At 49.0% G+C, this 112,500-nt stretch carries 81 protein-coding genes, 3 rRNA genes and 1 riboswitch (1 of these 85 only partly in view); of the genes, 5 read left to right on the top strand and 79 right to left on the bottom strand.

Features of this window, described 5'->3' with window-relative positions; genetic code table 11:
• Positions 1-546, top strand: partial view of an alpha/beta hydrolase gene (locus AC0WRU_RS00420; protein ID WP_476126813.1) — the 3' portion only. The gene continues 489 nt to the left of window position 1, outside the view; 546 of the gene's 1,035 nt are visible here — the last part of the coding sequence; its start codon lies off the left edge, out of view; its stop codon occupies positions 544-546.
• A 109-nt stretch (positions 547-655) separates the two neighbouring features.
• Here the strand turns inward: AC0WRU_RS00420 and AC0WRU_RS00415 are convergent, their stop codons facing one another.
• The 44 genes from AC0WRU_RS00415 to pth form a co-directional block, all read right to left on the bottom strand.
• Positions 656-24,385: a non-ribosomal peptide synthase/polyketide synthase gene (locus AC0WRU_RS00415; protein ID WP_476126812.1), complete on the bottom strand. Its 23,730-nt coding sequence runs from the start codon at positions 24,383-24,385 to the stop codon at positions 656-658.
• Positions 24,386-24,477: 92 nt separating this feature from the next.
• Entirely contained in the window at positions 24,478-24,885 is a 408-nt protein-coding gene (locus AC0WRU_RS00410) for a 3-hydroxyacyl-ACP dehydratase FabZ family protein (RefSeq protein ID WP_476126811.1), read from the bottom strand.
• 4 nt (positions 24,886-24,889) lie between these two features.
• Positions 24,890-26,131: a beta-ketoacyl-ACP synthase II gene (fabF, locus tag AC0WRU_RS00405; protein WP_476126810.1), complete on the bottom strand. Its 1,242-nt coding sequence runs from the start codon at positions 26,129-26,131 to the stop codon at positions 24,890-24,892.
• A gap of 23 nt (positions 26,132-26,154) precedes the next feature.
• The gene (locus AC0WRU_RS00400) at positions 26,155-27,855 is read right to left on the bottom strand and encodes a thiamine pyrophosphate-binding protein (protein WP_476126809.1); all 1,701 of its coding nucleotides are present in this window, start codon (positions 27,853-27,855) and stop codon (positions 26,155-26,157) included.
• A complete protein-coding gene (locus tag AC0WRU_RS00395) occupies positions 27,852-29,075 on the bottom strand; it encodes an aldehyde dehydrogenase family protein (protein ID WP_476126808.1) in 1,224 nt (407 codons plus the stop codon). The genes AC0WRU_RS00400 and AC0WRU_RS00395 overlap by 4 nt, the downstream gene beginning before the upstream one ends.
• 45 nt (positions 29,076-29,120) lie before the next feature.
• Positions 29,121-30,581 carry a class I adenylate-forming enzyme family protein gene (locus AC0WRU_RS00390; RefSeq protein ID WP_476126807.1) on the bottom strand — a complete coding sequence of 487 codons (1,461 nt, stop codon included), beginning with the start codon at positions 30,579-30,581 and terminating at the stop codon, positions 29,121-29,123.
• Between the two features lie 12 nt (positions 30,582-30,593).
• The gene (locus AC0WRU_RS00385; protein ID WP_476126806.1) at positions 30,594-31,364 is read right to left on the bottom strand and encodes an enoyl-ACP reductase FabI; all 771 of its coding nucleotides are present in this window, start codon (positions 31,362-31,364) and stop codon (positions 30,594-30,596) included.
• A 575-nt stretch (positions 31,365-31,939) separates the two neighbouring features.
• Positions 31,940-32,467, bottom strand: coding sequence for a hypothetical protein (locus AC0WRU_RS00380; RefSeq protein ID WP_025684743.1), 528 nt, complete (start codon positions 32,465-32,467; stop codon positions 31,940-31,942).
• A gap of 298 nt (positions 32,468-32,765) precedes the next feature.
• On the bottom strand, positions 32,766-34,103 hold the full coding sequence (locus AC0WRU_RS00375) for a TrkH family potassium uptake protein (RefSeq protein WP_476126805.1): 1,338 nt from the start codon (positions 34,101-34,103) through the stop codon (positions 32,766-32,768).
• Between the two features lie 85 nt (positions 34,104-34,188).
• Positions 34,189-35,715 carry a lysine--tRNA ligase gene (gene lysS / locus AC0WRU_RS00370; RefSeq protein ID WP_192512571.1) on the bottom strand — a complete coding sequence of 509 codons (1,527 nt, stop codon included), beginning with the start codon at positions 35,713-35,715 and terminating at the stop codon, positions 34,189-34,191.
• Between the two features lie 110 nt (positions 35,716-35,825).
• On the bottom strand, positions 35,826-36,302 hold the full coding sequence (greA, locus tag AC0WRU_RS00365; protein WP_025684746.1) for a transcription elongation factor GreA: 477 nt from the start codon (positions 36,300-36,302) through the stop codon (positions 35,826-35,828).
• A gap of 213 nt (positions 36,303-36,515) precedes the next feature.
• On the bottom strand, positions 36,516-37,544 hold the full coding sequence (dusB, locus tag AC0WRU_RS00360; RefSeq protein ID WP_476126804.1) for a tRNA dihydrouridine synthase DusB: 1,029 nt from the start codon (positions 37,542-37,544) through the stop codon (positions 36,516-36,518).
• 46 nt (positions 37,545-37,590) lie between these two features.
• Positions 37,591-37,791 (bottom strand): helix-turn-helix domain-containing protein, encoded by a 201-nt coding sequence (locus AC0WRU_RS00355; RefSeq protein WP_187644971.1) that lies wholly within the window; start codon positions 37,789-37,791, stop codon positions 37,591-37,593.
• On the bottom strand, positions 37,743-38,291 hold the full coding sequence (gene folK, locus AC0WRU_RS00350; RefSeq protein WP_476126803.1) for a 2-amino-4-hydroxy-6-hydroxymethyldihydropteridine diphosphokinase: 549 nt from the start codon (positions 38,289-38,291) through the stop codon (positions 37,743-37,745). The genes AC0WRU_RS00355 and folK overlap by 49 nt, the downstream gene beginning before the upstream one ends.
• 9 nt (positions 38,292-38,300) lie before the next feature.
• A complete protein-coding gene (folB, locus tag AC0WRU_RS00345) occupies positions 38,301-38,663 on the bottom strand; it encodes a dihydroneopterin aldolase (protein ID WP_476126802.1) in 363 nt (120 codons plus the stop codon).
• A 219-nt stretch (positions 38,664-38,882) separates the two neighbouring features.
• Entirely contained in the window at positions 38,883-39,749 is an 867-nt protein-coding gene (gene folP / locus AC0WRU_RS00340) for a dihydropteroate synthase (protein WP_476126801.1), read from the bottom strand.
• On the bottom strand, positions 39,746-40,642 hold the full coding sequence (locus AC0WRU_RS00335) for an aminotransferase class IV (protein WP_476126800.1): 897 nt from the start codon (positions 40,640-40,642) through the stop codon (positions 39,746-39,748). Before AC0WRU_RS00335 ends, folP begins: the two co-directional genes overlap by 4 nt.
• A gap of 3 nt (positions 40,643-40,645) precedes the next feature.
• Complete coding sequence (gene pabA, locus AC0WRU_RS00330; protein ID WP_476126799.1) at positions 40,646-41,221, bottom strand: aminodeoxychorismate/anthranilate synthase component II; 576 nt, start codon at positions 41,219-41,221, stop codon at positions 40,646-40,648.
• A 5-nt stretch (positions 41,222-41,226) separates the two neighbouring features.
• Positions 41,227-42,852, bottom strand: a complete 1,626-nt coding sequence (locus AC0WRU_RS00325) for an anthranilate synthase component I family protein (protein WP_476126798.1) — start codon at positions 42,850-42,852, stop codon at positions 41,227-41,229.
• 126 nt (positions 42,853-42,978) lie between these two features.
• Positions 42,979-43,917: a cysteine synthase A gene (gene cysK / locus AC0WRU_RS00320; RefSeq protein ID WP_476126797.1), complete on the bottom strand. Its 939-nt coding sequence runs from the start codon at positions 43,915-43,917 to the stop codon at positions 42,979-42,981.
• Positions 43,918-44,134: 217 nt separating this feature from the next.
• Positions 44,135-45,079, bottom strand: coding sequence for a peptidyl-prolyl cis-trans isomerase (locus AC0WRU_RS00315; RefSeq protein WP_476126796.1), 945 nt, complete (start codon positions 45,077-45,079; stop codon positions 44,135-44,137).
• Positions 45,080-45,099: 20 nt separating this feature from the next.
• Positions 45,100-45,984, bottom strand: coding sequence for an Hsp33 family molecular chaperone HslO (hslO, locus tag AC0WRU_RS00310; protein WP_025683055.1), 885 nt, complete (start codon positions 45,982-45,984; stop codon positions 45,100-45,102).
• Positions 45,985-46,193: 209 nt separating this feature from the next.
• The gene (locus AC0WRU_RS00305; RefSeq protein WP_476126795.1) at positions 46,194-46,961 is read right to left on the bottom strand and encodes a type III pantothenate kinase; all 768 of its coding nucleotides are present in this window, start codon (positions 46,959-46,961) and stop codon (positions 46,194-46,196) included.
• Between the two features lie 6 nt (positions 46,962-46,967).
• On the bottom strand, positions 46,968-47,858 hold the full coding sequence (nadC, locus tag AC0WRU_RS00300; protein ID WP_476126794.1) for a carboxylating nicotinate-nucleotide diphosphorylase: 891 nt from the start codon (positions 47,856-47,858) through the stop codon (positions 46,968-46,970).
• On the bottom strand, positions 47,848-49,461 hold the full coding sequence (nadB, locus tag AC0WRU_RS00295; protein ID WP_476126792.1) for an L-aspartate oxidase: 1,614 nt from the start codon (positions 49,459-49,461) through the stop codon (positions 47,848-47,850). Before nadB ends, nadC begins: the two co-directional genes overlap by 11 nt.
• Before the next feature lie 278 nt (positions 49,462-49,739).
• A complete protein-coding gene (gene ftsH / locus AC0WRU_RS00290; protein WP_431085621.1) occupies positions 49,740-51,779 on the bottom strand; it encodes an ATP-dependent zinc metalloprotease FtsH in 2,040 nt (679 codons plus the stop codon).
• Between the two features lie 97 nt (positions 51,780-51,876).
• Positions 51,877-52,416, bottom strand: a complete 540-nt coding sequence (gene hpt / locus AC0WRU_RS00285) for a hypoxanthine phosphoribosyltransferase (protein ID WP_476126791.1) — start codon at positions 52,414-52,416, stop codon at positions 51,877-51,879.
• A 47-nt stretch (positions 52,417-52,463) separates the two neighbouring features.
• Complete coding sequence (gene tilS, locus AC0WRU_RS00280) at positions 52,464-53,912, bottom strand: tRNA lysidine(34) synthetase TilS (RefSeq protein ID WP_476126790.1); 1,449 nt, start codon at positions 53,910-53,912, stop codon at positions 52,464-52,466.
• 62 nt (positions 53,913-53,974) lie between these two features.
• Positions 53,975-54,916, bottom strand: coding sequence for a protein kinase domain-containing protein (locus tag AC0WRU_RS00275; protein ID WP_476128520.1), 942 nt, complete (start codon positions 54,914-54,916; stop codon positions 53,975-53,977).
• On the bottom strand, positions 54,900-55,649 hold the full coding sequence (locus tag AC0WRU_RS00270) for a vWA domain-containing protein (protein WP_476126789.1): 750 nt from the start codon (positions 55,647-55,649) through the stop codon (positions 54,900-54,902). Before AC0WRU_RS00270 ends, AC0WRU_RS00275 begins: the two co-directional genes overlap by 17 nt.
• 126 nt (positions 55,650-55,775) lie before the next feature.
• Positions 55,776-58,283 (bottom strand): stage II sporulation protein E, encoded by a 2,508-nt coding sequence (gene spoIIE, locus AC0WRU_RS00265; RefSeq protein WP_476126788.1) that lies wholly within the window; start codon positions 58,281-58,283, stop codon positions 55,776-55,778.
• A 513-nt stretch (positions 58,284-58,796) separates the two neighbouring features.
• Positions 58,797-59,330 (bottom strand): S1 domain-containing RNA-binding protein, encoded by a 534-nt coding sequence (locus AC0WRU_RS00260; protein WP_476126787.1) that lies wholly within the window; start codon positions 59,328-59,330, stop codon positions 58,797-58,799.
• Between the two features lie 123 nt (positions 59,331-59,453).
• Entirely contained in the window at positions 59,454-59,783 is a 330-nt protein-coding gene (locus AC0WRU_RS00255; RefSeq protein WP_044646042.1) for an FtsB family cell division protein, read from the bottom strand.
• A 4-nt stretch (positions 59,784-59,787) separates the two neighbouring features.
• Positions 59,788-60,366: a spore cortex biosynthesis protein YabQ gene (gene yabQ / locus AC0WRU_RS00250; protein WP_476126786.1), complete on the bottom strand. Its 579-nt coding sequence runs from the start codon at positions 60,364-60,366 to the stop codon at positions 59,788-59,790.
• Positions 60,363-60,647 (bottom strand): sporulation protein YabP, encoded by a 285-nt coding sequence (gene yabP, locus AC0WRU_RS00245; protein WP_476126785.1) that lies wholly within the window; start codon positions 60,645-60,647, stop codon positions 60,363-60,365. The genes yabQ and yabP overlap by 4 nt, the downstream gene beginning before the upstream one ends.
• Before the next feature lie 150 nt (positions 60,648-60,797).
• Entirely contained in the window at positions 60,798-61,076 is a 279-nt protein-coding gene (locus tag AC0WRU_RS00240; protein WP_014599342.1) for an RNA-binding S4 domain-containing protein, read from the bottom strand.
• Positions 61,076-61,348, bottom strand: coding sequence for an HU family DNA-binding protein (locus AC0WRU_RS00235; RefSeq protein WP_007428028.1), 273 nt, complete (start codon positions 61,346-61,348; stop codon positions 61,076-61,078). Before AC0WRU_RS00235 ends, AC0WRU_RS00240 begins: the two co-directional genes overlap by 1 nt.
• Before the next feature lie 294 nt (positions 61,349-61,642).
• Positions 61,643-63,148, bottom strand: a complete 1,506-nt coding sequence (gene yabN / locus AC0WRU_RS00230) for a bifunctional methyltransferase/pyrophosphohydrolase YabN (RefSeq protein WP_476126784.1) — start codon at positions 63,146-63,148, stop codon at positions 61,643-61,645.
• 171 nt (positions 63,149-63,319) lie between these two features.
• Entirely contained in the window at positions 63,320-65,125 is a 1,806-nt protein-coding gene (locus AC0WRU_RS00225; RefSeq protein ID WP_476126783.1) for a putative polysaccharide biosynthesis protein, read from the bottom strand.
• 141 nt (positions 65,126-65,266) lie between these two features.
• On the bottom strand, positions 65,267-65,809 hold the full coding sequence (gene spoVT, locus AC0WRU_RS00220) for a stage V sporulation protein T (RefSeq protein WP_025682479.1): 543 nt from the start codon (positions 65,807-65,809) through the stop codon (positions 65,267-65,269).
• Between the two features lie 167 nt (positions 65,810-65,976).
• Entirely contained in the window at positions 65,977-67,095 is a 1,119-nt protein-coding gene (locus tag AC0WRU_RS00215; protein ID WP_476126782.1) for a peptidylprolyl isomerase, read from the bottom strand.
• A complete protein-coding gene (mfd, locus tag AC0WRU_RS00210) occupies positions 67,079-70,606 on the bottom strand; it encodes a transcription-repair coupling factor (protein WP_476126781.1) in 3,528 nt (1,175 codons plus the stop codon). Before mfd ends, AC0WRU_RS00215 begins: the two co-directional genes overlap by 17 nt.
• 205 nt (positions 70,607-70,811) lie before the next feature.
• On the bottom strand, positions 70,812-71,042 hold the full coding sequence (locus AC0WRU_RS00205; protein WP_025682476.1) for an anti-sigma-F factor Fin family protein: 231 nt from the start codon (positions 71,040-71,042) through the stop codon (positions 70,812-70,814).
• Between the two features lie 87 nt (positions 71,043-71,129).
• Complete coding sequence (gene pth, locus AC0WRU_RS00200; RefSeq protein ID WP_025682475.1) at positions 71,130-71,690, bottom strand: aminoacyl-tRNA hydrolase; 561 nt, start codon at positions 71,688-71,690, stop codon at positions 71,130-71,132.
• A 75-nt stretch (positions 71,691-71,765) separates the two neighbouring features.
• Here pth and AC0WRU_RS00195 point away from each other — a divergent pair, with 75 nt between their 5' ends.
• On the top strand, positions 71,766-71,966 hold the full coding sequence (locus AC0WRU_RS00195) for a hypothetical protein (RefSeq protein ID WP_025682474.1): 201 nt from the start codon (positions 71,766-71,768) through the stop codon (positions 71,964-71,966).
• A 68-nt stretch (positions 71,967-72,034) separates the two neighbouring features.
• On the opposite strand, the gene AC0WRU_RS00190 is transcribed toward AC0WRU_RS00195, so the two are convergent.
• The 13 genes from AC0WRU_RS00190 to AC0WRU_RS00130 all read right to left on the bottom strand — a co-directional run bounded on the left by AC0WRU_RS00190 (position 72,035) and on the right by AC0WRU_RS00130 (position 84,731).
• Positions 72,035-72,988 carry a ribose-phosphate diphosphokinase gene (locus tag AC0WRU_RS00190; RefSeq protein WP_025682473.1) on the bottom strand — a complete coding sequence of 318 codons (954 nt, stop codon included), beginning with the start codon at positions 72,986-72,988 and terminating at the stop codon, positions 72,035-72,037.
• A gap of 59 nt (positions 72,989-73,047) precedes the next feature.
• Entirely contained in the window at positions 73,048-74,445 is a 1,398-nt protein-coding gene (gene glmU, locus AC0WRU_RS00185; protein WP_476126780.1) for a bifunctional UDP-N-acetylglucosamine diphosphorylase/glucosamine-1-phosphate N-acetyltransferase GlmU, read from the bottom strand.
• A gap of 346 nt (positions 74,446-74,791) precedes the next feature.
• Positions 74,792-75,079, bottom strand: coding sequence for a septation regulator SpoVG (gene spoVG / locus AC0WRU_RS00180; protein ID WP_025682471.1), 288 nt, complete (start codon positions 75,077-75,079; stop codon positions 74,792-74,794).
• A gap of 163 nt (positions 75,080-75,242) precedes the next feature.
• Positions 75,243-76,082, bottom strand: coding sequence for a pur operon repressor (purR, locus tag AC0WRU_RS00175; RefSeq protein ID WP_044646033.1), 840 nt, complete (start codon positions 76,080-76,082; stop codon positions 75,243-75,245).
• Between the two features lie 186 nt (positions 76,083-76,268).
• Positions 76,269-77,123, bottom strand: coding sequence for a 4-(cytidine 5'-diphospho)-2-C-methyl-D-erythritol kinase (gene ispE, locus AC0WRU_RS00170; protein ID WP_476126779.1), 855 nt, complete (start codon positions 77,121-77,123; stop codon positions 76,269-76,271).
• A 155-nt stretch (positions 77,124-77,278) separates the two neighbouring features.
• Positions 77,279-77,458 carry a small, acid-soluble spore protein, alpha/beta type gene (locus tag AC0WRU_RS00165; RefSeq protein WP_007428013.1) on the bottom strand — a complete coding sequence of 60 codons (180 nt, stop codon included), beginning with the start codon at positions 77,456-77,458 and terminating at the stop codon, positions 77,279-77,281.
• A 164-nt stretch (positions 77,459-77,622) separates the two neighbouring features.
• Positions 77,623-77,901 (bottom strand): biofilm formation stimulator Veg, encoded by a 279-nt coding sequence (gene veg, locus AC0WRU_RS00160; protein ID WP_476126778.1) that lies wholly within the window; start codon positions 77,899-77,901, stop codon positions 77,623-77,625.
• A 200-nt stretch (positions 77,902-78,101) separates the two neighbouring features.
• Positions 78,102-78,998, bottom strand: coding sequence for a sporulation peptidase YabG (yabG, locus tag AC0WRU_RS00155; protein WP_476128519.1), 897 nt, complete (start codon positions 78,996-78,998; stop codon positions 78,102-78,104).
• Between the two features lie 149 nt (positions 78,999-79,147).
• A complete protein-coding gene (gene rsmA, locus AC0WRU_RS00150; RefSeq protein WP_476128518.1) occupies positions 79,148-80,032 on the bottom strand; it encodes a 16S rRNA (adenine(1518)-N(6)/adenine(1519)-N(6))-dimethyltransferase RsmA in 885 nt (294 codons plus the stop codon).
• 7 nt (positions 80,033-80,039) lie between these two features.
• Positions 80,040-80,585 carry a ribonuclease M5 gene (gene rnmV / locus AC0WRU_RS00145; RefSeq protein WP_014279030.1) on the bottom strand — a complete coding sequence of 182 codons (546 nt, stop codon included), beginning with the start codon at positions 80,583-80,585 and terminating at the stop codon, positions 80,040-80,042.
• A 147-nt stretch (positions 80,586-80,732) separates the two neighbouring features.
• A complete protein-coding gene (locus AC0WRU_RS00140) occupies positions 80,733-81,881 on the bottom strand; it encodes a G5 domain-containing protein (RefSeq protein WP_476126777.1) in 1,149 nt (382 codons plus the stop codon).
• Between the two features lie 269 nt (positions 81,882-82,150).
• Positions 82,151-82,433, bottom strand: a riboswitch (cyclic di-AMP (ydaO/yuaA leader).
• Positions 82,434-82,634: 201 nt separating this feature from the next.
• The gene (locus tag AC0WRU_RS00135) at positions 82,635-83,405 is read right to left on the bottom strand and encodes a TatD family hydrolase (RefSeq protein ID WP_149096299.1); all 771 of its coding nucleotides are present in this window, start codon (positions 83,403-83,405) and stop codon (positions 82,635-82,637) included.
• Between the two features lie 42 nt (positions 83,406-83,447).
• A complete protein-coding gene (locus AC0WRU_RS00130; RefSeq protein WP_476126776.1) occupies positions 83,448-84,731 on the bottom strand; it encodes an HD domain-containing protein in 1,284 nt (427 codons plus the stop codon).
• Between the two features lie 331 nt (positions 84,732-85,062).
• On the opposite strand from AC0WRU_RS00130, the gene AC0WRU_RS00125 reads away from it, so the two are divergent.
• Positions 85,063-85,317 carry an AbrB/MazE/SpoVT family DNA-binding domain-containing protein gene (locus AC0WRU_RS00125; RefSeq protein WP_007428005.1) on the top strand — a complete coding sequence of 85 codons (255 nt, stop codon included), beginning with the start codon at positions 85,063-85,065 and terminating at the stop codon, positions 85,315-85,317.
• A 125-nt stretch (positions 85,318-85,442) separates the two neighbouring features.
• Here AC0WRU_RS00125 and rsmI read toward each other — a convergent pair whose 3' ends face one another.
• The 10 genes from rsmI to AC0WRU_RS00075 all read right to left on the bottom strand — a co-directional run bounded on the left by rsmI (position 85,443) and on the right by AC0WRU_RS00075 (position 93,416).
• Positions 85,443-86,324, bottom strand: a complete 882-nt coding sequence (rsmI, locus tag AC0WRU_RS00120) for a 16S rRNA (cytidine(1402)-2'-O)-methyltransferase (protein WP_476126775.1) — start codon at positions 86,322-86,324, stop codon at positions 85,443-85,445.
• Positions 86,321-87,076 carry a tRNA1(Val) (adenine(37)-N6)-methyltransferase gene (locus AC0WRU_RS00115; protein WP_476126774.1) on the bottom strand — a complete coding sequence of 252 codons (756 nt, stop codon included), beginning with the start codon at positions 87,074-87,076 and terminating at the stop codon, positions 86,321-86,323. The genes rsmI and AC0WRU_RS00115 overlap by 4 nt, the downstream gene beginning before the upstream one ends.
• Positions 87,077-87,165: 89 nt before the next feature.
• Positions 87,166-87,540 (bottom strand): DNA replication initiation control protein YabA, encoded by a 375-nt coding sequence (yabA, locus tag AC0WRU_RS00110; protein WP_476126772.1) that lies wholly within the window; start codon positions 87,538-87,540, stop codon positions 87,166-87,168.
• A gap of 27 nt (positions 87,541-87,567) precedes the next feature.
• The gene (locus AC0WRU_RS00105) at positions 87,568-88,368 is read right to left on the bottom strand and encodes a PSP1 domain-containing protein (protein ID WP_014279023.1); all 801 of its coding nucleotides are present in this window, start codon (positions 88,366-88,368) and stop codon (positions 87,568-87,570) included.
• A gap of 137 nt (positions 88,369-88,505) precedes the next feature.
• The gene (gene holB / locus AC0WRU_RS00100) at positions 88,506-89,501 is read right to left on the bottom strand and encodes a DNA polymerase III subunit delta' (RefSeq protein WP_476126771.1); all 996 of its coding nucleotides are present in this window, start codon (positions 89,499-89,501) and stop codon (positions 88,506-88,508) included.
• Between the two features lie 203 nt (positions 89,502-89,704).
• Positions 89,705-90,148: a YaaR family protein gene (locus AC0WRU_RS00095; protein WP_025682460.1), complete on the bottom strand. Its 444-nt coding sequence runs from the start codon at positions 90,146-90,148 to the stop codon at positions 89,705-89,707.
• Positions 90,149-90,348: 200 nt separating this feature from the next.
• Positions 90,349-90,678, bottom strand: a complete 330-nt coding sequence (locus AC0WRU_RS00090) for a cyclic-di-AMP receptor (RefSeq protein ID WP_007427998.1) — start codon at positions 90,676-90,678, stop codon at positions 90,349-90,351.
• Positions 90,679-90,752: 74 nt separating this feature from the next.
• The gene (gene tmk, locus AC0WRU_RS00085; protein ID WP_476126770.1) at positions 90,753-91,400 is read right to left on the bottom strand and encodes a dTMP kinase; all 648 of its coding nucleotides are present in this window, start codon (positions 91,398-91,400) and stop codon (positions 90,753-90,755) included.
• Between the two features lie 101 nt (positions 91,401-91,501).
• Entirely contained in the window at positions 91,502-93,085 is a 1,584-nt protein-coding gene (locus AC0WRU_RS00080; protein ID WP_476126769.1) for an aminotransferase class I/II-fold pyridoxal phosphate-dependent enzyme, read from the bottom strand.
• Between the two features lie 145 nt (positions 93,086-93,230).
• Positions 93,231-93,416, bottom strand: coding sequence for a sigma factor G inhibitor Gin (locus AC0WRU_RS00075; RefSeq protein ID WP_025682457.1), 186 nt, complete (start codon positions 93,414-93,416; stop codon positions 93,231-93,233).
• A gap of 403 nt (positions 93,417-93,819) precedes the next feature.
• On the opposite strand from AC0WRU_RS00075, the gene AC0WRU_RS00070 reads away from it, so the two are divergent.
• A complete protein-coding gene (locus AC0WRU_RS00070; RefSeq protein ID WP_025682456.1) occupies positions 93,820-94,344 on the top strand; it encodes a hypothetical protein in 525 nt (174 codons plus the stop codon).
• A 387-nt stretch (positions 94,345-94,731) separates the two neighbouring features.
• Here AC0WRU_RS00070 and AC0WRU_RS00065 read toward each other — a convergent pair whose 3' ends face one another.
• The 6 genes from AC0WRU_RS00065 to gyrA all read right to left on the bottom strand — a co-directional run bounded on the left by AC0WRU_RS00065 (position 94,732) and on the right by gyrA (position 104,736).
• Positions 94,732-95,151: a hypothetical protein gene (locus AC0WRU_RS00065; protein ID WP_025682455.1), complete on the bottom strand. Its 420-nt coding sequence runs from the start codon at positions 95,149-95,151 to the stop codon at positions 94,732-94,734.
• Between the two features lie 228 nt (positions 95,152-95,379).
• Positions 95,380-95,496, bottom strand: a 5S ribosomal RNA gene (gene rrf, locus AC0WRU_RS00060).
• Positions 95,497-95,650: 154 nt separating this feature from the next.
• A 23S ribosomal RNA gene (locus tag AC0WRU_RS00055) occupies positions 95,651-98,578 on the bottom strand.
• 353 nt (positions 98,579-98,931) lie between these two features.
• A 16S ribosomal RNA gene (locus AC0WRU_RS00050) occupies positions 98,932-100,489 on the bottom strand.
• Together the 16S, 23S and 5S rRNA genes form the textbook arrangement of a ribosomal RNA operon.
• 365 nt (positions 100,490-100,854) lie before the next feature.
• On the bottom strand, positions 100,855-101,943 hold the full coding sequence (locus AC0WRU_RS00045) for an HD-GYP domain-containing protein (protein ID WP_476126768.1): 1,089 nt from the start codon (positions 101,941-101,943) through the stop codon (positions 100,855-100,857).
• Between the two features lie 216 nt (positions 101,944-102,159).
• Positions 102,160-104,736 (bottom strand): DNA gyrase subunit A, encoded by a 2,577-nt coding sequence (gyrA, locus tag AC0WRU_RS00040; RefSeq protein WP_476126767.1) that lies wholly within the window; start codon positions 104,734-104,736, stop codon positions 102,160-102,162.
• A gap of 468 nt (positions 104,737-105,204) precedes the next feature.
• On the opposite strand from gyrA, the gene AC0WRU_RS00035 reads away from it, so the two are divergent.
• Positions 105,205-106,032, top strand: a complete 828-nt coding sequence (locus AC0WRU_RS00035) for a YheC/YheD family protein (RefSeq protein ID WP_476126766.1) — start codon at positions 105,205-105,207, stop codon at positions 106,030-106,032.
• Positions 106,033-106,180: 148 nt separating this feature from the next.
• Here AC0WRU_RS00035 and gyrB read toward each other — a convergent pair whose 3' ends face one another.
• The 6 genes from gyrB to dnaA form a co-directional block, all read right to left on the bottom strand.
• A complete protein-coding gene (gene gyrB, locus AC0WRU_RS00030; RefSeq protein WP_476126765.1) occupies positions 106,181-108,091 on the bottom strand; it encodes a DNA topoisomerase (ATP-hydrolyzing) subunit B in 1,911 nt (636 codons plus the stop codon).
• A 30-nt stretch (positions 108,092-108,121) separates the two neighbouring features.
• Positions 108,122-108,373 carry an extracellular matrix regulator RemB gene (gene remB / locus AC0WRU_RS00025; protein ID WP_025683679.1) on the bottom strand — a complete coding sequence of 84 codons (252 nt, stop codon included), beginning with the start codon at positions 108,371-108,373 and terminating at the stop codon, positions 108,122-108,124.
• 16 nt (positions 108,374-108,389) lie between these two features.
• Entirely contained in the window at positions 108,390-109,505 is a 1,116-nt protein-coding gene (gene recF, locus AC0WRU_RS00020; RefSeq protein ID WP_025683680.1) for a DNA replication/repair protein RecF, read from the bottom strand.
• Between the two features lie 54 nt (positions 109,506-109,559).
• Complete coding sequence (gene yaaA / locus AC0WRU_RS00015; protein ID WP_025683681.1) at positions 109,560-109,778, bottom strand: S4 domain-containing protein YaaA; 219 nt, start codon at positions 109,776-109,778, stop codon at positions 109,560-109,562.
• A 46-nt stretch (positions 109,779-109,824) separates the two neighbouring features.
• Complete coding sequence (gene dnaN / locus AC0WRU_RS00010) at positions 109,825-110,967, bottom strand: DNA polymerase III subunit beta (RefSeq protein WP_025683682.1); 1,143 nt, start codon at positions 110,965-110,967, stop codon at positions 109,825-109,827.
• Positions 110,968-111,153: 186 nt separating this feature from the next.
• Positions 111,154-112,500 (bottom strand): chromosomal replication initiator protein DnaA, encoded by a 1,347-nt coding sequence (gene dnaA, locus AC0WRU_RS00005; protein ID WP_014279007.1) that lies wholly within the window; start codon positions 112,498-112,500, stop codon positions 111,154-111,156.

Below are 112,500 nucleotides of genomic sequence, written 5' to 3'. Positions count from 1 at the left end.
GCCAGGCCTGAGAATGACGCCCGTCGGACAAATGAGATCTATGCCAAGGAACGACCTAAGGTCAATCCCTCGCCGTTAATATCAATTCTACTAGAAAAGTCGGGGGCTTTCCGTCTGTTCCCCAATTATATGCTAACGGGTCGTGTCGAGTATCAAGATAGAAAATCTTTTGTGAATATTGTCGCTTCTCCCAAATACTTTCGATCTGTTGCCGAGGAGGGTGATCTGGCGAGCACGACCGAAGATGCCATACGAGGGCAGCATCTGGGTAACCTCCCTGTACGTGTGATTGCCCGGGGCATCCAACAAGATTTGACTCAGTTCGGTATTAGTAAACGCGGAAATGATCAGATCGAACAAAGCTGGCAAATTGGACAGCGCGAGATGCTTAACATCTCTACAAACAGCAAATTTATTGTTGCCAAGAAGAGCGAGCATATGATTATCCATGATCAACCGGAGCTTGTCATCCAAGTAATCCGTGAACTCATCACCGACACCAGTCACTTTCAGTCAACCATGTCTAAAGCATACACAGATGATTAGGGACTTTATATGTTAATGACAGCATAAAAAAACAAAAGACGCCCGAGTTCCTTCTATATAAAGGAATCCGGGCGTCTTTGCTGTCTAACACTATTATACTTGATTGATCTTAGGACAAAATGGACTTATTTTCAGGTGATGCCTCTGCGACCTTGCGAAGAATCTGTCTCAGCACTTTAGCATTTTCCCCGATATAACCGGAATCAAGCAGCACATCGTGCGTACCGATGACTCCATACTCTTCGTATTGACCAAGCGTTGCCTGTTGCCATAGCAGTTTATCTGATGATGTCACCGGGCCAATACTATCGTCTTCTGCAACCAAGGCATGGATATTCGCCTGAACTCCACCTGCGTTAATAAGCTCATTGCGGTAGATGGAGTAAATCAACATTTTGTCTTTGACTCGCGCTCTGTCAGCTGGATCGGCGAGGAATGATTTGTACTGGTCTCCAATGCTGTCCAGCACCGTCTCGACAATCTCCTCAAGCTGCTCCGGTGTCGATTCATCCTTGGACATCTTTCTCATAGCATCCACCATAATAAGGTCGCTGACATGGTGACCTCGGCTTTCCATGGCTTTGGCCACCTCGAAGGCCAGATTTCCTCCAAGTGAGTATCCCAAGAAGACATATGGACCCTCAGCTTGAATATCCACGATGGCATCCATGTATCGATCCAGCATGTCTTGGCCCTGGAAACGATCGCCGATAAATTCTAGCCCGAACACCTCGCAATGTCCTTCCAGCTCCTTGGCCATCTCATAGTACCCCAGAGAGTAGCCTACCCGAGGAGGGAAGCAAAACACTTTAAGCGTTCCTTTCCCTGGGAAGTGGATAATTTCCATTTCTTCTTCATCAGGAGCGGCTGTTGCCCGCAGCTTGGATATTTCATGGGCCATTTGCTCAACAGTCGGAAGATTGAACACGAGTTGGAGCGGAAGCTGGACACCCATGCTAGACGAGATCTTCTGGATCAATCCCAATACTTTCAGGGAGTGGCCCCCAAGTTCGAAGAAATGATCTTTGACTCCGATTTCCTGTACGCCGAGTACCTCGGTCCAAATCTGCGCCAGTTCTACTTCTGTCTGCGTACGCGGCGGGATATACTCCGCTGTGCTCCGCAGGAGTGCTTCCGGTGCCGGCAGCGCTTTGCGATCCAATTTGCCATTCGGATTCAGCGGCATATGTGCCAACTGTACGAAAGCAGACGGAATCATGTAGCTCGGCAGCTCGCTGGCCAGTGCCTCGCGTAGTACGCCCGCTGCAAGCCCCTCTTCGGCCACAAAGTATGCACAAAGCTGAGTACTTCCAGTGGAATCAGCCAGTGCTAGAACAACCGCTTCCTGCACCGATGGTACCTTCAGAATTTGTGCTTCCACTTCTCCCAGCTCAATGCGGTAACCGCGGATTTTCACCTGGTGATCGATCCGCCCCAAATACTCAATATTCCCGTCTGGCAGCCATCGGGCCAAATCGCCCGTTCGGTAAATTCGTGCTCCCGGTTTGTACGGGTGAGGAATGAACTTCTCTGCCGTCAGGTCCGGCTGGTTGAAATACCCCCGCGCTACCCCTTCGCCTGCAATGCAGAGTTCTCCCGGTACACCCACCGGTGATACCTGAGAAGCGCTGTCCATCATCCATACTTGAACGTTAGCGTACGGTTTACCGATAGGTACATGCGTTAGAGCCGCAGTCTCAAGGCTCGTTGTATATCGGGTCGCATATACGGCCGCTTCGGTAGGACCATAGATGTTCTCCAGTACTGCGTATGGAGATACTTTATAGTACTCTTCTACAAGTTTGGCAGGCAGCGTCTCGCCGCAGGCAAACAGGTATTTCAGAGTAAGGAATCCTTGGGTGCCGCTTTCTTTCAAGTATTGAACGAGCACACTGAGCATCGACGGCACCAAATTGAGATGCGTGATACGGTTCGTATCCACGGCCTCTAGCAGTGCCATCGGGTCTTTGTCCACGCCTTGCGGCAGGATCACGAGAGTCCCCTGTCCAAAGAACCAGCAGAACAGCTCCGGCACGGAGAAGTCAAAGGTGAATGTCGTTTTGAGCAGGAAACGGTCGCCTGCCAACATCGGATATTCAGCTTCCAACTGACTCAGCGTATGGACGGCAGAGCGGTGTTCAATCATTACACCTTTCGGCTTGCCGGTTGAACCTGACGTGTAAATGGTATACGCCAGATGCTCCGGCCCCGCGATTGGCTCCAGATTCGAGTCATCCACATGATACGCCTGCGGGTCATCGAGTGCCAGGATCGTGCCAGTGAACGGAAAGCGATCTTTGAGATGGTTCTTCGTCAGCAGAAGCTTCGCTCCCGAATCCTCCAGCATGTGGCGAATACGATCTTCCGGGAATTCCGGATCAATCGGTACATACGCCCCGCCTGCTTTCAGAATGGCATGGATACCGATGATCATCTCAAGCGAGCGCTCAACCATGATGCCGACTGGTTGGTCCGGTCTGACCCCTTGGGCACGCAACGTACGTGCAAGGCGGTTCGCCTGCTGATGAAGTTCTCCATAGGTAAGCTTCGTTTCTCCGTAAACAAGTGCTGTACGATCCGGTGTGAGCGCTGCTTTTTCCTCAAATATACCGTGAAGGGTCTGCTCACGCGGATAAGGAGCTGCTGTATCGCCCCACACCTCTATTATCTGCGATTTCTCTTCCGGCGTGATCAGTTCCAGCTCATCAATGCGGATGGCAGGATGAACAGACACACTTTCCAGAATCTTCATTAAGTGTCCTTGAATCCGTTCCACGCTCTCCCGATCATAGACACAGGCATTGTAACGGTACAAGAACTCCAGATTACGGCCCGGCAGCACAATGAGGTTAAAATCATAATTCGTCTGTTCAAACATCTGAACATCCGTAATTTTGTATTCAGCCTCTTCACTGGCAATTTTCTCTTCCAGATGCTCTTCTACCGGATAATTCTCGAATACCATAATATGGGAAATCAAATCTTGCTTTTGTTCACTCTGTGCTTGAATCTCATAGAGCGGATAGGAATCATAAGCATGTCCTGCCAAATATAATTCCTGCTGTCTTTTCATCACATGGGAGAACGAATCGCTTCCCTCGGCCTGTACCCGAACCGGAACTGTATTAATGAAGAGACCGATCATGCTTTCGATACCCGGAATCTCGGCAGGTCTTCCCGATACCACACTTCCGAAAACGATATCCTGGCTTCTATTGTAGCGCTGCAGCACGACACCCCAAGCTGCTTGCATCAGCGTGTTCATCGTTACCTGGTGCTGCTTGGCCACTTGTTCCAGCCGCTCGGTCAGTTCCCGATCCAACTTGAATACCAGCTTCTCCGACACGTAGGCTTCCGCTTTTCCGAGTGGCTGTGCTGTCGCTTGCGGCAGCTTCGTCTGCTGTTCGTAGCCTTCCAGATACTCTCTCCAGTAGGAGGAAGCCTCTTCTTCACCTTGCTCCTCCAGCCATTGAATGTACTGGCTATACGATGCAGCAGCAAGTAGCTCAGGCTCCCTTTGCTCACGCAGAACGCCATATGTTTCAAACACTTCCTGAAGTACAAGAGGCATACCCCAGCCATCCAAAATGATGTGATGAGAGCTCCACAGCAGATGGTACGCCTCTTCTGCTGTGCGCAGAATAGCAACACGCAGCAATGCTTCTTCGGTAAGATCAAAGCCTCTTGCCTTGTCCTGAGCAGTATAAGCTGCAAGACGCGCTTCAATTTCAGCGGATTCCAACTCGTGCAGATCCTCGTATACGAAGTCACACGCTCTTTCTTTGAACACAATCTGTATAGGGAAATCGCCCCATCCGGCATGGAAATTCGTTCTCAATATGGCATGCCGTTTCATCAGATGTTTTAAGCTGCGTTTGAAATCCTCAGGATAGAAGGCTCCCTGAATTTCAAATTTGGCCTGCTCAAAGTAGACTTCCGAATGTGGCTCCAGCAAGCTGTGGAACAGCATTCCTTTTTGCATCGGTGTTAGTTTATACATATTTTCAATACTGCCGATATGGCGTGTCTGCTCTTCCAACTCCTCGATTTTTTCCAAGCTGATATCTTTGAGGAGTACATCGCTTGGTGTAAGCTCTATTCTTTCCTTGCGTACACAATGTCCAATGACTTCGCTGAGACGGTTCTTCAGAATACCAACAAACTTAGCCACTGACTCCCCGTGGAACTGCTGACGGTTATAGCTGACCGAAAGTTGAAGCTGTCCTTCGGCAATCAGTCCATTAATGTTCAATGCCTGATGCTGCACCATCTGCTCACTGACCTCAGATCCTACCGGGTAAGGCGATACCTCCATCGTTCCCTCTGCAAGATCCTGGTCAAACTGCCCCAGGTAGTTGAAGGTAATCTCCGGTTCTGCCGAGAAGGAGGAGACATCTGATACGTCGCTCAGATATTTCAAAATACCATATCCGACACCTTTGTTCGGAATACGACGCAAGCCTTCCTTGACGCGCTTGATTCTGGCGCCGATCTCCATTTCCTCTCCCATTTCAAGAGCGACAGGGTATTGGCTTGTAAACCAGCCCATTGTGCGAGTGATATCCAATTCCGGTACAATAGGCTCCCGTCCATGCCCTTCCAGAAGGATGCCTACACGTTCGATTCCCGTCCACTCGTGAACAGCCATACCGAGTGCCGTCAGGAGCAGATCGTTAACTTCCGTGTTGTAAGTGCGGTTCGCTTCTTTCAGGAACTGCTCTGTCTCTTCTGGCGACCATCTCACCGTGACAGCCTCGCTGTCTTTGATGAGAAGAGCGTCGTCTACGTTATTTTTTGGAAGAGGGGCGAAGCCATCTCCTTCTACTTTTGCCCAATAGCTGCGTTCTTGTTCAGCCGCCAGACTGTTCGCAAATTGTGTGATTCCCTCAACCCATGCACGATACGAATCCGTCTTCTGTGGAAGCTTGACTGCTTCTCCGCGTGCTGCCTGCTCGTAGCCTTCCTGCAGGTCCTCAAAGAGGATGCGCCAGGATACGCCATCCACAGCCAGATGATGAATAACGATCAATAGATGTTCGCCTTCCACACAGCGGAACAGACCCAGTCTAAAGAGAGGTCCATTCTCCAGAGAGATGCTGCGCTGAATGGCTTCCGAACCTGCTTCTATTGCTGAAGCCGGGTCTGTTTCATCCCGCAGATCGTGGATTTGGAGACTATAGAGCTCACCCTCACCCAAGCTCCGGTTCCAGGCTTCAAATCCTTGTTCTCCTTGGCGGAACACCAGTCGCAACGCATCATGATGCTCTGCAATTTTCCGAGCAACCTCGGCGAGCGCATCGGTATTGAAGCCATCCCGTCGGTACAACATGACCGACTGATTAAAGTGATGCAGATCCATCGACTGTTCATCGAAGAATCTGTGCTGGGCAGGTCCCAGTCTTACCGCTCCGTGCACCTCGCTTTGGTCCGCAATTCGGCTGACCACACTAACGCGCTGTGCCAGCTCTGCAATTGTCGGATAACCGAACAAATCCTTCATTTCAAGCTTATAGCCCGCTTGGAGAAGCCTTGAAGAGACTTGAATGGATTTGATCGAGTCACCTCCAAGCTCAAAGAAATTATCATGTATGCCGACAAGCGGCACGCCGAGTACACCTTGCCAGATTGAAGCCAAAATGTTCTCCACATCCGTCCGCGGAGCGGTAAAGTCTGCCCCCGCCTTTATACCCGAGTTCGGTTCAGGCAGTGCCTTGCGATCCAGCTTGCCATTCGGTGTCAAAGGCATCACGTCCAGTTGAACGAAGTAAGACGGAATCATATATGCAGGCATTCCGGCAGACAGTTCGTTTCTCAGCTCACTGACAGACATTTCCCGATCAGCTACGAAGTAGGCACACAGCGATTTCTGCCCTTGGGCATCTGCCCACGCAACAACGAGAGCTTCCTCGACAAGTGGAATATCCAGCAGCTTGGCCTCAATCTCACCAAGCTCAATACGATAGCCCCGGATTTTAACTTGATGGTCAATACGTCCAATGTACTCAATGTCTCCATTAGGAAGACGACGAGCTAAATCCCCGGTGCGATACATATTTCCTTCCGAAGCGAACGGATTTGTAATGAATTTATCTGCGGTAAGCTCAGGACGGTTCAGATATCCACGGGCTACCCCGTCCCCGGCGATGTACATTTCGCCCTCCACGCCTAACGGTACAAGGCGAAGCTGTTCATCCAGGATATGGATGTATATATTGTCTGCCGACAATCCAATCGGTACGGATTCACGTGTATCCTTCACAGGATCGTACAGGTGAATCATGCAGCCGACGACCGTTTCGGTTGGACCGTATTCATTGTAGATTTTGATGTTGCCGCCAAAGAGATCTGTGATGGTTTTCGACAAATGTGTGGTCAAATTCTCTCCACCCACAATGAGCTGCCGAATGCGACTTTCCGCTGGGATGGCCATATCTTTAATAAGACTGAGATGAGTCGGCGTCAGCTTGAGAATATCCACCGCATTTTCGCGCAAAATATGCTGTACAACCTCCGCTTTATCTATACCATCATAAATCCGCACTAAGCCTCCGTTAATTAATGGAGTAAAAATCGACGTCAGCGTCAGGTCAAACGAAATGGATGAATACAGCGGGAAATCCGTTGGTTTTCCAGCACAATAGACCTTATTGGCCCACCAGATGTAGTTCACGATCCCTTTGTGGTTAATCATGGTTCCCTTCGGATTTCCGGTTGTACCCGAGGTATAGATTAAATACACCAGATCGTTTCCTCCAACAGGAATATTGGGATTATCCACCTCGGTTCCGTAGATGTGCGGCGAATCCAATTCCATAACCGTTCCCTCAAAAGAGGCCAACTCCGTCAGGTGGCTCTGTGTGAGCAGAATTTCAGCGCCAGAATCCTTCAGAATATACTGAATCCGCTCCTGCGGATATTCAGGATCAATAGGCACATAGGCTCCGCCCGCTTTGAGCACACCCATGATAGCGACAAGCAGCTCTACAGACCGATCTGCCAACAGACCTACCACTTGTTCACTCCGTAGTCCTTGGTCTATCAAGGTCGAGGCCAGTCTGTTCGCCTGCTCGTTCAGCTCCCTATACGTGATCTGAGTGTTTCCGTTTACAGCCGCAATCTTATCAGGCGTACGGACAACCTGTTCTTCAAACAAGGTATGCAGACCCTGATCACTTGGATAGGTATGGGCCTTGCCGCCCCAGTCAAGCAGATTCATCCGTTCCTCAGATGTTACAATCTCCAGTTCCTGTATCGTCGCTTGCGGACGAGCAGCCACCTGATCGAGCATTTGCAACAAATGTCCTCCGATTCGCGCAATGCTTTCTTGCTCATAGACCAAAGCATTGTAGCGGATGCAGACCTTGATATCCTCGCCTGGAATCACAACCAGGTTAAAGTCATAGTTGGTTTGTTCAAACATGGTGAAGTTGGCGACTTCGAGATTGTCCTCATTTTGATTCCCCGATTGCTCCACCTGTTCGTCGAGCGGGTAATTTTCAAAGATCATAATATGAGAAATCAGGTCCTGCTTTTGGGTTGTTTTCCCCTGAATCTCATACAGTGGATAGGTGTCGTAAGCACGGCCTGCCAGCGATTGTGCCTGTGTACGTTTCATGACCTCGACAAAGGCTTCGTCTTTGGATGACTGCACACGGATAGGTACTGTATTAATGAACAGGCCCACCATATTTTCGATCCCTGCAATCTCAGCCGGTCTACCCGACACAACGCCGCCAAAAACCACATCCGAGCTGGCATTATAACGTTGAAGAATCAGTCCCCAGGCTGTCTGCATGAGTGTGTTGACGGTCACGTGATTTCGCTTCGCGACAACATCCATTTTACCGGTCAAGGCTGCACCCAGATGGAGAACATGCTCATTCAGAACATAGCCCGCTTCTTTGGCTTGTGATTTCGTTTTGCCTTCCGGCAATACGGTGTTCCCGTCATAGTCTTCGAGGTATTGGCTCCAATACGTTGAAGCTTCTTGATCATCCTGTGCGTCAAGCCACTCGATATAACGGCTATAGGGCTGAGCCGGCGGCAGGACAGGCTGTAATTGCTGTTTCTTGGCAGAATAATAATCGAACAGCTCCTGTGTAATGATCGGGATACACCAGCCATCCATGACAATATGGTGGAAGCTCCACAATACAAGACAGCTTTGATCCTTCTGCAAGACGGTCACTCGCATCAGCGAATCTTCTGACAAGCTGAATCCCTTAACCATATCTTCAGCCGTGTAAGCCTTGATCCGGGCTTCTTGTTCCTGCATAGATGCGTCGCGCAAATCTACGTAGTGCAGAGGGATTAACCGCTGCTTAAAGACAACTTGCAGCGGTACATCAGCAATGTTGTTGTAAAAGCCGGTACGTAGTATGGCATGTCGTTGCACCAAAGCCTGGAAGCTCTCGAAGAAGATATCTACATCGAAGCTGCCACGCAGCTCAAACGTTGCCTGTTCGAAGTATGAAGAGGAGTCCGGCTCCAGCAAGCTGTGAAACAGCATTCCCTTCTGCATTGGCGTCAGCTTGTACACATCCTCAATCTCTCCGATGTGGGCCGTCTGCGCCGTGAGTCGATCAAGCTGCTCCAATGTTAATCCCTGGAACAGAACGTCACTTGGCGTAAGCTGTGAACGCTCCTGAGCCACACAATGCCGAATGACCTCACTAAGGCTTGACTGCAATAATTCAGCAAAATGACTCACCGTCTCCTTACGATACTGCCTGCTGCTGTACGTAATCGTCAGTGATAGCTGGCCTTCGGCAATCATGCCATTCACATCCAGAGCATATTGCTGTGGTGTGAGATCGCTGAGCGCCTTACCAACTGAATGTGTGGATAGGCTAAGGGCATTACCCTCCAAATCCTGATCAAACTGCCCAAGATAATTGAAGGAAATCTCCGGCTCTGCGCCGAATCCGACACTTTTCTCCGGTGCCATATACTTCAGAAGACCGTAGCCGATTCCTTTGTGCGGAACCTCTCGCAAATTCTCCTTGATGCGCTTGATTCGCGCAGATACTTCCTGTCCGCCTTGCAGGTTCAGCAGAACCGGATACTGGGTTGTGAACCAGCCCACGGTACGGGTAATATCCAGGTCTGGTACGATCATTTCCCGTCCATGCCCTTCAAGATTGACCAAAATCCGCTCCATGCCTGTCCAGCTCTGAATGGCTGCCCCCAGAGCAGTCAAAAGCAAATCATTCGTCTCCGTATGATACGCCCGGTTCGCTTGTCGCAACAGCAGGTCTGTTTCCTGCGCAGACCACGTTACCGTAACCGATTCAGTATCCTGAATGGTGCCCGGCTTCTGATCCTCATCCTTCGGCAGTGGGGCCAAAATCGCCTCCTCGATCAGCTGCCAGTATGCACGCTCCTTGTCCAGAGCAGGCCCTGCTGCATACTTCGTCGCTTGCTCAGACCATACAAGATACGAATCGGTCTTTTGTGGAAGGACGATTGCTTGTCCATTCAACGCCTGCTCGTATCCCGCTGCAATGTCCTCAAACAGGATGCGCCAGGATACGCCGTCAACCAGGAGGTGATGAATGACAATCAACAAATGATCGCCATCGTCACAATGGAACAGGCCTAGCTTGAACAGTGGGCCGTCTTCCAAGTGAAAGCTTGCCTGGATGGCATCGGCTTGGGCCTGAACCGCAGCTGTCTGGTCTTCCGCCTGCCGCATATCAGCAATGTCCAATGTATAGAGCTCGCCTTCGTCCGTCCCACGATTCCAAGCTGTGTATCCAGCTTCTGTAGGCCGGAAAACCATGCGCAGCGCGTCATGATGGATCGCAATTTGGTCCATTGTCAACCGGAGTGCAGCCTCATCAAAACCGTCTTTCCGATAGAGCATAACGGCATGATTATAATGGTGCGGCTCCGCTGTATGGCGTTCAAAGAACCAGCGCTGAATTGGCATTAACTCTGCTGCACCTTTAATTTCACCCTGCTCTGCTGTACGTCCGGCTGCCTGAAGATACGGGCTTAGCTCGGCAATTGTCGGATATTTAAAGAGATCCTTCATCTCTAATTTATATCCTGCTTGGAACAATCTCGAGGACACTTGGATCGCCTTGATGGAGTCACCACCCAAATCGAAGAAATGATCATGGATGCCGACCTGCTGCGCTCCCAGCACACCTTGCCATACGGATGCCAAAGCTTCCTCAGCCTTCGTCCTTGGCGCTTCATAAACCGCTCCAGTCTGCACATTGGCCTCCGGAGCCGGAAGCGCTTTGCGATCCAGCTTACCATTTGGCGTCAAAGGCATCTGTTCCAATTGCATAAAGTAAGACGGAATCATATAAGCCGGCAGTTCAGCAGCCAAGGCTTTTCTCAACTCGCCTACTGTTAGCATCTGATCGGCAGTGAAATAGCCGACAAGCACTTTTTGTCCACTTCCATCCTCCCGGGCAAGCACAACGGCCTCCCTTACAGACGGAGCATGGAGCAGCTTCGCTTCCACTTCGCCCAGCTCGATGCGGTAACCCCGGATTTTAACCTGATGGTCAATCCGTCCCAAATACTCCATGCTGCCATCAGGCAACCAGCGTGCCAGGTCACCCGAGCGGTACATACGCTCGCCCGCTTCAAACGGGTGAGCGACAAACTTCTCTTCCGTCAATTCCGGTCGGTTCAGATAGCCGCGCGCCAGGCCTACGCCCGCCACGTAAAGTTCACCCGGAATGCCAATCGGCTGTGGACGGCGTTGTTCATCCAAAATGTACGCACGCAGCGTCGGAATCGTGGTGCCGATATTGCTGCGGCCCTGTTCAATTTCCAGCTCTGTAATTTCCTTGTATGTTACATGCACGGTCGTTTCGGTAATGCCGTACATGTTGATGAGCTGCACTTGCGGGTACTTCGTTCTCCAGTCCTTGAGCAAGGCCGGGCTTAATGCCTCTCCACCGAAGATGATCATGCGGAGGCTCAGTTCTGCCGTGTGATGACCAAGCTCTTCCTGTAGCAACTGGTAGAAGTAGGTCGGCGTCTGGTTCAAAACGGTGACCTTCTGGTCTTTCAGCAATTGCAGGAAACGATCCGGACTCTTCGCGGTAAGCGATGGAACGATGACCAATCGTCCTCCGTTCAGCAATGCCCCGTACATTTCCCATACGGAGAAGTCAAAGCAGAACGAATGGAAGAGTGTCCACGTATCCTGAGGACCGAAATCAAATAGATTTTTATCATTAAAGAGCAGGCGAACTACATTTTTGTGCTCGATCAGCGTTCCCTTTGGCTTGCCTGTCGTACCCGATGTGTAGATGACGTAGGCAAGATGCTCCGGTCCGGCTACAGGCTCCAGGTTAGAGACATCCTTCTTGTAGGAAGCCGTCTCGTCCAGACTTACGATGTCCCCGGCGAAGGAGACACGTTGTTCCAGATGCGCTTGTGTCAACAGCAGCTTGGCTCCCGAATCCTCAAGCATAAAGCGAATGCGGTCCTCTGGATATTCAGGGTCTACAGGGACATAGGCCCCGCCTGCCTTCAAGATGGCTAAAATCCCGACCACCATTTCAAGGGAACGATCCGCCATGATTCCAGCCAAACCGTCTGGTTGCAGACCACGCTCCCTCAGCGTTCTGGCAAGTCCGTTGGCCCGCTCATTCAGCTCGCTATAGGACAGGGCTGCATCTTCACAAACAACTGCCACTGCGTTTGGAGTACGGGCAGCCTGTTCCTCGAACAGCGTATGAATCGTCTTGTCACGAGGATAATCTGCTTTCGCTTCGTCTGTATCCTTCATCAGCCTTGATTTTTCCTCAGGTGTCACGATATCAAGGGATGACAACGGCATTGCCGGATTGGCAGTTGCTTCCCGAATAAGCTGTACAAAATGGCCCGCCATCCGCTCAGCAGTCTCTCGCTTGTAGATCGCAGTCGCATACTCAAGTGTGCAGTTCAGTGCTCCGTCCGCTTCACTCACGGTCAGCGTGAGATCGAACTTGGCAGACGGATGTACATGATCGTAAGGAGTGAAACGCAGTCCCTCTATTTCTTGTTCTCCCTGCTCGATATTTTGCAGGACAAACATGGTATCAAATAGCGGGTTGCGGCTCAGGTCACGTTGAAGCTCCAGCTTTTCTACCAGCTCCTCGAACGGATAATCCTGGTTTTCATAGGCCCGCAGCGCTGTTTCCTTCACTTCCTGCAAATAAGCCTCGAAAGACTTCTCCCCTTCCGGATAAGTACGTAGTGCCACTGTGCCGACGAACATACCGATGAGGCCTTCGAGTGTGGCATGGGATCTTCCCGCCACAGGTGAACCGACAATGACATCTTCCTGACCTGTGTACTTGTGCAAGAGCGCTGTATAGGCTGCCAGCAGTACCATGAACAGAGTAGAACCTGTTTGGGTAGCCAGCTCCTGGAGTGAACCGCTCAGAGAAGAATCAATATGGAAGTCGATCCGATCCCCCGCAAAGCTTCGCACCGCAGGACGGACTTCATCTCCCGGCAAATCCAGCACTGGCAAGCTTCCGCGGAATGCATCCAGCCAGTAAGCTTCCTGGGCTTTGAGACGTTCGCTTCCGAGTTGCTCTTGCTGCCATACGGCATAGTCTGTGTACTGGATCTGTAGCACAGGTAATAAGTCCTCCTCTTGATAGAAGCGGAGAAACTCTTCTATGAGAATATTCATAGAAACCCCATCGGAGACAATATGATGCATGTCAAACAACAGTAAGTGGCGCTCATGCGCAATTCGGATGAGGCCGACCCGCAGCAATGGAGCCTCGCCAAGATCAAAAGGACGGACAAATTGCTGAAGGGTAGCTCCTGCCTCTTCCTCGCTCAACTCCGCATATTCCACAGTAAACGGAACATCCGTCAGGAGCTGCTGTACAGGCTCACCGTTAATGGTCACAAAACGGGTACGCAGCGAACCATGGCGATGAATCAGACGACGGAATGCCTGCCCCAGCCGTTCCCGATCCAGGGCCCCCTCAACCGTAAGGATACCCGGCATATTGTAGCTCAGCTCTCCACCTTCCAGCTGACTTAGAATAAACAGCCGTTTTTGAGCTGAGGACAATGGGTAGTGCTCACGCACGCCCGCTGTGGGAATTTCTTCAAATTCCAGCGGTGTATAGCCTTCAATGGCATGAGCCAAGCCTTCAATGGTAGGAGACTCGAACACTTCTCTCAGACTAATTTCGCGATTCATTTCCTTGCGAATTCGTGAGACTAGCAGGGCTGCACGCAGTGAATGACCTCCAAAATGGAAGAAATTATCCTTCACTCCCGCGTTCTCTACACCCAACACTTCTTGCCAAATTTCAGCTAATTGAATTTCCACAGGTGTCTTCGGAGCAACAGATGAAGCAGCTACCCATCCGTGTTCTCCCTGCAACGCTTTTCGATCGATTTTTCCGTTCGACGTCAGAGGCATATCCTCCAGTTGTATGAAGCGGGAAGGGATCATATATCCAGGTAACATCTCCGACAGAACTGTCCGGAGCTCGGATACCTCAAGTTTCTGAGCGGCTACGAAGTAAACGACCAGATCCTTCTGACCGTCATCGCCTTCCACAGCCATGACCACGACTTCCTGTACGGACTGCACTCTGAGCATTTGTGCTTCTACCTCGCCAAGCTCGATCCGGTAGCCGCGGATTTTGACTTGGTGATCTATTCGGCCCAAGTACTCGATGGTACCATTTGGTAACCAGCGAACCAAGTCACCCGTCCGGTACATACGCTCCCCTGGAGTAAACGGATTTTCCACGAACTTCTCATCCATTAACGCAGGTCGGTTATGATACCCCCGCGCTAACCCGATACCCGAAACGCAGAGCTCTCCAGCTACGCCGACAGGCAACAATCTGAAATGATCATCCAAGATATACACACTATGGTTAGCAATAGGTTGACCAATGGATACAATTTCCGTTGTTTCCTCGCTGTCCGGGGCAGACCAGATTGTGGTGCATACGGAGTCCTCCGTTGGGCCATAGCCATTGGAGTATTGTACATGCTTCCTCCACTTTTCGATCAACTCGACAGATGCGGCAGATCCGGCGGTAAGCAGGCATCGCAGTGCTGGCAGGCGCTCCGGCTCAAGGTGGATAGCATAAGCTGGTGGCAGCGTCGCTATCGTAATCCCCTTGTCGTTTATGAACTGCTCAAACAAGGCATAATCCAAAATGTCTTGTGTAGAAGGGATGCACAGAGCAGCCCCTTGGCTTAGTGCCGTTAAAATTTCCGAAACCGATGCATCGAACGACAGGCTTGCAAACTGAACGATCCGATCCCGCGGTGTAACTTCGAAGTGTGCCCCATATACGTCCGAAAGATTTTGCAGTCCCCGATGTTCAACTAATACGCCCTTAGGCTGACCCGTCGTACCTGAAGTATAGATCACGTAAGCCAGATCATCCGGACCAGCAGTATCCTCCAAATTCGAGGTGTCGGCATCATAGGTCGATGGTTCATCCAGCAACAAAACATTTTCCGTCCAGCCAAGATGCTCCAGGAGACGGGCCTGTGTAAGGATCAGCTTCGCCCCGGAATCTTCAAGCATGTAACTGATTCGTTCTTTCGGATACTCTGGATCAATGGGAACATAAGCACCTCCGGCTTTCATAATGCCGTAGATTCCAACGATCATTTCGGGCGACCGTTCAGCAATCAGTCCCACCAGATCTCCCGTCTGGATTCCCTGAGTACGCAGCTTTCTTGCCACTCCGTTGGCTTTTGCATTGAGCTCGGCATAGGTCAGCATCTCGTCCTCGAACAAAATGGCAGTCGCGTCTGGCGTTCGTCCCGCCTGTTCCTCCAACAGCCCGTGGAACGTGCTACAGTGCTCGTAACTGACTTTCGTGTTTCCCCATACGTTCAGAATCTGCTCTCTCTCCTGCGGCGTGACCAATTCCAGAGCATCCACGGAAATGGCAGGGTTCTCTACAATTTGTTCCATGAGGTGAACCAGATGTCCCTTGATTTGCTCAATCGTCATTTGATCATAGACGAGCGCATTGTATTGGAAAAGCAATCTCATCTCTTCGCCAGGGAGGATAATTAAATTAAAATCGTAATTCGTTTGCTCCAGAAGCTCAGCGTCCTCAATCTCAAAGTCAGCCTCGCCACCACCCAGACGCTCTACCTCCTCCTCAACAGGATAGTTCTCAAATACCATAATATGTGAGATTAAATCCTGTTTCTGATCGGTCTGAGCCTGAATCTCAAACAGCGGGTAGGTGTCGTACATATGAGAAGTCATAAATTGTTCCTGCTGCTGCTTCATCAGAATGGAGAAGGGGAGATTTTCCTCCGTCTTCACACGCACTGGAATCGTATTGATGAACAAACCGATCATTCGATCAATGCCCGGAATTTCTGCCGGTCTGCCAGATACTACACTTCCGTATACGACATCCCGGCTACCGTTATAGCGTTGAAGTGCAATGCCCCAGATGGATTGCAGCAATATATTCATCGTGACATGAGCATCTCTGGCTACCTTTTCCAGACGTCCGGTTAATTCCTTGCCCAGGATGTAATTTTGCTTTTCTGATACATACCCTTCCCCTTTACTTGTTTCCCCGACCTGAGGTAAAAGCGTCTGTTGCTCGTAACCGGCCAGATATCGACTCCAATAGTTGGACGCAGCTGCTTCATCCTGCTTTTCCAGCCATTCAATGTATCGACTGTACGGCTGAACCTCTGCCAACTCAGGTTCTCTTCCTTCCAGGAGGGCAAAATAATGTTCAAACACCTCCTGCGTAATTAACGGAACACACCATCCATCCATGACGATGTGGTGAAAGCTCCATAAGAGACGGAAGCTATCTTCACCTGTGCACAAAATCGAAACACGGAGAAGCTCATCTTCGGATAGGTTGAAGCCCTGTGCTTTGTCTTTTACAGCAAATGTCTGCAAGTAAGCTTCGCGCTGCGATGCGTTCATCTCCCGCAGGTCTTCATATACCAGTTTGGCGCCCCTGTGCCGAAAAACAACCTGTAAAGGCTCGCTGCCCCATCCGCTATAAAAGTTCGTGCGCAGGATGGCATGCCGCTCCACCAATGCATCCAGACTGTGTCCAAAGGCTGCCGGATCAAACCCACCCTTAAAGTCAAAGGCAGCCTGCTCAAAATAGGCACCTGTATGCGGCTCAAACATATCATGAAACAGCATACCCTTCTGCATCGGCGTCAGACTGTATACATTCTCAATATCGCCTATGTGGCTGGTCTGCTTAGAAAGCTCTTCCAGGTCGGCAATGCTTAGACCCTTCGCAAGCACGTCGCTTGGTGTCAATACGGTTCTTTCCTGGGTTACGCAATGGTGGAGAAGCTGCCGCAAGCTCTCTTCAATATATCCAGCGAGCTGTTCCATCGTAGATGACTTATACTGTTTTCCGTTATAAGTAATCGTCAGAGACAGGGCTCCGTCCGTCACCATGCCATTGATATCTAGCGTATAGGCCGGTTCCTCCAACAAGCTTTGCGCGCTTCCGGTCGGATAAGGAGAAATCTGCAACGAGCTTCCCTGCAAATCCTGATCAAATTGCCCCAGATAGTTAAAAGAAATCTCAGGCTGCAAGCTGAAGCTGTCTGCGTCCACCTGACTTGCCATGGTTTTGAGTACCCCGTATCCGATGCCTTTGTTCGGAATTCGGCGCAGCCCTTCTTTTACAGACTTGATCAAGGCTGCCTCTTCCAGGTTATCCCCCAAGTCTAAAATCACCGGATATTGACTTGTAAACCAGCCGACGGTACGGGTGATGTCGATATTCGGTATAATCGGCTCACGACCGTGTCCTTCCAGATTCACAGCAACCTTTCCGATGCCAGACCATTTGGATACCGCCATGCCCAGAGCAGTCAATAGCAGATCATTCGTCTCCGTTTGATAAGCGCGGTGGGCTTTTCTCAACAGTTGGTCGGTTTCTTCTACAGTCCATTGTGCTGTTACCACTTCGCTATCCCGTAAAAGGAGGCTTTCTACAGCTGTATCCTTCGGCAACTGCTCGAGCTGCTGGCCTTCCATGTTTCTCCAATACGCCTGATGAATTTCGATTTCCGGGCTTTCCGAATAACGGAAAAGAGCATCACCCCAGTCACGGAAGGCGTCCGTCTTCTGCGGGAATGTCAGCACTTGTCCTTGAGTCACCTGTTCATAGCCTGCTCCGATATCCTCAAACAAAATCCGCCAGGATACTCCGTCCACCACCAAATGGTGGATCACGATCAGGAGATGGTCTCCATCCTGACAATGGAAAAGTCCTAACTTCAGCAGCGGACCCTCTGCCAGATTGATGCTGCGCTGAATGTCGTCCGACAACACTGTAATGGCTGCGACCGGATTGGATTCATTCCGTAAATCAGCGGTAAGCAGGCTATAAAGCTCTCCTTCTTCAAGATCACGATTCCAAGCCTCGTAGCCATGCTCTGTCTGACGAAAAACCATGCGAAGGGCGTCATGATGCTCAGCGAGTTTTCTCAGCACCTGATGCAAGGCCTTTTCCTCAAACCCCTGTTCACGATACAGCATAACCGCTTGATTGAAGTGATGAGGCTCTGCCTGCTTCCGTCCAAAGAACCACTGTTGGACTGGAGTCAAGCGAGTCGCTCCACGCACAACTCCCTGTTCAGCCATATGCACAGACGTTTGTATTTGCGCGCTTAGCTCCGCAATGGTTGGAGATTTGAACAGCTCCTTCATCTCTAAGCGATAACCAGCCTGTAGTAGCCGAGACGAAACCTGAATAGCCTTAATGGAGTCTCCTCCCAATTCAAAGAAATTGTCATGGATACCCACCTGTTCGGCACCCAGTACCCCTTGCCAAACAGACGCCAAGGCTTCTTCGGCCGGTGTACGGGGAGCCGTGTACTTCCGTCCCGTATGTGCACCCACTTGAGGAGCCGGCAGAGACCTGCGGTCCACTTTTCCGTTCGACGTTAATGGCATACGATCCAGCTGCACAAAATAGGACGGGATCATATAACTCGGAAGCACTTGCGACAGGGCAAGACGCACTTCGCCTGCCGTGAGCATACGATCCGCCACATAATAAGCGCAAAGCTGCTTCTCTCCAAGCTCATCCGCGCGGACGACTACTACGGCGTCGATGACCGCCTCCACCTTGGCCAGTTGGGCATCTATTTCGGGGAGTTCGATGCGGTAACCGCGTATTTTGACCTGTTCATCAATTCTTCCCTTAAATTCCAGATTGCCATCCGCAAGCCAGCGTACCAGATCGCCCGTTCGGTAGCAGAGCTCTCCATCCTTCACAGGACTAGGGACAAATTTTTCTGCCGTGAGATCAGGGCGATTGAGATATCCGCGCGCTACACCTTCACCGCCGACAATCAGTTCGCCCCAAGCTCCAATAGGTTGCAATTGAAGCGATCCATTGACCACATAAGCGGTCGAATTACTAATGGGGCGACCAATCGGCACCACCCCTTCAGCACGACCCGGAATCTTGTAGGTGGTGGAGAAGGTCGTATTCTCTGTCGGACCATAGCAATTGATAGGGACAAGATCAGGATTGGCCTCTATCACACGGTTCATATGAGATACGGACAGTACGTCACCACCGACGAACAATGTTTTTAGCCCTCTAAACAGGTACTCATCCTGCAGTGAAAGCTGATTAAAAAGCGGTGAAGTAAGCCACAATGTCGTAATCCCATACTTGGCAATAGCCGCTTTGAGCCTATCAGCAATCAGGATGTCGTCGTTCTCCACGAAATAGAGCTGTCCGCCGTTAAGCAACGCCCCCCATATCTCGAAAGTGGAAGCATCGAAGGCCACCGCTCCTGTTTGCAAAATTCGGGTGGATTCATTCAGCTCCACATAATTGGTTTCCTTGACCAGACGAACCACGTTCCGGTGTTCAACCATAACACCCTTCGGTCTACCCGTCGTACCCGAAGTATAGATGACATAAGCGAGTCCCTGCGATCCATGGACAGCCTCCTCCGACTGACCGAGTTCATCTGCATAAGCCTCTTCACTGCTGAGGTCCACAATCGGTAGACCGTAGTCTACACTTACAAACTCACCCTTTTGCACCAATAGTAGCTTGGCACCGGAATCATTGAGCATATAGCGAACCCGATCCTCAGGGTATTCGGGATCAATAGGCACATAGGCTCCACCCGCCTGGAGCACCGCAAGCATACCAATAACCATCTCGATGCTTCGTCCGCCCATCACGGCCACAGGCTGCTCCCTCAACGTTCCCAAACGACGCAGCGTTTGGGCTAGCCGCCCCGCCTTCTCTTCCAATTCGAGATAGGTTAGCCGAACATCGCCGAATACAAGCGCCGTCTGTTCCGGTGTACGCTTGACTTGCTCTGCGAACAGCTCGTGAATAGTCTTGTCCCTTGGATAAGGAGCCGATGTCGCGTTAAATACTTCAACGATCTGTACTTTCTCCTCAGGTGTGATCATTTCAATCTCGGCCAGTTGCAACTGAGGATTGGCTGCGACTGCGTGCAGAACCCGGAGCAAGTGCGTTGCAAGTCGCTCTACACTATCACGCCGATATAAAGCCGTACTATACTCGAGGCCAAAGGCTAGTTCTGCTCCCTGCTCCTCTACATTGAGTGACAGGTCAAATTTGGCTGTAACGGTCTCCAGCGGGTAAGGAGTAAAGCGCAGTCCATCCATTTCCTGCTCTTCCTGCTCCGTATTTTGCAATACCAACAGGGTGTCAAAAAGTGGATTGCGGCTGACATCACGTCCTACACCCAGCTTCTCAATCAGTTTCTCCAATGGATAGTCCTGATGCTCGAATGCCTTGAGCGCCGTTTCCTTGATTTCGAGGAGATAATCCTGAAAGGTCTTATCTCCCGCCGGGTAGCTGCGCATACCCAGTGTATTGACGAACATCCCGATGATGCCCTCAAGCTCCGCTTGCGGTCTTCCGGCCACCGGAGAACCTACGATGATGTCCTCCTGCCCCGTATATTTGTGCAGCAGCACCGAATAAGCAGCCAGCAATACCATATACAGCGTAGTACCTGTACGGGATGCAAGCTCTTGTAATGCCTTATTGCCGGACGCATCCAATGTAAAATCAATTCGGCTACCCTCGAAGCTGCGAACAGAAGGTCTTTGATAATCCGTCGGCAAATCAAGTACAGGCAGTTCCCCTTCAAAAGCCTGCAGCCAGTACGCTTCATGCTCTTGCCATTGGTTCTCTGAATGCTCCCGTTGCCATACAGCATAATCCTTGTACTGGATGTGCAGCTCTGGCAGCTGTTCCCCTTGATACAATGAGGTGAGTTCTTCCACCAGTATTTGAATGGAAACCCCATCCGAAATGATATGGTGCATATCAAACAGCAACAGATGACGTTCCTCATGTAGCTTCACCAAGCCAACACGCAGTAATGGAGCCTGACTAAGATCAAAGGCACGGATAAAGCTGCGTACGAGCGTATCCGCCTCCTCCACCGAAGCTTCAGTGTAGTCCAACGCGAATGACACATCCCTATGCACACGCTGAACGAGCTCTCCATCCTGCATATAGAAGCCGGTTCTCAGGGATTCGTGACGCTGGATCAGCGTCTGGAACGCAGATTCCAGACGAGCGCGATCCAATGGCCCGTCCACTGTGAATGCCCCAGGCATATTGTAGCTGAGCTCTCCCCCGTCCATTTGTCTCAACACATATAACCGCTTCTGCGCTGAGGACACAGGGTAAGCTTCGCTTTCCTCCGCCTGTGGAATGGATTCATACACGGTTGGAATGCGTTCCTTCATCAGTCGCGCCAGGGACTCAACCGTAGGCGACTGAAACACTTCACGCAGCGAAATGCTGCATCCGAGCTCTTTTTGAATCCGTGAAACGAGCAGTGTCGCCCGCAAAGAGTGACCACCAATTTCAAAGAAATTATCTCTGACGCCCACGCGGGCAACTCCCAAAATATCCTGCCAGATTAGCGCTAGCTGGGCTTCCGCAGCAGTTCTCGGAGCCAAATAATCCTCGCTGGATTGTGTACTACCCTCAGGAGCTGGCAGAGCGCGACGATCCAGCTTGCCATTTGGCGTAAGCGGCATTTGCTCCAGCCGGACAAAATAAGAAGGGATCATATAAGCTGGTAGTTCCGCCGCTAACTGAGACCTTAATTCGCCTGGCGAAAGGTCGGTAGTGGCTACGTAGTAGGCGCACAGCAATTTTTGACCCTGTTCGTCGTCCCTTGCGAGGACAATCGTCTCCCTTACGCTCGAAGCCTTGAGAATTTGCGCTTCTACCTCGCCAAGCTCAATTCGGTAGCCGCGAATTTTGACCTGATGGTCGATCCGGCCCAAATATTCGATATTACCATCAGGCAACCAGCGAGCCAGATCCCCAGTACGGTACATGCGCTCTCCCGCCCGAAACGGATGCTCAACGAATTTCTCGGCCGTCAACTCTGGACGGTTCAAATACCCTCGGGCAAGACCGTCGCCCGCGATATATAGCTCCCCTGGGACCCCGACAGGCTGTAGGCGTCTTTGCTCATCAAAAATGTAAGCGCTAAGTGTCGGAATCGTTTTGCCAATATTGCTTTTCCCCGCTTCAATCTCATGTTCCGTGATTTCCTTGTAGGTGACATGGACCGTTGTTTCCGTAATACCGTACATATTAATCAGCTGTACATCAGGATACTTGACCCGCCAGTTTCTCAGAAGAGATGGGCTTAAGGCCTCTCCACCAAAAATGATTTTTCTAAGGCTAAGCTCTGTCGAAGAGTGGGCTAATTCTTCCTGTATCACCTGATAAAAGTACGTCGGCGTCTGATTCAAAATGGTGACTTTGTTGTCTTTCAACAACTCCACGAAAGCTGCTGGACTCTTGGCTGTGAGAGACGGAACAATCACCAATTTTCCTCCGTAAAGAAGGGCTCCATACATCTCCCAAACGGAGAAATCGAAGCAGAACGAATGAAATAGCGTCCACGTATCCTGAGCACTGAAATCAAATAAATTTTGATCGTTAAAGAGCAGTCGAACTACATTTTTATGCTCAATCAGCGTTCCCTTCGGCTTGCCGGTTGTACCCGACGTGTAGATAACATAGGCCAGGTTGCCGGGTCCCGAAATGCTCTCCAGATTTGAAGCGTCTCCTGTATACGATGCAGCTTCGTCCAGATTCACAAGCTTTCCGTCAAAAGTAGTGCACTCCCATAGATGGCTTTGGGTGAGCAACAGATGGACTCCCGAATCCTCCAGCATATAATGGATACGTTCTTCGGGATAATCGGGATCAATCGGTACATAGGCACCTCCTGCTTTCAAAATGGCCAACATGCCGATGATCATCTCCAAGGAACGGTCAGCCATGATCCCTACGAGCGTATCTGCTCCTACTCCCTCGGAGCGCAAATATCTCGCAAGCTGGTTAGCCTGCTCGTTTAGAGCTCGGTATGTAATGCACTGCTCGCCCATCTGAACGGCAACATGATCGGGCGTGCGCTCGGCTTGTTCTTCGAATAAGCCATGAATTGTCTTTTCACGCGGATAATCAGCTACAATTCCTTCCGAGAGAGCCAAAATGGATTGCTCATCTGCTTCTCCCAGCAGGGTTACCTCTGCGATGGAAAGCTGCGGTGTATGAATAATCTGCTCGGCGATCGTAAGCAACTGGGAGACCATGTCCGTTACTTCGCTGCGTTCAAACAGCTTTGCCCGGTAATCGACATCCAGTACCAGCTCGCCTTCATCCAGGATCTCCACGATATGAAGCACAAAATCATTCACTTCGTCGCCGCAGAAATCATAATCCGTCAAAATGCGCACGTCTTCCAGGTCAACCCAATTGATAAGTCGGTATTCCATGGAAACGCCAAAAAGACGCTGAATATCCTTGTTGCCATGCATTTCTCTTAGATCCTGGATTAACTGATTGTATGGATATTTCTGATGCCGCAGGATTGACAGCTGATCCCTGGCTACATCCTGCAGAAAGCTCAATACATCCATGTCCTTTTCGACGTATGTTCTGGCGGCAGCCGTACTAACGAACATACCGATCTTTTGCTTCTCTTTTTTGTTCCCCCGGTTAGCGAACGAAGTACCAATCACCACATCCGGCTGATTCGTCACTTTGTGTATGTAGATATACATCACACCCATGAAGAACTGAAACAGGGAAATCCTGTTCTGCTGGCAAAATGCCTGTAGCTCATGATAAAGCACCTCTGGTACGGTAAAATGCTCCCGAACGGCTTGGGTGCTTAGAGATAACGGATTATATGACTTCCAACCCGTAAGCTCAGGCAAATCAGAAAATTTATCCAGCCAGTATGCCTTATCCTTTTGGTATCTGTCAGAAAGTTCATATGCGTTCTCTTCTGCAATATATTGAATATAAGAGCAATCATCATTCAGTGTGGGTTCATTTCCTTGAATGATTTGCATGTAAAACTCGGTCAACTGATTGCCATAGATCACCATTGAGATCCCGTCAGAAATAATATGGTGCATCTTGGTATTAATCCAATACTCTTCCTCGCTAATCTTCACAATCAAAAACTGGAATAGCTCAGAATCCAGCAGTGGCAAGGGTTTCCTCTTGTGCTGCTCAAGTAAGGCTTCCACCTCAGATATATTTTCATAATGGGTAAGATCCAGGTATTCCAACTGTCTCTCTTCATAAGGAACGACATACTGCTGGGGCACTCCATCCACTGAGGTAATACGAATGCGGAACGCATCATATTGTTTGATTATCAAATGAATGGACTTCATGAAAGCAGCAATATGGATACGACCCTTCATCTTGGCTGTACCGGAAAGCTGTGACACTGACGTATCTGGATAGAGTAATTCGGTATACCATATACGCTTCTGCGCATTTGTTAAATCATATAACTGCATGTCATTCATCTCGTTCACTCCTATTCCGTGATGTGATTGTCCTCCCGCTGCTACTGGCAGTCAGGAGGACAAAAGGACCGTTTAATGTACGCTTCCTCCGGTCATTGATCAAGTGAAACAATTTCTTCCGCCTCAGCCACCAAACGCTCGCCTACAGAAGCACGACCGCTGCCGAGTATATATCCCCGCCGACGCTTGATCACTTCAAAATAGAGATCAATTCGGTCCCCTGGCCTCGCCAAGCTATGGAATCGAACTCCATTAAGGTTGGTCAGATATGAAATGCCTTTTTTGTCAATCGCAGCGAATGCCGCCAATTGTGCGAGCGACTCCACGATCAACATAGGAGGCATGTATGGATTAGCCTCAGTAATAAACCATTCACTCCAGGTAACAAGCTTGTACCCCTTCGCCCATTGCGACGTTTCGTACCCAGTCACGCCATCCAGCAGAAGAAACGGGTACCTGTGCGGAAGCACATCCGGGATATGGATTAGCTCTTCGCTCACAGGCTTATACCCCCTCCCACTTGCGAACAGCAAGACAGACGTTGTGCCCCCCGAAACCAAAGGAATTACTAATCGCCGCACGGACCTCGCGTTCCTGATATATATGCGGTACAAAATTCAGTTCAGGGGCTTCGGGATTGTCACAATTGAGTGTCGGTGGTACTTTGCTGTGGATCATGCTCTGTACAGTTGCAATTAATTCGACTGCCCCTGCGCCGCCCATTAAATGGCCTGTCATGGATTTAATAGACGATATCGCCAAATGGGGAGCATGCTCCCCGAATACCTTCTGAATGGCATTAATCTCCATGCGGTCGTTAAACGGCGTACTCGTACCATGAGCATTGACATAGTCGATTTCCTGTGGTGTCAAGCCACCATCCTGCAGCGCGATGCTGATCGCTTCTGCCGGACCGGAGCCCGAGGGGTCTGGAGCCGTGATATGATACGCATCGGTTGTGCATCCGTAACCCGCAACCTCGGCCAAAATGGTAGCCCCGCGGTTCAAGGCATGCTCCAGTTCCTCCAGCACCAAGACCCCTGCTCCTCCGCCGATGACGAATCCATCGCGGTCCACATCAAACGGACGACTGGCCTTCTGCGGCTCTTCATTGCGTCTGGAGAGAGCATGGATATTCGCAAAAGATGCCAAATCAAGCTGACTAAAATTAGCCTCTGATCCTCCAGCGACCACGACATCAGCCGTGCCGTACTGGATCGTACGTAATGCTTCACCAATGGCATTACTTCCTGTGGCGCAAGCCGTAACCACGGCAAACGAAGGTCCCTTGGCTCCGATAGCAATGGATATTTCACCAGGCGCTGAATTAATCATCATGGAGGAAACAAAATAAGGAGAAACCCTTTTGGGACCAAGCTTTGTTAATTTCCCGTAGTTCTCCTCTATGACGTCGAGGCCGCCTGCTCCAGAGCCGACAATAACCCCCACGCGGCCTGCATTCCGCTCATCAATCACTAATTTCGATTGCTCCATTGCCTGCCGTGCAGCCGCTAGGGCAAACTGAGTGAACTGTGCGACTTTATTAGCTTCCTTCTTGCTCATATATTGCAACGGATCAAAGCCCGTAACCTGTGCACCAATCTTTGTCGGAATGTCCGCTGTATCAAAAGCAGTGACAGGTCCGATGCCGCTCTTTCCTTCCAACAGTGAATTCCAGAAATCTGTAAGATTAAGCCCAACCGGCGTTACGACTCCCTGTCCTGTCACCACAACACGTCTTCTCACTGTACCCACGTCCTTCGCTGAAATTAATTCTTGGAAGCCTGTTGCTCGTAGAGAGGAAAGTCGCCATACACATGACTGATTTTCTCATGCACATCCGCAAGATCAGCATATACCTCGACGACCACAAGCTTGTTCTCCTTATACTTTTGCCAAGCAAGCTGAAGCTGTTCCCGGGCCTCCCCCTTGCTCCGGATTGCAAGACTTTCCACAAATTCATACTGTGGAATTTGGATTCCTGTCTTGGCCGCCTCTGAAACAAATGGCAAGGACTGCCCTGAAAGGTGCTTATAATTCATCTGATTCTGCAACCAACCATACCCGCCATTATTGAGTACGAGATAGATCAGCGGTATTTGATACTGCACAGCCGTCATAAAATCCGAACAGAAGAGATTGAACGCACCGTCCCCTACCAGTGCCACTACTGGACGTTCTGTTGCTAGGCTTGCTCCCAAAGCAGCAGCCGCACCGAATCCAAGGCTCGTTTGGTCACTGGGAACAATTGAAAGAGAACCTTGCACGAAGCAAAAATATGGATAAAAGTAAGACCACATATCCTGTAATCCATTTTCCTGAACAAGCACCATTTTTTCTGGAAAATCTGTCTGAATGATCTCCAGCAGCTCTGGAACGTGAATTCCAGGGGTCTTTTTCAACTCCTCCAGATAAATGGCTCTATTAGAAAATGCCTTCTGCTTACACCTTCTGATCGTTTCAAGCCACGCTCCATCATGTTTATGTCTGTACCGTTGAACCCACTGCTCTAATGCTGCATATCCATCTCCAAGCACTTTGATGCCCCGGTATTCGTGTGCAAAATCCTCCAGCTCGACATTGACCTGAATTAAAGGTGTATCCTCTAGCAAAATATCCCACTCAAACGTAGCCGTTTCTTCCAATCGGCTGCCCAGCGCAATCACTACATCAGATTCCTTCCAGATTTGCCTCAGACTGAGATCCGTATAGAGCCCGGCCACCCCACAGAAAAGCTCGTCCTCTTCATCAACTGCGCTCCGTCCTGAGGCGGTTGCGAACAAGGCTGCTCCGCACAGATCAGCGAATATCCCGATTACATCATTTGTAACGGACTTCATCCCGCCTCCGACCAAAATGACAGGCCTGCGAGCAGTCTTGATAATCTCCCATGCCGCATCCAGCTCCCGAAGAGACGGAGAGCACGAAAGCTTTTCTGGCGGAATAAACTGAAGCCCTGTCGGCACAGGCTGGTCCATCAGGTTTTCGGGCAGTTCAATATAGACCGGACCTGGAGCCCCATTGATCGCCAAAAAAGCCGCTCGCTCCAGCGCCCATACAAGTCGATCCACATGCTCGACACGGTAAGCCCATTTTACGAGCGGCTTCACGAGTGAGATTTGATCTGCCTCCTGAAAGGATCGGGTACCCAGCTTGTCCCCTCCGGTGCCGAGCGCCAAAAGTAAAAGCGGAGCACCAAGGTTCTTGGCTTCCAGTAGCCCCGTAAGTGTATTACTGAGCGCAGGCCCTTTACCCACAACACATACGGACATCTGGTTGGTTGTGAGCGCATAGCCTGCTGCCATAAATACAGCATTACGCTGATCTTTGCACAGAATAAAATCCATACCGGACGAGGGGAGTGACGATACGATCTTGAGATCATCACTTGGTAATCCAAAGAGATGCCGAACCCCAGCCGATTTTAAGTAGCCAATGATGGCATCCCATGGCAATAAGCTCGCAGTCATACCAAACTCCTCTTTTCCGACAAATATTCTGCGACAATTTTTGAAATCAAAATGGGCTTCGAAACGAGCTTAAAATCGTAAAAAATATAGTTCGACATCGTGCCATAGCCACCAAAGGGCTTATTGCCCTGATCCACATCCTCAAGCGTCTCATTAATGGTCAGCGTGTGCTTCTTTCGCAGGACGTCCGCCAGGTGATTAGATCCGTATAAGCTGCAGCCCATCGCACGTTCACTGAAATAACTGGAGGAAATACGCTTGATCAGTTGCTCGTCGTCTCGGTAGCTAACCACGTTGAAGACTGGTGAAAAATACTCAATAATCTCCAAATCCTGATCTAATTCGCTATATACAATCGTCGGCTCCATCTTTTTCGTACGGAAATCAATGCCACCGCCGTAAATAATAAACTTATCGTTCGTGTTAAAATATTCCGAAACCGAATACAGCGTGTCTTTATAGAAAATAGGGGAGTAGTTCGCGTTCGGGTCATTGTTGGCTCCAAACACGAGTTCGTCCAGCCGCTGAATCAGCAGGTTTTTGAAATTCTCCGTCACATCCTGATGTACCAGAATGATGTCGGGTCCCAGGCAGTCTTGTCCAGAGTTGAACAATCTCATTCGAATCACATCGGTAACCGCTAGTTCCAGATCGGCATCGGGTCCGATGATGAAAGGATTTATCCCTTGTCCGTAAAAGATGTAGAGCTGTTCTTTTCGAATCTGTTTTTTGATCTTCTCCGCATTGGTATAGCTTCCAGTGAACACCACAATATCAGCTGGCATAACCGAATTTTCCATGAAAACTCTCTGGCTAACCTTACGAATATAGATGGGTAATCCATGTACAGCCTGGAGCTTTTCATGCAGCATGTTGACGTACTCGTTTACGTGAGAAGAAGGACGAAAGTCTATATTCTCAACGTATAGGGACGGAATCAAGAGGTATAATGCATAGGAGTACAAAACGACGTTGGAAGGCATAAATACAGCCATAGATCGTTGCGGGCTTGGCTGATAGGTCTGCACCTCTTGCAAAGCACCTTGAAGTGTGAGGATGGTGGAATCAATTTCTGCATTGGCGGCCCGATAGGATGAAAATTGGGTAAGAATATCCATCACTTCCTGCCGATGCTCGATCAAATAATTAAGGCACTTTAAAATTGCTTCATGCCTTTCCAAAAAAAGCGTGTTTTTTGCCAGTTCCGGATTCATACTCATGGTGCATTCTCCCTTTCCTTTATGCGGTTTTTGGTAAATACCTTGTTATATTTTGCGAGAAGCAGCTTTCTCCAGGGCAATGCGCTCCATCTCCAGCCGATCTACTTTTCCATTGCGGTTTAAAGAAAAATGGGCGAGCGGAAGCAAAAGATCGGGAAACATGTATGAAGGAAGTACCCGATTCATCTCTTTGCGGAGTACAGACAAGGCCTGCGAGGATTCGCTTTCGATGAATGCAACAAGCAATGTTCCTTTCGCCTCGTCCTCCAAGGTAATCACGCAGGATCGGTAACCTAGCGAACCAATCCGGTCCTCGATATAAACCGGAGATACCATATATCCCATCCGGTTGACCGTCTTACCGCTGCGACCAATTACATACAGCATTTCGTCATCCAGATAGCCCAAATCTCCCGTTTTGAACCAGCCGTCCTGTAGAACGGACAGCGTCAGGTCTGGACGATTCAGGTAACCTTCCATGCATCCGGCACTGCGTATCCACACTTCGCCTACGATGCCGTTCGCCTGCTGCTCGCCAGCAGCATCCAGTATTTTCAGATCCACACCAGGCAACGGTTTGCCACAACCTTGTGGACACTCCAGCGTCCCCAGCGTAACGTTGCCCAATTCAGAAAGGCCGTAACCATTCAGCAAGGGCTGTCCAAATATGTTGTTAAATTTCTCTTCGAGGTCTTGGGTAAGTGGAGAACCGCCTACGCACCACATGCGCACCGGAGATTCCTTGACCATTTCCAGTTGTTCGGGTTTTCGGTTTAACATACGCAACAAGGTGTAAAAAGCAGAGGGGTTAGCGTCTACGACCGTCGCCCGGTCTTTCGTAATACTTGCAATGACGCTCCAGAGGTTTCTAGGATTGCAGATGATGAGAGAACATGATGTTAACCACCAGGAGAAGATGAGTGAAATACCATAAAAGTGAGAAAACGGTACAACGGGGAGCATATGGTCAGACGGTAGGTAGTTCATGGCGTGTATAGAATGCCTGATATTGTCCATGAAGGCTGATCCAGCTTTCACGATTCCCTTGGGTTTTCCTGTTGTACCTGAAGAATACAGAATGAGCGCATCCGGTCTCTCGCACCACTTGTTAAAGTCGAGGGCTTCAAGCTTTGGCTCTCCCACCCAATCCGGGTGTACTGCTTCTTCTTGAATTAGATCTTGAATCAGAATAACGAGAGCATGAGGAAGTTCTAAATCGGAATCCGTAAGGATGCAACAGGCACCCGCTTCATCATAGATTTGAGCCACCTCATCGAGCACAGTCTGCTCGTCCACCACAGTCACCGAAACAGCGATATTGCACAGGGAGAACAGAGACACAATAAACCAATAGGAATTGGCCGCTTTCAGAATCACTCTACCGTCTTCGGGAATTCCTCTGAGAGTCAACATCCGGGAGAAAATCGTAACATCCCGCTCCAGACGCTCCCTTGTCATAATCCCTTCAGGTGAGATAATACGGCAATCCGTATGCGTAACAAGCACAGCGTTCCCTCCTTACATCCCCGTAATATGGTATCCCGCATCAACATGGATAACTTCTCCCGTAATGCCTCTCGATAAATGGGAAAATAAGAATAACGCGGTATCTCCAACTTCGGACGTATCGACCGACTTGCGTAGGGGCGTCGTCTCTTCAATATGCTTTAGCATCGTGCTAAAATCCTTAATCCCGTAAGCGGCCAAAGTCCGTATGGGACCAGCCGAAATCGCATTGACACGAATACCATAAGTACCCAGATCGTTCGACAGATAACGCATGCTTGCTTCCAGTGAAGCCTTCGCCACACCCATAACGTTGTAATTCTTGATCGCTCGTTCTGCGCCAATATACGTCATGGTGACGATACTTCCACCCTCCGTCATCAGCGGGTAAACCCGTCGGGAAACAGCAGCCAGAGAGTAGGCACCGATTTCTTGAGCAATGGCGAATCCCTCGCGAGAAGTGTCGACGAACAGACCGTCCAAATCCTCAGCCTTAGCATAGGCAACACTGTGAAAATAACCATGCAGGACGCCTACTTTCTCCTTTAGAAAATCGGCCAGTGCATCCAATTCTTCATCGCTTTGTACATTACAGGGACAGACAATGGACCCCGGAATCGTTTCAACGAGCTTTAGCACCCGATCTGCAACCCTCTCATTTTCGTAAGTAAAAATGAGCCTTGCTCCTTCAGCAGCTAAAGATTGGGCTGTCCCCCAGGCAATACTCCTGTTGTTAGCCACACCCATAATCAAAATGTTCTTACCACTCAGCAGTGCTGCCACAGAAACCACCCTTCTTGTTTACATTTTTCGACAAAAAAACAACTTAATTACGTATGTCTACATATATAGACATATGTAATCTTTTCTGGATTATTATCATGCTAGTTGCCAAAGTTAAACAATCGACGTTTTAGGCAAATACAACAATTGTTTTAAAATTTATGAGAATTGGCAGGACACTATTCTGCGGATGAGTTCGGCTGTAATCAAAGGTCCCATTCCTTCGGGAATTCAAGCGCGCTCCATACGATAGCTTTGTCCTGCCATACCCAGCAACAACATAAGCTGGGCCCTTATCACGTCAGCTTATGAAAACTGCGCTGCTTCTGTTTGTCTGTGTTCAAATCGGAAGGAATCCATGCAAGTGAAAAGATGGAAGGCAAAAATGAGGTGACTGTCAAAGCGAGTTCAATATACTTTTCAAATATTTTGTACATATTCTCATAATAGCGATGGACTCAGCAAACTACCGGAAGTGACAACTTCATTTTTTACCATCAATGTCCCTTCCGATTTGAACATCCTGATTGATCGGTCTTATTTCATCCGAGTGTAAAGCCTTATACTGCCTAGGGCTATGCCTTATTTTTCTTTGGAGCCAAAGTATAGCTAAAGGAAACAATAAAGTCGATTACCAGAACGATTGCCCATGTACTCATAATGCCTTCCAAGGAAACCGTACGCTGTGGATCATCTACATACACAATGATAGCAAACAGTAGAGCGTTGCCAATGACCCAGCCCAACAGGTGAAGCAACCACCCCGTCCGTTCCTCTTTTGCATGAGCAGCCCCATATTTGCGTTCGGGCTTCGGTCCCTTGCCAAACCAATGAGAGAACCGCACATCGGCCCATTTAATTAGCCTATGACCAAATGCTACCGTAATGCCAAGATAGCAAGCCGCCAGGCCAGTAGCGGTCGTAATCTCCATGCCGCTGCTCACCGTGATGAACACCGCAATCAGTAACAGGATATCAATAATAGGAGTACACAGTAAAAGAAGACCGCCTAATTTCTTTAAGCCAAACATATATCTTGCGATCAACCCTAAAACAACAAAAACCCAGAATAAAACTTCAGCACTAATAATAAATAAATACATAATAGATGATTCCTTTCGAATTAGAAATTGGTGTTTCCCTCAGCTATCCCCCTTCCATGCCCACTATCATACAATATTATACATAATATTCCTAGTATATTGTCTACAATTACATAAAAGGAAACAAATAGCCTTTTTTCTACATGAAAATAGTATCTGTCAAGTTCATTGCCTATCATTCTCAAATTGGGTATTTTTCATGATATGCTGCAAATTAGATTATGATGATGTGAAATAAAAAAAAGATGCACCCGTGTCATCCGCACGGGTGCATCTTTTTATTCAGATAAGCTATCCACTATCCAATTACAATATGTCCTTCGGGACGACGGTACAGCATTTTGGTAGAGCGTGGACGAATGGCATAAGCAATCGTGAGCGGCCCAATTCTACCAATGAACATGGTCACACAAATGATCAGCTTACCCGCGTCAGACAGTCCCGGGGTCACACCTGTCGACAGCCCCACCGTTCCGATCGCGGAGGCGGCCTCAAACGCAAGTGAGAGAAAAGGTGCATCCTCTGTCATTAAGAGCAGCATGACCACAATGGAGAAGATAAATAGGGCCAATACAATAATGGTCAGCGCACGCATCATGATATCTTTGGGAACCCGTTGGCGAAAGAACACAATTTCCTTCTGTCCCCGCATGACGGCAATTAGAGCCCCAACCATTAGCAGGAACGTAGTCGTTTTGATTCCTCCCCCGGTGGAGCCTGGAGAAGCGCCGATAATCATCAGCAACATGATAAAAAACTGGCTGGCCTGCCTTAACCCGCTGATATCTACTGTGCTGGTTCCCGATGATCGTGTGGATACGGACTGAAAGACAGAGGCGTACACTTTGCCTTCCCAGTTCAGTGAGCCCAAGGTTCGTGCATTGGTAAACTCAAAAATAAATATGACCAGCGCACCAAGCACAATAAGCCCCCCTGACACACTGAGTACCATTTTCGAGTGAAAAGTCAGTCTTCGAGTGCGGTGAAAATCGAATAGATCGCTTAGTACAAGGAAACCCAGTCCCCCCGAAATGACAAGCACGGATGCAATCATATTGAACACAAAGTCTCCGGCATATTGCTGGAAGCTGCTTCCGAACAGATCAAATCCTCCATTGTTAAACAAGGAAACCGAGTGGAATATTCCATAATATATCGCTTGTCCGACAGGCATCTCCCTCATCCATCGCAAAGCTAAAACGACGGCAGCAATCGCCTCAATGGTAAAAGAGAAGATCAGCACCTTGCGGATAATACGCACGATTCCTTCCATGCTGTCGGCACTGATAGCTTCTTTGAGCAGCAGTCGGTCCTTCAGCGACAATCGACGCCCCAACAGCAACGCAAACAATGTCGCCAAGGTCATAAAACCAAGCCCGCCCAGTTGCATCAGCACCATAATAACGGTCTCTCCAAACATCGTATAGGTTGAATCAACGTCAACCACGACTAATCCTGTGACACAGGCAGCGGAGACGGACGTAAAAAGCGAATCAATCCAATGTGGAGCATGCCCGCTATGATTGGAGATAGGAAGCATCAGCAGTAAAGTGCCTAATGCAATAATCAGCAAATATCCGATGACCAATATAAAAGGAGGGGATGCAAACCGGGTAAGCTTGACGCTGCGTTTCATTAGAAGTTTTCTCTCCATCCGTTCTTATGAAAAAGAGGAACAAGACACGGGAAGCCCGGCTGATCCTCTATATTCATAATTTATGTTATTCTACCGTACGGTTACGCATATGCGGGAAAAGCAGCACATCGCGAATGGAAGGAGCATCCGTCAGCAACATAACCAAGCGATCGATGCCGATGCCCAGTCCGCCTGTTGGCGGCATGCCGTATTCCAAGGCACGGATAAAATCATCATCCATTTCATGAGCTTCGTCATTGCCGTGCTCACGTTCCAGCAATTGTGCTTCAAAACGTTGACGTTGGTCAATCGGATCATTCAGCTCAGTGAATGCGTTAGCATGCTCACGAGCTACAACAAACAACTCGAAGCGATCCGTAAAGCGTGGATCTTGTTCGTTTCTCTTCGCCAATGGCGAGATTTCAACCGGATGCCCGGTAATAAAGGTCGGTTGAATAAGTGTTTCCTCTACAAATTGTTCGAAGAAGGCATTCAGAATATGTCCAAAGGTCATATGCGGCTCTACCGGCACTTTATGCTCTTTCGCAAGGCGATGAGCTTCTTCATTGCTCAATTGTGCGCCAAAATCCACGCCTGTTACTTCTTTAACCGCATCAACCATAGATACTCTGCGCCATTGCGGCGTCAGGTCCACTTCCTGGCCCTGATAATGAATACGCTGTGTGCCAAGCACTTCTTGCGCAATGTGAGCCACCATGTTTTCCGTCAATTGCATGATGTCCTGGTAGTCAGCATACGCTTCATACAGCTCAATCATCGTGAACTCAGGGTTATGGCGAGTGGAAATACCTTCATTACGGTAAACGCGACCGATCTCATATACTTTCTCCAATCCGCCGACAATCAGTCGTTTCAGATGAAGTTCAATGGCAATACGCATATATAGCTGCATGTCCAGTGCATTATGATGTGTAATAAACGGCTTGGCCGCCGCCCCGCCTGCAATGGAATGCAGTGTTGGCGTTTCAACCTCCAAATAACCGAGCGAGTCCAGATAACGGCGCATGGATTGAATAATACGGGAACGGGTAATAAACGTTTTTTGTACTTCCGGGTTCATAACCAGATCGACGTAGCGCTGACGGTAGCGCAGCTCGACATCCTTCAGACCATGATATTTTTCCGGCAATGGATACAACGATTTGGACAATACCTCAAGGTCCAGCACCTTAATGGTGGTTTCCCCTGTTTTGGTCTTGAACAGCACGCCTTTAATCCCCACAATATCGCCCAGATCCAAAATACCGAATGCTTTGTATTTGGCTTCCGGCACGGTATCTTGACGAACATAAATTTGAATACGTCCACTGAGATCCTGCACATGGGCAAAACTGGCTTTCCCCATAACCCGTTTGGCCATAATACGGCCTGCAATGCTAATTTCAATATTCTTTTCTTCCAGTTCTTCCTTGGTAAGACTGTCATACTTGCTTAGCAGTACACCCGCCTCAGCTGTGCGTATGTATTTACGACCAAAAGGATCAATGCCCAACGAGCGAAGCTCGTCCAATTTGGCGCGGCGAATTTGCAGCAGTTCGCTTAGTTCCTCGCGATTTTCTTGAGGTTCCTGGTTAGTAGTTTCATCCGACATGGTGCTAAATCAGCTCCTTCAATATGAATAGACGGGCCGGGGTCCGTCCGGGTGTAGAGAAAAAAAGCTTCCCCAAGGAAGCTTTTACATTCAATTCCAAAGTTTGTGTCTTATTTTTTGATATCCACGATTTTATATTGTATAACGCCTGCCGGAACGGTGACATCCACAACAGTTCCTTTTTTCTTACCGAGCATTGCCTTGCCAAGCGGACTTTCATTGGAGATTTTATTCTGGAGCGGGTCCGATTCAGCCGAACCTACGATCGCATACTCTGTAACATCTCCGAATTCCATATCCTCAACGGTCACGGTTGCGCCTACTCCAACAACATCGGTTTCAATTTCATCACTATTGATAATGCGGGCATTGCGTAGCAATTTTTCCAGTGTAATTACACGGCCTTCAATGAAAGCCTGCTCATTCTTCGCATCCTCATACTCGGAGTTTTCACTGATATCCCCGTATCCGATAGCTACCTTAATCCGTTCCGCCACTTCACGGCGTTTGACAGACTTCAAGTTCTCAAGCTCATCTTCGAGCTTTCTAAGACCTTCCTGTGTCAGAATGACTTCTTTATCGCTCATCTTAACCAATTCTCCTGTCATGGGAAAAGTTTAAAAGTGCATCGGAATGCACGCTTTCAAAACATAATATGCCACTCTGAGGGAATGAGAACATTTCCTGCCGTTGTCTTGAGAGCTGCATACAATTGTAGCATACATCAAGATTTTATACTGAACGATTATAGGGCAAGCAATTGGAAAAGTCAATCACATGCAAAGGCAGAAACAGCTTCCTTATTGCGCAACGGCGGCAGGAGAAGCAGCCCCCGTGGAATGTTCATCATTTTCTACCGTGTGTAGTCCAGATACAAAACCATCCAAAATACGTACCATATCATCACGTCTTGTTTCTTCCATAACAACGTCCTTAATGCGTGCAGAGCCTCTAAGTCCTTTGAGGTACCAGGCCAGATGCTTACGCATTTCGCGTACAGCCACGGCTTCGCCCTTCAATGCCACCAGACGATCCATATGCAGAATGGCAATGCGGATTTTTTCTTCCGGTGAAGGATCAGGCAAAAGCTCCCCTGTCTGCAAATACTCAATCGTACGGTACAGCATCCAAGGGTTACCCAGAGCGCCGCGTCCGATCATAACACCGTCACAGTTGGTCAAATCGAGCATCCGGCGGGCATCTTCCGGTGTTGCCACGTCCCCGTTTCCGATTACAGGAATGGAAACTGCTTCTTTAACTTCTTTTATAATATCCCAGTTCGCATGTCCCGTATACAGTTGCTCCCGTGTACGGCCATGTACGCTAACAGCCTGGCCTCCTGCACGTTCTACGGCGCGGGCGTTCTCTACGGCATAAATATGCTCGCTGTCCCATCCAATACGCATTTTCACGGTAACAGGCTTGCTAACCGATTCCACGACTGCCGATACCATTTCATAAATTTTATTGGGATCAAGCAGCCAGCGGGCACCTGCATCACATTTGGTTACCTTCGGAACTGGACAGCCCATATTGATATCAATAATATCTGCGTTCGTCTCCTGATCCACGACCTTAGCCGCTTCCACCAAGGATTCACGGTCTCCCCCAAAAATTTGCAGACTAAGCGGCTTCTCGCGCTCATCTACAAACAGCATCTCACGCGTGCGCTTGTTACCGTGAATGATCGCCTTGTCACTAACCATTTCTGCGCATACCAAGCCTGTGCCAAATTCCTTGGCAATCAGACGGAAAGCAGGGTTACACACGCCCGCCATCGGAGCCAGCACGACCTGATTTTTCATTTCAATACCGCCGATTTTCAACATTCTCTGTTCACTCCTTTATTCATACTTGTATATGGTGTACTTATCGTCATTCCGTCAGTTCCCGGACTTGTATTTCTAGGGTTTGGGCAATAAGGTTCAGCATGTCAGGCTCTATTGTTCGGTTGCCCCGTTCCACAGCACCCAGTATGGCCAACGATATGCCAGTTCGCTCAGCCAACTCCTGCTGCGTAAATCCTTTTAGCTTCCGAAAGGCGCGAAGCCGTTGTGCCAACTGCATGTTTTCCAAAACTGTATGCCGTCCTTTCCATCCAATGATTTCAATGCGGTATGCACGATACTGTACAGGCCGGATGGATCTTGGTTCGGAACGATATCAGCCAATGGGACAAGCACAAAAGCACGCTCCAGCATGCGGGGATGAGGAAGCTCCAAATCCGGTGTAGCGAGCTCCACCGCTTCCATCCATAACAAATCCAAATCAATGGTGCGCGGACCGTTAGGGATATGTCTTACTCGACCCAGACGGCTCTCTACTTCTAACATGAAGATCAGAAGCTCTTCTGGAGCAAGTGTTGTGGATACGGCTGCTGTCATGTTTAGAAAAGAAGGCTGCTCCAGATACCCGACAGGCTCTGTTTCGTACAGGCTGGAGCAACGCAGCACCCGTATACCCGGATGTTCGTCCAGCGCCGTGATGGCTTCATACAGGGTATGCTCACGATCCCCCAAATTAGCCCCTAAAGCAATATAAGCCTCTGATGCCTCAGAGGTCGAATGTGCGTTCATGTACCGTTCCTACTTTCTTGCGCGATAAAGCTCAACCGTCACGCCCTCAAAATGAATATCGAACGGCGGATGCGGCTTCGTGACTTTGACAGTCAGTGCATTGACACTAGTATAAGTGTCCAGTAAGGAAGATGCAATACGTTCGCCCAAAGCTTCAATCAATTGGTAAGATTCCTTTTCTACGATATCCTTAACGGTGTAATGCACTTCAGCGTAATTAACCGTTTTGTCCAATGCATCTTGCTCGCCCGCCTCACGCAGATCAAGCTCCAGCTCCAGACCAATATAGAAACGCTGTCCCAGCTTGCGCTCTTCAGGAAAAACGCCGTGATATCCGTAATACTCCATACGGTGCAGAACCATTTTATCCATCGGTAATAAGCCCCTCTTTTTTAATTAAATTTTTTTATAATAAATTTTTTTCTGAAAATGCAGTGACTTTATGCGGGCGGTAGCGTAGCGAATTATTTGAATCCGAAGAAGCGTAGCGCTCGCCTTTGCAACGGGATTTTTACCTCTACATGTTTTACCAATTCAAAAAAATCCCGTTGCAACAGCGATCGCAGGATCAAATGATTCGTGAAACGGGCTTTACCCGCCATAACTCAGTGCGTTTTTAGACCCGTACACCATCGCATCACACATCCGTACCGTGCGTTTGATTTGTGCAACATCATGTACACGCACTATCTGACAGCCTTGGGCAATGCCAAAGGCGACAGTAGCTGCTGTGCCCTCAACCACATCATCCACAGGCAAATCCAGCGCTGTACGGATAAATCTTTTGCGTGACGTCGCTAATAACAGCGGATAACCCAACTGACTTAGCGTATCCAGAGAAGTCATAGCTTGAATATTTTCGTCGTAATCTTTGGCAAATCCGATGCCGGGATCTAAAATGATCTGTTCCGCACGTACACCTGCATCCAGCGCCAATCGGATACTTTCTTTTAAATCATCAATCATATCAGGTATTAAATCGCTATAGTTACGGTCATGACGATTATGCATTAAGATGACTGGACAATCGAATTGTGAAGCTACATGTGCCATGTCAGGATCTGCCTTAAATCCCCACACATCATTGATGATATGCGCACCCGCTTCAAGGGCCTGCCGTGCTACTTCAGCTTTGTAAGTATCCACGGACAATGGAATGTGAGGAGCAATACGGTGAATAGCCTGTACTACCGGAATGACACGGGCCAGCTCCTCCTCCACACCTACCGGATCATGCCCCGGCCGGGTAGACTCCCCGCCAATATCAATAATATCGGCTCCATCCTCCACCAGCTTCAAGGCATGTAAAACAGCAATCTCCAGACTATTGTGCAATCCGCCATCGGAAAATGAATCCGGGGTCACGTTCAGTATACCCATCACCTGTGTGGAATCTCCGAGCGTAAGCTCGGCCTCGCCCATCTGATAGCTTCGTCGGTAAATGGTCGGTATATTCAATTCATCCCTGCTTTCTCTCTGTAATCGTGTAACAGCAAAGCGGTTATGGAACCGGTCTGTGTCCAGGCATCAGATAACCGTTGCGTCGTTCCATATGGCTCCAGCAACAGGTTCACAGGCCGGATTTCCTGTATGGAATTCGTCATAAATATTTCATCGGCCAGTCGCAGCTCGTCCCAACGGTATAGACCCTGCTCACAGTGGATGCCTCTTGCTTGCGCCAGCTCCAGAATAAGTTCACGTGTAATACCTGGCAGGATACCTGTAGACAGGTCTGGGGTGTACAGCGTACCGTTTCGGACAAAAAACAGGTTGCTGACCATTCCTTCTGCCAGAAAACCGTCTGCCGTAAGCATCATCCCTTCAGCCTTATGCTGGACGGCAGTGGCGTACTGCTGAAGCTCTCGCTTGGCGAGAATGTTATTCATATAATGGAGCGACTTTAATCGAATCTCGCCCTCGGGCGTGTTTCTCGGGGTTCGCAACAACTGAAGCGCAGATGCGGCAGTTGTTCCCACAGTTTCTTTATGCGTAGCGGGTAACGGCTTGGCAAACAAAATATGGTTAGGGCGCGTATAGTCACCAGACGGCAAGCCGATTACCTCTTCGCCCGCAGATACGGTGTAGCGGATATATGCTTCGTTCAGACCATTCGCGACCATCAGACCGTGGATATGCTCGGTAAGCTGGTTCTTGTCCGGTTGAAAAGGAATGCCCAACATCTGGCAGCCCTCTGCCAGTCTGTGCAAATGGCGATCCAGCAGGAACGGAACTCCCTTATAGGTACGGAAGGTTTCAAACAGGCCCATTCCGTACAAAAAGCCGTGATCACTTACGTGAATCACGGCATCTGCGGCTTCCGTGAGGACGCCATTGACTCCGATATATCTCATAAATCAGACGCCTACCTTGCGTTTCAGGAAATTGCGTAACAGTTGATGTCCGTGGTCCGTAATGATGGACTCCGGATGGAACTGAACTCCTTCCACAGCGAACTCTTTATGCCGCAAGCCCATAATTTCACCTTCCGCAGTTTCAGCTGTAATTTCCAGACATTCAGGCAGGCTCGCGCGCTCCACCAGCAAAGAATGATACCGGGTCGCTGTGAACGGGGAAGGCAAGCCTTCAAATACCGATGTATTATGGTGGAGAATCGGTGATGTTTTGCCGTGCATGAGTCGTTCAGCCCGGATGACATGACCGCCAAACGCCTGTCCGATGGCCTGGTGACCGAGACAAACGCCGAAGATCGGAATTCGCCCTTTAAAGTGGCTGATCACGTCCAGCGATATTCCCGCCTCATTCGGCGTGCATGGACCTGGCGAAATCAGAATATGCTCTGGCGCCAACTCTTCTATGCCTTTCAGATCAATCTCATCGTTCCGTCTTACGGTTACTTCCTCGCCAAGCTCACCCAAATACTGAACAAGATTGTACGTAAACGAATCATAGTTATCAATCACCAAAATCATACGACTCACCCTCCTGTGATACCGCTCTTGCTCAAAGCGGCTTCTTCTTCACCACATTGTACTGCCTTCATGACGGCTCTTGCCTTATTTCGGCACTCGCGATATTCCCTGTACGGGTCTGAGTCAATGACAATGCCTGCACCTGCCTGTAAATAGGCCGTGCTGCCTCTGACAGCTAGTGTTCTTATTATAATATTTAATTCCATATTGCCGTTATAGTCAATCCATCCCATGGACCCTGTATAAGGACCACGCCGGACAGGCTCTAATTCTTCAATAATTTCCATAGTACGCACCTTGGGCGCTCCGGTAATGGTTCCCCCCGGAAAGGTAGCAGCAATTACATCTAAAGCGGTACGACCCGCGGCCAGCTTACCCTCTACTTGAGAAACGAGATGCATCACGTGCGAATAGTACTCGACAGTCAGCAGCTCCGGCACATGCACCGTTCCGTATTCAGCAATCCGGCCGATATCATTACGTTCCAGATCGACGAGCATAATATGCTCGGCACGCTCTTTTTCGCTCGATAGCAGCTCGGCAGCCATGGCAGTATCCTCTTCCGGTGTCAGTCCTCGCCTTCTCGTACCTGCAATGGGACGTGCGCTGACGCGTCCATCCTCCAGCTTAACCAACAATTCCGGCGAACCGCTGACGATTCGTAAATCCGGCATACGCAGCAGGCCCATGTAAGGGGAAGGGTTCAGCAGGCGAAGCCACTCATAGATATCCTCAGGTTGGGCTACCAGCGTACGTTGCTGACGAATCGACAGGTTTACCTGAAACACGTCACCTTGTGCAATGTATTCCTGCACGCGCTTTACGGCGTGTTCAAAGTCCTTTTGGTTGAAAGCTGCTTTCCAGCCTTCTGCTTCATGATGAGTAGCGAACAGATCTTCTTCTTCGGCAAGCCTTGCGCAACGGCGAATATAAGCAGGGTCAGATGCTCCGGCTTGTATGATGTTTTCCCACTGGGTCAGCATACGTTCTGCACGCTGGACAGCTTCTGCGTAATATTCGGAAAGTATGGCTTTCTGCCGATCCAAAGCGACATTATCGACATTGGCGGTGTTACTACTGACGGTATGCAAGTGAACAGGTGTGGGCGTATGAACAGCACAATAAATGCGGCCTTCCGCATGATCATAGATCCATAGCTCATTCACTTGCATCCATACGTAGTCTGGTATGCCTGCATCGTCTGCTGCCTGTATCGGTAGGCGCTCCAGTGAGCGAGCTACATCGTAGCCAAGATAACCAGCAAAGCCTCCAGTGAAAAAAGGAATACCCGGTACGCGCGGCGCACGGTAGGGAGCCATCCAGTCGTTCATGACTGTCAGGGGCTGACCTTGTATGAGATCACGCTTGCCGCTTTTTAGATCGGTCCAGACGGCCTGTTCCCCTTTACCTTCCAATATAGCAACCGGATTTAAGCCCAGATAGGTGTATCTCCCGCCTTTAGCGCTCTCCAGTAAAAAGGCATATGGCGACGAATTCTCCCATGCCTTCTGCCATGATAACGGTAAACCGTCCGCAGGTAACTGATACTCAGCAATATATGGGAGTATACTCCATCCTTCCTTCTGCCAGGCCTGCCACTGTGCCTCCGTTACTCTAGCTGTCGATTTCATGCGTGTGCTTCCCCTTCCCTTACTTTGCGCAAAGTCTGTATGCTAATTTTTAAAAAGAATCCCCCACCCCCCTGACAACAGGGAAATGAGGGACTCCTTCATATAGTATGCACAATTACGACGTAATTACAGCTCGAAATTATACAGTGGCGTACTCAGGTAACGTTCACCATTACTTGGAACGATGACAACAATGCGCTTGCCTTTGCCCAATTCTTTAGCCAGTTTCAAAGCTGCATGAACAGCCGCACCGGAGGAAATACCTGACAAGATGCCTTCTTCCTTGGCTACTGTACGCGCAACTTCGAAAGCTTCATCGTTTTCTACATGAATAATTTCATCATAGATGTCACGGTTCAAAATTTCAGGAATGAAGTTGGCACCAATTCCCTGAATTTTGTGGGGTCCTGGCTTACCACCAGCCAAGATTGGAGAAGCAGCCGGCTCTACAGCAACGATTTTGATTTCAGGGAATTCTTTCTTAAGCACTTCCCCTGCACCAGAAATAGTACCACCTGTACCAATCCCTGCTACAAAACCGTCCAGGCTGCCGCCAATGGAGCGAATGGCTTCCACGATCTCAGGACCTGTCGTTTCACGGTGAATTTTGATGTTGGCTTTGTTCTTGAACTGCTCGGCAGCAAAATACTCCGGATTCTCACTCAGCAGCTCTTCCATTTTCTTGACAGATCCGTTCATGCCTTCCGATCCGGGTGTCAGCACAAGTTCCGCTCCGTAAGCACGCAGCAAGTTGCGACGCTCCGAGCTCATTGTTTCTGGCATAACGATTACTGCCTTGTAGCCCTTCGCGGCTGCAACCATAGCCAAGCCGATTCCTGTATTACCGCTGGTAGCTTCAATAATCGTACCGCCTGGTTTGAGCAGTCCTTCACGTTCGGCCTCTTCCACCATACTAATCGCGATGCGGTCTTTTACACTGGACCCCGGGTTCTGGTATTCCAGTTTCAAATAAATTTCTGCGCTATCTTCCGGTACGATCCGGTTAAGACGGACGAGAGGGGTCTCCCCGATAAGTTCGGTAACGTTATTGACGACTTTAGCCATGATAAGTTCCTCCCTGACATTGAATGTTATATTAATTTTTTTGCAAAATCACATTGTTAATCAATCTTGGTTTTAATTCCCGATAAAAAAGGTAGGTTTTCCATGATAATCATAACAACCTTCATATCCATTGTCAATACGAGCCATAAAAACACGACTCCTCCAGCTCTGATTTTCAGCATCGCGCTTCCTTCAATCCAGGAATCGCTCACTCTGTTTATAGAGAAATGGATGGCATATCTTTTCCAGGCAAAATCCGTGCCCCGTATTTATCACGCAGGCTTTTCTCAACCTCTTCCAGAGGAGCAGCTTGAGCGAGTGCAAGCGAGCGACGAATTTGCTGTCGAATCTGTTGTTCGTTCGTGGGAGCTTCCAGGCGGATATCCTGTACAAAAATGACGGCATAACCCTCGTTAACCGCGATGGGACCAGCAACATCACCGGAACTTAGCTCTCTCGCTGCCTCCATAATCTCTTGCGGCTGAAAAGGATCATACTCGTCCACCCATCCCAGCTGTCCACTTTTGTCTTTGCCGAAAAGATGACTGGAATGCTCTTGAAGCAGTATATCAAAGCTTTCTCCCTGCTTGACCCGTTCAAGCAGCGTCTCAGCTTCCTCCGCTTGAGTCGCGTATATAGCTGCCAGCTTGATCTGCTTGCCGACTGCAAATTCCTCCGGGTGCTGCTTCCAGTACTGGTCAATATCAGCTTCCTGAACCTGAATACCCTGTGTGGCTATTTTCTCCAACCCAATCCGGTATTCCGCCTCACTCCGCAAATCATCCGGATTTAAGCCAAACTGTTGCTGCATTTCCTCAAAATAAGCGCGATCGGAAGCATACCCTTTGCTATCCTGCTTCAGCACCTGCTGCAAATCCTCTTGGGTAACCTTGATGCCGAGACGCCCAGCCTCCGCCTCCACAACTTTGCGGTTTAGCATTTGTAACAGTGTAGTGGCTCCATAGCGTTTTTTCAGCTCTGCAATCCACTGCTCCTCCGATATGCCTTCCTGACCCATCTCTGCTACAGCATGATCGCCGTCGTCCTTGGTTACATCATCTGGCTTTAAGAGCCCGCGAAGCATGATAAGACCACCCAAGGCGGCGACACTGACGGTCAGGATAATGACAGCCGTCCATAACCCTTTCTCCCGTGTAGTCATCGCTCGCACCGCCCATCCGGTTAGGCTTTGGCTTGATCTAACAGATTTTGCAATTCGTCTTTATTAAACTGATAAGCCTCATTACAGAAATGGCACACGACCTCGGCCTGTCCCTCTTCCTCAATCAGCTGCTCCAATTCGCTTTCTCCCAGGCTGATCAATGTTTTTTCCACACGCTCTCGCGAGCATTCACATTGAAAATGAATATCCATTTCGTCGAGAATCCGAACGTCCGGCAGCATCCAGCGCAGCATTTCATCAAGCTCTAAACCCTGATCCAACAGAGCTGTAACTGGCGGAATGGAGCCGACTGCATTTTCGATGGCCGTAATCTCATCATCATCCAAGCCCGGAAGTAATTGAATAATAAATCCGCCTGCCACGATAACCGAATTATCGGTATCCACCAGCACGCCTAAACCCACTGCCGAAGGTGTCTGCTCCGATTTAGCAAAATAATAGGTGAAGTCCTCACCCAGCTCGCCGGAAATAATCGGGGTACTGCCCCGATATGGTTCTTTTAACCCCAAATCCTTGATAATATGAATAAAGCCCTCTGTTCCGACAGCACCTGCTACATCCAGTTTGCCCATACTATTACTCGGCAAATGTACATGCGGCTCGGACACATAGCCTCGCACCTCACCTACAGCGTTGGCATCAACGACGATTTGTCCGATTGGACCGTCACCTTTAACTTGAACGGTCAGTCGCTCTTTACCTTTTAACATAGAACCCATAATGGCACCCGCTGTAAGCGTTCGCCCCAAAGCAGCTGTGGCGGTAGGATACGTATCATGTCTTCTCCGCAGTTCCTCCACCAGTTCTGTTGTCCGGACCGCAAAGGCTCTGACCCTTCCATCCATAGCTGTACCACGAATAAGTCGATCCTGTTTCTTTTCCATATTGAGTTCCTCCCCTATATATGCTGTTATTTTCGTTAGTGTATGTTTCCGCATAACTAAAGCATGATTTCCTGCTATATAAATAACCTGTATCTACAGATCACGCGAATCGTTCAAAAACGTAACATATTTCAGTATAGACGAAAAACGCCGCCAATCCAAACCGGTTTCATCTCCGGCTGGCCTCGGCGGCAGCTTATATCCATTTTTTATTCAGCGTTACGTTGGTAAATGATACGCAATCCTTCCAGCGTCAACATCGGCAACACTTTCTGAATGCTCCGTGTCTCCGAGGCGATTAACTCGGCAAGACCTCCGGTAGCAATAACCGTAGGCTCTGCCTGCATTTCCTCCTTGATGCGCTCCACAATACCGTCCACTTGCCCTGCATAACCGAAAATGATCCCCGCTTGCATAGCATGAACCGTATTGCGGCCGATGACCTTCTTGGGTTTCTCCAACTCAATGCGAGGCAGCTTAGAAGCCCGTTGATACAGCGCCTCCGTCGATATCCCGATACCCGGCACAATGACCCCACCCAGGTAGTTTCCCTTGTCATCAATACAATCAAACGTCGTCGCCGTTCCAAAATCCACCACAACCAGAGGACCGCCATACCGCTCGACAGCAGCAACCGCGTTCACGATCCGGTCAGCCCCTACTTCCCGCGGATTTTCATAACGCAGATTAAGACCGGTCTTGATTCCCGGTCCGACGATGAGGGGTGTTCTGCCTATGTATTTGTCGCACATTTCCTCCAACACATGAACCAGCGGTGGAACGACTGAGGAGATAATGACCCCTTTAATATTATCCTTCAATACACCGCCCATACTAAAAAGATTATGTATGAGCACGCCATATTCATCTGCGGTAGCCTGTCTGGAGGTGCTGATCCGGTAATGATGCAGCAGCTCTCGCCCCTGATACAATCCCAGCACAATATTGGTATTGCCCACATCCACTACAAGAATCAATCGGTGTCACCTATCTTTCTTTGCGTTAAGGTCAAGGCTGATATCCAAATTATGAAAAGAATACGTCAGCCTGCCTACAGAAATCACATCTACGCCACTCTCAGCCATCGCACGCACCGTATCCAGTGATACATTGCCAGAGGCTTCCGTTTTGACATGTGAAGCTTGTTCCCGAATGAAACGAACTGCTTCCTTCATGTCCTGAACGGACATGTTATCCAGCATAATAATATCCGCTCCGGCATTCAGCGCTTCCTGAACTTGTTCCATGTTTTCCGTCTCTACTTCAATCGTCATCGTGTGCGGAATATGGGTACGTGCCCGGGTCACCGCCTGTATGATCCCACCCGCACCCTTGATATGATTATCCTTAATCATAACGGCATCGTACAAGCCAAACCGATGATTGGAACCGCCACCCACACGAACAGCGTATTTTTCAAGCAACCGATGCCCTGGTGTTGTTTTCCGTGTGTCCACCAAGCGCGTCGAGAGTCCATGAAGCTGATCAACAAAGGATTTGGTTCGCGTCGCAATGCCAGACATCCGCTGGACCAAGTTTAGAGCCAAACGTTCTCCCGTCAGAATCGCATGGGTACTCCCTGTCACTTCTGCCAGAACAGTTCCCTGCTCAATCCACTGCCCATCGGTCACCAGTGGAGTGAATGACAGCGAGGGGTCTACGACCCGAAATACGAGTTCTGCCACGGGCAAGCCGGCAACAACGCCAGACTCCTTGGCATGGATTACCGCCTTGGATTGGTGATTCGGCTCGATGGTCCAGCGCGTGGTCACGTCACCCGATCCTGTATCTTCTCGCAGCCAGCTGCGAATTTGTGCTGTCAGTTCTTCCTGATACCCGCTAAATTCTCCATAATGCTCGCTGTTAGATGTCATGAACGTACTCCTCCGTTATCCCTTGCTCACGTCGCTGCTGGACATGCTTGCGCCATATGTCATCGTCTGCTATAGGGAAATCCTCACGGTAATGTGCTCCCCTGCTTTCCTCACGCAGCAGCGCCCCATCCGTGACCAGCAGGCCACAGGTGAGCAAATTGGCAAATTCGATCTCTTCCCGACTGGTCAGGGCAGCGCTGAAAACGGACAACTGCCCCCGCAGCTGATCCAGTGCTACTTGTAACCCCTCCCCATTCCGACGGACTCCGGCATAATGAACCATTGTTTCTTGCAGCTTGAGCTGCTGCTCTATGATAGACGAAGCCAGAGAGTTCACGCGGTTGTCATCGTAGGATATCAGCGTATGACCGGCCAGCGGCGGTAAAGAATGTAACCGCTCGACAATCCTGCTCCCGAATACGACCGCCTCAGATAACGAATTACTCGCCAAACGATTAGCCCCGTGTACACCAGTGGAAGACACCTCACCACAAGCGAACAGACGTGCAAGAGTGCTTTCTCCATGCAAATTGGTCTGGACGCCGCCCATCATATAATGGGCAGCGGGGGCTATGGGAATCCAGTCCGCCGTTATATCCAGACCAAAGGACAGGCATGTCCGATAAATGGTTGGAAACCGTTGCTTGATCCGTTCAGACGGTTCATGTTTAATGTCAAGGTATACAAACGCAGCCTGCGTACGTTCCATCTCGTGAACGATGGCACGAGCTACAATATCCCTTGGTGCGAGTTCCTGTCGAGGATCATACTGCTCCATGAAACGCTCTCCATGAATATTGCGCAGCACAGCCCCTTCACCCCGCACGGCTTCGGAAATCAGAAATCTTGGAGCGCCCGGATGACACAACGCTGTCGGATGAAACTGTATAAATTCCATATCCCGCACAGCTGCGCCAGCGCGATATGCCATAGCAACCCCGTCCCCGGTCGCGATATCGGGATTGGTCGTGTATCGATATAATTGTCCGCCGCCCCCGGAGCATAAAATCGTTGCATTCGCAGTGACATATAATCGTTCACCATTCGGCTTTTGAACCAGAGCACCGATGCACTCTCCATGCTCGGTCAGCAGGTCGATTACCATATGCTCGTTCCACACCTCGATAGCGGGATGATCAGCGACCTTCTCTGACAATGCACGAACAATTTCATAGCCCGTGGCATCCCCATTTGCATGTAAGATGCGCCGATGGCTATGTGCGCCTTCCTGTGTCAGCGCAAGCTCGCCATTCTCCCGGTCAAAGGCCGTCCCTAAACGTATTAATTCCTGTACACCGCTTGGGCCCTCATGAACAAGGACCCTGACCGCTTCCGGTTCACACAGACCTGCACCCGCAATCAGGGTGTCTTGAATATGATAAGCTGATGCATCCTCATCCGAAGTAACAGCGGCGATGCCGCCTTGCGCATACCGGGTGTTGCTCTCCAACAATGCCTTCTTAGTAATTAGCAACACCCGCCGATTCTCCGCAGCCTTAATGGCCGTGTATAAGCCCGCAATGCCGGAACCGATAATCATCACGTCGGCTTCGAATTTGGGCAAATCCGCTACGTCAAAATCAACCAGATATCTTGGAATCATGCCTTCACCTGTTTCACAGAGAATAGCGCACACCATAGGTTGTACAGTATGCGCTCACGGTATATGTTCAAAAGAATTGAAAGTCGATTACAGCGGCAGAAAGCTTTTATAGTCAAGCACACAAACAGCCGTTTATTTATCAATAAATGTACACAACGTTCCTCCGTCTGTCAAATCACCTTAGCTCTATCTCCAGTATTTTAAAAAGCTCCGGAAAACCAATAGTTACTGGTTCTCCGGAGCTTACATATACGCTTATTCAACTGTCAACCTGATAATCAGGTTGTTGTCGGTGGAGTGCCACCAGAGTTGCCCGAATTATTGCCGTCCTCTGGCTTTTGCAGATTAGGAATATCATTCGGTTGATCCGTTGTATTCTTTGGCTCGTCATCCTTGCCTTGAATACGTACACGAACGTCTCCGATGTTGTCGATCACAGGCTCACCATTTTCCGGTGTACCTTCTCCCTCATTCGTGCTGCCGTCCAAAGAACCTGTCTCGATCAAACGTTTAATTTGCTCAAGCTCCAGGGTTTCTTCTACCAGCAAGGTTTGGGCGATCAAGTGAACCTCTTTGGAATACTTGGTCAGGAGTTCTCTGGCACGCTCATAAGACTCGGTGATGAAACGGTTCATCTCCTGGTCAATCTGATAAGCGATCTGATCACTGTAGTTCTGCTCATGACCGATATCCCGTCCAAGGAATACCTGGCCTTGCGAAGTACCGAACTGCATTGGACCGAGCTTCTCGCTCATACCGTATTCCACGATCATGCTGCGTGCAATGCTTGTTGCTTGTTGGAAGTCACTGTAGGCACCTGTTCCGATTTCACCAATGAACAGTTCCTCAGATACGCGTCCACCCAGCAAACCAGTGATTTTGTCCAGCAATTCCTGCTTGGTCGTCAGCATGCGATCTTCCTTCGGAAGCATGATGACATATCCGCCTGCGCGTCCACGTGGAATAATCGTTACCTTGTGAACCATGTCGGCATTTTCCAGGAAGAAGCCGATAATCGTATGGCCTGCTTCGTGATAAGCTACAATCCGTTTCTCGCGGTCACTGATTACGCGGCTGCGTTTTTCTGTACCTACGATAACACGGTCGATCGCTTCATCCACTTCTCGCATCGAAATATCTTTACGGTCACGACGGGCTGCCAACAACGCAGCTTCGTTCAACAGGTTTTCCAGATCAGCGCCTGTAAAGCCTGTTGTACGCTTCGCAATAACATCCATTTTAACATCTTTAGTTAATGGCTTGTTGCGTGCATGTACAAACAACACAGCTTCGCGGCCTTTAACGTCTGGGCGATCAACTGTAATTTGACGGTCAAAACGTCCCGGACGAAGCAATGCCGGATCCAGAATATCCGGACGGTTCGTTGCGGCTACGATGATAATACCTTCGTTCGCTCCGAATCCATCCATCTCAACGAGCAATTGGTTGAGCGTCTGCTCACGTTCATCATGTCCGCCACCCAATCCGGCCCCACGTTGACGTCCGACAGCATCAATTTCATCAATGAAAATGATACATGGTGCGTTCTTTTTCGCGTTTTCGAACAGATCCCGTACACGGGAAGCGCCGACACCGACGAACATTTCTACAAAATCAGAACCCGAAATGCTGAAAAACGGTACTCCGGCTTCGCCTGCAACAGCTCTCGCCAAGAGTGTTTTACCAGTACCCGGAGGGCCCACTAACAGAACACCTTTTGGAATACGGGCTCCCACAGCTGCGAACTTACGCGGGTCCTTCAAGAATTCTACGACTTCAACAAGCTCTTGCTTCTCTTCGTCGGCCCCTGCCACGTCTTCGAAGGTAACTTTCTTCTTCTCTTCGTTATAAAGACGGGCTTTGCTCTTGCCGAAGTTCATAACTTTGCCGCCACCGCCCTGCGCCTGATTGAACAGGAAGAAGAACAACAGGAACATGATCACCAAAGGAACAATAGAAGTCAAGAACGTCAGCCAAATGCTTTCGCCTTCCATTTTCTTCTGTACGTATTCAAACCCGTTCGTTTCACTAGCGTTAACCAATTCGGTTAAAGCAGAGTCCGTTGGCGGAACATACACAGAAAAATTGGTGGATTTGGCATTAGCCGGCTGCTTCTTATATGCACCGGTTACAAGATAGGCGTAACCGTCAAATTGGACCGTTACTTTAGAGATATTATTAGCTTTAACCTCTTGCCGTAATTGGTCATATCTAGGGAGATCGGAGGCTTCGTTACTGTTGCTGACAAACTGAACGATACCCACCACAACTAAAAAAAGAATCAAATAAAAACCAGAATTCCGGATGAACCGATTCATCCCCTACCTCCTCTCGAAACACTTAAGTTATTTTACCATAGCCTATAAGCCCTTCTCAACAAAGGACCCTATTTAGTCCTAGGACTGGAGGCTGAGATTAGCTGGTGTAGATTTCCGGCTTCAAAATCCCTATGTATGGGAGGTTCCGGTAGTGCTCGGCATAATCCAGACCATAACCCACAACAAACGCATCCGGAAGCGTAAAACCGGTATAATCAGCTTCAAGATTAACCGTCCGGCGGGCAGGTTTGTCAAACAGGGTTACGACACATACCGAATTGGCATTACGGTTCTTAAGCAATTCAATCAAATGAGTCAACGTCAGGCCACTGTCGATAATATCTTCGACGATCAGAACGTCGCGTCCTTCAACCGAAGCGTCCAAATCCTTAATAATTTTAACGACGCCCGATGATTTGGTGGACACACCGTAACTGGATACAGCCATGAAATCAAGCTCCATTGGTACTGTAATAGCTTTAACCAAATCCGCCATAAAGATAAACGCACCCTTCAGCACGCAGATCACCAACGGATTCTTTCCTTCGTATTGCACGCTGAGCTGTGCGCCCAATTCCTTGATTTTACTCTGAATTTCTTCTTCGCTGATCAATACTTCCTGAATATCATTCTGCAACGGTGTAAACCTCCTAAGTTTATACTATGAAAGCCGTTCCTGCGCAATTACCGATGCCCTGAACTCTCCTGTCTTTGCCATGACATATATATAACCGAAGACGTGTGCTTTTGCACAGCGGCATGTACAGAACGCCGCACGCCCGGAATCCAGAGAATAGCTCCGGAACGGTCGCAGACGACGGGAATAACGGGACGCAGCGAAGGAGGTATTTTTTCATCAATGAAAATATCTTTAACCTTTTTTCTTCCGTTTAATCCCATTACATACATGGTATCTCCAGGTAATCGCGAGCGTATTGTCAAAGGCAGGGCCAATTCATCCGCGTCGAAGCACGCTTCCTCCTCATTTGACGGATTGGATCCATCCGAACAGGAAGTTCTTTGCCACCGAAGTATACCACCCGCCTCAGGCAATTCAAGCTCACCGGAAATAGGCAATACGTCCAGTCCATAGCACCATTCGCCCATAACGCCTTGCGTACGGTCAAACAAAACCGCTTGGTCATATTCGCGGACTCCAACCGCACCGCCGCCCAAGTCCAAACTCCAAGTGGACGGCCGTTCCTGGAGAAGCCTCAGTCGAACGGTCTCAATTTTACGAAAATCTAAATTTTCACTGTCCGAAGGCAGATAATTTAATATTAGTTTAATCAACCTCCGTTGTAAAGCAACGGATAACTTGCGGTAGGAAGCAATGGAAAACATATGCCTGCCATTATCCAATTGTACTAATTCCTCGTATACCGCCAGCGTGGATGCCTCCATAAAATCATTTTCCTCAGCCATCGTTTCGGCCAGCCGGTTCAGGGACGGTGTCAATTGCTCATTATATTGCCCCAAAAAAGGAAGCACATCCATACGAATGGCGTTACGACGGTATTTCGATAATAAATTGGTGCTATCCGTTACATAGGAAAGGTTATAAAACTTGCAGAACTCGATCAGGTCAGCCTTGTACATACGTAGCAACGGGCGAATGAGTTGCACATTTTTTTCCTTGCGTGTCAGCCGCATACCCGCCAGACCCGCCGGACCGCTACCGCGCAGCAAATGCAGAAGAACGGTTTCGGCCTGATCGTCCCCATGATGAGCCATCGCAATATGCTGTGCCGCCCACTTTGCAGCCGTATCATGCAAAAAGGCATAGCGCAGCTCGCGAGCCGCTTCCTGTGGGCCCTTGCCGCTCTCCTTCATATAAGCGGGCACATCAACCCGAATCATTTCAAACGGAACCTCAAGTTTCCGGGCCATGTGGCGTACATCCTCAGCCTCCGCATCCGACTCCTCCGGCCTGAAGCCATGATGGACGTGAGCACAGATGAGCTGCAAAGGCATATGTACGACGGATATCTCATGTAAAATGTGCAAAAGGGCCACCGAATCCGGCCCTCCGGATACAGCAACCACAATGCGGTCTCCGGGGCTCCACAGCGAATGATCTCGCGCGAGGGCGAGCACTTCCTGTACAACACCGGTCGGTTTTGTTGTTCCCATTCACGACCCTCTTTTCTGCCGACCGTAAAAATGTCATCTGTTATCTTATGTAAGTCCTGCTGCTACCTTAGCGCAATCCAGAGCGCTCCGGCAAGCAGCAAAAGCGAGAGCGTGAAAGCATATCCCAGCCAGCGCGAATTTCCTCTTTTCACGGACGATTGCCTGACATGCGCAGAAGCCAGACGCGACCAGGCACGAGCAGCCACACGGGTATCCGGATATTCTCCACGCACTGCACCCACCAGCCATTCGGCATAGGGTCGTAATACACGGCTACGACGAATGATGATGGTCAATTCCGCCGTATTACGCAGCTGTGGCAGCCTGCCCGCAGCTACTTTTAACGATTCACCCTCCAATATATGAATAGTTAGAAGGGCAAAGGCAAACAGATCATACTGGGAATCGGCATTTCGACTGCCCGCATTCCAGAATCCCCTGTCATACCATTCTGTAAATTGCTTAACGCTCCGTCCCGCAAGGGACACCCCGCCATAATCAATCAACTCGGCTTCTCCATAGGCGTTGACCAAAATATTTTGAGGCTTCAAATCGCCAAATACCCATCCTGCCTGATGCAGATCAGCCAAACGATTAAGTATCCCGGTTCCAGCCACACCATACCATTCCGCTCCCTTGAGCGCCACAAAACGATGAAGCGGATCTCCCTTGACGTATCGCATGACATAAAAGGGTATTTCCCCACCGCTACGCAAGGATACATCGTCCACCTCGAACAAAAAGGATGGATGTCCGTTTTGCTGGAGAGCGGACTGGGTTCCCTGCGACTGCAATGTGGTCAGCACGTTAATCTCTGATTGCAGATCAAGCGTGTTCTTCCCCATTTTCAGAGCAAATTGTCGATCTGCCTGTGCTTCTTTTACCAAATATACAGTCCCGTTCGCCCCACGGCCCAGCAGACGCTGAATGACATAGCTGCTCCGCTTCCACTTGCCCTTGATGACCGTTCCGGGTGCAAGAACGGGATCAGACGACGTAGTCACCGAGCATCCCTTCTCCTTTGCCATAGGATTCTTCCATATCTTTCTGTTCCCCTAGTGTAACATATCGGTAATAATCAATCACTTGTAAAATGGCTGGCCCCGTTGGCGTCGCCCCCTTCATCCGCAAACGGCCGAATATCGTCTTGACCTGGCTAAGCTCAGAGGTCCAGCCAATATCCATGACCGCATCTTCACCCATCCGTCCCCCCGGAAAATGAAAGACAGAAATACGGCTAGGCCCGCTTCTGGACTGTAAACTGAGCAGCAAATCCCGAATACTGTCTTCTACGGCAGGCAGCTTGGGCTTCATGCTCGCGCTGGCATCAATGAGCAAAGCAATTTCCAAAGCGCTGGTTTCTGTCAGTTCATCCATCACCTCAACCACCTGTGCCCGTTTTGCCGGCGGCAGTTCACCGATATGTCGGGCGCCCCCCTCACCCAAAATATGCGTTAACTCTCTATTAACCGCCTGCTGAATCGTTTGAACCACTGTTTTGCGCGTCATCATCTGCATGGTCTGTGCCAACTGCTTCGTGCCTACGATTTGGCTGAAACCTCCCCCCGCTTTAGCGATTTCCTGAATCTCTGTACTTCCAAGCTCACCAATCGTCCCGTAATCTATGACCCCGGCTACGTTCACCGTAATGCCTTCCTGTAAAGCCTGAGCCGCCGCCATGACCGGACTGACACCCACATTAGAGCATCCGTCTGTAATGATCAAAATTTGCTTCATAGCTTTTTGACCTCCCGCTTCCTCGTAATCTATTCCGATAGATTCTATCTTTGCCGAATCTCGAACGATTCAAACGAAGAACGCGGATTTTTAAAAAGCAAGCGGAATTTCCCGGGCAATGTCTATTCAGCTAACCGTACGCGGGCGCTCCATCCAGCTTATACCCGGTACATGAAGCGTGGCCCATTCTGGGCGGAAATGATCTATTTTGCTAACAACTACCGTCATGTCATCATAGATTTGATTTTGCTGGTAGCGAATAACTCGTTCCAATAGACAGTCGGCCAACTGCTGCGGGTCATCGCTTTCAATTTCCTGAATCATGCGCTTCATCCATATTTCCTTGTTTACCGCATAACCCGGCGAGTCGTATATGCCATCTGTGATCATGATCAAAATATCACCTGGCTGTAATTGAAGCGACACCAGATCAATTTCAATATCCTGTATAATGCCAATCGGCAAATTACTGGCAGATACGGGGATGACCTCCTCCCCTCTTTTAATAAAGCTCGGCGTTGACCCAATCTTCATGAATGTCGTCCGGGCCGTATACTGATCAATCAGCGCCATATCGACCGTAGCATACATCTCCTCGGGTGATCTCAGCATCAGGACGGAGTTGACCGACTTGATCGCCAGTTTCTCATCCATGCCGGATTGCAGTAATTCCTCCAAAATATTAAGCGCCGCACTGCTCTCTTGCTGCGCCCGCTCTCCGTTGCCCATACCATCGCTCAAAGAGACCGCAAAGGTTCCGTTCCCCAGCTCCATCATGCTGTAGCTGTCTCCCGAGAAGAAATCCCCTCCTTTGGCAGCGCTTGCTACTCCCGTGGCAATTTCATACGTTTTGGCGGAACCAAACATGACCGTAGCCAATCCCTGGCGGCGATCTGCCGCCGTTTCGCGCATCACTGCAATATGCTCGTCCAATATGTCGGACAGCAGTGGAGCAATGATTTTCCGGCATTCGTCAAATCCCCTTGTATAAGCATGGACAATCTCAATTTCTACTTGGCCTGCATCCAGATTAATAATTTCAATGGATTGTATGGACAAGCCCAGCCGATCAAGTGCCTCTCGTATTTGTTCCTCCTGCCGATGCATGGTTTGCCCTTCACGCTGAATTTCCCGCGCCAAATCCTCCATAATCTGTGACACGCCAGATAGCTGGTCAGCAACAAGCTGACGACTGTCGTATACTTGGCGTTTCCACTGCATATTATGCTGGTAGAGGCTATACTGTTGCTTCATCACTTGCAGCACCGCGCCCGTCTTGGCGCACGCCTTGCTCCACTGCGGCGGCATCTGCTCCGGCTCCAAATCCGGGTTCTCCTCAATCGCACTCATCATTTCCGTCATATACTGATGAGTTTGCATAAACTTTCCGTCCCAGCACTGCTCGCACTTAAAGCAGGAGGCACACGTTCCCTCCGCCACAGCGTTCATAAAATGCTCAATTTCGCCATCCGACTTCGCGCTCTCACTCGCAGATATCTGGTGAAAGCTGCGGGATAGCTGACTGAATACGCGGGAAAATTTCGTCACCCGCTCGGCAGTGAGATCGCGGACCCTTTTGGCATACTCATGCTGGGATTTGGCGTGGTCCTGCGTACCAGGAACATAGGTAGAAACCGCTTTAAAGAAGCTTTTTGGGGTCATTAAGAATAATAGAATCGCCGCGCAGCTCTCCCAGGTTGATGTCAGCACATCCCCGGTCCCGTCCAAATAGATCGTCAGAATCGAGGAACCTAGCAGCAATCCTAGCGCCACTGCGCCTTTTCGCCCTTCACGCAGCATCCCTGCCAGCAAACCGGCAAATGCGAGCAAACTCATCTGCACAATCGCAGACATATTGGCCAAGCTTAAAATTAAACCGGTAATCACACCGACCGAAGCACCTAGCGAAGCGCCCCCAACCAAGGCGAACACCAAGACCAAATAGCGAGATAGCACATGATCGACAGACAGTGAGTGAATGGTCCATCCTACCGCTCCCGTCATCACAGAGGCCAGTAAAATAATCAGACACAAAATTTCCTCATTTTTGAGCTGGCTTGTCTTTTTGCGATACGTAAACAATGGAATGGCCTGCGTAAAAACGAGTGTCAGCATAAAGCTGAGAACCGCATCCGTTCCCACGATGATAAGGTCATACCATGTGAAGGACGGGGCCATCACGGCGTAAAATAAATTGACCATAAATACAGACAGGAAAACCATAAGCGGGGCATAAGATAATTCCAGCCGATCAAAAGCTCGTAGCCCCCGATACAGGAGATAGAATACAAGCAGCTCGCCGCCAATCATAAACAACGATGGATAAGGGGCAAGCAGACTGCCCAACACGACCGATACAGCCACAGGCAGCATCAGATCACGCCGTAGGAACATGATGACTGCAAAATAAGCGAGGGCAAAAGGAGAAAGCTCGTCCAAAATGGTGGCGCGTCCCAGTAAAAATCCCATAGCAGACAATAGCAGCATCCATCTTTGCGCCGTTACCCATTGCACTGCTTTATGTGAATCCAGCCGCTTCTTGAGTCTGGAAGACCAACCTTCCGTACGTTCTTTAGATTTGGACTTTCTGGATTTCAACCCTGGAAAATGTACCACGTTCCATTTCTCCATCATGCGTCAGGCACCCCATTCATCAATTTGATGTTCCCATCTTAACCGGAACGATTGAGAAAGTTTGTCAGAACCTCACGTCTTATTCCAAGAAATTTCCGACAAAAAAACGTTCTGCGCGAAAGCACAGAGCATCCGCCCCAATGCCAAGCTACGTCCGCTTGGAAGCGTATGGTAATTACAAGTGCCCTCTCCTTACAAGGCCTCTTCCTGTCGCCCACACTTTCGCCGAGACTAGCGATTAGCCCAGAAGATAGACGGAAAACCGTTGGAGTTTGTCGGACGATTATGTCCACACGACAAAAAAAACGTCCACTTTTTAGCTTAATGGCTCTGCTTTTTCTTCAACGAATCATGAATATCATAAAACGCATGCAAGATTACCTCCAGATGGATCTCCCACGCTCCCATAGCCCTTCACCCATTTCAGCTATTGTCGGCAGAACGCAAAAAAACCGTAGCAGTCTTTCGACTGTACGGTTTTCCGTGTATGGTTGATACGGTTGTCAAAGTGAATTAAACACGCTTCGCGCCGCGTCCTCCGCGTTTACCTTCGGTGTTCTTTTTCAGCGACGAAATGCGTTCCTCACTATCTTTCAGGAAGCGTGACATTTTATCCTCAAATGAAGGTTTACCCGGTGCAGGCTTGAACGAACGGCCTCCACGATCGCGGTTGAAACCGCCGCCTCCGCCACCTCCGCCGCCGCGTCCTTGACTTGGACCTGAACCTCCACCGCCGAAACGGTCGCCTCCGCCTGGTCCTCCTGTGCGCTCCGGTCTTGGAGCTCTTGGCGGACGGGCTTCACTTGCTGGCTTGTCAATCGTTTGCTTAATGGAAAGTCCGATTTTGCCGTCTTTGTCAACATTAATGACTTTCACCGTCACGACATCATTAATCTTCAGGTGATCGTTAACATCCTTAACGTAGTTATCGGCGATTTCCGAGATGTGAACGAGACCCGTGACACCTCCAGACAAATCCACAAATGCTCCAAAATGCGTGATGCCTGTCACTTTGCCCTCTAACTTGGTGCCCACTTCAATTGCCATAGAATAAAATGATCCTCCCTTAAAATATACAACCGATTTTTTTGCAAAAAAATCCCGCTGTGGTGATTTGATTATACAAAATGGCGGAACCAAGGTCAACTAAGCATTGGCCCGATGACGCGTCTATTTCTGCTCTCCAATGATTGGCGTCTCTTCCGGTTTGTAAAGACCGTACTTGCTTCTGGCAATTTCTCCGATATACTCGGGGTCCTTGAGACGATTCACTTCAGTTTGGAGCTGTTGTTCCGTTTGTGTAGCAGCTTGCTTCTGTTTTTCCTTCTGGGTGAGCTGTTCACTTCGATCGGCCATAATCATACCTTGAGAAAAAAAGGTAAAAATAGCCCAACTACCAAAGGCGGCAAGCGATAGCAACCAAATCATGATTCGCCTGCGCCCGCCCGCGTTGGACTTTGACGTAGGAGATGAATGGCGATCTACAGACGAATTACGCATGATACTACCTCCTTCCAAACCATCTTTTTGCTGTGTTTTTCAGTCTGATGCCGAGCTTCACAAGCAATTCTGGAGTCCTCCAGCGCGCTTTAAGCGGACCGATCAGCCAAACGAGCGGCTTCCAAACCGGCATCAGGATGTATATCAGCATCCTTCCCAAGAACACAATAAGTGCCCATGTCCATCCGACCAGCTTGCGTACCAGCCGATACAGCGCCAACACCGGATGAATAATCAGGATGCGCAGTATGCTGTTCACGATCAACGTCAGTCTGCGGACTATCTTTAATAACATTACCACAAAACGTTGGGTTGTAACACTAAAGGCCCAAAAATAGAGCCAAACCCCCAAAAGTAGTCCTAAAAAGACATAAAACCGCAGCTCGCCGCGATTACTCGCGTACAGCACACGGAAAATAAACAGGGCCGAGGCCACCCAATACAGCACGTCCAACATATGAATGCTCCAACGGGCAAAATGAAAGCGGATGGACAGCACCCGGTAGCTGTCGAACACCACTCCCATGGCTATGCCCGATAGCAGCATCCACGTCAACGTCAGCCATTGTGTGTGAGGGTTCATTTGAAGAGCTTGCCGAATAGGCTTTTTCCGTTTTTGGCCGGGGCCCCGGGCTCCAGGTAGACGAGGGAAGTAATCAGACCTTCAATGGACAGCAGCCCCTCTTCCAGACTGAGGTTTTTGATATGTAAATGCTGTCCGTGAATGGTGAGATGACCCAGCTCGGTCTGAAGCAGGAACTCTTCACTATCGAAGCTCTCCACATTGCTGACGCCTGAAATGTCGAGCTGCTTTCGGCTTTGCATGTGCAGGTCATGGTGCTTGGGCTTCCCTTGTTCAATCATGGCATGTACCCCTCCTTCTGTTCTTAGCTTATGAAGGGGACAACAGGATTTAGAACTGCGCGAATAAGAAACTGCATAAGAAAAAGCATCCCTTCATGAAAATATGAAGGGATGCTTTAATGTACTGCATATTAGAAAGTCAGATTTCAGTTACCAGTTCAAACCATTGTCTCTGGCAATGGGCTCTTCCTTCACTAAGGTGTACATACTTGCAGCCTCGTCCTTGCGTGTAGTGTCGGCGAGCCGTTCCACTCGCACAGTCACCAGCTTCTGGCCAAACTGGACGGTGATTTCATCGCCCACCTTGACCGCACTGCTCGGCTTGGCTTCGCGTCCGTTCACCACGACTCTCCCCTGTTCGGAGACGTCCTTGGCTACCGTACGCCGCTTAATCAGCCGCGAGACTTTCAAGAATTTATCAAGACGCATTAGTTAACGGCTTCTTTAAGCTTATTACCGGCTTTAAATGCAGGAACGGTCGATTCTGGAATTTCAATCGTGTTACCGGTTTGTGGATTGCGGCCTGTCCGGCTGGAACGCTTGCGCGTTTCGAAAGTACCAAAGCCGATCAGTTGCACTTTGTCACCGCTGGCGAGTGCATCTGTAATTTCACCAAGAACGCCATTCAATACAGCTTCAACGTCACGTTTGCTCAAACCGCTTTTGCTGGAAATATTGTTGATCAGATCTGTCTTGTTCATAAGTTAAAAGCCTCCCAAATATCAAAAAATAATCATCACGCTGCATGTCCATGAAACGGGGCGGACGTGAGGTCAACTGCGGCCGAAGCCGCTCTGAACACAACTGGAATACGGTTGTCCGTAGAAAACAGTTATTTTCAGAATAAATACAAGTTATTCTGGCTTGGCCTTAAAAATCCTGCAATGGCAGTCGTTTTTTAATTCGACCCCAGTTAAGCCAACATCCTACTACAAAAGCCTCCCCATTGGCAAGTCTTCTCAAACCGACACGCCTCACAAGGGGATTTGCCGCCTTTACGGCCTAAGATCTGCCAAGAGTTTTTTTGCTTCCTGCCAGTACGTCTCCATCTCATCCACGCTACTATCCTCGGGACGTCGTCCCTGCTCGCGTAATCTTTTCTCAATATACTGGAATCGGTCGATAAACTTGCGGTTGGTGGCAGACAGCGCCTCTTCCGGATCAACTCCCATAAAACGGGCCGCGTTCACAGCAACGAATAGCACGTCGCCCAACTCCAGCAACTGCGCCTCCACGGAATGTCCCTCGCGGACCGCTTCCTTCAGCTCAGCCACTTCTTCGTCCAGTTTGTCGAATACGCCTTCAATGCCATCCCAGTTAAAGCCTACTTTCGCCGCCTTTTTCTGGAGCTTGTACGACTTCATGAGCGCAGGCAAATCACGCGGGACACCATCCAGTACAGAAGGCTGTGCGGAGGCTGTGCCTTTAATCCGCTTTTCCTCAGCTTTCATTTGTTCCCAATTTTCCAGCGCCTCTTCCGCATCCTTCGCCTGATTGTCTCCAAACACATGTGGATGGCGGAAAATGAGCTTGTCATTCAGCCCTTGAATCACATCATACACATTGAAGGTTCCAACTTCCTCTTCCATCTGGGCATGCAGCAAAATTTGCAGCAGCAGATCGCCCAGCTCTTCCTTCATGTGCTCAGGATCGTCCTCATCTATCGTTTCGATGACTTCATAGGTTTCCTCGATCAGATTTTTGCGGATCGACTGATGCGTCTGTTCCCGGTCCCATGGACAACCTTCCGGACTGCGTAAAATATCAACAATCTCATGCAGACGGTCAAAAGAACGCCGTTTCAGCGCCTCATCCTCACTACGCGGTATGTACACCAGAGACAGGTTTCCGTAGCCCTCCACCCGATCCAGCTCGTACAGTGGCACTTTATGCACCGCTTCCTCGCCCTCCACGCCAAGTGCATGACCTACGTAGACCTCATAGTCATCAGGATAGCGCTCCATTAAACACAGCTTCACATCTGAAGCCGTAAACGTATCATATACCTGTCCGATCAGCGTGTGCAACTGAGGTTGAAGCCAGCTCGCATCCAGCGTACCTGCGTCCAACAACTGGAAGCCTTCAATCGGGTCAAAACCAAGACGCACAAAAGCTTCATCCAGAAAACTTTCGCCGCCAAGGATGTTCAGTTTAATGTCCTGCGCAGGGCAACGCTCTTTGAGCAATTGCACCGCCGCTTCCGCTACCATCGGGTGACCCGGAACCGCATAAACGATTTCGCTTCCATCCACTGCTTTAGCGGCTGCTGCTATCAACTGACTGGTAATTTCCTCGTATACCTCTGGAAAAGATTCCTTTGTCTCATACACGGTGTCAAACGACTCGAAGGCCACTCCAAACTCATCCAGCACCTTAACTGCCGGGTGCTCCTTCGTTCGCAGATACAGCGCCGAAGCGCCCCGCATTTTGTTCAATATCCCTATCGTAAGCTGATCCGGGTCTCCCGAGCCTAATCCCACGACTGTTAATGTTGCGCTCATGTCCAATCCTCCGTTCCGCAGATACACGGCAAACGCTCCATCATGCACGGTGCGTAGCCTGCTTCCGCTTCCTTTGCTTTGGCACTACTATACCACAAAGTATATGCAGGCTCATAAAATGGCTGTCACCGCTACCCCCGCCGCGCAACCGCAAGCGGCATAGCCACAAGGCTACGCCAGCACGCGCAGTCTGCGCAGCACGGCTGCCAGCGGTCGTCCGAGCTTGGGCACCGCCGCAAGCTCGGCCTCCGTGATCAGCCTCAAGCGTGCGAGGCCGATCACGAACACCGCGGCGCCTGCGGCTACGCCCAGCAGGCTTTCCGCCGCCGCCGTGGCACGGCCTCCGGCGGCCCATCCCAAGGCACCCAGCGCTGCGCTGGTGCCCCACATTGCTGCCGCGGCTGTGCAGGCCAAGGCGGCAAGCAGTGCCGCCGGCTTGAGCACGCTGGCGGACCAGCTCCAGTGCAGCCCCGCCAAACGGGCGAGCAGCGCGATGTTGATCGCCGCCGCCAGTAGGTAGGCGGCGGCTCCCGCGATGGCTGCGCCAGCCGTGCCCAGCTGCGGCACGAGCAGCCAGTTCAGCAGTGCCTTGGCTACGGCTGCGGCGAGCATCGCCAAGGCTGGGGCGCGAACTGCCCCCAGCCCTTGCAGTAGCGCCGCCGAGATGATGCTGAGCGTGCCGCCTACAGCGGTTAGCGCCATCCAGCGCATGACTCCGCTGCCGGTGTCGTCCGCGTACAGCATCACATTAACGGGCACCGCCAGCACAATTAAGCCTGTCGCGGCGGCTAGTCCCAACAGCCAGAACCAACGCAGCGATTGCTCACACTGGCGGCGTGCCAGCTCCGTGCCGCCCGTTACCCTGGCTTCCGCCAGCGACGGAATGAACAATGCCGACAGCGTGGTGGCAAACATCATCACCAGTTGTACAAGCGGCAGACCTCGGTTATAAACACCGAAGGCCACCATAACCCCTGTATCGTCCAAGCCCTCCTGCTTTAACAAGCGAGGCACCGTAAACGTGTCCACCAAACTAATCAGCGGAACGGCTAGCGCTCCCAAGCAAACGGGCAGGGCATAACGAAGCAATGCCTTTAGCAAAGTACCGTAACTCTCTGTCCGGTGGGCTTCTTCAGCCCGTTCCTGCACTGTTCCGGCTGCACTCTCTAGCACACCTGATACGACAGCACGACTGCCACTCACCAAATCGTCTGGCGTTTTCTCTATAACGCCAGAACGTCCAGACGCAGTCTCCTGTATGCCCATCTGCTCTGTCTTCCCAGCAGGGTGCACAACCTGCTCGGACGGCCTCTCTTGCCTTCTGAGCTTCTTCCTGTGGTTACGCCAGAACAGCAACATGACGACCAGACCCGCCGCCCCGCCCGCCGCAGAACCAAAAACAGCCACGGCAGCAATCATATCGGGTCCGGCTCCTTGCGACAGCATGAGCAGCAACAGCATGATCATCACACCCACCCGTACCGTCTGTTCCGTCACTTGGGAAACAGCGGTCGGGATCATATTTTGCAAGCCCTGAAAATATCCCCTTAGCCCTGCCATAACCGGCACGAACAAAAAGGCAAAGGCCGCCGCCCTCACCGAGGGAATGACATGAGCATTGTCGATCCACTGACCGATCAGCGGTGCGCACGTATACATCAGCACACCCAGAATCACACCAAACATGCCCAATACAAGGGAGGACAACCGGGCTACACGTTGCCCTGCGGCCCGGTTTCCCACCGCCTCATATTCTGCTACAAATTTTGATATCGCTGCCGGAAATCCAGCAGCAGCAATGGTAATCAACAGCGTATAGAAAGGATAAACCGTATTATAAATACCGAACACGCCGTCACCGCCGATATTTTGCAGCGGGATTTTTTGCAATGTGCCGATCAGCTTGCTCGCTACCGCCGCCAGCGTCAAAATGACAGCACCCCGTAGCAGCCGCGAAGCGGCGCGATTTTCCTGCATCGTCCGTTCCCCACTCCTACCTAAAATATGCATCTTTCACGAGTCCTATTATACCGTCTCTTTCTCTGGAAAGAAAAAAACCCTGCAAGACGACAGATGGCTTTCGCCATTCAGTATGTCTTACAGGGTCGGAACGGAGGATTACTGTTCCATTTGTTTGCCGAGGAAACCAGCGGCTGTTTCAGCCATTTTGATCTCCATTTCGGCCATCTTCACGTTTTCGTCCTTGTTCAGCAACACAACGGAACCAATAGGATCACCACCCGAAACAATGGGAGCCGCCACAAAGGACGAAAGTGTTTCTTCGTGGTCTCGGGTCAGCTCATAGGAGCCGCTGGCTGTTTCCAGTACCGTTTTGCGATTATCCATGCTGCCTTCGATAACGCTGCCGACCGGCTTGTCCAGAAACTCTTTTTTGGAGCCTCCGGCCACCGTAATAATGGTGTCGCGGTCGGTGATCATCGTAATATGTCCTGTGCTTTCAAACAGGGACTCAGCGTATTCTTTGGCGAAATCACCAAGTTCACCGATAGGTGAATACTTTTTCAAAATGACTTCTCCGTCACGATCCACAAAAATTTCAAGCGGATCTCCTTCACGAATTCTCAAGGTGCGGCGAATTTCCTTAGGAATAACTACCCGCCCCAGATCATCAATACGGCGAACTATACCAGTAGCTTTCATTTCACATGTTGCCCCACTTTCTCAAGAAGAATTTAGTCAACTACTGACGGTATCGAAAGACGCTTCCGCTCCCCCGGAAGCGGTCACGAAGAACGTCACGGTCATGGTGTTTATGGTGATATCTGACCATAGTATTCATCTGTTCCCAATTCCTTATGCATGTTCAGTTATTTACCTTCGGTTGTAGCTCCGTCCTTGGTTGTTCCTGCTTTGGTATCACTGGTGCCACTTGTTGTGCCTCCAGGCGCAGTTGTGCTGCCGTTGCCCGATGGGGTGCCACTTTTCTCTTGCGTAGCAGGTACTTTCGGCAGGTTGATTTTCAAATCAAGCTTCGCCAAATCTTTTTCGGTAAAGTTTTGAATACTTTCACCAGCCAGCTTGTTTTTCAGAGCAGCCTTTTCGTTGTCCTTCAATTTTTCAAACGTAGGCTCATTGCGGGATTCCACCTTGATGACGTGATATCCGTATTCCGTTTCCACCGGATCACCGATTTTATTGATCGGCTGCTTCTCGGCTGCTTCTTTGAAAGCAGGCACCCATTGGGCTACGGATGCATTCTCATACAAACCGCCATTGGAAGCCGAACCCGGATCTTCTGAGTATTTCTTGGCAATCGTCGCAAAATCAGCCCCACCATCCAGCTTGGCCTTCACTTCTTTGGCCAGCTTGAGAGCATCTTCTTTCTTGCGTTGTTTCTTCGTTTTTGGATCTTCAAAATTAATCAGTACATGACGCACGGTTGCTGTCGTGAATTGATCTTTGTTTTTCTCAAATTCCTGTTTCATCTGATCGTCCGTCACTTTGTTCGTCTCACTGTTGATCACCGTCATCACACGCGTAAAGTAATCCTTCACGCCCTGCTCAGTCAGCTTTTGATCACTTAAAAACGTCTTGAATTTAGCATCTCCGACTGACTTTTTATACTGCTCCAGTTGTTCGGTCCCTTCTTTGGCACCCTGTTCCTTGGCCTTATCGTCCGCTTTGTCGGCCAGAAGCTTGTACACCACTTCCTGCTTGGCAATTTGCTCCCGCACCTGATCCGAAGCAAGCATCGCTCCATATTCCGGATAGAGGAATTTCATCATACTGATTTCCTGGTTAAACTCATTTTCCGTAATAGTCCCGCCCTTATAGGTTACAACAACCTTGCTGTTGTCCTTCGGCTCGTCCTTGACCTTACTCTCCTCGGCTTGCTTCGTACATGCCGCCAGCACCGATATAGCCAGCACCGCAGCAATGGCCACCGATAGCATTCTCCAAGGTTTTCTTTTATTTGGTTGTGACATTTTGCAGTTCCTCCTTCAATGTGAATGCATCTTTTAGTGCACTCAAAAATTGCTCCAGCAGCTCTAGTATCTGTGGATCATCCAGACCTTTGCCCTTGATGCGTGCGCTCATAGGAGTGCCCTGTTCAAATTGTACACGTCTTTCAAAGCGATTGCCAATCTCCGCAAGTTTGGCGGTCTGTACCGCCTGCTGGCGCCCTTCGTGGAATTTCAACACGATGTTGTCATCCCGCTGGACAATGGACTCAATGCCATACATGCGTCCGTACACCTTGAGACGGGCCACAGCCAGCAAATGAAGCACAGCCTCCGGCAAGTCGCCAAAGCGGTCTACCAGCTCATCCTCCAGCTCCATAGCCTCGTCAAACGTGCTGACTGCCGCAACCTTTTTATAAATCTCAATCTTCTGAATACTGTCGTAAATATAATCTCCTGGCAGGTAAGCATCCACGCCCAAATCAATGGACGTACTCCAATTTCGATTCGACAGATCCTCTTCTCCAAGTACGCTAACCTTACGTTTATTAATTTCCTCAGCCAGCATTTGCGAGTAAAGGTCAAAACCGACGGATGCAATGAATCCGTGCTGCTCTGCACCGAGCAAATTCCCCGCTCCGCGAATCGACAAATCGCGCATCGCGATCTTGAATCCGGAGCCCAGCTCCGTAAACTCCTTGATCGACTGAAGGCGCTTCTCTGCCACTTCCGTCAGCACCTTATCCCGCTGGTACGTAAAATAAGCATAGGCAATCCGGTTGGAACGGCCTACACGCCCACGCAGCTGATAAAGCTGGGACAACCCCATTTTATCGGCATCGTGCACGATGAGTGTATTCACATTCGGAATATCGACCCCCGTCTCAATAATGCTGGTGCTGACCAGTACATCGTATTCGCCATCCAGGAAGTCCAAAATGGTCTTCTCCAGCTCGGATTCGGACATCTGACCGTGGCCCACGCCCACTTTGGCATCTGGCACGAGGGCATTGATCTCGGCAGCCATTTCCTGAATGCCCTGTACGCGATTATACAGGTAGTACACCTGTCCTCCACGTGCCATCTCGCGTTCAATCGCCTCACGTACCAACGTCTGGCTGTGCTCGACAACATAGGTCTGCACCGGAAAACGGTTCTCCGGCGGTGTCTCAATGACCGACAAATCGCGAACCCCAAGCATAGACATATGTAGCGTACGCGGGATAGGCGTAGCCGTTAACGTCAGCACGTCCACATTCGTTTTCAGCTTTTTCAGCTTTTCCTTGTGCGTCACGCCAAACCGCTGCTCCTCATCGACAATGAGCATCCCCAAATCCTTAAATACCAGATCCTGCGACAGCAAGCGATGGGTGCCAATGACAATATCGACCGTCCCCTGACGAACCCCTTTAATCGTCTCATTCTGCTCCTTGCGCGAACGGAAACGGCTCAACACCTGAATGTTGAACGGATACCCGGAAAAGCGCTCACGGAACGTCTCATAATGCTGCTGTGCCAAAATCGTCGTCGGTACTAACACGGCCACCTGCTTGCCCTCAATAGCCGACTTAAACGCAGCGCGGATGGCAACCTCTGTCTTGCCGTAGCCCACATCACCACACAGCAAACGATCCATCGGACGGCTCTGCTCCATGTCCTTCTTGATCTCTTCAATCGCCCGAACCTGGTCACGGGTCTCTTCATATGGGAACATATCCTCAAATTCCTGTTGTTCCGGTGAATCCTTTTCAAAAGCAAAACCCGGCGCTGACTGCCGTTCTGCGTACAGCTTGATCAAATCATCAGCAATGTCCTGAACCGAGCTGCGAACCTTGCTCTTCACCCGTATCCATTCATTTCCGCCCAGCTTGTAAATCTTAGGTTCCTTGTCCTCTGAGCCGACATACTTCTGAATTAGGTCAATCTGCTCAATCGGTACAGACAGCTTATCGCCGCCCGCATAGAGAATGTGCATGTAATCCTTATGGATACCGCCAACCTCCAGCGTACCGATCCCCATGTACTTCCCGATCCCGTGATTCTGGTGTACGACATAGTCGCCCACCTTTAGCTCGCTATAGCTCTTAATCCGTTCTGCGTTGTCCACATGGCGGCCCTGCTTGCGTGCTTTGCGCTGCTTTTGCGAGAACATTTCGCCCTCGGTAATCACTGCCAAATGAATAGATGGCATCTCAAAACCGCTTTGCAAATTGCCGATAGCCATCGTTGGCTCATCAATACCGTAATCCTGAAGCACCCGGCGCATACGATCCAGCCGCTCGTCTCCACTCGCCAGCATCATAACCTGTGTGCCCGCCTTGCGCCAGCGATCCATTTCCGCCTTGAGCACATTCATTTGACCGTGGAAATCCTGCATGCCCCGGCAGATGAAATTTAAAATATTTTGCGGCTGCGTATGCGGAACCTGACGGAGAAAGATCGACAGGAACAACGTCTGGAACCTCCGGTTATACAGCAGATTATCCGCGTTATCCGACAGCTCTAGCTGCGGTAACGTTTTACCGTTTTGAAGCAAATGCAAATTCCACTCGGACTCATCCCGTTCAAGCTGCTTGGCTGTTTCCAGCATCCGCGCCGGCTCGTCAATGATCAGAATGGTGTCTTCCGGCATGTAATCTGCCAAGGTTTTGCGTTCGGGATACAACAGCGAGATATATTTATAGATTTCGTCAAAATACACATGCTCCCGCAGCAGCTCAATTTCGCGGTGAATCTCCTCTTTCAGATGCAGCTTGGCCTGACGGTCTGTCATTTTGCCCAGCTGCTCCTCCAACAGAATCGCAGCGGCATCTGCCGCCTGATCCATACGAGCGCTATCCGCGATGACTTCCTTACACGGCGTTACGATAACTTCCTGAACCTTTTCCACCGAACGCTGATCTTGCGGGTCGAACATACGGATGGAGTCAATCTCGTCATCAAACAGCTCCACGCGGTAGCCCCAACGGGTTGTCATCGGATAAAAATCGATAATCCCGCCACGGACACTCATCTCTCCACGTGATTCTACACGCTCCACCCGCTGGTAGCCCATCTCGACCATATGCAGCAAAAACGGCTCCAGTTGAATCGTTTCGCCTTCTCTCAGCTCGATTCGGGCTTCACGCCACGTCTCTGGGAGCGGCAGCAAACGCCGGACACCAGAAAACGGCACGACAACAATCCCACGAAAACCCTGGGCGCATCGTATCAATACCTCAATTCGTTGGGATAGCGTCTCCGGGCTGGATATGGCGGCTTCAGCAGCCACCAGCTCATTCGAGGGGTACAACAAAACCCGTTCAGGAGGAAGCGCTTCCTGCAAATCATCTGCTATTTTCTGAGCGGCAAACATGTTGTGCGTCATGACCATGATCGGTCGTCCGGTATCTTCGGCGAGCGCGGCCATCAGTACCTGTCGGGAAGAGCCTGACAAACCAGATATGAGCTGTTCCTTCATGCCTGATGATATACCTGCTGCAATGGATGCATAATCAGCATCCTTGGTAAAAGCCTGAATAAGTGCTTGTAACAAAAAAGGCACCCCTTTATGCTTATAAATAGTTGCATGTAAATTTATTCACAATAACGGCATGTAACTGAATAGCAACAAGTATTACACGCTTACTCTGGAGAAAGCAGCAAACCGAAAAAGAAGCCTCAGCAATGCTGCCAAGGCTCCGTAAGCGGGATTGCCGCTTCACCTCTCAAGCTGGTACATGAGACCAGTTGAATACCTGTTATTGGAGCGGATTTACGAGCAGGCTTAGCTCCGGATTATTTTCCAGCGCCTGGTTGCAATGCTCGCAAATGACTTTGACGGTCACTTCACCGCCCGAATTATACGCTATTATATCTCTACGTTCGGCAGGGGTCAAGGAATGGAAGCCCAACCTTTCTTCGGTTATTGCAGCGGAATCAATCCGTCCCAAGAAAGTTCGACAATGTCTGCATACATAATTCACAATCATGTAATGTATATGCCTCCTGAAAGTTTTCTATACCTTTCAGTATGCCCAACAAACTTCCATTTAAGCCCATCCTGCCTGTTCCAGACCTTACTTATTGAATTCAGCCATGGTACGTTCAAAAGGATGGTCCAAGCTGTATTCCAAAGCATCACACGTGTCCTCAATCATTCCAGCCAGCATTTCCTTCTCCTTCTTAGGAAAGGTTCCCAGAACGTAGTCCACAATGGCGTATCCAGGCTCAGGGCGGGAAATACCCATACGAACCCGATTAAAGGATTGTGTGCCCGTATGCTGGATAATCGACTTGATTCCGTTATGACCGCCTGCGCTACCTTGATACCGGAGTCTTATTTTGCCAACCTCTGTATCCAGATCATCGTATACCACGACCAAATCATCCATATCCGCCTTGTAATAGTCCATATAAGCACGCAGAGACTCGCCCGAGAGATTCATATAGGTCATCGGCTTGATCAGCACGGTTTTTACTCCACCAATATGTCCTTCTCCAATCAACGCCTTGCATTTGCTTTGGTTAATCTGGATGTTATGACGGGCGGCCAGAGCATCCAGCGCCATAAATCCAACATTATGTCTCGTTTTTTCGTATTGGGGACCGGGATTGCCCAATCCAACAATCCACTTCATAAACCGCGACACCCTCTTTCGAAGTCTTGATTTTTTGGTAAAATAGTTATACTGAACAGGAAGGTGCGTGCTGGTATGCTCAATCAGGGTGATATCCTCTTATATGACAGCCATTTTCTATATCATTTAAAACATTCGGTTCCTGTCCAAGTCTATGACGGGAATGTACATATCCAGATTGGCATCATTGCGCGTTTTAACGAGCATTTTGTCGAAATGGAGGACACGCTATACAATCGTCAGCGCTTCACATTTATATCCAGACCGGGCTTTTAGCCTGACATGCTGATAGGGGTTACCTTTTCCAGTTGGAAGAGGCAACCCCTTTTTTAATGAGCCAGCGCTTATTCGATTTCAAACAGTTTGCTGATTGACAATTCCTCATGCACACGGATAATGGCTTCTCCCATTAATGGGGCCACAGATAATACCTTCAGCTTGCTTGTCGGATTGGGGTGAACGATCGGAATGGTATCCGTCACGACCACCTCTTTTAACGGTGAATTCTCCAGTCTTTCCATAGCAGGCCCGGAGAGCACGGCATGCGTACAGCACGCATACACGTCCGTTACCCCGCCTTCCTTGAGCGCATTCGCGCCCAGCACGATGGTTCCCGCCGTATCAATAATGTCATCAATCAGAATAGCGGTTTTACCCTCAATATTCCCGATGATGTTCATCACTTCACTAACGTTCGGCTCAGGACGACGTTTGTCGATAATAGCCAGCGGGGCATTCAGGAAATCCGCTAACTTCCGCGCACGCACAACACCGCCGTGGTCAGGGGAAACGACAACCGGATTTTCAATCTGCTTCGAACGGAAATACTGGGCCAGAATTGGCGCGCCGAACATGTGATCCACCGGAATATCAAAGAATCCCTGAATTTGCATCGCATGCAAATCCATACTGATTACACGGTGAGCACCCGCTTTTTCAATCAGGTTAGCGACAAGCTTCGCCGTGATCGGATCACGTGAACGTGCTTTCCGATCCTGACGGGCATAGCCGTAATATGGCATAACGACATTAATGCTTTTGGCGGAAGCCCGCTTGAGTGCATCGACCATAACCAGTAACTCCATCAAGTTGTCGTTAACTGGCAGACAAGTCGACTGCACAATGTATACGTGGCAACCGCGCACACTTTCAGACAGCTTGATTTGGATTTCACCGTCACTAAACGATGTGGTATGGGATTCCCCCATTGGAATTCCGATGTAGTCCGCAATCTGGTGGGCCAACTTCGGATTGGAGTTACAAGTAAATATTTTGAGTTTGGAATCGCAATAAGTCATTTATAGAAACCCTCCGTGCTGATTCATTCATTACAGATCCAACAGCTTGCTGATTAAGGTTATTCCGATCTTTTCTTCTTCGCTTTGGCACGCGCGCGGATTTTATCCGCATATCCGGCTTTGTTCTCTTGACGCGGTCTGGCAATGGCCAGATCGTTATCAGGGACAGCATGTGTTACGGTGGAGCCTGCTACGACATAAGCACCTTTTCCGACCTTAATCGGGGCGATCAGGTTCACATTGCTGCCAATAAAGGCATCATCTTCAATTTCTGTAATAGATTTATTATATCCATCATAATTAACCGTTATTGCCCCGCAACCGATATTAACGTTTTTACCCACCTTGGCATCACCGACATAGCTCAAATGAGACACCTTGGAATGATCACCAATAGTCGCATTTTTCACCTCAACAAAATCACCAATCTTCACATGCTCGCCCAGCTTCGCACCCGGACGCAGGTAGGCAAATGGACCCACAGATGTGCTGCTGCCCACTTCAGCTTCGTTCAACACCGAATGTTTCACCGTTGCGCCCGAGTGAATCAGAGTATCCTGAATTTCAGTCTGCGGACCAATCACACAATCTTCGCCGATTTGCGTTTGACCTCGCAGCCACGTGTTCGGGTACAGCATTGTATCGGAACCAATGACAACCTCACTCTCGATGTAGGTAGAGGATGGATCAATGATGGTCACACCGTTCAGCATATGCTTACGCACAATGCGTTCTCGCATGTATCCCTCAGCCACTGATAAAGCGACTCTGTCGTTGACACCGATGGATTCCGACACATCATCTGTTAAATATGCCTCAACCTTCTCGCCTTCGCCATGCAAAATACCAATGACATCTGTCAGGTAGTATTCCTGCTGTGCATTGGTGTTGGTTACTTTGTCCAACGCTGCGAACAGCTTGGCATTATCAAAGCAATACGTTCCCGTGTTGATTTCCCGAACAGCATCTTCCTCAGGTGAGCAATCCTTCTGCTCCACAATCTTGAGCACTGCTCCCGCAGCATCACGGATAACCCGGCCGTATCCCTTAGGGTCGTCCAGCTCAGCGGTCAGAATCGTTGCGGCAGCTCCCCGACTCTCATGTAGCTGCACCAAGCCCTCCAGCGTTTCCGCTGTAATCAAGGGGGTGTCGCCACAGATGACGATGGTCGTACCTTTCTCCTGACCGAGCAAGTCTTTGGCCTGCTTGACAGCATGCCCCGTTCCCAACTGCTCTGCCTGAAGCGCATATTCTGCCGACGGTCCCAAATAAGACTGTACCGCTTCCGCACCGTGACCCACGATCACCACACTGCGGGACACTCCGATTTCACGAACCGTGTCGAGTACATGACCAACCATCGGTTTCCCGCATACCGGATGCAGAACTTTATATAATTTGGATTTCATACGTTTCCCCTGCCCTGCGGCAAGAATGACTGCCAACCTTTCCAACAAGTCCAACCTCCTATCCTGAAAATAACAATTTCCCTTTGGCTAAAACGTTAATTTCCAGATCAGATTTTTGCTTAACTTTTCACAATCCTCCTGAAAAATAACGGCGAACCTTTAGTTAATGGCTATTTTTTCAGGCCAGCTTGTGCTGGACATTCATTCCCGGGACGCATTGCTGCTTGATCCCTGTCTTATGAAAAAGTCGCTTCGGCAGCCCGGATGGCTCCAAGTTGCCTTAAAACTGACTGTTAACTCATTAAAGAATATATCTCATTCCAGACAAAAAGAAAAGAGAGCCACAGTTTGTGGCCCTCTTTTTCTTTTGTACCCCAATCTTGCTTTAGGCGAATTAAGCGCCTTCTTCAATAGCTACTTCTTCATCCACCGCCGCGCGTTCGTACTCAGTCAGTACAGCAACCTGGATCTTCTCCCGGGTTCCTGAAGATATCGGATGAGCGATATCGCGAAACTCTCCGTCCGGAGTGCGTTTGCTAGGCATAGCCACGAACATCCCGTTATTACCGTCGATAACCCGAATGTCATGAACAACAAACTCGTTATCAATCGTAATGGATGCAATCGCCTTCATTCTTCCTTCTGAGTTAACTCGGCGGAGTCTAACATCCGTAATCTGCATGTGTGTTTCACCACCTTTTTCCAAATAGGACTTGGTGTATACATTCCACACAGCATTTCGAATTCCTTCTTTTTTTGGACAAATCGTATCCTAAATTCAGGTAATTTTTTTGAAAAGATTTCTTTTCGACATATTTAGGTATCTTTTGATGAATTGTGACATTTTACTGACCTGTAGATTCATCAAAATAATTCCCCAGCTTGACTGTAATTTGCTTACTTCGAGAATCGACCGCGGTCAGATTCGCCAGTGAAATATAATCGTGCAGCAAGCGCTCTCCATTCTCCACCTCGCCCGATTCTACCAGCACACCTACTCCGGCTACCTCAGCATCAAATTCAGCCAGCAAGTCGACCATGCCCTGAATCGTACCGCCTGCCTTCATAAAATCATCCACGATGAGTACACGTGATTTCTCGCGCATCGCACGTCTGGACAATGACATCGTATGCAGGCTCTTTTGTGATCCTGAGACGTAATTAATACTCACTGCCGAGCCCTCCGTCACCTGATGGTCACGCCGTACGAGGACAACTGGCAAGTTTAGCTGTGCTCCAGTTGCATATGCAAGCGGAATGCCTTTGGTTTCCACCGTCATAACCACATCGATCTGTCTGTTGGCAAATGCAGTAGCGAATATTTTACCCGCCTCATTCATCATCGCCGGTTGGCCCAGCAGATCCGACAGATACAAATACCCTCCGGGTAAGATGCGATCCGGCTGCTCCAACTGGGCACACAGGTCATTCGCAAATGTGAGCGCATGCTGCTTGGACAGTCTTGGGATCAGCTTGACGCCTCCTGCCGCTCCCGCCAACGTCAGAAGCTCACCAATACCTTCATCCTCAAATACTTCCTTGATAATGGCCAGGTCTTCGCTTATAGACGATTTAGCCGCCCCATAACGATCCGCAAAATGCGTAAGAGGCACCAGCGTGTGCGGCCGTGACAGCAAAAATTGTGTCATTTCCACCAATCGTGAGCTTCTTTTAAGTTTTTTCACAACAATTCCTCGCGATCTATTCTTCTCCTGCCGCCCGCTTCGTACAGTAAAAGCACCGGCGGACTGGCCCGGCTGCTGGCGGAATGTAAATGGTATAGTAAAATCCGAATATTTAATAGTAAATATATCATCTTTGTACGTATTTGTACAACAAATACCACTAAAATTAGAAATAAATAACCAAAATCAGGTCAAAAGTCGTACTGCGTATACATCCTTGCAAAATCCTCTGAGTCCGTTAAAGATACGCGGTACTTTGGCTTCCTTCGACACCAGCCCGAACACCGTAGGACCACTGCCTGACATCAGCACCCCATCCGCTCCCAGTCGGATCATGGAGTTTTTAAGATGCTCCACCTCCGGATACAGCTTGAGTGTGACATCCTCCAGTACATTCCCGAGCGCATTACATACATCGGTAAAGGAAGCGTTACGGATCGCTTGCTCCATCTGCCGGGCAGACGGATGATGCATGATCTGATCCGCTTTGACGCGTCCGTACACTTCAGCCGTCGATACATTAATCGGCGGCTTCGCGAGAATCACCCAGCATTGGGGTGGATTCGGAAGTGGCTTAAGCAATTCCCCGCGCCCGCTCGCTAAAGCTGTACCGCCTGTAATACAGAAGGGCACGTCAGAGCCAAGCTCTGCGCCCAGTACTCTTAATTCAGCATCCGAGATGCCAAGCTTCCACAGCTTGTTTAGCCCACGCAGCGCTGCCGCGGCATCACTGCTTCCGCCTGCCAACCCTGCGGCTACCGGAATATGCTTGTCCAAATGGATATGCACGCCCGTAGAGACATCATAACGTTCCTTAATTAGGCGCGCGGCCTGAAAAGCCAAATTTTTCTCATCTAGCGGTATGTACCCGGCTTGGCTTGAAATAATAATCGTATCACGCGGTAGCTCAGACATCGTCAAACGATCAGACAGATCGACCATGGTCATAATCATTTCGACCTCGTGATACCCATCATCCCGCTTACGTAATACATCAAGCATTAAATTGATTTTCGCCGGTGCTTTTTCGTATATTTTCAAGGCGTTCACCCACCTTCAACTTTTCCCTCAAGACAGCTTAACATATTATATCAGACTCAGCCTGTCAAGTCATGAGGTTCAAAAAAGCGGAGATCACCGGTATGAACCAGATATCCCCGCTTTTTCATCAGTTACTATCGAAGCACTAACGATGGCTACGATTTGCGGGAAGCTGCCTGCTCTGCAAGCTGAATGGCCCGCTTAACCATATTGCCCGCATCCTTGGCTTTAATGCCTCCCCAGCCCTCTTCCTTGACCGTATCGTAAAATCCAAGATCCTTAGCCAGCTCATACTTAAGCTCTTCCGACATGACACTTCGTCTTCTTCGACTCATGCATACGCCTCCTTCGGCAGTGGAATAAGGAAGATCATTCCCGCCTTAGTATGCGCAGAGACGCGACGCTTCATCCTGCCCTATAAATACAAAACGGCCTCGTCATTTGAAATGACGAAGCCGCCGTTAAACCTGCAAAGCCGGTATAGATTACATAAAATCAATTAAGGTGTCTCAAAATATTCGACACTTGTATGGGAGTCGGGATCATATACAGTAACTTCCACCGACTCAGTAAGAATGTCAGCATAGCTGTAGGAGACACGTTTGAACGTTTGTTGCTCCTGATCCAGCTTGACGATAAAAACAGAAGGGTACGTTTCTTCCAAGACACCAGTTCGTTCGACGGTCTTACGGCGTCCGCCGTTAGCCCGCAGCAAAATTTTTTGCCCTACATGTGCGTCGAGACTGCGTTTGATTTCCAACAGCGTATTTTTAGCCATTGCCTAACGACCACCTCTTTCCTTGTCCATTATAACGAATTTTAGAGACAATGTCAAATCAAGCTAAATATTATATCAACACGAAAAATAATTTGTCAATTTAATTTTTTGCGAACAGGAATATGCGTATAAAAATGCCAAAAAGCCCCTGTAACCAGAGGCTTTTTATCCACGGAAATCCTATTCAACAGGTTCACACCCTAGATTGCAGAAGGCGTTACTTTAAGAGTCGACAAATTTTCGAGCTTGGGCAGACCGATGCGATAGCTTCCCCGCGTTTCAATACCGCCCACGCCACGGCTGCCGCTGATCGTCTGATGAAACAAGTCACCCATGTTGACTGTATCACGAATCGACGTAAAGGCTGCCTTGGCAGCCACATATACCGGGTCCAGCGCGTGAATCAGAATGCGCCCTGGCGAACTGGCAAAGTTCGCTCCAGCACGCAGCAGCGCTTCAAAATGGGACTGACATGCTCCCGCCACAATCGTCAGTGAATCCAGATGACGCTCATATTGTCTCGCTACCTGGATCGCCGCCACAAAATTTTGCGAATTTTTATAGCTTTTCAGGCTATATAAATCATACGGCTGCGGATGCTTCAATACCCCGTCGTGTCCGGTAATGACTACGATATCCGGGCGAATACGGGGAAGCAGCCGATACAACGTGTCGGCCATTGCTGATTCATGTACATGATGCCCCTCCGCAGGAACGCGGAGTTGCTCATATAGGCTGAGACATTTTCTCAAATAGCCGGCATCCCCATCCAGATGAAGTACCTTGCCGGGCATTTCAAAATACGTCGACTCCACCGGATCACTCCACTCCCCGATCAAAGCCGCCTGACTGCGGGCAGCTTGCTTCTGCCGTGCCTGCTGCAACAGATGGAGAGACTCATCCGCCTTAATATGGGCTTGCCGTGTCTTCCCGCTAATCTGGTCAGCAGGCACCTTGACCAGATCGTTCACGGGGGAATCGGCAAGCAGCCGAAATTCCGTCCCTTTAATGATCACTTTATCCCGCTGGATGTCCTCAACGCGAAACGTGACATCTCCGCCGTACGATTTTCGAACGACCAAGTCTCCTAAAATCATCACACTGTATCACCCCTCCCATATCGTATGGGTGAATGCACAGTTTGGTTCCTTATTCATGCTCTGGAGCTTATGCAAGCAAGCCACAACCGTGCAAAGCGCAGCCAGACGCCCTCTGACTGCTGCTAAGCGGTCGCTTGTGCGTCAGGTTAGGAAATCCCGGCCTTCAGCAGTACCGCGCTCAGACGCGCAAATTCCTCGATACTCAGCGTCTCGCCCCGACGGGAAGGCTCTATGCCTGCCTGAAGCAACAGCGGCTCCAGCGTGTCCCTGTTCTCTTTGGTAAAGAAGCGGCTTTTCAGGTTATTCGAAATGGTCTTGCGACGTTGAGCAAAGGAAGCATGAACGACTTCGAAGAAATGCTGCTCGTCCACCACCTCTACCGGAGGCACTTCCCGCACACGCAGACGGATGACCGCCGATTCTACATTCGGCTGAGGAATAAACACTGTATTCGGTACGATGCAGACCAGTTCAGGTTCGCTGTAATATTGCACTGCAATACTCAAACTGCCGTAATCCTTCGTCCCAGGAGACGCAGCCATACGCTCAGCCACTTCCTTTTGGATCATGACGACGATATTCTCCAGAGGGAGCTTGTCCTCCAACAGCCTCATCAGGATCGGTGTAGTGACGTAGTACGGCAGATTAGCGACGACGCTCACTTTACTGACCCCGGCAAAATCGGAAGCGAATACCTCGCGCAAATCCAGCTTCAGCACATCTCCGTGGCGTACCTTCACATGCTCATAAGGGGCCAGTACCTCTTCGAGAATAGGTAAGAGCCGCTGGTCAATCTCGACAGCAGTAACTACCTTGGCTGATTGCGCCAGCTTCTCGGTCAAAGCGCCAATCCCCGGACCGATCTCAAGTGCACCCTTCGTATCGTCCAATCCCGCAGCATTCACGATCTTGTTCAGAATATTTTGATCAATCAGAAAATTTTGTCCCAAACTCTTTTTGAACGAAAACCCGTGCCGCTGAATAATCTCCTTCGTGCGCCGCGGTGTTGCTATATCTTGAATCCCTGTCATACGGATATCACAATCCTTCACTTTCAATTTGTGCCAGCGCACCGGCAAATTCCTCACGGCTGATCTGGAACACAGCGAGCCGTTTATGTAGCTGCTTACCGTTACAGTAACCAATACCCAGCACATTACCCAAAGCCATACGCCGTGCAGCAGCATTTGGGTGGGTGATAAGTCCGGCGTCAATCAGATCCGCCCAATCGATTAGAGGATCAGCCCCTTCCACCGTCGTATGCACCCGTGCGAGAGCGTGTCTGATCGCTTCAGGCGAGGCATTCTCTACGCCAATATCCCCTTTGCGCGTCGCTTCCGCCTCCGGTATAAAGGCCTGCTTGCAACCGGGCACCTTGGAGGCGATAATTTTGCGGATGCGCTCCCCTGCATGATCGGGATCGGTCAAAATAATGACACCCCGCCGCTCCTGTGCCAACGCAATTTTGCGCAGCGTCATTTTATTGATGGCGGAGCCGCCCGTTTCTATCGTATCCGCCTCGACAGCACGACGAATAGCCACCGTATCATCCCGACCCTCTACCACGATCACTTCCTTGATCATTTGCGTTTCCCTCCACTACTACACAGTAAGCTATATTCATCTTTCCCTGCTTTTGAAAACAAAATAAGAAGAGGATATCCTCTTCTTAGCATGGCATAACTATGATGTTAATAGTATCGCATTGACCCAAACATATACAACACGTTTTTAGTTAATTTCAGGCTTCACGGGTCCAATCACATATACGGTTTTTCCGTGCTTCCGACCAAACTGATTGGCTTGACTCAAACTCTCATAATACACATCGATTTTGTGGCCTTTAATCGCGCCACCGGTATCCTCCGCACGGCGGAAGCCCACCCCTTCAATATACACCCACCAGCCGATTGGAATCACACTTGGATCGACAGCAATGGTGCGCCCTTCCGTGACACGCGTGCCGGATGCGGTACGTGTACCGATACCTGACTCCTGTGAGGAATACGCCGTCATGGAGACGTTTTGTAATACTTTACTGTATTTGAAATTCACACCTGATTTACGGACAGCATTGCCCGAACTAACCCGTGTTGCCTTAACGGCATCTTCGGGACCGACGGAAGCAGCCAGAACGACCGGTTTTTTCTTCGTTCCTACCGCAATCACCTTATCCACACGATTTTGCGCGACTTCCTTGTTTACCAGTTGCTTGGATACCAATTTTCCGTCATGGTATACCTTTTGAACATGCTGGACCACAACACCCGTTTTACCGCTTTGGATGACCCGATTATCGCCTTTATAGAGACTCGGATCGGCCGTTTTGATGACCTGATAAGGCACCTGTTGCTTCTGTTCGACCTGCTGTTTCTTCACACGGACGATTTTTATATCCATGTTAGACGAAACAGAGGCATCCAGAGCAGGGTAAACTTTATCATTTGACGATAATTTATAGCCCGAGGTGCGAATGGCACCCTCTACTGTATTTTCTGTTGTGTACAGCTTCTTCGTTTCATTGGCTGAAGATACTTTGACCTGATTGGCACGTTTGATAACTACGCGATCCCCATCCTGAACTGCTCCGTTCAGCGGCATCGAAACCGTATCATGCGGCTGAAGTGAAATCGAATGCTCTTTGAGCAAATCTTGGAGCTTGGATTCCCGGGTTTCTACCGCAGATGCCTTACCGTCGATGACAAAAAAGACCTGTTTTTTAGATTGAGTGTACACCAGAATTGAAATCATAATCGTTAGTGCGATTAGAAAAATAGCAACCAAGGCAGCCTGGCGCACATTTTCTTGCTTCCAACGCAATACGTAAGACATGCTGGATGAGCGTGACTCATGGGTCTCCTCTTTTTGGAAAATGCCCATTTCCTCCGTCCTCCTTACATAGCCCGCCGTCTGGAGTAAGACATAGTTGAGATTGACGTGACTATAACAGATTTTCTACAAGACAAGCCCGTACTGCGGCTGTCCTGCACCATGTACCCGTCTTCGCGGCATGCTGTCCTCCCCTGTTTAATCACAGTATGATGACAGATTTTCTTTTATTCACAACAAAAAAAGCCAGAGAAAGAGACTAGAGAGCTCTTTCGTGGCTTCCGACATGTGCGAATATGCGGAAAAATCATGCACGAGATGGCTTCTCTCTTGTTACGCTTACGGGGTTAGCTGTCGGGTTCGGACGTAGAGAGACGCCCTAGCTTGGGTCAACCGCTCATGGCGGTCGCCTTCACATTCACCCCGAAGACCCAGAAAGAAATCGAAATACGGCCCCTCCACCTGTTCAATCCCATCCGGGAAAAGAATCTAGGTCGAGCCGGCTGGCGGAAGAGACGTTCCCTTCTTGCCCATACACCGGACGTACTGTAAGCCATATCGGTTCCCCCGTTCCCTGTAAAAGGGACTCAGCGAGACTGGTTCATGAAATGAGCTGTTGGTGTTTACATTCAAACAACAATTCACTGAAAAGATGATATCCTGTTTCTATGCATGTTGTAAAGCAGGTTTCAAGTACATTTTCTAAAATATTCGGTTAAAATATTGTAATATTCTCGAGTTTCCTGCAACAAATTCATGATTAGCTTCGTCTATCTCATTATTTTGATTGATTTCTTCACTTTTTTACTTAATGTCAAATCGTTCCAAGGCATTTTGGGTCGTTATTGACACTAATTCCTCCACCGCTATTCCCTTGATTTGGGCAGCCGCCTCTGCGACCAGTCCCACATGTGCGGACTCATTTCGCTTCCCGCGGAACGGATGGGGCGTCAGGTAGGGAGCGTCCGTTTCAATGAGCAGACGGTCCAGCGGTACCTGTGCCAGTACCTCCTTTGGCTGCTTGGCATTTTTGAACGTTATCGGCCCGCCAAAGGAGAGGTGAAAGCCCATATCCAGCACCATTTTAGCCGTCTCCCAGCTCCCGGAAAAGGAGTGCATCACTCCTCCTACCTCACTCGCTTTTTCTTCACGCAAAATCTTAACAATATCTTCATGCGCATCCCGGTTATGGATGACAATAGGCATGTTCAGCTCACGAGCCAGTCCAATCTGGTTGCGTAACACCCGATGCTGTACATCCTTCGGTGATGTGTCCCAATAATAATCCAGACCAATCTCCCCGATCGCCACGACTTTCTTATGACTGCATAACGATGCAATCCATTCCAGATCGCCTTCCTGCATCGTGATCGCATCCTGTGGATGCCATCCAATTGCCGCATAAATAAAATCATACGTTTCGGCCAATTTCATGGTAGACGGAATGGTCTCACGGTTAAATCCGATATTAATCATTCGGGTCACTCCCGATTCGACAGCGCGTGCTATAACTTCTTCGCGGTCTTCGTCAAATTGCGGCGCATCCAAATGAGTGTGAGTGTCGAATAAATTCAAAGTTTTTCGTCTCCTTTATTACTTTATTTGGCATATAATTGTCTATTGTTTGACAAAATAATTCATTATTTCGGCAGGAAGCTTGTCCTTTACCCCATCCAATTTGTTTTGGGGATAGTACATGTGATATTTACCCCGATGAATGCCGCTAATGGAGCGTACAATTTCCGACACTTCGGAAATTTCTCTCACTTCTCCTTTACGTCCCAGCAGTAAAATCTGGTTGTCCGTCGAGCCACCCTGCCGAAACACATCATAAGGAAGATCCGTCGGAAAATCAATTTCCAGATCATATTCCGGGTGCAAACCAACCAGCTCCAGCGCTGTCCTAATGTTGTCAATGGTATCTGTATCCATATTTTCGATCTCTACATATTTATACAGCTTGCGATCCATAAAACGGGTACTCAAATCACTTAAAATCTCGTCCTTTTCCCGTTTCCACTGACTGAACACTGTCTGAATCAAAGACTCATCGAGCATCAAATATTGTTCCACCGTAAGCTCTCCCCGAAAGAGGTCTGGCAATGGCTCCAGCAGAAAACTAAACTCATATCCGTTTCTAAATAGCTCCTTCGCCCGCTTGAAGATTTTACGTAATAAAATTTCCGAGCTGCGCGTTACAGGGTGAAAATAAATTTGCCAATACATCTGATAGCGCGACATCAGATAATCCTCTACAGCATGCATGCCTGACTCCTTCACAACAATTCTTCCATTATGAGGACGCAGTAGCCGTAAAATACGATCCAGATCTATGGTGCCATAATTGACGCCTGTTGAGTGCGCATCCCGCAGCAAATAATCCATACGGTCCGCATCCAGTGGGCTTGTGACCAGGTTTACGACAATCGGCTTGTCGTACGTTTTGGCAATTACCGCAGCCACCTTCGCAGGAAGCTCCTCATCGACTTGCCGCAGCACAGCGTTAATTTCCGTATTCCCCAATACAATCCGGCATGTCCAATCCTCGTGGTTCATATGAAAGGCTTCTTCTATAGAATGGGAAAACGGGCCATGCCCCACATCGTGCAACAAAGCTGCACACAGCGCGACTAAACTTTCTTCCTTCGGCCAATCGGAAAATTCATCGCGTTCAAATTGGGAAATAATACGCCGTGTAATTTCGTACACACCTAGCGAATGCGAAAATCGACTATGCTCCGCTCCATGAAACGTAAGATAAGATGTACCCAACTGCCGAATACGACGCAAGCGTTGGAACTCTGGAGTATTGATTAAACGCCATATCACTGTATCCTGAACATGGATATAGTTATGTACCGGGTCCTTAAAAACTTTTTCTTCACTGAGTGGCTGGTGCAAGATATCAACTCCTTTAATATTCTGAATAATGGATTAAGATACAATAAAATCCTAAACGATTCCCTTCATTCGACATTGTTTGTCGTAATATGTCGAATTATAGATTTTCGGCATTTCCAAATCGACAAATGACTTAAATCATCAATAAAATAAGGTAATACACATGCATCATGCTTTTTATTCTAAATACTTTTGCATAATTAATCTGTTAGCACAATTTTAAGGTTGACTGTTTTGGGAATCGTTGGTATAGTAAATATCAGAAAAGAGAAAAATTTGTCGAATCATGACACTTATATTATTTTAAACGGCGAGAGGAGCCTGATTTATTATGATGAAATCCACTGGTATTGTAAGAAAAGTTGACGAGCTCGGACGTGTTGTTATTCCAATCGAATTGCGCCGCACATTGGGTATTGGCGAAAAAGACGCTTTGGAAATTTATGTTGATGGTGAACGCATTATGCTCAAAAAATACGAGCCTGCTTGTATCTTCTGCGGCAACGCCGAGAACGTAATTTACTTCAAAGGGAAAATTGTTTGCCAAGATTGCATCTCGGAAATTCCAACACCTGTGACAAACTAAGATTTTTAGTATATAATAGACTTATAAGAGATTGTTAATTCTAACCTTTTTCATATATACTCCTTGTTGCCTTCCGCGGTTTGAACCCAACCGCTGGAAGGCCCTTTTTTTGTTTCGGGAAGTTTTCATAAAAGAGCGTTATATACATCCCTTTTGGAAATGGAGCGGTCGGTAGCTGTACGCTTCATAGCGTCCTTGCGTGTCAGCCCTTCTGTCTCATAATGCGCAACGTGGGCCTCCAAAGATAAGGACTGCCACCATGCCTGTCGCTCCTCTTCCTCTTCTGCTTCGTTTTTCCCTTCAACTACCAGGCAATATTCGCCGAGCGGTGGATGCTCCTCCAGCCTGGCAAGGCATTGCTCCGCCGTTCCTCGTACCCATTCCTCATGCAGCTTGGTCAACTCACGTGCAAGCACCACTCTGCGTTCCCCCAGTGTTTCCTTCAATACCGTCAACGTCCGTGCAATACGATGAGGCGATTCATAAAACAGGATCGTGCCGTGAGATACCTGAAATGACTGTAGCAGCTTCTCCAGATCCTTTTTCTCCCGCGGAGGGAATCCGGCAAAAGTAAATCTTTCCGTATCCAGTCCGGAACCAATTAAAGCTGACAATGCTGCGTTCGCCCCAGGAATAGGAATAACGCTAATTCCCGCTTCCAGCGCCAGCTTGACCAGATCCGAACCCGGGTCCGAAATGGCCGGCAGACCTGCATCGCTAACCAATGCTAAATTTTTTCCTTCTATTATATAACGTATCAGCTCAGGCCCACTGGCAGCTTTATTATGTTCATGATAGCTGAATAGCATTTCCGGCGTAATGTCAAAATGTGTGAGTAGTTTGCGCGTCTGCCGCGTGTCCTCCGCCGCTATAATACTGCACGATTTTAAGGTGTTAATCGCCCTAAAGGTCATATCATCCAGATTACCAATCGGTGTCGCAACGAGATACAGCTTACCCCGTTCTTCTCCGCTGGTTATAAAACTTTTTTGCACCGCTGCCTTCACAATAAATCCCCCTTGCTTACTTCTCCATAGATATCCCTTATTTCCTGAGTATAATTCCCATTCTCCTGATATACAATGAGCGGGGGCAACAGACGAACCTCCGGCTTACCATCACATAGCGCCTCGATGAGCACCATATTCGCCTCCATATGAGCTCGTGGGTGGACAAACCGAATCCGTTTTGGCTCCAATCTGTTGGCACGCATCAGTGTTATAATCTCACCCAGCCGCTGCGGACGATGAACCATCGACACTTTTCCACCATTACGGACAAGCCGTGTACACGCCTGAATGACCTCTTCCAGTGTACAATGCACCTCATGGCGCGCAATCGCCTGATGAGGGTTTAGCTTGATATCACTGCCGTTTAGCGGCATATAGGGGGGATTTACCGTAATTGCATCATACACACCATGTCCCGTGATTTGAACCAGCTCACGCAGATCCCCTTCCCGAATCTGAATCGCTGCCTCCAGTCCATTTAGGCTGACGCTGCGTCTAGCCATATCAGCCAAACGCGGTTGAATCTCAATTCCTTCAATAGCCGCTTTAGTTCGTGTCGTTAGCAGCAGGGGGACGACCCCGTTGCCTGTACACAGATCCAAAATCCTTCCACGCTGCGGAATACCGGCAAACCGTGCCAGCAAAACCGCATCCATGGAAAAGCTGAACACCTCATCACTTTGGATAATACGCAAATTATGTGACAATAGATCGTCAATTCGTTCAGACTTCTGTTCATTTTCGTACATAGCGGTCTCCCATCCTTTTACCCCAAATCGTTCTGAAACCATACTTCCTTACAAAAAAGCCGTAGGCACCTTGCTCCTACGGCTTGTTTTTATTTATTCAAAAATGACAGACAGAAAAGGCAATCGCCTTCCGTTCGCAAATGTCCGTAATACACGTTGCATATATGAAATCCTTCATGATACAGCCTTGCCAGATTGTCGTGGCCTTCGCCCACAACCTCACCCGTTTCCTCTTCATCCTTAATGACGATCGGAGGAGAAAGTTTCGGCCTTTTTTCCGTCTTTTCTTCTCTGGAGGTTTCACGTTTGAGCATCTTGCGCACCTGTTCGTTTTCAATCGTTAGTCGTTGATTTTCCTCCAGCAGCTCTTTTACTGCCAGTTTCAATTCACCCAGATCGCTATGCAACTGTCCCATTTGGGTTTCCATTTCGTGAATACGCGCAAAAACATTTAATTTATCCAAGTTTCCACCCCGAAGCAACCTAATGGTTTACTTGACGACTACATCGTCCATTGGAAGTTCCTTGACCTTGCTAATCTCAAACAGTTGAACATGCACTGTACGATGGCCAGCATTTACGCCTACAACTTTGCCTTCTCCGAGAGAGGTGACGACCATCTTGCCAACCTGCGGCAATTCTTCCTTCATACTCTCGTAGTTATCATGTTCGAACTTGAGGCAGCACATCAATCTTCCACACAACCCGGAAATCTTCGTCGGATTCAGCGACAAGCTCTGATCCTTCGCCATCTTAATGGACACCGGTTCAAAATCTCCCAGCCATGAAGAGCAACACAGGATACGTCCGCAAGGACCGATCCCGCCCAGCATTTTAGCCTCATCCCGTACTCCGATCTGCCGCAGCTCAATCCGTGTACGAAAAATACTGGCTAAATCCTTTACAAGCTCCCGAAAATCCACACGGCCCTCTGCCGTAAAATAAAAAATGATCTTATTGCGGTCAAATGTAAATTCCACATCTACCAGCTTCATTTTAAGGCCATGGTCTTTGATTTTATTTAAACACGTACCGAATGCATCCTTGGCCGCCAGTTTATTCTCTTCTACAACAAGAGCATCATCATCTCCGGCAATACGGATGACCTTCTTTAAGGGCAGGACAACGTCCGAATCATTTACTTCTTTTTTGCCCACCACAACCTTGCCATATTCAATACCGCGTGCGGTTTCTACAATAACGCAGTTTTCTTTCTCCACCGGAAGGTCCAGTGGATCAAAATAATAAGTCTTGCCCGCCTTCTTGAAACGGACACCCACTACACTATACAAAAATTAACCCCCTTGTATGCCACTAAACCTCATTTGAAGCCGACATGTACGAATGGCCGCAATTGAAGTCTCACTGTCGCACAAACCGGGAACCTGGCGTCGCGGATTGTGCAGAGTGGAACAAGCGCGCCTTTCTGTTAGCCGGTGATGGAACCGCTTGTATCGGACAACCCAATCAGAAGCTGCTCTACGCACAATTGACCATTGACGTGAAAACGGAGCTTCTTCCTGCAATTCGCGGCCAAATCCATATAAGAGACCCATTGTTCTGTGCTGCGGGTGATTGCCAATTTGGAGACGGACTCCAAATGATCTATGAAAACAATGCTTTCGTGCCTTCCGTAACGGAAATGAAGCATATCCTTGAACCACAAATGAAACAGATGAAACAGAATATCCAGGTGTTCAGAAAGTCCAGTTTTAAAAATCTTCTGTTGAGCGAGAATAATGGACGAGCTTCCCCGGCTCATGGACTCCTTCACTAATTGTAACACTACGTTTCTAATTTCTGCAAACCAATTCTGCTGGAGAATTTCTCTACATGATTCCAGTCCCGAGGCAATATGAACCGCCGACCGGACAAGTCCTGCCGTATAGCCTTCCCCGATCAAGGCCTGCATCATTACTTCAGGCTGTAAAGCATGAAAAGGAACCTGCTGCGTCCTTGATTGGATCGTGGGCAGCAATGCCTGTCCATTTTCCGAAATGAGTATGCCCACCACAGGCACCTGAGGCTCCTCCAAAAATTTAAGCAGGCTGTTTGCAGCTTGCACTGTCATGGTATCCGCCTGCTGGATAATATATACCTTCGGATTGGTGCTTTCCGATTTATAAGAGAATATGCGCTGAAGCCCGCGAATCTGGTCAATTTTGATCGTAGCTCCATCCGGCTCTACGATAAACAGATCCGGGTGATTGCCGTGCTCTACCTTACGGCAGGACAGACACTCGCCACATGCATCATCCGTCATTCGTTCACAAAATAATGCCTTGGCAAAGGTCTGCGCCATCTTCATCTGCCCGCTTCCCGGCGGCCCGCTAAATACATAGGCATGGTTGACCGCCTCATTCCGAAGTGCGCTTTGCAGCATTTTTTTAGCTATCTCCTGCCCCATTATATTTTGGAAAGACATATTTCCTCACCTTCTCTCCTGAAAGCAACTGTTATCTATCAGCTAATAGTTGTCCTTCAGGGCAGCTTCGCTGCTATTTTTCCATATTTCCAACCGTTGCCTAACTGAATATAGTCAAAAATAATCTGCCAGCATCATCAGCAAGCAGATTATTCCTTCGTGGCGACAGCCCGTTTGTATTCGTTTATGGCAGAAGTCTACATTTAAAACGAGAGATTAATCAGCAGCCCTCTAATTTCACCGACTCCTTGCAAAAGCTCAATCTTGCCTTGCTCAGTTTCGAGCAGATCATCTGCCATCTTGAGCAACAGCTCATCCACTTCATCAATCAGCTTATACCGCTTGCTGCGTCCCCGGCGATCCCAGCCCTTTGTGTCCTTCATCGACACGCCGCGCCGAACCGTATCCTCCAGAAACCGTTTAACCAGCATTTTATAAGCCTTCAGCTCACGAATCGTCATCGAGCGTACCAGACGGTCTCCCTGCATCTGAATTTCCTTGAAGCGACGGCTTAGTTCCTCCTGCGAAGCCTGCTGCCCATTTTGCTGCATAACATCGGAAAAGCTCTTGGACTGGATCGGCTTCGTATTCATTTCATTGGTAGATAACGTACTCTGTAAAGGGCGATAGCCCGGATTTATTTTCATATAAACCTGCTTTCCCCCCGAATACTTCCGCTTATTCCCTTCATAAACAGTTCAACATGGAACTGAGGGAATTCAGCGGCCTTCCAGGGACCGCGCCTTGGCGCTACCGTTATAGTGGGTCTGTTCCTCATTCCCATGATACGGGCAAGAAACAGGTAATTCCCCTATCATATCGGCAGAATAGGTCCTATTGTGTAGATTCAGAAGTGCTCAAAACGGTCTACAGGCATCACGAACACCGTCGCTCCGCCCACCTGTACTTCAACAGGCAAAGGCAGATAGGAGTCAGTCGTACCGCTCATAGGGGTAACGGGTGTGACCAGCTGTTCACGTACCTTGCAACTGCTGCGAATGACATTCATCAACGAGTCCACCTGATTGTCATCGACACCGATCATAAATGTCGTATTCCCTGCTCGCAAAAATCCGCCTGTACTCGCCAGCTTGGTAGCACGGAAATTAGCTTTCACCAGTCCGCTGGATAATCTGTTACTATCCTTATCCTGCACAATCGCAATAATCAGCTTCATCCTGTATTCCTCCTTCAAGCCATATTAGGAACAAACTAGTCCCTAGCTCAATTTTACCGTATATCCTTCGACAATTACATGCTAAAGTTTTGAATAAACCGCTTTTTCAGCAAATCCTTCAAAACTTGCTCTACCTGCTCCGGTGCGGGAGATGCATCCACAATCGTAATTCGCTCCGGAAATTTGTGGGCCAGCTCCAGATACGCCTCACGTACCTTATAGTGAAAGGATATACTCTCCATATCGAGGCGATCCATTTCCTCTCCCCGGGACGCATTAATTCTGGCCAATCCCAACTCAGGTTCGATATCCAGATAAAATGTAGCATCAGGCTCCCAATCATCCACCGCAAAACGATTAATCAAAGCCACTTCCTCAATTCCAATGCCTCTCGCAAATCCCTGATAGACCAAGCTGCTATCCACAAAACGATCACATAATACGATAGCTCCCTTTTCAATAGCCGGCTTTACCTTCTCCACCAGATGCTGACGCCGGGCTGCCGCATATAGAAGCGCCTCTGTCCGGGCATCCATACTTGTATGGGCAGGGTCCAAAATGATAGAGCGGATCTTTTCCGAAATTTCGATACCACCCGGTTCTCTCGTCGTAATAACTGGATAGCCTTCTTCCTCCATAAACTTAGCCAGTCGTTGGATCATCGTTGTTTTACCGGAGCCGTCTCCCCCCTCCAGCGTAATAAAAATTCCTTTGCGATTCATGCCATTCCCTGCTTTCCAGCCTAAAAATAAGAGTCACCTACAGGCTCGTATGCTTCTTTTATTCAGTCTTCTTAGTTGGTTAAGTCTCTAACATCTAATCTTTATTTTAAACGGAATACCCGAATTGTAAGCAACCTTTCATCTGCTGCCCCTTGCCATTTGGCTCCCAGCTCACGGAGACGTCTCATTCGTTTAGCTATTGATTCCGTGATTGTTTCTCCTGCGTATAACAGTGGAATACCTGGAGGGTACGGGATAATCATTTCCGCAGCCACCCTACCAGCGGAGTCCTCCACAGCTACTACCTCCATCTGATCCGGTTTAACCGGTTGAAGCCCAAACTGCACCGGACTAGAATAAACCATCGTACCATCATTGTTCCACGTGGAAAAATCTAAATCCAGTCCACATTGCTCCTTCTGCATAGAACCCGGCCCACCAGCCGTCTCCTTAAACCGTATATCATTATTTATATGCACAAGAGCCTGCAACAGGTGCTTAGCATCTTTAAGCGTCGAGCCTAGCGTAAACAATAAAACAACATGTTTTTCGTCACTCATCTCCGGAATACAGCCGTACGCTTCCAACTCACGCTTTAAGCCAAACCCATCCAGTACACCAAATGTATCATATAGCACCATTTTAAAAGGGTCATGGGTCGAATATCCGTACGCTTCTCTCTCATCCCTCTCCAAGCGCTCAGAAATGCCCTCTTGGGCCCCATTCTCCTGATGTGCTAGCTGAATAGGCTCTACGAGTCGAAAGCGTGGAAGCTGCTTCAGGCCTTTTCTAAAAGCATCTGCTGCCACCAAACCTTCCGTAAAGGCATTCGCTCCATGAACCGCAATATGCCGCCTTGCCAAATCCAGAGAAGCCATTAGCGGGTATGAAGGGCTGGAGCTTTGCACCATAGCCAACCGCTGACGAAGCAGCTCCCGGTTAATCCGTCCTCCCTGCACGTGTAGCATGGCCCCCATAGTCATGGCTGATAGCATCTTATGTGTTGACTGGACGACCACATCAGCCCCACAGGACAAAGCAGAAGCCGGCAATCGGGGATGCAGCCCGTAATGGGCACCATGCGCCTCATCCACCAACAAGGGCACATGAGCCGCATGACAGGCTTTAGCCGTCGCTGTCAGATCATGTCCCATCCCGTAGTAGTTAGGCAGCGTAATCAGCACCCCTTTGGCGGAAGGATAGGCTTCTAATGCGGTCTGTATCAAACTCGCCGATGGAGCAACCGCAAGTCCGCTGGTCGTATCTATCTCCGGCTCCAAGAACACCGCAGCAGCACCGGACAGCATAAGACCATTTAGAACTGACTTGTGTACATTTCTCTGTACCAGCAGCAAATCCCCCGGTTCCGTACACACGGTCAAAATCATTGCCAAATTACCAACCGTACTTCCCCCAATCAGCCAAAAGCTTTCCTCTGCACCAAAGCACATCGCCGACAGCTCCTGACCCTCACGGATCACATCCTCTGGATGATGCAAATCGTCCAGTCCGGTAATTTCGGTCACATCAATAGACATTACTTCTTTCAAGAGAGATGCCATATCTTCATTTTCATATACTTGTCCATTTTTGTGACCAGGCACATGATAAGAAGCATTGTCCTTAGCCCGGTAACGTAATAAAGCTTCCATTAATGGTGCGTGTGAAGCCTTTTTCCCCATCATTCTGCAACCCTTCCGAAACAAAGCTTTATATCTACCCTATTTTATCGTAAAATCAAGCGGAATCCTACTTTTACCCACAGAAAAAAAAGCCCGTACCGACAGGCCCTGGAATACTAACCCTTTAAAGACTAGCTGACAAAGGATATTATGCATTTTTCTGTACCCAAATTTGCTTTAGTTGATCAATAAAAAAATGATATTTGGCGTCTGTCGCATCCGTGCGCACCATTTCAGCCTCACACGCATCACAGATAAACTCGGAAACGATAAAGATGCCTTCATGCTTGTGTTGTCCGCATATAATGCAGCGGTGGCCGCCTTGATCATGCATATCCATCCCACCCTTGTATCTTTTACTATTAGTATGGGGCACTTTCTACTATTTTAAACCTTTTCATAGCTCAGATTGACAATATACTCTATATATATTCCATGTGAGCCCTTATGGTGTTTGTACCCCATAGGTTTAAAAAACAGCCGTCTATGCCGATATAATAAGAAAAGCTCCTACATATGGATACCCTTTCTTGGAGCCGTTGCATACTTCATTCGTAATAGCTTTTCCCTGTAATTATAGAAGAGGTTGGCTAACATGAGAAGCCGATCATTCTATAGCCTAACCCAAGCGATTTAGTACTTGTCAAAGCGGCATAAGCGCAGTACTGTCCCTTTTTCCGGCTGGGGCGGTCGAGAAGCCACTTGTGATGCAGTAGATTAATGAAAGGACTGTTTGCATGACAGAGGAAACCGGAACCAAAGCTACCTACTATCACTACAAGCTCATTAAAAAAATCAGTATTCCGCGTCAGCTGATATGGAGTCACATCTCGTTGCCTGTTATTATGCTTCTTTTCCTGCTACTTGCCTTTTCATGGACCAGCCTGTTTTTGTTTGCTTTAGCTTTTTTCTTGACCTTATGGGTACACTTCGTGATCTCCCGATCTGTACTGTTCATAAGCAAAACGGCCTTCCGCAAGCGCTGGGCATTTCACCGCAAGCTGCCTTGGCTGGGCTATATGACAGACCAGTACATAGGCTACGGCCTCTTTCGCCGTGTGCATATACATACGCTATGGATCGGCATCTGCTTGTCCGCTGTATTCATTCTCTGGTCTCCGCCAGCCTTTACTGTATCCTTGCTCTTTTGGCATCTGTGGCTTATTGCGCCGCGCCTATACATCCTAAGCCGTCTTACAGGCGAAAGGAAAGACGGCATGTTGAAGTTCACCGACGAAGATGCCTCGTATTATCAACAATAGACTAGCTATTCTCTATCCGTATAGATAGAAGCCTATACCCGATCTGGCATATACCCAATGACTAGAACCGCATATTAAAAAAAGGAGCAACCACATAAGGTTGTTCCTTTTTATGTCCCTCATCCACCGACACTACCCTCTAATACTCTCGTTGGATTGTCTAACCCTTATTCTTTATCCTACCCTTAAGCTCCGAGCCAATCTGATAGGCCAATATAAAAAAGGAAGCCCCATCTACTTAACAGCAGTTTTGAGTGCTTCCTGATATCCAGCTTTATTATTCATTATACACAGCATCTATCTGCTACATTTGAGGTCGTCTGTGACATACTTAAACCAACCCCCTATGTCCGCAACCCCTGTATCCAGCGGGGAACCGTAACATCATTAATTAAGGTCCACACTTTTGCTTTTCGCAGCAGCTTTACCATCTTTCGGGACCAATACAGTAAAAGAACCATCATGCACAGATAAGTGCACCATATGTTTATTTTTCAGGAATACTTTCTGATTAAAGGTCGATAGATTCGGTTCTTCCGTCCAGCCCCAGGCTGCAATTTCCTCCAGATAGGGGGCTGGCAAGCTATCACTTTCCTTCAAAGCCGGTAAAGCATAGCGTACATAGTCCATATCCGAGTTGCTGCTGGCCCGATCGGTTTTACTCGCTTCTTTAGGGACCGGAAACGTTTTTTCATTCGCTGCCCCCTCAAACGATGTCCAAGAAGGCTCCTCTGTCCCGCACCCGGTAAGAATCGCGACAGCGACACTGAATAGCACCAAAAGAGCAAGCCATTTATTCCGCCGCATGATCTTCCCTCCTTACCAGCTTGATTCACTATACAAACCCTATTCGAGAATTTGCATAATTCTGCAAGAACGCAGCGCGTGTATATGGGATTCAGTACCTATATTATACCGGGTTTCCTCTAACATTCCGTAACAAAAATGTTACCTTCTTTTTGTAAGAACATTTCTAAAATATACGTGCCAAAAAAAGGACCACATCTCAAGGAGATCATGGTCCTTCTTACTTCTGCTTGGCGACGTCCTACTCTCCCAGGACCCTGCGGTCCAAGTACCATCGGCGCTGGAGGGCTTAACGGTCGTGTTCGGGATGGGTACGTGTGGAACCCCTCCGCTATCGCCACCAAACATGAATTTGCTGTGCAAATTCTACCGTATGGTTATCCGGTTCATCACATATTGTGTGAATGAATAGCCATGCGCTTGTCGTATGTATCTTCTACATACCTTCAAGGTGTTACACCCTGAAAACTGAATCCGAAACTCCATTGCGTCCTATTCTTAGGATAAGCCCTCGACCGATTAGTATTGGTCAGCTCCATGCATTACTGCACTTCCACCCCCAACCTATCTACCTCGTCGTCTTCAAGGGGTCTTACATACTGGGAAATCTCATCTTGAGGGGGGCTTCACGCTTAGATGCTTTCAGCGCTTATCCCTTCCGTACATAGCTACCCAGCGGTGCTCCTGGCGGAACAACTGGTACACCAGCGGTACGTCCATCCCGGTCCTCTCGTACTAAGGACAGCTCCTCTCAAATTTCCTACGCCCACGACAGATAGGGACCGAACTGTCTCACGACGTTCTGAACCCAGCTCGCGTACCGCTTTAATGGGCGAACAGCCCAACCCTTGGGACCTACTTCAGCCCCAGGATGCGATGAGCCGACATCGAGGTGCCAAACCTCCCCGTCGATGTGGACTCTTGGGGGAGATAAGCCTGTTATCCCCAGGGTAGCTTTTATCCGTTGAGCGATGGCCCTTCCATGCGGTACCACCGGATCACTAAGCCCGACTTTCGTCCCTGCTCGACTTGTAGGTCTCGCAGTCAAGCTCCCTTCTGCCTTTGCACTCTTCGAATGATTTCCAACCATTCTGAGGGAACCTTGGGGCGCCTCCGTTACTCTTTAGGAGGCGACCGCCCCAGTCAAACTGCCCACCTGACACTGTCCTCGTACCGGATCACGGTACCAAGTTAGAACCTAGATACGATCAGGGTGGTATCCCAAGGATGCCTCCTCTCAAGCTGGCGCTCAAGTCTCTTAGGCTCCCACCTATCCTGTACAGATCGTACCCAAATTCAATATCAAGCTGCAGTAAAGCTCCATGGGGTCTTTCCGTCTTGTCGCGGGTAACCTGCATCTTCACAGGTATTAAAATTTCACCGGATCTCTCGTTGAGACAGCGCCCAAGTCGTTACGCCATTCGTGCGGGTCAGAATTTACCTGACAAGGAATTTCGCTACCTTAGGACCGTTATAGTTACGGCCGCCGTTTACTGGGGCTTCGGTTCATAGCTTCGCCCCGAAGGACTTACCACTCCCCTTAACCTTCCAGCACCGGGCAGGCGTCAGCCCGTATACTTCGCCTTGCGGCTTCGCACAGACCTGTGTTTTTGCTAAACAGTCGCTTGGGCCTTTTCACTGCGGCCCCCTCGGGCTATTCACCCTACCGAGGCACCCCTTCTCCCGAAGTTACGGGGTCATTTTGCCGAGTTCCTTAACGAGAGTTCTTCCGCGCGCCTTAGAATTCTCTTCTCGCCTACCTGTGTCGGTTTGCGGTACGGGCACCTTCTCCTGGCTAGAGGCTTTTCTTGGCAGTCTGAGATCATGACCTTCGCTACTACAATTTTCGCTCCCCATCACAGCCCAGCCTTACGATGTGCGGATTTGCCTACACATCAGCCTCACTGCTTAGACGGACATCCATCAGTCCGCGTCACTACCCTACTGCGTCACCCCATTGCTCATAACGGATTACGGTGGTACAGGAATTTCGACCTGTTGTCCTTCGACTACGCCTATCGGCCTCGCCTTAGGTCCCGACTTACCCTGAGCGGACGAACCTTCCTCAGGAACCCTTAGGCTTTCGGCGGATCTGATTCTCACAGATCTTTTCGTTACTCATACCGGCATTCTCACTTGAATGCAGTCCAGCGCTCCTTACGGTACACCTTCAACCCGCATTCAACGCTCCCCTACCCCTGATACCTAAGTATCAAGCCATAGCTTCGGTGGCGTGTTTAGCCCCGTTACATTTTCGGCGCAGAGTCACTCGACCAGTGAGCTATTACGCACTCTTTCAATGGTGGCTGCTTCTAAGCCAACATCCTGGTTGTCTGTGCAACTCCACATCCTTTCCCACTTAACACACACTTGGGGACCTTAGCTGATGGTCTGGGCTGTTTCCCTTTCGACAATGGATCTTAGCACTCACTGTCTGACTCCCGGAACTAAGTCTATGGCATTCGGAGTTTGACTGAGCTTGGTAACCCTTGCGGGCCCCGCACCCAATCAGTGCTCTACCTCCACGACTCTTATTCCGAGGCTAGCCCTAAAGCTATTTCGGGGAGAACCAGCTATCTCCGGGTTCGATTGGAATTTCTCCGCTACCCCCACCTCATCCCCGCATTTTTCAACATGCGTGGGTTCGGGCCTCCAGTGCGTGTTACCGCACCTTCACCCTGGACAGGGGTAGATCACCCGGTTTCGGGTCTACGTCCACGTACTAAGTCGCCCTATTCAGACTCGCTTTCGCTGCGGCTTCAGCTCTTCACCTTAACCTTGCACGGGAACGTAACTCGCCGGTTCATTCTACAAAAGGCACGCCATCACCCATAGATCGGGCTCTGACTTCTTGTAAGCACACGGTTTCAGGATCTATTTCACTCCCCTTCCGGGGTGCTTTTCACCTTTCCCTCACGGTACTGCTTCACTATCGGTCGCCAGGGAGTATTTAGCCTTGGCAGATGGTCCTGCCGGATTCATACGGGGTTTCACGTGCCCCGCACTACTCGGGATCCGTCTCGGAGGGAACAGGTTTTGAATTACAGGGCTTTTACCTTCTCTGGCGGGCCTTTCCAGACCTCTTCATCTAACCGGTTCCTTTGTAACTCCATGTGAGACGTCCCACAACCCCAAGGAGCAAGCTCCTTGGTTTGGGCTAATCCGCGTTCGCTCGCCGCTACTGACGGAATCACTATTGTTTTCTCTTCCTCAGGGTACTTAGATGTTTCAGTTCCCCTGGTATGCCTCTGTTCTGCCTATGTATTCAGCAGAAAGTGACTGTCGATGAAGACAGCCGGGTTTCCCCATTCGGACATCCCCGGATCAAAGCTTGCTTACAGCTCCCCGAGGCTTTATCGTTGTTCGCCACGTCCTTCGTCGGCTCCTGGCGCCTAGGCATCCTCCGTGTGCTCTTTGTAGCTTAACCTAGACTTTTCTTTCATAGAAAGAAAATGTCGATGTTCGATAAAGAGTGATTTTTACCAAAGGCAAAATATCTTTCCTTACCTGCTACCTTTATTTCACTTGTTTACACAAGATCAGCGTAAAGGAATATTCTAAAACGCAATTTCGTTTCGGTATCCAGTTTTCAAGGTGCAATTTCATCCGGTTTTAATCCCGGAAGAAGATCATATCAAATTCAGAATCACTTGACTACAAGTATATTCTGGAAACGATACTTGAGAGTTTGAACTCTCAAAACTGAGCAACGAGTGAGTCGTTTTTGAAGCTTACGCTTCATATTTGAATGTTTCCGTTGCAGGAAACGATTCTCCATAGAAAGGAGGTGATCCAGCCGCACCTTCCGATACGGCTACCTTGTTACGACTTCACCCCAATCATCTACCCCACCTTCGGCGGCTGGCTCCCTTGCGGGTTACCCCACCGACTTCGGGTGTTGTAAACTCTCGTGGTGTGACGGGCGGTGTGTACAAGACCCGGGAACGTATTCACCGCGGCATGCTGATCCGCGATTACTAGCAATTCCGACTTCATGCAGGCGAGTTGCAGCCTGCAATCCGAACTGAGACCGGCTTTTCTAGGATTCGCTCCAGATCGCTCTTTCGCTTCCCGTTGTACCGGCCATTGTAGTACGTGTGTAGCCCAGGTCATAAGGGGCATGATGATTTGACGTCATCCCCACCTTCCTCCGGTTTGTCACCGGCAGTCTGCTTAGAGTGCCCAGCTTGACCTGCTGGCAACTAAGCATAAGGGTTGCGCTCGTTGCGGGACTTAACCCAACATCTCACGACACGAGCTGACGACAACCATGCACCACCTGTCTCCCCTGTCCCGAAGGAAAGGTCTATCTCTAGACCGATCAGGGGGATGTCAAGACCTGGTAAGGTTCTTCGCGTTGCTTCGAATTAAACCACATACTCCACTGCTTGTGCGGGTCCCCGTCAATTCCTTTGAGTTTCAGTCTTGCGACCGTACTCCCCAGGCGGAATGCTTAATGTGTTAACTTCGGCACCAAGGGTATCGAAACCCCTAACACCTAGCATTCATCGTTTACGGCGTGGACTACCAGGGTATCTAATCCTGTTTGCTCCCCACGCTTTCGCGCCTCAGCGTCAGTTACAGCCCAGAGAGTCGCCTTCGCCACTGGTGTTCCTCCACATATCTACGCATTTCACCGCTACACGTGGAATTCCACTCTCCTCTTCTGCACTCAAGCTCCCCAGTTTCCAGTGCGACCCGAAGTTGAGCCTCGGGATTAAACACCAGACTTAAAGAGCCGCCTGCGCGCGCTTTACGCCCAATAATTCCGGACAACGCTTGCCCCCTACGTATTACCGCGGCTGCTGGCACGTAGTTAGCCGGGGCTTTCTTCTCAGGTACCGTCACTCTTGTAGCAGTTACTCTACAAGACGTTCTTCCCTGGCAACAGAGCTTTACGATCCGAAAACCTTCATCACTCACGCGGCGTTGCTCCGTCAGGCTTTCGCCCATTGCGGAAGATTCCCTACTGCTGCCTCCCGTAGGAGTCTGGGCCGTGTCTCAGTCCCAGTGTGGCCGATCACCCTCTCAGGTCGGCTACGCATCGTCGCCTTGGTAGGCCTTTACCCCACCAACTAGCTAATGCGCCGCAGGCCCATCCATCAGTGACAGATTGCTCCGTCTTTCCTCCTCTCCCCATGCAGGGAAAGGATGTATCCGGTATTAGCTACCGTTTCCGGTAGTTATCCCAGTCTGATGGGCAGGTTGCCTACGTGTTACTCACCCGTCCGCCGCTAGGTTGTTGTAGAAGCAAGCTTCCACAACAACCCCGCTCGACTTGCATGTATTAGGCACGCCGCCAGCGTTCGTCCTGAGCCAGGATCAAACTCTCCATTAAAGACCAACCGAAGCTGGTTTATAGAAAGAGCGATTCGCTCATGTTGAAACTGACGAGATAAAATATCTCTTTTGCACTCCGATTTCATACAACCTTACGGTATGCACCGAAATCTTCGCGGTTGATTTTGCGAACAAAATCATTTACTCACTCGTTGTTCAGTTTTCAAAGATCAAACATTTCTTTTTCGCTTCAGGGTTTCTTTCATCCCCTCAGCAACTTTTATAGTATATCATGTATCTCTCAGTCGTGTCAACACTTTTTTTGAAAGTGTTTTTCGCTTTATTTGATAACACTTGAAGCGACAAGAAATAATATATCATACTTTTATTATATCATGCAACTGTTTTTTCAAAAAAACTTACTTAAGTAACAATACACTCTATATATATCTCTCTTTGAAGCATTAAGTTAATGATTTCCCCGTTTACCTGCACCAACGGACGAGTCGGATGGTCTCGATCAGCAAATATAATTTCCCCTATACGGTTATCATTGAGACGCACCTTGGTTCCATTATTGAATTGAGTGAGCTTTTGAATGAAAACCTGTACAACACCCGGGTCCAGCTTACCAAATGATTCTGATTTGATTTGCTCCAGTACCAGATATGGAGATTGCGCTGGTCGGTAGGTCTTCTCCAATGTCATGGCGTGGAATACATCAGCCACTCCAACGATTTTAGCGTAAATATGGATTTGCTCCCCTTTGAGTCGCAACGGATATCCTGTACCATCCACTTTCTCATGATGCTGAAGAGCTGCCAAACGCACCCCTTCATTAATGGCCTTCACATTTTTGAGTAACTGGTAGCCTAATGACGTGTGCTGGCGAATTTCTTCCTGCTCCTCCCACGTTAATTTAGAGGGCTTGTACAGGATGGCCGGGTCCATTTTAGCATTACCAATATCATGGAGCAATCCGGCAAAAGCAACCTGCATCCAGTCCTTTTGAGGCAAGCCAATCCATTGGGCAATAGAATACGAAGTCAGAGAGGTTAGTACCGCATTGTGAAAAATATAATCAACTTCAATCATGGCACGCGGAGTACTTGTCATTACATTATAGCGCTGGATGTATACCAGTAAGGCTTCCAACTGTCCCCGCAACTCATATATGGATAGATTAGATACGAGTACCGATTGGAATGCATTTTTCACGAGCATCACCATTTTGTCGTACTCTTCCTGAAATAAAACGGACTCATCCCGCTCCTCTAATGAAGGGGATTGCGCTTCAGGCGCTCCAGCTCGAGCAGTAGCATGATCTGCACCAGCTTTTGCCGAACCATCAGGCCCTACTTCTACTTGCTGGATCAGGAACGCTTGTAAAATCTCCAAATCACGCGGTAGCAGAATACGGCCCTTCGGAAGCAGCAAGCTGCCCATTTCAGTAAATACGTCGCTTTGCAATCTAAGTCCTGCTTTTAATTCGGATACGGGTACTGTTGTCATGGTCAACCTCTCTGTTCTCATAACAGCAGCTCCAGCTGCCAGTTTTTATTATGTCATTATATTACTTGAACCTGCTCCTGTACATTCATTTTATATGATTTGCAGCATACTTGCTGTATTCATCTGTCGGCAATAGAAAAAGACTCCCTGACCCAATGGCCATGGAGTCTTCCCCGTCATTTAAAAACCAATACCACTGTTTATTTTGGTGGATTGTTATTTGTCTTCAGAAGGCTCCGAATCGTTACCTTCTGCATTTTCTACATCCGTGCCAAGAGCTGAATCAACTGGTGAATGAGATTCACCCTCACCGACTTCTTGGTTAGCATCCTGCTCCTCGAGCAGTTCACCGAGTAATTCATCCTGCTCCTCATTCTTGTTTGCCCGACAAACAGTAGCAACTGAATCATCTTCGCGGATGTTGATCAACCTTACCCCTTGTGTATTCCGACCCATCGTGGAAATTTCCTCCATGCTGGTCCGAATCAAGGTTCCGCTGGCTGTAATGATCATTAGATCCTCTTCGGTTTTTACAACCTTGAGGCCGACAACCGGGCCATTTTTATCTGTGACGTTAATCGTCTTGATCCCCTTACCTCCACGGCCTTGGATACGGTAATCCACTACAGGAGTACGTTTGCCATAGCCTTTGGCCGTTACGATCAGGATATCCAGGCTGGTATCAACAATATCCATGCCTATTACAGCATCACTCTTATCAAGAGTAATACCTTTAACCCCGGTAGCACTACGGCCCATGGAGCGTACATCGCTCTCAGGAAAGCGAATCGACATGCCTTGCGCCGTACCGATGATCATTTCTTGCTGTCCATCGGTCAGCTTCACTTCGATCAGGGCATCATCTTCACGCAAGTTGATAGCGATCAGACCACCCTTGCGGATATTAGCATAGTTATCAAGCGGTGTTTTCTTGATAATCCCTTGCTGAGTAGCAAAGAACAGATAGCTGTCCTCTACAAATTCCTCAATTGGAATGACCGCATTGATCGACTCGCCCTGCTCAATCTGAATTAGGTTAATGATCGGTGTCCCACGGGCTGTCCGGCTTAGATCAGGAATCTCGTAAGCCTTAATCCGATATACCTTACCCTTGTCGGTGAAGAATAACAAATGATGATGTGAATTCGTAATGAATAGATGCTCTACGAAATCCTCATTCTTGGTGTCCATCCCCACTACACCACGACCGCCGCGTTTTTGACTACGATAAGTAGTCACGGGAAGACGTTTAATATATCCGGTATGGGTTACAGTAATGATAACATCCTCACGCGGAATAAGATCCTCATCCAGAATGCTCTCTTCACCCACTGTGATTTCAGTACGGCGCTCATCTGCAAAACGTCCTCTCAGCTCATTAAGCTCATCGCTGATAATGCTGAGTACCAGATGCTCGTTGGCCAAAATTTCACGGTATTCCGCAATTTTTTGCAGCAACTCATTATATTCGTTCTCAATCTTCTCACGCTCCAAGCCGGTCAGGCGTTGCAGACGCATATCAAGAATCGCCTGAGCCTGTTCCAGAGACAGCGAGAAGCGCTCAATTAATCCTTCGCGTGCCGCTTCGGCAGTTTGTGAGGAACGAATCAGTGAAATAACCTCATCCAGATGGTCGAGGGCAATACGCAAGCCTTCCAGAATATGTGCTCTGGCCTCAGCCTTTTTCAGATCAAATTCTGTCCGACGACGAATAACTTCAACCTGATGCTTGAGATAATGATACAGAACATCTTTGAGGTTCAGAATCTTCGGCTCGTTATTTACAATCGCGAGCATATTGATGCCGAAAGTGGACTGCATTGCCGTATGCTTGAACAAATTGTTCAGAACAACGTTCGGGTTCACATCCCTGCGCAACTCGATAACGACACGCATACCCGTACGGTCCGATTCATCCCGCAGATCGGTAATGCCTTCAATACGCTTCTCGCGTACTAATTCAGCAATCTTTTCGACCAGACGAGCCTTATTGACTTGGTAAGGCAACTCATGCACGATAATCCGTGCTTTATTGCCAATCTCTTCTATAGTAGTCTTGGCACGCATGGTCACAGATCCGCGACCAGTCTGGTACGCCTGACGAATGCCCGACCGCCCTAAGATATAACCTGCTGTCGGGAAATCGGGCCCTTGAATATAATCCATCAGTTCCATTGGAGTAATGTCAGGGTTTTCGATTAGTGCTTGTACACCATCGATAACCTCTCCCAAGTTATGGGGAGGAATATTGGTTGCCATTCCGACTGCAATCCCGCCGACACCGTTCACCAACAGATTAGGATAACGTGCAGGCAACACGACTGGCTCGCTCTCTTCACCATCGTAGTTTGGCATGAAATCAACGGTCTCTTTGTTCAGATCACGCAGCATTTCCATTGCAATCTTCGATAATCGTGCTTCGGTGTAACGCATCGCAGCCGCCATGTCTCCATCAACGGAACCGAAATTACCGTGTCCGTCCACGAGCATATAACGCAAGGAAAAATCCTGCGCCATCCGAACCATCGTATCGTATACGGCCGTATCACCATGTGGGTGATATTTACCGATAACTTCACCGACGATTCTTGCTGATTTTTTGTAAGGCTTGTCTGGCGACATGCCCAGCTCGGACATCGCGTACAAAATACGACGGTGTACCGGCTTCAGTCCGTCCCGCACATCAGGCAAGGCACGGCTGACAATAATACTCATGGCATAATCCATAAAGGATTCGCGCATTTCCACTCCGATATCCCTATTGATGATTTGCGAGTTATTTTGATCCGCCATGCTGGTCCTCCTTCTCGTCCTTCATTCATTGCTCTCTATGTGAAAAGCCTAACAAGATACTGCCTATATACTCCGCTCTGTAAGCAGGATTTTGGCTGAAATCCTCATCTGTATAATTATATTACTTTCACAAAAAGAGCACAATTAAACGCATCTGTCCGCTTTACAGCGTAAATCTCTCAGAGATTGCCCTTCTGTGAGCAGCAGAATGACCCAGGCATCTTACGGCTCACAGGTCCTGATCATGACAAATTCCCCCGAACTGGGGATTAGCCCCCACCCTAAAGGCCTTTTCCACATACAATACGTATACGGTCAGGGCTAACTGAGCACAATTCCGAAAAAACGCCGTATTCCTCTATTATATCATTGTTTTACGCACTTGTCCTTTAGTTTCCCTTGTTTTGTTAAGCGTTTTGAATTCCATGGAACATGACTTACATTTTCAAAAGAAAGGGATGAGAATACTTGTCTATTCAACGAGTATCCAGTAAGTGGACCAAAACAAATATCATTCTCCCCAATCCGATGTTGTCCGCTTATGTACCGGAAACACGTTTGTATGCAATGGAGCACTTGAATGAAATGTTGGCAGTGTACGGAACCGTCTATATTAAGCCGGATAACGGTACTTATGGGAAAGGGGTTATGCGTGCAGAGAGACTCACTGAACCGCTTCCGCCGACTGAAGAAGGAATCATCGAGGAGAGAACGTGGTACATCCTTCGTTATGAGGTAGAGACCCACACCTTCGAAAACCTGGAGGACCTGCATAAAGCAGTTTCTAACCGCATACGGAAGCGCCCTTATCTAATTCAACGGGGAATTCCCCTTCTTCATCATGATGCGTGTCCCTTTGATCTACGGGTATTAACACAGATGAACTTGAGGAAGCACTGGGAGACGACGCTTATCATAGGACGCGTAGCTGCTCCTGACAAAGTCGTCACCAATCACCACAGCGGGGGCTCAGTGCGCTTTTACAATGAATTGTTAGCTCCGTATCTGGATGTAAAGGAAGCGGTACGGCTGGAGCAAAAATTATCAAAAATGGGCGAGCGGGTAGCTTGGCAGCTGCAAAAAAGATATCCCCGTTTGAGGGAAATTGGATTGGATATAGGACTGGACCAGCAAATCTATCCGTGGATTTTGGAGGTGAATACGAGACCAGCGATTAAAGTGTTCTCTTCCCTGCCCAACAAAAGCCTATATCATAAAATATTCAGATATGCTGTAGGTTACGGCCGTTACACAGCATCCACGGGTAAGCCTGCACGCGCTAAGAAAAAGGCGTAAGGTAAGCTTTGATATTAAATATTCAAATTCTCCCCGACGGGTTAATGACAAGAAAAGGGACGCTCAATCTGAGCGCCCCTTGGTAAATTCCCTCAAAATCCATCAATGCAAGCAGTTAATACAGCCGCCCATGATGGAATAATGCAAATTAAAAATCAAGATTTTTCACGTACTTGGCGTGCTCCTGAATAAAGTCGCGACGCGGTTCAACATTATCGCCCATTAGGGTATCGAACAGCGTATCAGCCAGCATGGCATCACTGATGGTAACTTGAAGCATTGTACGGCTCTCAGGGTCCATTGTCGTTTCCCACAACTGGGTCGCGTTCATTTCACCCAAACCTTTATAACGCTGTACGTTGTACTTCGCATTTTCTCCGAATTCGCTGATGATAGCATCACGTTCCGCTTCAGAGTTTGCATAACGTACGACCTTATTGCGCTCTACCTTAAACAGCGGCGGCTGAGCAATATAGATATAGCCGGCGTCAATAATTTTACGTAAGTACCGATAGAAAAATGTCAGCAACAGCGTCCGAATATGAGCTCCGTCGACGTCCGCATCGGTCATGATAATGACCTTGTGATAACGAGCTTTAGCAATATCGAAATCGTCGCCAATCCCCGTTCCCATAGCCGTTACCATTGACCGAATTTCATCACTCGACAAAATACGATCCAAACGTGCCTTCTCGACGTTCAGAATTTTACCGCGAATCGGCAAAATAGCCTGAAAGTGACGATCACGGCCTTGCTTGGCCGATCCGCCCGCTGAATCGCCTTCGACGATGTACAGTTCGCTAATCGACGCATCCTTGGAAGAACAGTCTGCCAGCTTACCTGGGAGGGAACTGATTTCCAGCGCACTTTTACGGCGAGTCAGCTCACGCGCTTTACGTGCAGCCTCACGAGCACGGGCTGCTTGTAATGATTTATCAACAACGCGACGGGAGACAGACGGATTTTCCTCCAAAAATTCCTGAAGTTTCTCTGCGAACAGAGATTCGACAATCCCGCGCACCTCACTGTTACCCAGCTTCGTTTTGGTCTGACCTTCAAACTGTGGCTCCGGGATTTTGACGGAGATAATCGCTGTCAGTCCTTCACGCACATCGTCACCCGTCAAGTTAGCGGTGTTGTCCTTGATAAAGCCATTTTTACGCGCATAATCGTTAATAATCCGTGTCAATGCGCTCTTGAAGCCAGATTCATGCGTTCCGCCTTCATGGGTGTTGATGTTGTTGGCGAAAGAATAAATATTTTCGGTATAGCTGTCGTTATATTGCAGCGCAACTTCGACTTGAATCATATCGCGCGATCCTTCGACATAAATCGGCTGCTCATGTAGCGCTTCCCTTTTCTGATTCAAAAATTGCACGTATTCACTAATTCCGCCCTCGTAGTGGAACGTATCACTGGCGCCAGTCCGTTCATCGGTCAAGCTAATCGCAATTCCTTTGTTCAGGAAGGCCAACTCACGAATCCGTGTTTGGAGCGTATCATAGTCATATACGGTCGTTTCTGTAAAAATTTGATCGTCCGGGTAGAATGTCGTTTGGGTACCGGTTTCGTCCGTGTCGCCAATGACTCTGACATCATACTGGGGAACACCGCGGTGGTATTCCTGCTCGTACAGATGTCCATCCCGTTTGACGTGAACGATCATTTTGCTGGAGAGGGCGTTTACTACGGATACACCAACACCGTGCAGACCTCCGGATACCTTGTACCCTCCGCCTCCGAATTTACCACCTGCGTGAAGTACAGTCATAACTACTTCCAGCGCAGATTTTTTCATTTTGGCGTGTTCGCTTACCGGAATACCACGTCCGTTATCTGTAACGGTAACGCTGTTATCTTCGTGAACGACAACTTGAATGCTGTCACAATAACCTGCCAGCGCTTCGTCAATGCTGTTGTCCACAACTTCCCAGACCAGATGATGGAGCCCTTTGGCACTGGTGGAGCCGATATACATCCCGGGACGTTTCCGAACCGCCTCCAGGCCCTCCAGGACCTGAATCTCACCCGCATCATAAGACGGTTGATTCATAGACATGCCTTTCACCTACTTCTATAGATTCTATGGTTAAGCATTGGCAACAAACTGGTTTGCCCGCTTTTTGAGAGTTGTTGAGGAGATGGGGGAATAATACACCGTATTTTGAGTCACCACGATGGACTTGGCTTCCTCTTCACCAATCATCTCGACATGCTTTTGCTGTTGGGCGTGGTTCACGTACTGCTTGGAGATTTTAGAGGATTTTTTAATCGAGATATCGAAAATAGCCACAAGCTCTGACGAGCGGATGATTTTTTCTCCACCCAGATGAATATACATAGCAGTCACTCACTCCTTAGTGTTCCACATGCCCGTCGTGGACGTGATAAATGCTGGCATCCTTGAGTCGTTCTGCATTCAAGGTCTCAATGCCGGTTGCCGTGATAAAGGTTTGCACCTTGCTCTGGAAGGTCTCGATCAGTTGGGTCTGACGGTAGGGGTCCAGTTCGGATAGAACATCATCCAGAAGCAGGACAGGATATTCACCAATTTCCTCATGGATTAATTCAATTTCAGCCAGCTTCAAGGACAGGGCCGTCGTTCGCTGCTGCCCCTGAGAGCCATACGTATGCACTTCCCTGCCGTTAATGGCAAAGGCCAAATCATCACGATGGGGCCCCGCCAAAGTCATACCACGGCGGATTTCCTGTTCCCTCATTTGGGATAACTTTATCATAAATCGCTCCAATAAGACAGCTTCATCTTCTTCCTCCGGCTCACTGAAGGAGGGAACATAAGTTAATTTTAACTCTTCAGTACCTCCCGCGATCCCTTCATGAATGGCCTGAGCCCACTTTTGCAGCTTTGTTATAAATTGTTTCCGCTTTTTAACAATTTTAACACCGTGCTCAACAAGTTGCTCATTCCATACCTCCAGCATGAGCTGTACGGAAGCCATATCTTTGCCCCATGCTTGCTTGAGTAGGTTGTTACGCTGGACCAGCACTTTCTGGTATTGCTGCAAATGGTACAGATATCCCGGAGCAACCTGTCCAATTTCCATGTCAAGAAACCGGCGGCGTACCCCCGGTGTTCCTTTGACGATTTCCAAATCCTCAGGTGCAAACATAACGACATTCAGCGAACCAATAAAATCGCTCAGCTTTCGCTGCTCTAGGCCGTTGATCTTCGCTTTTTTCCCTTGTGTGGATAACGACAGATCCAGCCTGATTTTTCCGTATTTTTTATCCACATCCGCAGCCAGATGAGTGGAGGTAGCCCCGAAAGAGATTAACTCCTTGTCGCGCGACGTCCGGTGGCTTTTGGTTAAAGCCAGGACAAAAATCGCCTCTACCAGGTTCGTTTTGCCCTGCGCATTTTGTCCGATCAGCAAATTAACGGGCCCAAATTCATTCAGTTCCAGCTGTTCATAGTTCCGGTATTGCTGCAAAACAATATTGTTCACAAACACATAGGGTCCCCCTTGTTACTCCGCACCTAAAAGGAGTCCTTGCCAACCAGGCGATCATGCTCCTGCCGTAATCTCGAAACTTCCGTTGTCCTCTACTTCTACGATATCGCCCGGGTACAGTTTTCTTCCGCGTCGTTCTTCCTGCTCACCGTTGACACGAACTTGTCCCTCCTGCAACAGAGCTTTGGCCATTCCTCCTGTAGAAACACAATCGGCTAATTTTAAAAATTGATCGAGCTTGATGTATTCGGTCTGTATAGATATCCGTTTCAAGGCTTATTCATCCTTTCGCTTGTTTTCGGGTGGGTAACGCTAGACGTTAGTTGGTGGTGCGATATGGCAGGATGATGTACAGCGCATTGCTGGAGTCCGCCGGTTTTAAAATGATCGGGCTCATAATACCGGTAAAAGCAATCGTCAGCTGCTCGCTGTCAATCACCTTCAGCACATCAAGCATATATTTCGAGTTGAACGAGATTTTGAGCGGCTCTCCCTCAAATTTGGAGACTGTGACTTCCTCACGCACTTTACCCAGCTCGGAGGAGCTGGAGGAAATCTCCAGGCCACCGTTTTCCAGCGACTGCATTTTTACAATATTCGTTTTTTCCTCACGAGACAGCAAATAAGCACGGTCGATGGATTCGCTCAAACTTTTTGTATCCACAATCAGTTCTGTTTTGTAGGAGGTTGGAATAATTCTAGAAGTATCCGGATACGTTCCGTCCAAAATGCGGGAATAAAACAGAACCCGGTCAATTTTGAATAGTACCTGGTTGTCTGCTACGACGATATCCACAAGCATATTTTGGTCCGGAATAATTTTGCTCAGTTCGTTCAACGTTTTACCTGCAATGACAACATTGCTGAAGCGCAAGCCTTCGGACGTTTCCAAACGGGCGCTGCGGGTGGCGAGGCGGTGGCGGTCTGTTGCTACAAATTTTAATTCGCCCTCAGCCAAATTCCACAATACCCCTGTCAAAATAGGTGTCGTTTCGTGAGTGGAAATGGAGAAAACCGTCTGTTTGATCATGTTTTTGAGCAAATCTCCTGGTACAGAGATAACCTGATTTTCTTCAATGCTTGGAAGCACCGGGAATTCCTCAGGGTCCAGACCCACAATCTGAATTTCGGTTGCACCGGATGAGATGAAGGTTTGGAAATGGTCTTTTACCTCCATGCGGATCTCCTGAGACGGCAGCTTCTTGATAATTTCGACAAAGAACTTGGCTGGCAGTACAACACTTCCCGGTTGTTCGACCTGTACGACGGTTTGGTCACCATCCTCCATCGGAATAAAGGATTGAATGGAGATGTCAGTATCGCTGGCAGTCAAGGTTACTCCCTGATGATTCACATCCAGCTTAATACCGCTCAAAATCGGAATCGTGGTCCGGCTTGATATGGCCTTGGATACATGTTGTATAGCCTCGTTCAATACGTTTTTCAAAATGCTGATCTTCATAAGTTCCTCCTACGGGTTTTAATCCTTCAAGCACGCGTTGACGCGGGCCTTATTTAGGTGATGTATATCTTTAAAATCTATTAGTAATAGTAATAGGCGCACTGAATATGTGGATAAGTCGGTGTAAGCCTAATAAAATCAAGCCTATACACATGTGTATAAGTTGTGTATAGGCTCTGAACTTGTTCAGGTTGGATTTTTGATTTTTTCGATTAGGCTGTTGATAACTTTGAACAGCTCCTGATCCACTTGAATGGATTTGGAGATTTTTTCGTGCGCATGAATGACAGTTGTATGGTCGCGTCCGCCAAAGGCTTCTCCGATTTTCGGCAAGGAATAGTCGGTTAGCTCGCGGGACAGGTACATAGCGATCTGCCGTGGAAAAGCAACAGCCTTTGTCCGCTTGCGTGCTTTGAAATCCTCCAGGCGCAGATTGTAAAATTCCCCGACTTGGTGCTGTATATCCTGAATGGTAATCATTTTAGGACGACTGGAAGGAATAATGTCCTTTAACGCCTCGGCCGCGAGATGACTTGTCACATCCTGATTGGTCAGGGAGGAATAGGCGACAACGCGAATCAGCGCCCCTTCCAGCTCACGGATGTTCGTATCAATCTGGTTAGCAATATACATCATGGCTTCATTGGGAATATCCAGGTTTTCCGCTCTTGCCTTTTTCCGAAGAATTGCAATTCGCGTTTCCAGATCCGGCGGCTGAATATCCGTAATCAATCCCCACTCAAAGCGGGAACGCAGCCGTTCCTCCAGTGTTGGAATCTCTTTAGGCGGACGATCGCTTGAGATAATAATTTGTTTGCGTTCCTCATGAAGCGCATTGAACGTGTGAAAAAATTCCTCCTGCGTCGACTCCTTGCCTGCAATAAACTGAATATCATCAATGAGCAAAATATCAATATTGCGATATTTGTTCCGGAAGCTTTCCCCGCGGTTGTCCCGAATAGCATTAATGAATTCGTTAGTGAACTTCTCCGACGACAAATACACGACCTTACTGGCCGGGTTGTGTTCCAAAATATAATGCCCGATGGCGTGCATCAGATGCGTTTTGCCCAGACCTACGCCGCCGTACAGAAACAGCGGGTTGTAAGCTTTGGCCGGCGCCTCGGCGACGGCCAGCGATGCTGCATGGGCAAAACGGTTCCCCGATCCGATGACGAACGTATCGAATGTATATTTGGGATTCAGCATATGGGAAACGGCTTCTTCATGTACGACCGGCTGCTGCTGAGGTTGTTGCTGAAGGTCGAACTCAGCTGGCTTGTTCTCTTCAATGACGAACTTGACCTCCAGCTGCTTGCCCAAAATTTCATAAACCGTTGCCCCGACTAGCTTGGTATAGCGGCTTTCAAGCCATTCCACGGCAAAAGTTGTTGGTGCGGAAATCACAATGGAGTGGTCATTCAGTTTCGCTGCCTTGGTAGCCTTAAACCAAGTGTCGTAACTCGGCTTACTCAGCTTGGTTTGTATGATGGATAGAATTTGCTGCCATAGTTCAGAGGTATGGCTGTCCAC

It is taken from the genome of Paenibacillus sp. 1-8 (genome assembly GCF_056316205.1).
The sequence above is the reverse complement of the archived record's forward strand: the minus strand, read 5'-3'. Positions and strand labels throughout refer to the sequence as shown.

Bases quoted from the DNA above. Each gene is read 5' to 3' on its own strand.
- AC0WRU_RS00415 (WP_476126812.1), bottom strand. From the start codon at position 24,385: ATGAATGACATGCAGTTATATGATTTAACAAATGCGCAGAAGCGTATA.
- AC0WRU_RS00400 (WP_476126809.1), bottom strand. From the start codon at position 27,855: ATGACTGCGAGCTTATTGCCATGGGATGCCATCATTGGCTACTTAAAA.
- AC0WRU_RS00395 (WP_476126808.1), bottom strand. From the start codon at position 29,075: ATGAGTATGAATCCGGAACTGGCAAAAAACACGCTTTTTTTGGAAAGG.
- AC0WRU_RS00380 (WP_025684743.1), bottom strand. From the start codon at position 32,467: ATGTATTTATTTATTATTAGTGCTGAAGTTTTATTCTGGGTTTTTGTT.
- AC0WRU_RS00375 (WP_476126805.1), bottom strand. From the start codon at position 34,103: ATGAAACGCAGCGTCAAGCTTACCCGGTTTGCATCCCCTCCTTTTATA.
- lysS (WP_192512571.1), bottom strand. From the start codon at position 35,715: ATGTCGGATGAAACTACTAACCAGGAACCTCAAGAAAATCGCGAGGAA.
- greA (WP_025684746.1), bottom strand. From the start codon at position 36,302: ATGAGCGATAAAGAAGTCATTCTGACACAGGAAGGTCTTAGAAAGCTC.
- dusB (WP_476126804.1), bottom strand. From the start codon at position 37,544: ATGTTGAAAATCGGCGGTATTGAAATGAAAAATCAGGTCGTGCTGGCT.
- folK (WP_476126803.1), bottom strand. From the start codon at position 38,291: ATGAACGCACATTCGACCTCTGAGGCATCAGAGGCTTATATTGCTTTA.
- folB (WP_476126802.1), bottom strand. From the start codon at position 38,663: ATGGATAAAATGGTTCTGCACCGTATGGAGTATTACGGATATCACGGC.
- AC0WRU_RS00335 (WP_476126800.1), bottom strand. From the start codon at position 40,642: ATGAGATATATCGGAGTCAATGGCGTCCTCACGGAAGCCGCAGATGCC.
- pabA (WP_476126799.1), bottom strand. From the start codon at position 41,221: ATGATTTTGGTGATTGATAACTATGATTCGTTTACGTACAATCTTGTT.
- AC0WRU_RS00325 (WP_476126798.1), bottom strand. From the start codon at position 42,852: ATGAAATCGACAGCTAGAGTAACGGAGGCACAGTGGCAGGCCTGGCAG.
- cysK (WP_476126797.1), bottom strand. From the start codon at position 43,917: ATGGCTAAAGTCGTCAATAACGTTACCGAACTTATCGGGGAGACCCCT.
- AC0WRU_RS00315 (WP_476126796.1), bottom strand. From the start codon at position 45,079: ATGACTACACGGGAGAAAGGGTTATGGACGGCTGTCATTATCCTGACC.
- hslO (WP_025683055.1), bottom strand. From the start codon at position 45,984: ATGGAAAAGAAACAGGATCGACTTATTCGTGGTACAGCTATGGATGGA.
- nadC (WP_476126794.1), bottom strand. From the start codon at position 47,858: ATGACATCTAACAGCGAGCATTATGGAGAATTTAGCGGGTATCAGGAA.
- nadB (WP_476126792.1), bottom strand. From the start codon at position 49,461: ATGATTCCAAGATATCTGGTTGATTTTGACGTAGCGGATTTGCCCAAA.
- ftsH (WP_431085621.1), bottom strand. From the start codon at position 51,779: ATGAATCGGTTCATCCGGAATTCTGGTTTTTATTTGATTCTTTTTTTA.
- tilS (WP_476126790.1), bottom strand. From the start codon at position 53,912: ATGGGAACAACAAAACCGACCGGTGTTGTACAGGAAGTGCTCGCCCTC.
- AC0WRU_RS00270 (WP_476126789.1), bottom strand. From the start codon at position 55,649: ATGAAGCAAATTTTGATCATTACAGACGGATGCTCTAATGTGGGTGTC.
- spoIIE (WP_476126788.1), bottom strand. From the start codon at position 58,283: ATGATGGAGAAATGGAACGTGGTACATTTTCCAGGGTTGAAATCCAGA.
- AC0WRU_RS00260 (WP_476126787.1), bottom strand. From the start codon at position 59,330: ATGGCAATTGAAGTGGGCACCAAGTTAGAGGGCAAAGTGACAGGCATC.
- AC0WRU_RS00255 (WP_044646042.1), bottom strand. From the start codon at position 59,783: ATGCGTAATTCGTCTGTAGATCGCCATTCATCTCCTACGTCAAAGTCC.
- yabQ (WP_476126786.1), bottom strand. From the start codon at position 60,366: ATGAACCCTCACACACAATGGCTGACGTTGACGTGGATGCTGCTATCG.
- yabP (WP_476126785.1), bottom strand. From the start codon at position 60,647: ATGATTGAACAAGGGAAGCCCAAGCACCATGACCTGCACATGCAAAGC.
- AC0WRU_RS00240 (WP_014599342.1), bottom strand. From the start codon at position 61,076: ATGCGTCTTGATAAATTCTTGAAAGTCTCGCGGCTGATTAAGCGGCGT.
- AC0WRU_RS00235 (WP_007428028.1), bottom strand. From the start codon at position 61,348: ATGAACAAGACAGATCTGATCAACAATATTTCCAGCAAAAGCGGTTTG.
- yabN (WP_476126784.1), bottom strand. From the start codon at position 63,148: ATGAGCGCAACATTAACAGTCGTGGGATTAGGCTCGGGAGACCCGGAT.
- AC0WRU_RS00225 (WP_476126783.1), bottom strand. From the start codon at position 65,125: ATGCAGGAAAATCGCGCCGCTTCGCGGCTGCTACGGGGTGCTGTCATT.
- spoVT (WP_025682479.1), bottom strand. From the start codon at position 65,809: ATGAAAGCTACTGGTATAGTTCGCCGTATTGATGATCTGGGGCGGGTA.
- AC0WRU_RS00215 (WP_476126782.1), bottom strand. From the start codon at position 67,095: ATGTCACAACCAAATAAAAGAAAACCTTGGAGAATGCTATCGGTGGCC.
- AC0WRU_RS00205 (WP_025682476.1), bottom strand. From the start codon at position 71,042: ATGATTGTGAATTATGTATGCAGACATTGTCGAACTTTCTTGGGACGG.
- pth (WP_025682475.1), bottom strand. From the start codon at position 71,690: ATGAAGTGGATTGTTGGATTGGGCAATCCCGGTCCCCAATACGAAAAA.
- AC0WRU_RS00195 (WP_025682474.1), top strand. From the start codon at position 71,766: ATGCTCAATCAGGGTGATATCCTCTTATATGACAGCCATTTTCTATAT.
- AC0WRU_RS00190 (WP_025682473.1), bottom strand. From the start codon at position 72,988: ATGACTTATTGCGATTCCAAACTCAAAATATTTACTTGTAACTCCAAT.
- spoVG (WP_025682471.1), bottom strand. From the start codon at position 75,079: ATGCAGATTACGGATGTTAGACTCCGCCGAGTTAACTCAGAAGGAAGA.
- AC0WRU_RS00165 (WP_007428013.1), bottom strand. From the start codon at position 77,458: ATGAGTCGAAGAAGACGAAGTGTCATGTCGGAAGAGCTTAAGTATGAG.
- veg (WP_476126778.1), bottom strand. From the start codon at position 77,901: ATGGCTAAAAATACGCTGTTGGAAATCAAACGCAGTCTCGACGCACAT.
- yabG (WP_476128519.1), bottom strand. From the start codon at position 78,998: ATGATTTTAGGAGACTTGGTCGTTCGAAAATCGTACGGCGGAGATGTC.
- rsmA (WP_476128518.1), bottom strand. From the start codon at position 80,032: ATGACAGGGATTCAAGATATAGCAACACCGCGGCGCACGAAGGAGATT.
- rnmV (WP_014279030.1), bottom strand. From the start codon at position 80,585: ATGATCAAGGAAGTGATCGTGGTAGAGGGTCGGGATGATACGGTGGCT.
- AC0WRU_RS00140 (WP_476126777.1), bottom strand. From the start codon at position 81,881: ATGGGCATTTTCCAAAAAGAGGAGACCCATGAGTCACGCTCATCCAGC.
- AC0WRU_RS00125 (WP_007428005.1), top strand. From the start codon at position 85,063: ATGATGAAATCCACTGGTATTGTAAGAAAAGTTGACGAGCTCGGACGT.
- AC0WRU_RS00115 (WP_476126774.1), bottom strand. From the start codon at position 87,076: ATGTACGAAAATGAACAGAAGTCTGAACGAATTGACGATCTATTGTCA.
- holB (WP_476126771.1), bottom strand. From the start codon at position 89,501: ATGTCTTTCCAAAATATAATGGGGCAGGAGATAGCTAAAAAAATGCTG.
- AC0WRU_RS00095 (WP_025682460.1), bottom strand. From the start codon at position 90,148: ATGAAAATAAATCCGGGCTATCGCCCTTTACAGAGTACGTTATCTACC.
- AC0WRU_RS00090 (WP_007427998.1), bottom strand. From the start codon at position 90,678: ATGAAGCTGATTATTGCGATTGTGCAGGATAAGGATAGTAACAGATTA.
- tmk (WP_476126770.1), bottom strand. From the start codon at position 91,400: ATGAATCGCAAAGGAATTTTTATTACGCTGGAGGGGGGAGACGGCTCC.
- AC0WRU_RS00080 (WP_476126769.1), bottom strand. From the start codon at position 93,085: ATGATGGGGAAAAAGGCTTCACACGCACCATTAATGGAAGCTTTATTA.
- AC0WRU_RS00075 (WP_025682457.1), bottom strand. From the start codon at position 93,416: ATGCATGATCAAGGCGGCCACCGCTGCATTATATGCGGACAACACAAG.
- AC0WRU_RS00070 (WP_025682456.1), top strand. From the start codon at position 93,820: ATGACAGAGGAAACCGGAACCAAAGCTACCTACTATCACTACAAGCTC.
- AC0WRU_RS00065 (WP_025682455.1), bottom strand. From the start codon at position 95,151: ATGCGGCGGAATAAATGGCTTGCTCTTTTGGTGCTATTCAGTGTCGCT.
- AC0WRU_RS00045 (WP_476126768.1), bottom strand. From the start codon at position 101,943: ATGACAACAGTACCCGTATCCGAATTAAAAGCAGGACTTAGATTGCAA.
- gyrA (WP_476126767.1), bottom strand. From the start codon at position 104,736: ATGGCGGATCAAAATAACTCGCAAATCATCAATAGGGATATCGGAGTG.
- gyrB (WP_476126765.1), bottom strand. From the start codon at position 108,091: ATGTCTATGAATCAACCGTCTTATGATGCGGGTGAGATTCAGGTCCTG.
- remB (WP_025683679.1), bottom strand. From the start codon at position 108,373: ATGTATATTCATCTGGGTGGAGAAAAAATCATCCGCTCGTCAGAGCTT.
- dnaN (WP_025683682.1), bottom strand. From the start codon at position 110,967: ATGAAGATCAGCATTTTGAAAAACGTATTGAACGAGGCTATACAACAT.